The 115343-nt window shown below is 35.3% G+C and carries 91 protein-coding genes and 1 riboswitch (2 of these 92 only partly in view); of the genes, 39 read left to right on the top strand and 52 right to left on the bottom strand.

The window, feature by feature from the left end; all coding sequences use genetic code 11:
- Nucleotides 1-753, top strand: the 3' portion of a protein-coding gene (gene argH / locus H7F21_RS04850; RefSeq protein WP_185788084.1) for an argininosuccinate lyase. Its footprint begins 522 nt before the window's first position; only the last 753 of its 1275 coding nucleotides appear in the window; its start codon lies off the left edge, out of view; its stop codon occupies nt 751-753.
- A gap of 83 nt (nt 754-836) precedes the next feature.
- Here argH and H7F21_RS04845 read toward each other — a convergent pair whose 3' ends face one another.
- Nucleotides 837-2303 (bottom strand): glutamate synthase subunit beta, encoded by a 1467-nt coding sequence (locus H7F21_RS04845; protein ID WP_185788083.1) that lies wholly within the window; start codon nt 2301-2303, stop codon nt 837-839.
- Between the two features lie 3 nt (nt 2304-2306).
- Nucleotides 2307-6806, bottom strand: a complete 4500-nt coding sequence (gltB, locus tag H7F21_RS04840) for a glutamate synthase large subunit (RefSeq protein ID WP_221892428.1) — start codon at nt 6804-6806, stop codon at nt 2307-2309.
- Between the two features lie 446 nt (nt 6807-7252).
- Between gltB and H7F21_RS04835 the strand changes: the two genes are divergently transcribed.
- Genes H7F21_RS04835 through H7F21_RS04825 form a run of 3 tightly spaced genes read left to right on the top strand, consistent with a single transcriptional unit; the run spans nt 7253 to nt 9916 of the window.
- Complete coding sequence (locus H7F21_RS04835) at nt 7253-8254, top strand: outer membrane beta-barrel protein (protein WP_185788082.1); 1002 nt, start codon at nt 7253-7255, stop codon at nt 8252-8254.
- A 21-nt stretch (nt 8255-8275) separates the two neighbouring features.
- Complete coding sequence (locus H7F21_RS04830; protein WP_185788081.1) at nt 8276-8614, top strand: P-II family nitrogen regulator; 339 nt, start codon at nt 8276-8278, stop codon at nt 8612-8614.
- Between the two features lie 6 nt (nt 8615-8620).
- A complete protein-coding gene (locus H7F21_RS04825; protein WP_185788080.1) occupies nt 8621-9916 on the top strand; it encodes an ammonium transporter in 1296 nt (431 codons plus the stop codon).
- 104 nt (nt 9917-10020) lie between these two features.
- Here H7F21_RS04825 and H7F21_RS04820 read toward each other — a convergent pair whose 3' ends face one another.
- From H7F21_RS04820 to H7F21_RS04800, 5 genes are read right to left on the bottom strand one after another with little or no spacing between them, the layout of a single operon-like run.
- Nucleotides 10021-12603 carry a phosphoenolpyruvate carboxylase gene (locus H7F21_RS04820; RefSeq protein ID WP_185788079.1) on the bottom strand — a complete coding sequence of 861 codons (2583 nt, stop codon included), beginning with the start codon at nt 12601-12603 and terminating at the stop codon, nt 10021-10023.
- Nucleotides 12604-12608: 5 nt separating this feature from the next.
- Complete coding sequence (gene leuB / locus H7F21_RS04815) at nt 12609-13727, bottom strand: 3-isopropylmalate dehydrogenase (protein WP_185788078.1); 1119 nt, start codon at nt 13725-13727, stop codon at nt 12609-12611.
- A gap of 8 nt (nt 13728-13735) precedes the next feature.
- The gene (gene leuD, locus H7F21_RS04810; protein WP_185788077.1) at nt 13736-14326 is read right to left on the bottom strand and encodes a 3-isopropylmalate dehydratase small subunit; all 591 of its coding nucleotides are present in this window, start codon (nt 14324-14326) and stop codon (nt 13736-13738) included.
- Nucleotides 14326-15711, bottom strand: coding sequence for a 3-isopropylmalate dehydratase large subunit (gene leuC / locus H7F21_RS04805; RefSeq protein ID WP_185788076.1), 1386 nt, complete (start codon nt 15709-15711; stop codon nt 14326-14328). Before leuC ends, leuD begins: the two co-directional genes overlap by 1 nt.
- A complete protein-coding gene (locus H7F21_RS04800) occupies nt 15712-16887 on the bottom strand; it encodes a 2-isopropylmalate synthase (RefSeq protein ID WP_185788075.1) in 1176 nt (391 codons plus the stop codon).
- Between the two features lie 147 nt (nt 16888-17034).
- Between H7F21_RS04800 and H7F21_RS04795 the strand changes: the two genes are divergently transcribed.
- From H7F21_RS04795 to H7F21_RS04775, 5 genes are all read left to right on the top strand, one after another.
- Complete coding sequence (locus tag H7F21_RS04795) at nt 17035-18582, top strand: hypothetical protein (RefSeq protein WP_185788562.1); 1548 nt, start codon at nt 17035-17037, stop codon at nt 18580-18582.
- A gap of 102 nt (nt 18583-18684) precedes the next feature.
- A riboswitch (SAM riboswitch) is annotated at nt 18685-18809 on the top strand.
- A gap of 120 nt (nt 18810-18929) precedes the next feature.
- Entirely contained in the window at nt 18930-20228 is a 1299-nt protein-coding gene (locus H7F21_RS04790) for an O-acetylhomoserine aminocarboxypropyltransferase/cysteine synthase family protein (protein WP_185788074.1), read from the top strand.
- 83 nt (nt 20229-20311) lie between these two features.
- On the top strand, nt 20312-20764 hold the full coding sequence (locus H7F21_RS04785) for an OsmC family protein (protein ID WP_185788073.1): 453 nt from the start codon (nt 20312-20314) through the stop codon (nt 20762-20764).
- A gap of 9 nt (nt 20765-20773) precedes the next feature.
- Nucleotides 20774-21781, top strand: coding sequence for an alpha/beta fold hydrolase (locus H7F21_RS04780; protein ID WP_185788072.1), 1008 nt, complete (start codon nt 20774-20776; stop codon nt 21779-21781).
- 97 nt (nt 21782-21878) lie between these two features.
- Nucleotides 21879-23333, top strand: a complete 1455-nt coding sequence (locus tag H7F21_RS04775; protein WP_185788071.1) for a membrane dipeptidase — start codon at nt 21879-21881, stop codon at nt 23331-23333.
- A gap of 121 nt (nt 23334-23454) precedes the next feature.
- Here the strand turns inward: H7F21_RS04775 and H7F21_RS04770 are convergent, their stop codons facing one another.
- The 6 genes from H7F21_RS04770 to H7F21_RS04745 all read right to left on the bottom strand — a co-directional run bounded on the left by H7F21_RS04770 (nt 23455) and on the right by H7F21_RS04745 (nt 27790).
- On the bottom strand, nt 23455-23730 hold the full coding sequence (locus H7F21_RS04770) for a cation transporter (protein WP_185788070.1): 276 nt from the start codon (nt 23728-23730) through the stop codon (nt 23455-23457).
- The gene (locus H7F21_RS04765) at nt 23730-24575 is read right to left on the bottom strand and encodes a DUF5777 family beta-barrel protein (protein ID WP_185788069.1); all 846 of its coding nucleotides are present in this window, start codon (nt 24573-24575) and stop codon (nt 23730-23732) included. Before H7F21_RS04765 ends, H7F21_RS04770 begins: the two co-directional genes overlap by 1 nt.
- Nucleotides 24576-24577: 2 nt before the next feature.
- Nucleotides 24578-24976, bottom strand: coding sequence for an OB-fold protein (locus tag H7F21_RS04760; protein ID WP_185788068.1), 399 nt, complete (start codon nt 24974-24976; stop codon nt 24578-24580).
- On the bottom strand, nt 24973-25536 hold the full coding sequence (locus H7F21_RS04755) for a YceI family protein (RefSeq protein ID WP_185788067.1): 564 nt from the start codon (nt 25534-25536) through the stop codon (nt 24973-24975). The genes H7F21_RS04760 and H7F21_RS04755 overlap by 4 nt, the downstream gene beginning before the upstream one ends.
- Nucleotides 25537-25570: 34 nt before the next feature.
- A complete protein-coding gene (locus tag H7F21_RS04750; protein WP_185788066.1) occupies nt 25571-25939 on the bottom strand; it encodes a hypothetical protein in 369 nt (122 codons plus the stop codon).
- 189 nt (nt 25940-26128) lie between these two features.
- Entirely contained in the window at nt 26129-27790 is a 1662-nt protein-coding gene (locus H7F21_RS04745; protein ID WP_185788065.1) for an alpha/beta fold hydrolase, read from the bottom strand.
- A 268-nt stretch (nt 27791-28058) separates the two neighbouring features.
- Here H7F21_RS04745 and H7F21_RS04740 point away from each other — a divergent pair, with 268 nt between their 5' ends.
- The 6 genes from H7F21_RS04740 (at nt 28059) to H7F21_RS04715 (ending at nt 36311) form a co-directional block, all read left to right on the top strand.
- Nucleotides 28059-30674 carry a leucine-rich repeat protein gene (locus H7F21_RS04740; protein WP_185788064.1) on the top strand — a complete coding sequence of 872 codons (2616 nt, stop codon included), beginning with the start codon at nt 28059-28061 and terminating at the stop codon, nt 30672-30674.
- Between the two features lie 331 nt (nt 30675-31005).
- A complete protein-coding gene (locus H7F21_RS04735; RefSeq protein ID WP_185788063.1) occupies nt 31006-31479 on the top strand; it encodes a nucleoside deaminase in 474 nt (157 codons plus the stop codon).
- Between the two features lie 158 nt (nt 31480-31637).
- Nucleotides 31638-33047 (top strand): FAD binding domain-containing protein, encoded by a 1410-nt coding sequence (locus H7F21_RS04730; protein WP_185788062.1) that lies wholly within the window; start codon nt 31638-31640, stop codon nt 33045-33047.
- A complete protein-coding gene (locus H7F21_RS04725; protein ID WP_221892426.1) occupies nt 33040-35382 on the top strand; it encodes a xanthine dehydrogenase molybdopterin binding subunit in 2343 nt (780 codons plus the stop codon). The genes H7F21_RS04730 and H7F21_RS04725 overlap by 8 nt, the downstream gene beginning before the upstream one ends.
- Before the next feature lie 14 nt (nt 35383-35396).
- Nucleotides 35397-35816, top strand: a complete 420-nt coding sequence (locus H7F21_RS04720; RefSeq protein WP_185788061.1) for a hypothetical protein — start codon at nt 35397-35399, stop codon at nt 35814-35816.
- Between the two features lie 120 nt (nt 35817-35936).
- The gene (locus H7F21_RS04715) at nt 35937-36311 is read left to right on the top strand and encodes a hypothetical protein (RefSeq protein WP_221892425.1); all 375 of its coding nucleotides are present in this window, start codon (nt 35937-35939) and stop codon (nt 36309-36311) included.
- Nucleotides 36312-36315: 4 nt separating this feature from the next.
- Here H7F21_RS04715 and H7F21_RS04710 read toward each other — a convergent pair whose 3' ends face one another.
- From H7F21_RS04710 to xdhC, 3 genes are read right to left on the bottom strand one after another with little or no spacing between them, the layout of a single operon-like run.
- Nucleotides 36316-36825: a nucleoside-triphosphatase gene (locus tag H7F21_RS04710; RefSeq protein ID WP_185788060.1), complete on the bottom strand. Its 510-nt coding sequence runs from the start codon at nt 36823-36825 to the stop codon at nt 36316-36318.
- On the bottom strand, nt 36822-37829 hold the full coding sequence (locus H7F21_RS04705) for a hypothetical protein (protein WP_185788059.1): 1008 nt from the start codon (nt 37827-37829) through the stop codon (nt 36822-36824). Before H7F21_RS04705 ends, H7F21_RS04710 begins: the two co-directional genes overlap by 4 nt.
- Nucleotides 37819-38610: a xanthine dehydrogenase accessory protein XdhC gene (xdhC, locus tag H7F21_RS04700; protein ID WP_185788058.1), complete on the bottom strand. Its 792-nt coding sequence runs from the start codon at nt 38608-38610 to the stop codon at nt 37819-37821. The genes H7F21_RS04705 and xdhC overlap by 11 nt, the downstream gene beginning before the upstream one ends.
- Before the next feature lie 133 nt (nt 38611-38743).
- Here xdhC and H7F21_RS04695 point away from each other — a divergent pair, with 133 nt between their 5' ends.
- The 9 genes from H7F21_RS04695 to H7F21_RS04655 all read left to right on the top strand — a co-directional run bounded on the left by H7F21_RS04695 (nt 38744) and on the right by H7F21_RS04655 (nt 45831).
- A complete protein-coding gene (locus H7F21_RS04695) occupies nt 38744-39079 on the top strand; it encodes an arsenosugar biosynthesis-associated peroxidase-like protein (RefSeq protein WP_185788057.1) in 336 nt (111 codons plus the stop codon).
- Between the two features lie 95 nt (nt 39080-39174).
- A complete protein-coding gene (gene arsS, locus H7F21_RS04690) occupies nt 39175-40230 on the top strand; it encodes an arsenosugar biosynthesis radical SAM (seleno)protein ArsS (RefSeq protein WP_185788056.1) in 1056 nt (351 codons plus the stop codon).
- Between the two features lie 4 nt (nt 40231-40234).
- Nucleotides 40235-40729: a rhodanese-like domain-containing protein gene (locus tag H7F21_RS04685; protein ID WP_185788055.1), complete on the top strand. Its 495-nt coding sequence runs from the start codon at nt 40235-40237 to the stop codon at nt 40727-40729.
- Entirely contained in the window at nt 40722-41351 is a 630-nt protein-coding gene (locus H7F21_RS04680; RefSeq protein ID WP_185788054.1) for a TIGR04282 family arsenosugar biosynthesis glycosyltransferase, read from the top strand. Before H7F21_RS04685 ends, H7F21_RS04680 begins: the two co-directional genes overlap by 8 nt.
- On the top strand, nt 41344-42156 hold the full coding sequence (locus tag H7F21_RS04675) for a purine-nucleoside phosphorylase (RefSeq protein WP_185788053.1): 813 nt from the start codon (nt 41344-41346) through the stop codon (nt 42154-42156). The genes H7F21_RS04680 and H7F21_RS04675 overlap by 8 nt, the downstream gene beginning before the upstream one ends.
- A gap of 3 nt (nt 42157-42159) precedes the next feature.
- Nucleotides 42160-43128: an arsenosugar biosynthesis arsenite methyltransferase ArsM gene (gene arsM / locus H7F21_RS04670; RefSeq protein WP_185788052.1), complete on the top strand. Its 969-nt coding sequence runs from the start codon at nt 42160-42162 to the stop codon at nt 43126-43128.
- A gap of 93 nt (nt 43129-43221) precedes the next feature.
- A complete protein-coding gene (locus H7F21_RS04665; protein ID WP_185788051.1) occupies nt 43222-44103 on the top strand; it encodes a sterol desaturase family protein in 882 nt (293 codons plus the stop codon).
- Nucleotides 44100-45026 (top strand): DUF547 domain-containing protein, encoded by a 927-nt coding sequence (locus H7F21_RS04660; protein WP_185788050.1) that lies wholly within the window; start codon nt 44100-44102, stop codon nt 45024-45026. The genes H7F21_RS04665 and H7F21_RS04660 overlap by 4 nt, the downstream gene beginning before the upstream one ends.
- On the top strand, nt 45019-45831 hold the full coding sequence (locus H7F21_RS04655; protein WP_185788049.1) for a TIGR04283 family arsenosugar biosynthesis glycosyltransferase: 813 nt from the start codon (nt 45019-45021) through the stop codon (nt 45829-45831). Before H7F21_RS04660 ends, H7F21_RS04655 begins: the two co-directional genes overlap by 8 nt.
- 4 nt (nt 45832-45835) lie before the next feature.
- On the opposite strand, the gene H7F21_RS04650 is transcribed toward H7F21_RS04655, so the two are convergent.
- The 6 genes from H7F21_RS04650 to H7F21_RS04625 form a co-directional block, all read right to left on the bottom strand.
- Nucleotides 45836-46564: a metallophosphoesterase family protein gene (locus tag H7F21_RS04650; RefSeq protein ID WP_185788048.1), complete on the bottom strand. Its 729-nt coding sequence runs from the start codon at nt 46562-46564 to the stop codon at nt 45836-45838.
- Between the two features lie 35 nt (nt 46565-46599).
- A complete protein-coding gene (locus tag H7F21_RS04645; RefSeq protein WP_425509954.1) occupies nt 46600-47862 on the bottom strand; it encodes a POTRA domain-containing protein in 1263 nt (420 codons plus the stop codon).
- A complete protein-coding gene (locus tag H7F21_RS04640) occupies nt 47859-48593 on the bottom strand; it encodes a hypothetical protein (protein WP_185788047.1) in 735 nt (244 codons plus the stop codon). Before H7F21_RS04640 ends, H7F21_RS04645 begins: the two co-directional genes overlap by 4 nt.
- Nucleotides 48594-48652: 59 nt before the next feature.
- Complete coding sequence (locus tag H7F21_RS04635; RefSeq protein WP_185788046.1) at nt 48653-49663, bottom strand: glycoside hydrolase family 113; 1011 nt, start codon at nt 49661-49663, stop codon at nt 48653-48655.
- A gap of 34 nt (nt 49664-49697) precedes the next feature.
- A complete protein-coding gene (locus H7F21_RS04630; RefSeq protein WP_185788045.1) occupies nt 49698-50609 on the bottom strand; it encodes a hypothetical protein in 912 nt (303 codons plus the stop codon).
- Nucleotides 50610-50695: 86 nt separating this feature from the next.
- Nucleotides 50696-51406 (bottom strand): DUF547 domain-containing protein, encoded by a 711-nt coding sequence (locus H7F21_RS04625; RefSeq protein WP_185788044.1) that lies wholly within the window; start codon nt 51404-51406, stop codon nt 50696-50698.
- A 195-nt stretch (nt 51407-51601) separates the two neighbouring features.
- On the opposite strand from H7F21_RS04625, the gene H7F21_RS04620 reads away from it, so the two are divergent.
- The 5 genes from H7F21_RS04620 to H7F21_RS04600 are packed head-to-tail and all read left to right on the top strand — an operon-like array spanning nt 51602 to nt 57147.
- Entirely contained in the window at nt 51602-52906 is a 1305-nt protein-coding gene (locus tag H7F21_RS04620) for an NAD(P)/FAD-dependent oxidoreductase (protein WP_185788043.1), read from the top strand.
- Nucleotides 52907-52908: 2 nt separating this feature from the next.
- Nucleotides 52909-54498 carry a 4Fe-4S binding protein gene (locus tag H7F21_RS04615; protein WP_185788042.1) on the top strand — a complete coding sequence of 530 codons (1590 nt, stop codon included), beginning with the start codon at nt 52909-52911 and terminating at the stop codon, nt 54496-54498.
- Nucleotides 54498-54971 carry a toxin-antitoxin system YwqK family antitoxin gene (locus H7F21_RS04610; RefSeq protein WP_185788041.1) on the top strand — a complete coding sequence of 158 codons (474 nt, stop codon included), beginning with the start codon at nt 54498-54500 and terminating at the stop codon, nt 54969-54971. The genes H7F21_RS04615 and H7F21_RS04610 overlap by 1 nt, the downstream gene beginning before the upstream one ends.
- A complete protein-coding gene (locus tag H7F21_RS04605; protein WP_185788040.1) occupies nt 54968-55657 on the top strand; it encodes a glycosyltransferase family 2 protein in 690 nt (229 codons plus the stop codon). Before H7F21_RS04610 ends, H7F21_RS04605 begins: the two co-directional genes overlap by 4 nt.
- A 56-nt stretch (nt 55658-55713) precedes the next feature.
- Nucleotides 55714-57147, top strand: a complete 1434-nt coding sequence (locus H7F21_RS04600) for a cellulose synthase family protein (RefSeq protein WP_185788558.1) — start codon at nt 55714-55716, stop codon at nt 57145-57147.
- On the opposite strand, the gene H7F21_RS04595 is transcribed toward H7F21_RS04600, so the two are convergent.
- Nucleotides 57144-57572, bottom strand: coding sequence for an SRPBCC family protein (locus H7F21_RS04595; protein WP_185788039.1), 429 nt, complete (start codon nt 57570-57572; stop codon nt 57144-57146). The genes H7F21_RS04600 and H7F21_RS04595 overlap by 4 nt on opposite strands.
- 83 nt (nt 57573-57655) lie before the next feature.
- Between H7F21_RS04595 and H7F21_RS04590 the strand changes: the two genes are divergently transcribed.
- Nucleotides 57656-59026: an MptA/MptB family glycosyltransferase gene (locus H7F21_RS04590; protein ID WP_185788038.1), complete on the top strand. Its 1371-nt coding sequence runs from the start codon at nt 57656-57658 to the stop codon at nt 59024-59026.
- On the opposite strand, the gene H7F21_RS04585 is transcribed toward H7F21_RS04590, so the two are convergent.
- Complete coding sequence (locus H7F21_RS04585; RefSeq protein WP_185788037.1) at nt 59023-59328, bottom strand: hypothetical protein; 306 nt, start codon at nt 59326-59328, stop codon at nt 59023-59025. The two genes, H7F21_RS04590 and H7F21_RS04585, sit on opposite strands and share 4 nt — an antisense overlap.
- Before the next feature lie 165 nt (nt 59329-59493).
- On the opposite strand from H7F21_RS04585, the gene H7F21_RS04580 reads away from it, so the two are divergent.
- Complete coding sequence (locus H7F21_RS04580; RefSeq protein ID WP_185788036.1) at nt 59494-59922, top strand: carboxypeptidase-like regulatory domain-containing protein; 429 nt, start codon at nt 59494-59496, stop codon at nt 59920-59922.
- An 86-nt stretch (nt 59923-60008) separates the two neighbouring features.
- Nucleotides 60009-61022 carry a transglutaminase domain-containing protein gene (locus H7F21_RS04575; protein ID WP_185788035.1) on the top strand — a complete coding sequence of 338 codons (1014 nt, stop codon included), beginning with the start codon at nt 60009-60011 and terminating at the stop codon, nt 61020-61022.
- Nucleotides 61023-61027: 5 nt separating this feature from the next.
- Here the strand turns inward: H7F21_RS04575 and H7F21_RS04570 are convergent, their stop codons facing one another.
- The 7 genes from H7F21_RS04570 to H7F21_RS04540 all read right to left on the bottom strand — a co-directional run bounded on the left by H7F21_RS04570 (nt 61028) and on the right by H7F21_RS04540 (nt 68996).
- Nucleotides 61028-63328, bottom strand: coding sequence for a response regulator (locus H7F21_RS04570; protein ID WP_185788034.1), 2301 nt, complete (start codon nt 63326-63328; stop codon nt 61028-61030).
- A 133-nt stretch (nt 63329-63461) separates the two neighbouring features.
- Nucleotides 63462-64301: a pseudouridine synthase gene (locus H7F21_RS04565; protein WP_185788033.1), complete on the bottom strand. Its 840-nt coding sequence runs from the start codon at nt 64299-64301 to the stop codon at nt 63462-63464.
- A gap of 41 nt (nt 64302-64342) precedes the next feature.
- Nucleotides 64343-65290, bottom strand: coding sequence for a carbon-nitrogen hydrolase family protein (locus H7F21_RS04560; RefSeq protein WP_185788032.1), 948 nt, complete (start codon nt 65288-65290; stop codon nt 64343-64345).
- Entirely contained in the window at nt 65291-66193 is a 903-nt protein-coding gene (locus tag H7F21_RS04555) for a geranylgeranylglycerol-phosphate geranylgeranyltransferase (protein ID WP_185788031.1), read from the bottom strand.
- 135 nt (nt 66194-66328) lie between these two features.
- Nucleotides 66329-67258, bottom strand: a complete 930-nt coding sequence (locus H7F21_RS04550; protein ID WP_185788030.1) for a mevalonate kinase family protein — start codon at nt 67256-67258, stop codon at nt 66329-66331.
- 77 nt (nt 67259-67335) lie between these two features.
- On the bottom strand, nt 67336-68415 hold the full coding sequence (locus H7F21_RS04545; RefSeq protein WP_185788029.1) for a diphosphomevalonate decarboxylase: 1080 nt from the start codon (nt 68413-68415) through the stop codon (nt 67336-67338).
- Nucleotides 68416-68468: 53 nt separating this feature from the next.
- Nucleotides 68469-68996: a DUF1697 domain-containing protein gene (locus H7F21_RS04540; RefSeq protein ID WP_185788028.1), complete on the bottom strand. Its 528-nt coding sequence runs from the start codon at nt 68994-68996 to the stop codon at nt 68469-68471.
- A 110-nt stretch (nt 68997-69106) separates the two neighbouring features.
- On the opposite strand from H7F21_RS04540, the gene H7F21_RS04535 reads away from it, so the two are divergent.
- Entirely contained in the window at nt 69107-71392 is a 2286-nt protein-coding gene (locus H7F21_RS04535) for a response regulator (protein WP_185788027.1), read from the top strand.
- On the opposite strand, the gene H7F21_RS04530 is transcribed toward H7F21_RS04535, so the two are convergent.
- Complete coding sequence (locus H7F21_RS04530; protein ID WP_185788026.1) at nt 71359-72576, bottom strand: BaiN/RdsA family NAD(P)/FAD-dependent oxidoreductase; 1218 nt, start codon at nt 72574-72576, stop codon at nt 71359-71361. The genes H7F21_RS04535 and H7F21_RS04530 overlap by 34 nt on opposite strands.
- Nucleotides 72577-72660: 84 nt before the next feature.
- On the opposite strand from H7F21_RS04530, the gene H7F21_RS04525 reads away from it, so the two are divergent.
- On the top strand, nt 72661-73470 hold the full coding sequence (locus tag H7F21_RS04525) for a hypothetical protein (protein WP_185788025.1): 810 nt from the start codon (nt 72661-72663) through the stop codon (nt 73468-73470).
- 7 nt (nt 73471-73477) lie between these two features.
- Here the strand turns inward: H7F21_RS04525 and H7F21_RS04520 are convergent, their stop codons facing one another.
- Genes H7F21_RS04520 through H7F21_RS04490 form a run of 7 tightly spaced genes read right to left on the bottom strand, consistent with a single transcriptional unit; the run spans nt 73478 to nt 83048 of the window.
- A complete protein-coding gene (locus tag H7F21_RS04520; protein WP_221892424.1) occupies nt 73478-74074 on the bottom strand; it encodes a DUF2652 domain-containing protein in 597 nt (198 codons plus the stop codon).
- 12 nt (nt 74075-74086) lie between these two features.
- Nucleotides 74087-77770, bottom strand: a complete 3684-nt coding sequence (locus H7F21_RS04515) for a metallophosphoesterase (RefSeq protein WP_185788024.1) — start codon at nt 77768-77770, stop codon at nt 74087-74089.
- Nucleotides 77771-77779: 9 nt separating this feature from the next.
- The gene (locus H7F21_RS04510; protein ID WP_185788023.1) at nt 77780-78721 is read right to left on the bottom strand and encodes an L-histidine N(alpha)-methyltransferase; all 942 of its coding nucleotides are present in this window, start codon (nt 78719-78721) and stop codon (nt 77780-77782) included.
- Nucleotides 78722-78730: 9 nt separating this feature from the next.
- On the bottom strand, nt 78731-79897 hold the full coding sequence (gene egtB, locus H7F21_RS04505; protein WP_343067482.1) for an ergothioneine biosynthesis protein EgtB: 1167 nt from the start codon (nt 79895-79897) through the stop codon (nt 78731-78733).
- A 2-nt stretch (nt 79898-79899) separates the two neighbouring features.
- Nucleotides 79900-81123, bottom strand: a complete 1224-nt coding sequence (locus H7F21_RS04500) for a bifunctional alpha/beta hydrolase/OsmC family protein (protein ID WP_185788022.1) — start codon at nt 81121-81123, stop codon at nt 79900-79902.
- 59 nt (nt 81124-81182) lie between these two features.
- On the bottom strand, nt 81183-81464 hold the full coding sequence (locus tag H7F21_RS04495) for a DUF427 domain-containing protein (protein WP_185788021.1): 282 nt from the start codon (nt 81462-81464) through the stop codon (nt 81183-81185).
- An 18-nt stretch (nt 81465-81482) separates the two neighbouring features.
- Nucleotides 81483-83048: a protein adenylyltransferase SelO gene (locus H7F21_RS04490; protein ID WP_185788020.1), complete on the bottom strand. Its 1566-nt coding sequence runs from the start codon at nt 83046-83048 to the stop codon at nt 81483-81485.
- A gap of 171 nt (nt 83049-83219) precedes the next feature.
- On the opposite strand from H7F21_RS04490, the gene H7F21_RS04485 reads away from it, so the two are divergent.
- Nucleotides 83220-84458, top strand: a complete 1239-nt coding sequence (locus H7F21_RS04485; RefSeq protein WP_185788019.1) for a Pycsar system effector family protein — start codon at nt 83220-83222, stop codon at nt 84456-84458.
- On the opposite strand, the gene H7F21_RS04480 is transcribed toward H7F21_RS04485, so the two are convergent.
- The 12 genes from H7F21_RS04480 to H7F21_RS04425 all read right to left on the bottom strand — a co-directional run bounded on the left by H7F21_RS04480 (nt 84448) and on the right by H7F21_RS04425 (nt 105067).
- Nucleotides 84448-86820 carry a GAF domain-containing protein gene (locus H7F21_RS04480; RefSeq protein ID WP_185788018.1) on the bottom strand — a complete coding sequence of 791 codons (2373 nt, stop codon included), beginning with the start codon at nt 86818-86820 and terminating at the stop codon, nt 84448-84450. The two genes, H7F21_RS04485 and H7F21_RS04480, sit on opposite strands and share 11 nt — an antisense overlap.
- Before the next feature lie 94 nt (nt 86821-86914).
- The gene (locus tag H7F21_RS04475) at nt 86915-89032 is read right to left on the bottom strand and encodes a glycoside hydrolase family 97 protein (RefSeq protein WP_185788017.1); all 2118 of its coding nucleotides are present in this window, start codon (nt 89030-89032) and stop codon (nt 86915-86917) included.
- A 1-nt stretch (nt 89033) separates the two neighbouring features.
- Nucleotides 89034-90713 carry an alpha-amylase family glycosyl hydrolase gene (locus H7F21_RS04470; protein ID WP_185788016.1) on the bottom strand — a complete coding sequence of 560 codons (1680 nt, stop codon included), beginning with the start codon at nt 90711-90713 and terminating at the stop codon, nt 89034-89036.
- A gap of 19 nt (nt 90714-90732) precedes the next feature.
- Complete coding sequence (locus tag H7F21_RS04465; protein ID WP_221892423.1) at nt 90733-92136, bottom strand: alpha-amylase family glycosyl hydrolase; 1404 nt, start codon at nt 92134-92136, stop codon at nt 90733-90735.
- Nucleotides 92136-94013, bottom strand: a complete 1878-nt coding sequence (locus tag H7F21_RS04460) for an alpha-amylase family glycosyl hydrolase (protein WP_185788015.1) — start codon at nt 94011-94013, stop codon at nt 92136-92138. The genes H7F21_RS04465 and H7F21_RS04460 overlap by 1 nt, the downstream gene beginning before the upstream one ends.
- 3 nt (nt 94014-94016) lie before the next feature.
- Nucleotides 94017-96446, bottom strand: coding sequence for a TIM-barrel domain-containing protein (locus H7F21_RS04455; protein ID WP_185788014.1), 2430 nt, complete (start codon nt 96444-96446; stop codon nt 94017-94019).
- A gap of 70 nt (nt 96447-96516) precedes the next feature.
- The gene (locus H7F21_RS04450) at nt 96517-97497 is read right to left on the bottom strand and encodes an alpha/beta hydrolase (protein WP_185788013.1); all 981 of its coding nucleotides are present in this window, start codon (nt 97495-97497) and stop codon (nt 96517-96519) included.
- A 2-nt stretch (nt 97498-97499) separates the two neighbouring features.
- Nucleotides 97500-99467, bottom strand: coding sequence for a glycoside hydrolase family 13 protein (locus tag H7F21_RS04445; protein ID WP_185788012.1), 1968 nt, complete (start codon nt 99465-99467; stop codon nt 97500-97502).
- Nucleotides 99468-99509: 42 nt separating this feature from the next.
- Nucleotides 99510-101816: a glycoside hydrolase family 65 protein gene (locus H7F21_RS04440; protein ID WP_185788011.1), complete on the bottom strand. Its 2307-nt coding sequence runs from the start codon at nt 101814-101816 to the stop codon at nt 99510-99512.
- Between the two features lie 40 nt (nt 101817-101856).
- Nucleotides 101857-102513 carry a beta-phosphoglucomutase gene (gene pgmB, locus H7F21_RS04435; protein WP_185788010.1) on the bottom strand — a complete coding sequence of 219 codons (657 nt, stop codon included), beginning with the start codon at nt 102511-102513 and terminating at the stop codon, nt 101857-101859.
- A gap of 6 nt (nt 102514-102519) precedes the next feature.
- Nucleotides 102520-103890 (bottom strand): MFS transporter, encoded by a 1371-nt coding sequence (locus H7F21_RS04430; protein ID WP_185788009.1) that lies wholly within the window; start codon nt 103888-103890, stop codon nt 102520-102522.
- 130 nt (nt 103891-104020) lie between these two features.
- A complete protein-coding gene (locus H7F21_RS04425; RefSeq protein WP_185788008.1) occupies nt 104021-105067 on the bottom strand; it encodes a LacI family DNA-binding transcriptional regulator in 1047 nt (348 codons plus the stop codon).
- 283 nt (nt 105068-105350) lie between these two features.
- Between H7F21_RS04425 and H7F21_RS04420 the strand changes: the two genes are divergently transcribed.
- From H7F21_RS04420 to H7F21_RS04405, 4 genes are all read left to right on the top strand, one after another.
- Nucleotides 105351-108275 carry a SusC/RagA family TonB-linked outer membrane protein gene (locus tag H7F21_RS04420; protein WP_185788007.1) on the top strand — a complete coding sequence of 975 codons (2925 nt, stop codon included), beginning with the start codon at nt 105351-105353 and terminating at the stop codon, nt 108273-108275.
- A 5-nt stretch (nt 108276-108280) separates the two neighbouring features.
- Nucleotides 108281-109912 (top strand): RagB/SusD family nutrient uptake outer membrane protein, encoded by a 1632-nt coding sequence (locus H7F21_RS04415; RefSeq protein WP_425509953.1) that lies wholly within the window; start codon nt 108281-108283, stop codon nt 109910-109912.
- Between the two features lie 19 nt (nt 109913-109931).
- Complete coding sequence (locus tag H7F21_RS04410; protein WP_185788006.1) at nt 109932-111290, top strand: SusE domain-containing protein; 1359 nt, start codon at nt 109932-109934, stop codon at nt 111288-111290.
- Between the two features lie 86 nt (nt 111291-111376).
- Complete coding sequence (locus H7F21_RS04405; RefSeq protein WP_185788005.1) at nt 111377-114271, top strand: alpha-amylase family glycosyl hydrolase; 2895 nt, start codon at nt 111377-111379, stop codon at nt 114269-114271.
- A gap of 97 nt (nt 114272-114368) precedes the next feature.
- Here the strand turns inward: H7F21_RS04405 and H7F21_RS04400 are convergent, their stop codons facing one another.
- Nucleotides 114369-115343: the 3' portion of an Rne/Rng family ribonuclease gene (locus H7F21_RS04400; RefSeq protein WP_185788004.1), read on the bottom strand. The gene runs 570 nt beyond the window's last position; 975 of the gene's 1545 nt are visible here — the last part of the coding sequence; its start codon lies beyond the right edge, outside the window; it ends in the stop codon at nt 114369-114371.

Below are 115343 nucleotides of genomic sequence, written 5' to 3'. Positions count from 1 at the left end.
TTAATTGATGATGTTTATTTATTGGATGCTGCCACTAAAACCGTTGATCAAAATCCTTTGGGTTCTGCCGCAGGCTATGGCAGTTCGTTCCCTATTGATAGAGATATCACCACCAAAGCACTCGGTTTTTCAACATTAAAATATAATGTAGTTGCTGCACAAATGAGCCGAGGAAAAAGTGAACGTACCATTGCCTTAGCTTTAGGAAGTTTAGGAAATACCTTAGCGCGTTTTGCTATGGATATTTGTTTATATATGAGTCAAAATTTTGGGTTTATATCCTTTCCTGAAGAGCTGACCACAGGAAGCAGCATTATGCCACATAAAAAGAATCCAGATGTTTTTGAATTGATACGTGGCAAGTGCAATAAAATTCAAGCGTTACATCATGAAATGGTGTTAATTACCAATAATCTGCCTAGTGGCTACCATAGGGATTTTCAACTATTAAAAGAAAACATGATTGCTGCCATTATCGATATAGAAGCTATTTTAGACATTTTCGATTATGCTATTCAACAAATTATAGTGAAAGATGTTGACCTTAACGATGACAAATACAAATACCTGTTTACGGTAGATAGTATTAATAACTTGGTGGTTGATGGCATGTCGTTTAGGGAAGCATATCAACACATTGGTAGCCAAGTTCAAAACGATACCTATCAACCTAATTTAGGTAAAGAACATTCGCATATTGGAAGTATTCATAATTTATGTTTAGATGCGATTCGCACCAAGTTTCCTAAATAATAAAAGCACCTGAAATCAGGTGCCTTTGTGCCTACTCTAACACTAGTTATCCCTTTAGAATTATAGAAGTAGAACACTTATAATTATACTCTCGGCAGATCACTATCATCTTTAAGTGGTAAATGGGATTCGCCCATTAAATAGGCATCTACATGATGCGCGGCTTGACGTCCTTCTGATATGGCCCAAACAATCAGCGACTGTCCGCGACGCATATCACCAGCCGCAAAAATACCAGGAACATTCGTTGCATAGTTCTTGGTAGAAGCGTCAATATTCGTTCTAAAGTCCATATTGAGACCAAATTGCTCAGCCAAGGTCATTTCTGCACCTGTAAAGCCGAGGGCCAACAGTGTCAATTCGCATTTCCATTCTTTTTCCGTGCCTTCAATCTCTTTGAGTTGTGGACGTTCGCCAGGTTTAAAAATCCACTCCACCTCAACGGTTTTCAAGGCTTTTAGATTTCCATCTTTGTCTCCAATAAATTCCTTGGTAGAAATACTAAAAAAACGCTCCACACCTTCTTGATGCGATGATGTTGTTTTCAACTTCATAGGCCAATAAGGCCAAGGTTGATGTGCTGGACGACCCTCTGTGGGTTTACTCAAAATTTCAAAATTAGTCACTGATGTTGCACCATGACGATTGGACGTACCTATGCAATCACTTCCCGTATCGCCTCCTCCAATGACAATCACATTTTTACCTTTTGCAGAGATAATCTCATCGAAATCTTTTAATCCATCTACATACTCATTATTCTTTTTCAAGAAATCCATAGCCTGTACTACACCGTTTAAATCAGCACCAGGAATAGGAATATGTCGCCTTACTGTAGCACCACCACATAACACAATAGCATCAAATTCGTCTTTTAGTTTGTTGGCATCGACATTTTCACCTACATGCGCATTCGTTTTAAATACAATACCCTCTTCCTCTAATACTTTAACACGTCTATCAATAACGTGCTTTTCCATCTTAAAATCCGGAATACCATATCGTAATAGTCCACCAACTTTTTCATCACGTTCAAAAACAGTAACCGTATGTCCTGCTCTATTTAATTGTTGTGCAGCTGCCAAACCAGCCGGACCAGATCCTATAACTGCAACTGTTTTATCGGTTCTTAGTTTTGGAGGATTGGCCGTAATCCATCCATTTTTAAAGGCGGTCTCAACGATATTTTTTTCAATGTTCTCAATGGTTACGGGATCCTCGTTAATCCCAAGCACACAGGCTTCTTCACATGGTGCTGGACATAATCTACCCGTAAATTCTGGAAAGTTATTCGTCTTATGTAAGATGTCGATAGCCTCTTCCCACTTCCCTTTATACACTTTATCATTAAAGTCTGGTATAAAATTACCTAGTGGACAACCACTATGGCAAAAAGGAATACCACAATCCATACATCTCGCACCTTGATCCTTTAACTTTTGTTCTTTCAGCGGAATTGTAAATTCCTCATAATTTCCAATACGCTTCTTTGGTGCTACATAGCTTTCGTCCTCTCTCTTATACTCTAAAAACCCTGTTGTCTTTCCCATAATCTAAGCTATTTCTAATTGTTCTTGTTCTAATCTTAATAAGGCCTGTCTGTACTCTTCTGGAAGTACTTTTTTGAATTTTGGAAGATTATTTTTCCAATCATCCAAAAGTCGTCTTGCCAATGGACTTCCTGTTGCTAGAAAGTGATTTTCAACTAATTGTTCCAGTTGTACTTGATCTTCAACATCTTTCATTGGATCGATATTTAAATCCGATCCATTACAGTATTGCTCAAAGGTATTATCAGCATCAAAAACGTAGGCAATGCCACCACTCATTCCTGCTCCAAAATTTCGTCCTACTTTACCTAAAATCACGGCAACACCACCAGTCATATACTCACAACCGTGGTCACCAATACCTTCTACAACAGCCATGGCACCAGAATTTCTTACACAAAAACGCTCTCCGGCCTTTCCATTAATATAGACTTCACCAGCAGTTGCGCCATAAAGGGTCACGTTTCCTGTGATGATATTATCTTCAGGAACGATGGTACTTTCTGATGGGACTTTGATAATTAATTTTCCGCCAGATAAGCCCTTTCCTAAATAATCATTAGTATTTCCATGAACCGTCATGCTTACGCCTTTCGTAGTAAATGCGCCAAAACTTTGACCTGCCGAACCACTAAAATCTATATTAATGGTATCTTCTGGCAAGCCTTGAGCACCATAAATTTTTGAGATCTCATTGCTAACAATAGCACCTACCGCCCTATCAATATTTGTAATTGGTAACTCTAAATGTGTTTGTTGTCTTCGGAATAATGCTTGGTGCGCTTGCTTTATAATTTTAAAATCTAAATGCGTCTCCAAGTTATGATCTTGCTGCTCTGTATTATAGAGCTTTACATCTTCTGTCACATCGACTTTATGAAGAATAGGTGTTAGGTCTATACCAGAAGCTTTATAATGCTCAATCGCCTTATTTCGGTTGAGCTTCTGTGCTTGACCAACCATCTCGTTGACCGTTCTAAATCCAAGTTTCGCCATAATTTCTCGCAACTCCTGTGCAACGAAATACATATAATTAACCACATGCTCTGGCTTACCCTTGAACTTCTTTCGTAATTCTGGATTTTGAGTCGCAATACCAACTGGACAGGTGTTTAAATGACATACGCGCATCATGATGCAGCCTGAAGCTACTAATGGTGCTGTTGCGAAACCAAACTCTTCGGCACCTAACAAACAAGCAATCGCTACGTCTCGCCCCGTCTTTAACTGACCATCACACTCCAAGACCACGCGGTTTCTCAAATCGTTCATCACCAAAGTCTGCTGGGCCTCAGCAATACCTAATTCCCAAGGTAAACCTGCATGACGTAAGGATGTTAAAGGTGATGCTCCTGTACCACCATCAAAACCAGATACTAGAATCACATCTGCCTTGGCTTTTGCCACACCTGCCGCTACGGTTCCTACACCAACTTCAGACACCAACTTTACATTAATACGTGCTTCTCGGTTCGCAGATTTCACATCATAAATAAGTTGTGATAAATCTTCAATGGAATAGATATCATGATGTGGTGGCGGCGAAATTAAACCTACATAAGGTGTCGAATTTCTTGTTTTGGCAATTTCAGGATTTACTTTCGCTCCTGGTAATTGACCTCCTTCTCCTGGTTTTGCGCCTTGTGCGATCTTAATTTGAATTTCGTTGGCATTGGTCAAATAATTCGACGTTACTCCAAAGCGTCCTGAAGCCACTTGCTTTATTGCCGAATTTCGCCAATCGCCTTGCGAGCTCTTATAAAAGCGCTCTTGATCTTCTCCACCTTCTCCTGAGTTGGATTTACCACCTATTCTGTTCATGGCAATGGCTAAGTTTTCGTGAGCCTCTTTACTAATAGACCCATAAGACATGGCTCCCGTTTTAAAACGCTTCACTATTTCCGTCCAAGGCTCAACTTCCTCCAATGGAATTGGATCAAACTGATCGAACTCAAACATGCCTCTTAAGGTCATTAGGTTTTTAGATTGGTTATTTACCAATTCTGAATATTCCTTAAAGGTTGAAGCCTTATTCGTTCTTACAGATTCTTGAAGTTTAGCAACCGTCAATGGATTAAACATATGTTTTTCCTGCCCTCTTCGCCATCTGTAATCGCCACCTACTTCAATATCAATATTGGTATCATTGATTTGAAATGCTTTTTTGTGACGCTTTACAATTTCTTGTTCTATCTCTCTTAATCCTATACCTTCAATACGTGTTGGTGTATTAGGGAAATACTTTTCGACCGTAGCTTTGTTAATCCCAATACATTCAAATAACTGTGAGCCACGATAGGAGTTTAAAGTTGAAATTCCAATCTTATTCATCACCTTTAAAATACCCTTACCAATGGCCTTATTATAATTCTTAATGGCAGTGAGATATTCTAAATCAGTAACATCCTTATTATGTATTTGCTCTTGAACGATCTCATTTACGATGTAAGGATTCACTGCACTTGCACCAAAACCAAACAACAAGGCAAAGTGATGTACCTCTCTTGGTTCTGCCGACTCTATAATCAGGCTGATTTTAGATCGTTTTTTTAACTTATGTAAGGCGTGATTCAAATAAGAACAAGCGAGAAGTGCGGGTATTGGCGCATGATTCTCATCGACATATCTATCAGAAAGAATGATAATATTCGCCCCTTCGTCTATAGCTTTTGAAGCCTTAGTTACTAAATTTTCAAGAGCAACTTCTAATTCATTCAAACCACGATTCACCTCATAAAGCATAGAAATGGATTCTATCTTAAAATCTGGATTAGAATCGTAGTTTCGAATTTTGTCTAAATCGTGTTTTGAAATAACAGGATTTTGAATTTTTAGCTTTTTACAATGCTCTGGACTGATATCAAAAAGGTTAACATCGCTACCTAATGTTAGACTAATATCCGTAATCAATTCTTCCCTAATACCATCTAAAGGCGGGTTTGTAACCTGAGCAAACAATTGCTTAAAATAATTATACACCAATTGCGGACGTTCGGACAAGACAGCAATAGGCGCATCGCTTCCCATAGAACCAATGGGTTCTTTTGCTAACTGAGCCATTGGACGAATAATGGTATTTAAATCTTCCTGAGTGTAACCAAAAACAATTTCTCGTTTCTTTAATTCTATTTCATCATAATTAATAGGTCCTTTTTTTGCTGAAAGATCTCTAAGATGTACCAAATTATCATTGAGCCATTTTCTGTAAGGATGTTTCGTGGCGATTTTCTCTTTAATTTCTTCGTCATTGACGATACGTCCTTCATTCATATTCACCAAGAACATTTTCCCAGGCTCTAAACGGCCATGATATTCTACATTTTCTGGCCTTATATCCACAACTCCAGTCTCTGAAGACATGATGACATTGCCGTTTTTAGTTACCGTATAGCGCGATGGCCGTAAACCATTACGATCTAATACAGCACCTATATAATTACCATCCGTAAACGGTATGGAAGCTGGTCCATCCCAAGGCTCCATTAGACAAGAGTTATACTCGTAAAACGCTTTTTTAGCATCAGACATATTTGGGTTTTTCTCCCAAGCCTCTGGTACTAGCATCATCATTGCCTCTGGCAATGAACGACCAGTCATGAGCAATAATTCTACAACCATGTCCAGTGTTGCGGAATCCGATTTACCTTTTAATATGGTAGGTAGTATCTTTTTTATATCATCACCAAAAGCATCACTTTTCATGATTTCCTCACGTGAAAACATCCGTGATACATTTCCTCTTAATGTATTAATCTCTCCGTTATGACAGATATATCTGAAAGGCTGTGCCAAATCCCAAGTTGGAAATGTATTTGTTGAGAAACGCTGATGCACCAAAGCTAAACGTGTGTCCAAAGCTGAATTGAACAAATCCAAATAGTACTCATTAATATGCTCTGGCTTTAGCAGACCTTTAAATATGATAATTTTAGTTGATAAACTTGGTAAGTAAAAGAATTGCGATTCTGATAATTTTGAATTGTATATTTTATGCTCTGCTATCTTTCGTGCGGCAAATAATTTTAAGTTAAATTCCCTATCGGTCTGCTCATCATGTGACTTCCCAATAAAAATCTGCTTCACAAAAGGCTCCGTAACCTTGGCGATGTCGCCCAGTATTTCTGAATTTACAGGAACGTCTCTCCAACCAATTAATCTTAAGTCTTGATTTTCAATTTCCTTTTCAAAAACATCAATGCAAAACTGACGTTGATTGTCCTTTCTTGGAAGGAACACATTACTAACCGCATATTGCCCGGCTTCAGGCAATTCAAAATCACAAAAAATCTTGAAGAATTTATGTGGAATATCAATTAATATTCCTGCACCATCACCTGTAACGCCATCAGAGCTTACCGCACCACGATGTTCCAATTTTACTAAGATTTCTAGAGCTTTGTGGATAATGTCATTTGATCGTTTTCCTGTCAGGCTACATATAAAACCAGCACCACAATTATCGTGTTCAAATTCTGGCAAATACAATCCTTGTTTCTTCAGCATAATTCAAAAATTTTCGAGGGTTTTTCATACCACATTATAACCCTAATATAGAATCAAGAATTCGATTAAAAAAAAAGTCAAAACACTTTTTCCAAATTGATAATAAAGGGCTATTTAAATAGAAAAATGGCAATTTTTGCCCTATAAATTAACGATACAGCAACAGAAAATTTTTTATTAAAAAGTGTTAAATATTACGAAAACGTTTTCGGAAATGGCTTTTGAATAAAAAATCACCATTAATACCACCTTTTCTTTGATAAATCTTGAATTTTTGAATTATCAATTTCACAAAAAATAACAAAAAAAAGAATCAACCCTAAAATTTTAAGGGGTAAAAATAAAATATTGATAAAAGTTAATTGTTATGCCCTATTTTTTAATGGGTATATATCAAAAAAGTATAGTTTTATACCCGAACTAACTATTTAAAAACTTTGGAACTTATGAAAAAAATTATGACGTTATCAATACTCTTTGTTGCATTTGGATTATATGCACAAGAGGAAGAAAAAGAAAAGAAACTCACGATAAGCGGAAGTGTTGATGCATACTTTCAAACATTTATCACATCACCAGATGATACACAGCCAACTTTTGGAACTGCTTTTGCAGACCAGACAGGATTTGCACTAGGTATGGGAAATCTTATTTTTAGTTATGAAGGGGAGAAAGTAGGTGCGGTATTAGATTTAGTAACCGGACCAAGAGGTGAAGGCGCTACCTTTAACTCTGACATTGTCGATGGTATTGTCAACCAAGCTTATGCCTACTGGAATGTATCTGAGAATACGACCTTAACTTTTGGTAGATGGAACACATTTTTAGGCTATGAAGTCATCGCTCCTGCCGCTAATTTTAACTACAGCACATCTTACCTATTTTCTAGTGGTCCATTTTCTCACCTCGGTTTAAAAGCTGATTTCGCTCTTTCGGACGATCTTAGCTTAATGTTAGCTATTACCAACCCTTGGGACACTAACGACACTTCTACTACTGGTGAGTATGCCTATGGTGCGCAATTAGGCTATAAAGACCAATACTTAAATTTATATTATGACAGTGGCAATAATGGAGGATTAGGATTTGAAATAGACTATACCGGAGGCTTTGATCTCTCTGAAGATTTCTTCTTAGGCATTAATGCGGCTTATAACGATAATGATGGCGAAGGTTTTTACGGCGCAGCACTATATCCCCAATATACAACATCCGAATCTTTCGCTATTGGCTTAAGAGGAGAATACTTTTCGTTACACGGAGATGGTGATGACCTACCGAGTGTTTTTGCTACCACTTTAACTGGAAGTTACACTGTAAATAATCTTATTATTAAACCAGAAATAAGATTAGATACCTGGAGTAATAACGAACCTTATTTAGATAATGATGGTGAAGCAACAGATAACTTAGCTGCATTTACTTTAGCTGCTATTTTTACTTTCTAACTAATACTAATAATAAATACAATGAAAAAAGTTGAAGCGATTATCAGAAAATCCAAATTTTCTGCAGTCAAGACAGCACTGCATGAAGTTGGTGTTAATTTTTTCTCTTACTGGGATGTCACAGGTCTTGGCAACGAAAAAGAGGGACATGTTTACAGAGGTGTTTCCTATAGTACGAGCGATATCCAAAGGCGCTACTTATCAATAGTAGTTAATGACGATTTCGAAGAAGTGACCATTAAAGCCATCCTAGATGCTGGTGCCACAGGAGATGTTGGTGATGGAAAAATATTCGTCTCGCACATTGAGGAAGTTTACAGAATACGAACAGGAGAAAAAGGAGGAAATACTTTAAAATAATCAACTATGGAATTACTAACTACAAATAACGTATGGATGATGATCTGTACAGCACTGGTTTTCTTTATGCACCTAGGTTTTGCATTTTTAGAAATCGGTTTGACACGTCAAAAAAATACAATTAACATATTATTCAAAAATATTTTTATCATTACGGTAGGTCTTTTATTGTATTGCCTAGTGGGATTCAACCTAATGTATCCTGGAGAGTTTAATGGCTTTTTAGGTTTTGCTGGATTCGGATTAGATTCTCCACTTACTGAAGCCGGAACATTAGATCTAGATTATAATGGAGGTTATACCTACTGGACAGATTTCTTGTTCCAAGGTATGTTTGCCGCTACAGCTGCAACCATTGTATCTGGAGCTGTCGCTGAACGCATGAAAATTGGTCCATTTATGATTTTTACGGTCATCTATGTTGGATTAATCTATCCAATTGCAGGTTCCTGGAAATGGGGAGGCGGTTTCTTAGACCAACTCGGATTTTATGATTTTGCAGGATCTACATTAGTGCATTCAGTAGGTGGATGGGCAGCTTTGATTGCAGTATGGTTACTAGGTTCGAGAATTGGTAAATTCAAAGATGGGAAACCTCAAGCCATACCTGGACATAATATACCTCTGGCAACGGCTGGAGTATTAATACTTTGGTTAGGATGGTTTGGTTTTAATGGAGGTTCTGTTTTATCTGCCGATCCTGGATTGACGTCATTGACATTAGTAACTACATGCTTGGCTGCAGCGGCAGGCGGTGTTGTTTCGGCTCTTGTTTCTGGTGTAATGTTTAAAAATCTGGATCTTACCATGTTTTTAAACGGTATCCTCGGAGGTTTAGTTGGCATTACAGCTGGTGCTGATGTCATGTCAGTAACTGATGCCATTATAATTGGGGCCATAGCTGGTGCGCTTATTGTTTTTGCTGTTAGTTTTATAGATAGATTAAGATTAGATGATCCTGTAGGCGCTATTGCCGTACATCTAGTTTGCGGTATTTGGGGAACACTGGCCGTTGGTATATTTGGATTTAGCGCCACCACTAATGATGCAGGTGAATTCTTAAACGCTAATGGCGAGGTGGTCGCCACGGTATCTGAAGCGGCTAACAGCTTATCGTTTTTACCTCAACTCTATGGCGTCTTAGCCTATGCTGCCATATGTATAGTATCATCATTTCTAATCATTTTTGTCCTTAAGAAAACCATTGGTATAAGAGTTTCTGAACGCGAAGAATTAGAAGGTCTTGATGCCCATGAGCATGGTATGGATGCCTATCCAGATTTTAGACTCAATGAGCATTAATATTGCTATGAATTTGACCTATTAGTTAAATCCTTTTGTTAGTAAAAAACCCTCTAAGTCTATTGCTTAGAGGGTTTTTGATTTATAGAATTTAAAATATATGCTTATGCCGAGTTACGACTTGCATTAATATTACCAAATAAAGAGCGTGTTACCATGCTTGCATAAACTTTCATTTCCTCATCGTCCGGTTTCACACCTGCTTTTTCAAGTTCTTGAATTTTCTTTAATGCATATTGCTGAATGGTCAGCAACGGTAAGACTATTGACTCCCTTACGGCAATAGATGCTTTACCCGCTGGTTCTTCTTCCATTAATTCCTTGTAACCAGTAAGTTTGAGTATAAGCCGTTTTGAAGTTTCATATTCGTTATAAATAATGGTCCAAAATTCGCCGTATTGAGGATCTTCGGACATATATCTCGTCAAATCAAAAAATGACTTTGATAATGACATCATACTATTCTCTATTAATGTTTTAAAGAAATCTGACGTATTGTAGAGATTTCTAACCTTGTCAAATTCCCCTGAATCCTCGTAGTGCTTTAAAGCCGTACCTACACCATAAAATCCAGGTACATTTTGCTTTAATTGACTCCAAGATCCCACGAAAGGAATAGCCCTTAAATCCTCGAATACTAAACCTTGAGCTTTTCCACGTTTAGATGGACGACTTCCAATATTTGTCTTGGCATAATACTTCAGCGTACTCATATGCTCCAAATATGAAATGAATTTTGGATGCGCCTTAAAATCTGAATAGGTTTTATAACTTCGTTCTGCCAAATCGGTCATTACCTCTCTGTTTTCTGAAGTCATGCTCAAATCCCTATCACTGATACTATTGTGAATACCAGAACTAATTAATTGTTCTAAGTTGTACTGGGAAGATTCTAAAGTTCCAAAATTAGAACTAATCGTTTGGCCTTGTATAGTCAATTGCACTTCTTTATCTTCAATCGTTGGACCAAGAGATGCATAGAAATTATGTGTCTTACCGCCTCCTCTAGCCGGTGGACCACCACGTCCATCAAAGAAAATAACCTTAATATCGAACTTTCTGGATACAGCTGTTAAAGCTTCTTTGGCTTTATAGATTGCCCAATTCGCCATTAAATAACCTCCATCCTTAGTACCATCGCTAAAACCTAGCATTATCGTCTGTTTATTACCACGAGATTTTAAATGCTTAGCATATTCAGGATTAGTGTATAACTCTTCCATAACTGCAGGCGCATTTTCCAAATCGGTAATTGTTTCAAACAAAGGTCCAATGTCTACAGTTAACTTATCATGAAACGCAACCAGTTTCAGCATTGCAAAAAGCTGCATAACATTTAGAGCTGTCTGGTTGTTGCTAATTATATATCTATTTGCCGCTTTCTCGCCATTAGTACCTTGAATAGTTCTAATAGCTTTCATGGTATTTAGCGCCTTTAAGGTTTCTTCATCTTTAATTAGTGATAAGTCAACTTCTCCTTTAATTTTAGACAACAATTTTACTTGCTCTTCGTCTGATAAATCGTGATAATTCTTAGGAAAAATATCACTTCCGCTCTCTAATAGAGCATCGACCATATCATTAAAAAACTGAGCATGCTTTCGACTATCTTGACGGATATCCAAGTTGGCAAAATGGAATCCGAATAAATGAACTTTATTCAATAAACTATTGACTTCAGATAAGTATAAAGACTGATGTTCTTTAATGAGTACGTTTTTGATCACCTCTAATTCAGAGGCAAAATTTTCTGCTGTTAAGTTCGAGTTTTGATTCGTAATAATTTTCCAAAGCTCAGTCTCTAAAACCACAATACGTTCTTCAACACCCTCAAATGTTAACTTTCGTCTTAATCGACGTGCATCCCTGTAATAATTTTTGATAACTGTTGCTCTTAGTCTTTTAGCAACATTGAGCGTAATCTCTGGCGTAACAAATGGGTTTCCGTCACGATCACCTCCTGGCCAAAATCCAATATTTATAATATCATTTTCAATCTGCTCACCATCAAATATATTTTGCTGAATGTAATCGTAAATAGTTCCAAAGGATTTATAAAATACATTTTCCAAATACCAGATTAGGCTTACGGCTTCATCATATGGAGATGGTTTCTTGTCCTTGAAGAATGGGGTTTTACCCAATTGCGCTAATAAATCAGTTATTTTAACCAAATCATTAGCTCGAATCGCTTCCGTTAAATCTGTAATAATACCTAACACTGAACCTGGATAAAATTGTGTTGGATGTGCTGTTAGCACAATACGAACTTTAAACTCTTCCAAGTACTGCCTTAAGGTGTCTATTTTTTTTTCCTTGGTAACAGACTCTTTTAAACTTCTGAGCGTACCGATACCATCCATATTATTGACAACTGGAAAAGCAGCATCTTCAATGGCATCAAACAACACCACCTGTCTCTCTATATATTGAATAAAACGAAACAACAAATCAATCTGACTCTGAGGTGATCGTCGTGCTTGATACTTTTTAAAGAAGGTTTCAACTATCGCTGTTGGGTCATTTTTATTGGCATATCCTTTCTCGCATGTTGCATGAAAAAGTGGCAATAAGGTACCTGTTCGTGTTATAGTATCAAAAGGCAATGTTACAAAGATGCTATTGTATATCTGATACTTTGATAATACGTTTTGATTGAATCTTGTAAGTTTTGGTTGTGTTGGCATTTAAATTATATGATTGTAGATTGCCCTAAATGGATGTTTGTGAAATTCATGTTCGTGTCATTAGGATTAAGAATAAAATCCTCAATAAATTCACCAACTCTACTTGTAGTTATATTATCGTATTTAGTATTGATATCTGGCGTAGTAATATCCAATTTTAAGGATTTCTCTACAGCCATTCTTATCAGTTTCGCCTCATTGAATAATTCAAAATGTTCTAATAACATTGCCGCAGACAAAATTGATGCTATGGGATTGGCAATGTCTTTTCCTGTAGCTTGAGGAAAAGAACCATGAATAGGTTCGAACATGGCATATTTATCACCAACTGATGCCGAAGCCAACAGCCCTATTGATCCTCCAATGACACTGGCTTCATCACTAATAATATCGCCGAACATATTTTCAGTTAAAACAACATCGAACTGTTTGGGGTTTAAAATCATCTGCATAGCCGCATTGTCCACAAACAAAAAGTCCAATTCGACATCTTTGTAATCTTTAGCAACTTCTGTAACTACTTTCCTCCAAAGCCTAGAACTCTCCAAAACATTTGCCTTATCGACCAACGTTACTTTACGCCTTCTATTTTGAGCTGCTTTAAAAGCTAAATGTGTTATACGTTCTATTTCTTCGCGTGAGTACATGCACAGATCAGAAGCTACATTTTCATCTTCACTTAAGTACTTTTCTCCAAAATAGATACCACCAGTTAATTCCCTGTAGATACTGATATCTGTTCCTTCAATAATATGCTTTTTCAATGGCGATTTGTCCAATAGGGTTTGATATGCTTTTACTGGTCTTATATTAGCATATAAACCAAGCTCTTTTCGTAGCTTTAGAAGACCTTGCTCTGGACGAACTTTCGCGGATGGATTATTATCATACTTCGGATGACCAATAGCCCCAAATAAAATAGCATCGCTAGTTTTACACAAACTCAAGGTGTCTTTGGGCAAAGGGTCATTACAATTATCAATGGCAACCGCACCTACATCGGCAGTTTTGAACTTAAAATTATGATTAAACTCTAGCGCAATAGCGTTTAAAGCTTTTATTGCTTGATTGGTCACTTCGGGACCAATACCATCTCCAGATAAAACTGCTATATTTAATTCCATCTACTCTATCAATATATTTTCTGAGCTTCAAAAGCTTCAATTAACTCTTTATTATTTATAAGATAATCAATGTCGTCATATCCATTGATCATACAGGTTTTTTTGTAAGCATCTATTTCGAAGTGCTCAGAAAGATCCGAATTTACTACGGAAATTGTTTGCTTTTGAAGATCCACTTCCAATACCGTCTGTGGATTGGACGCAATTCTCTGCATTAAGTCACTCAAAAACCTTTCTGAAACTTGAACGGGTAACAGTCCATTGTTTAATGCATTACCCTTAAAGATATCTGCAAAAAAACTGGATACCACAACTTTAAAGCCATAACCTACTATTGCCCAAGCCGCATGTTCCCTACTAGATCCACAACCAAAATTATTTCCAGCGACTAAAATACTGCCTGAATATTCTGGCTTGTTTAAAATAAATTCTGAATTTTCCTTACCATCTTTATTGTACCTCCAATCCCTAAAAACATTATCTCCAAATCCTTTTTTATCAGTAGCCTTTAAAAAGCGCGCTGGTATGATTTGATCTGTATCTACATTCTCAATATTTAAAGGAATGGCAGTCGATCGCAATGTCATAAACTTTTCCATTAATTTAAATGTTTTGTAATATCAATGATTTTACCTTCTACGGCAGTGGCGGCAGCGACCAGAGGACTTGCCAAAATTGTTCTCGACCCTTGACCTTGTCTACCTTCAAAATTCCTGTTAGAGGTTGACACGCAATATTCGCCTTGCGGAATTTTGTCATCGTTCATAGCCAAACAGGCTGAACAACCTGGTTGACGTAGTTCGAATCCTGCCTCATCAAAAACAGTTTTCAAACCTTCCTCTATTATTTGAGCTTCTACCTGTTTGCTTCCTGGCACCAACCAAGCCGTAACGTTATCCGCTTTCTTCTTTCCCTTTATAAAATCAGCCGCAACTCTAAAATCTTCAATTCTAGAATTCGTGCAGCTTCCGATAAAGACAAAGTTTATTGGTTTATTAATTAAGCTTTCTCCAGCTTCAAAATTCATATAAGCTAATGACTTTTTGAATGACGGATTGTCTTCAACAGGTATAGTTTCAGAAATTTTAATTCCCATACCAGGATTAGTGCCATAAGTGACCATTGGCTCTATATCTTCTGCATTAAAATGATATTCTTTATCAAACACAGCACCTTCGTCAGTTGGTAGTGTTTTCCAGTAGGCTACTTTCTCTTCAAAAGCTTCTCCCTTAGGCGCAAACTCTCGTCCTTTAACATATTCAAAGGTAGTTTCATCTGGTGCGATCATGCCGCCACGTGCTCCCATTTCGATACTCATGTTACAAACTGTCATACGACCCTCCATACTCATATCCTCAAACACATTCCCTGCATATTCGCAGAAATATCCTGTTCCAGAATTGGTACCGAGCTTTGAAATAATGTAAAGAATGACATCTTTAGGCAATACGCCTTTCTGGAGCTTTCCGTTAACATTGACTCTCAAACTCTTTGGCTTAGTCAATAATAAGCACTGACTTGCAAAAACTTGAGCTACCTGACTTGTGCCTATGCCAAATGCAATGGCTCCGAAAGCACCATGTGTTGAGGTGTGACTATCCCCACAGACCATGGTTATACCTGGTTGGGTCACTCCTAACTCTGGAGCCATTACATGCACAATACCATTATATTCATGTCCTAACTCAAATAATGTAATATTGTTTTTTTGGCAGTTTTCTGATAATTGTTCTAACTGTTTTCTGGACAACGCGTCCTTAACCGGTTGATCTTGATTCAATGTAGGCGTATTGTGGTCTGCAGTAGCCACAATTTGATCTGGCCTAAAAATAGGAATTCCGCGATCTTCTAATTCATTAAAAGCTTGCGGACTTGTAACTTCGTGGATCAAATGTTTATCTATATATAAAATCTGAGGGCCGTTTTCTATAGTGCTCACTACATGAGAATCCCAGACCTTATCAAACAATGTTCTTTTTGACATCTAAGCTGAAATTATTTGTTGATATACTTTACTGGTTTCGATAATTTGATGAATATCATTATCATCAATCTCTTTCTTTCTATCGGCAAACGTCAAAAAATTAGCATAAACATCGTCTAACTGAAGTTTCGTTAACTCATAACCTACCTTTTTAGCTCGATATGCCAAAGCTGCTCTTCCGCTTCTTGCAGTTAAAACGATAGCAGATTCAGTGACACCAACATCCTTGGGATCTATAATTTCATAAGTTTCCCTATTCTTAATTACACCATCTTGATGAATACCTGAGCTGTGCGCAAATGCATTGGCTCCAACAATGGCTTTGTTTGGTTGCGTATAAATACCCATACTATCACTTACCAATTGACTCATTCCATAGAGCATGGATGTATTTACGTTAGTATCTAAATTGAGATATGGATGCTGTTTTAACACCATGACAACTTCCTCTAATGCCGTATTACCTGCTCGTTCACCAATACCATTGATGGTACATTCAATTTGTCTAGCACCATTAATAACGCCTTCGATAGAATTTGCAGTAGCTAAGCCCAAATCGTTATGGCAATGACATGATAAAATGGCTTTTTCTATACCTTTTACATTTTCTTTTAAGTACTTAATTTTTGCACCATATTCACTCGGGAGACAATAGCCCGTAGTATCAGGAATATTTAAAACAGTAGCTCCAGCTTTTATTGCTACCTCACAAACTCTTGCCAAATATTCGTTATCCGTTCTACCTGCATCCTCTGCATAAAACTCTACATCTTCAACAAATGATTTTGCATATTTTACGGCGGCATAAGCCCGTTCAAGAATATCTTCTTTCGTAGTCTTAAACTTATGCTTAATGTGAGATTCCGACGTACCAATACCAGTATGTATTCTTGGTCTTTTTGCAAACCTTAATGCTTGGGAAGCCACCTTAATGTCATTTTCCACTGAACGTGTCAAACCACAAACTGTGGCATTTTTGACTATTTTTGAAATAGCCTCTACCGATTTAAAATCACCTGGACTCGATACCGGAAAACCTGCCTCGATAATATCTACACCTAGTGTATCCAATTGCTCAGCAATGAGAACTTTTTGCTTGGTATCTAGTTTGCAGCCTGGAACTTGCTCACCATCACGCAATGTTGTATCGAATATTTGAATAGTGTTATTTGACATTTAACAAAATAAAGATTAGTATTGTCTAACGAAGTTAGGTTTTCACATTCTTTACATCATTGCCTTTAATTATAGAATTACGATGTTCAACCTTAATTTTACATAATAATTAATTGATTTTCAGACTAATAAAATTATTTTCCCTTGATAACTAAGGACCAAAAAGACAACTTATTTTCGCTTGTTAAATCATTGACAAAATCCGAGAAAAGACAATTCAAGCTTTATGTTGGAAGGCTGGGCGTGAATACTGACTCTAAATTTTTAAACCTATTTAACTTACTGGACAAGGCGAAAACCTATAATGAAGCCTCAATTATAAAAAGTGGTATTGTAAAAAAACAACAACTTGCTAATGTAAAGGCCCATTTGTACAAGCAAATTCTTATAAGTTTAAAGTTAAATCCATCTCACCAGAACGTACGCTCACAGATAAGGGAACAGCTTGATTTTGCATCCATTTTATATCACAAAGGGCTTTACAAACAGAGTCTGAAAATCTTAGACAAAGCGAAAGAATTAGCCATTACCAATGAAGAAAAAAATCTCGCCTTTGAAATCGTTGAACTAGAGAAGATTATTGAATCTCAATATATAACCAGAAGTATTAGCACACGAGCTGATGAATTGGCAATACAAGCTCGTGATTTGAGTGCACAGAACCTTATAGCTAGCAAGCTTTCAAATTTGTCACTTCAACTCTATAGCATCATCCTTAAAACTGGTTATGTTAAAAATGAAGAAGAAGGAGCAATCGTCACGAAATATTTTAACGACAGACTTCCTAAAATCAAGAACAAAAAAATAGGATTTAGAGAAAAACTCTGGTATTACAAGGCACATTTATGGTATAATTTTTTACTTCAGGATTTTTTGAATTGCTATAGGTATGCCTCAAAATGGGTAGATCTTTTTTATCAAAATCCAAAAATGATCAATGTAAATCCCGTTTTCTTTTTAAAAGGCAACAACTATCTTTTAGAAGCCATTTACTTTATAAGAAACAAACCTAAATTTGTAAAGAAGCTTGCGGATTTGAAAGCCACAGTTGATAATTCTAAATTTATAAAAGACGAAAATGTATCAGCCTTAGTTTTTCTTTACACCAATTTCCATAGCATCAATCAATATTTTATAGATGGTAGTTTTGAAGATGGCTTAGCTCTTATCCCTCACATTGAAAAAGAACTTGTTTTATTTGAAAATCGTATAGACCCTCACCATCAAATGGTATTTTACTATAAATTTGCAAGTTTGCATTTTGGTGCTGGAAATAACAAGGCATGCATTCAATATTTAGATAAAATCATTTCAAACAAATCGCTATCCATGCGCGAAGATTTATTGTGTTTCTCTAGAGTCCTAAATCTTGTTGCACACTATGAAGCAGGATTAGATTACCATTTAGAGACACTTTTACGAAGTACCTACAAGTTTTTGATCAAAATGAATGACTTGCACGAAGTGCAGAAAGAAATGATAAAATTCATTCGTGGATTACAAGATATTTATCCACATGACTTAAAAAATGCTTTTAAAGACTTACTGGAAAGACTTAAGGTTTACGAAGACCACCCTTTCGAGCGACGCGCCTTTCTTTATCTAGACGTCATCTCGTGGCTAGAAAGCAAAATTGAAAACAAATCCGTTGGCGAAATCATAAAAACTAAGTATTTGACAAAATATGCGAACTAATTTTTCGGATTTCATAAAAAAAGCATAAAAATTAAAATAAATTTGGTTTTTAATTTTTTGTGATGCAATATTTGTATTCACAAAGTTCAAAAACTTACTGAAATGTTATCAAGAAAGGTGGAGGGAATAGACCCTATGAAGCCTTAGCAACCCTTAGATTTACTAAGTAGGTGCTAAATTCTACTTGAGTGCGCGAGTCATTTTTCGCAAATTCGGATAGATAACCAAAGACTAATTACCCATCTGTAATTAGCATTTTCTTTTTAACATTTTTCTATTAGGTACGCTTCTCACGAAGCTTATTTGGCTTTTGGTTTAATTTATTTTAACTCAAAAAACTTAGAAAAATGAGTACACAAAAATTTGCAACAAAAGCGTTGCACGCAGGACATGATGTCCAAAACAATGGAGGAACAAGAGCAGTCCCAATTTATCAATCGACGGCTTATGTCTTTAACGATTCTGACCATGCTGCCAATCTTTTTGCGTTGGCAGAAACTGGTAACATTTACACAAGAATCAACAACCCAACAAACGACGTTCTAGAACAGCGTTTAGCTGCTTTAGAGGGTGGTATTGCAGCTGTAGTTACCGCTTCTGGTACCTCAGCGATAGCGACGTCTTTATTGACATTGCTTAAAGCAGGTGATCATATTGTAGCGTCGAGCAGTTTGTATGGGGGTACTTACAATCTCTTGAGTGTTACCTTGCCTAGACATGGTATTACCACCACTTTTGTAGACCCCTCAAATCCAGAAAACTTTAATAAAGCAGCTCAGGAAAACACAAGAGCATTCTTTATTGAGTCTTTAGGAAATCCAAAACTAGACGTCCTAGACATTGAAGCTATTTCTAGAGAAGCGAAAGCTTATAAGGTACCGCTCATCGTAGATAATACAGTAGCTACGCCTTACCTGCTGAATCCTATTGAGCATGGTGCTAATATCGTCATCCACTCATTAACAAAATACATCAATGGCAATGGAACAGCACTAGGCGGCGTTATTATTGATGCTGGTACTTTTGACTGGACCAATGGAAAATTCCCAGAATTCACGGAACCTTCTGCCGGATATCATGGTTTAGTCTATAGCGAAGCATTAGAAGCGGCTGCCTTTATTGCTAAAGTCAGAATTGAAGGCCTTAGGGATTATGGAGGTGCATTGAGTCCGTTTAATGCATTCCAGATTATTCAAGGTCTAGAAACTTTAGAACTACGTATTAAAAAGCATAGTGAAAATGCCCTAAACTTGGCTAAATGGCTGCAAGAGCAGCCAGAAGTTAATTGGGTAAACTATCCTGGGTTGGAAACGAGTAAATACAAAGATCTCGCAAATAAATATTTACCAAATGGTCAAAGTGGTATCGTTACGTTTGGTGTTGATGGTGGCTATGATGCTGCAAAAACCATTGCAGATACCACTAAGTTATTTTCATTGTTAGCTAATATTGGGGATACCAAATCACTAATCATACATCCTGCAAGTACGACACATCAGCAATTGAGTGACGAAGCGCAAGAAAGCACAGGGGTAACAAAAGATTTAATTCGTCTTTCCGTAGGAATTGAAAACATTGAAGATTTAAAAGCCGATTTAAAAGAAGCCTTTGCTGTTGTTAGACAGCAGAAAGCAGTTCAAAATTAGCCTTTAAACATGTTGTTTAGTAAAACAGGTGTCTTTTTTACAGGAGGCATCTGTTTATAATCTTCAAATAAAAAAACAGAAAGATGAGTAATTTAACATTTAGTGTTTCAGGAGAAAGTTCTTCTGAAACAAAATTCATAGGAAGCACAAGGCAATTCACATTAACTGTGGATGAGCCTGAAGCGTTGGGCGGCACAGATGATTATCCTAATCCTGTTGAGTACATTCTTGCAGGTTTTGCGGGATGTATTAATGTTGTAGGACATACTGTGGCAAAGGAATTAGGCTTTAAGATAAATAGCCTAAAAATTGAAGTCAATGGTGAGTTGAATCCAAATCGTTTCTTGGGAACGTCAAACAAAGAGCGAGCAGGATTTCAAAACATTAAACTACATCTAATTCCAGATACCGATGCCAGTATTGAGACTTTGACCCAATGGTTGCAAATTGTTGAAGATCGTTGCCCAGTAAGAGACAACCTTCAAAACAATACACCAGTCTCTATCGCTGTAGAGAAAGAGTATAGAACCTTATGATTTATTAAAATGAGTAATTTAAAGCACATTACCATTTCAGATTATAAAACCAAAACTGGTAGGACAAACGATATTTCGTTGTCCTACCAAACCTTTGGCGTTGCTCTTGGCGAAGCACCTATAATTTTAGTGATACACGCACTTACAGGCAATTCAACTATAATTGGAGAGCATGGCTGGTGGAATGATTTAATTGGCGATAATAAGTGTATAGACACCAATGACTATACGATCCTCGCTTTTAATATTCCTGGAAATGGCTTCGACAATAACAGTGACCATTTAATAAAAAATTACAAGGACTTTAGCGCTAGAGATATCGCCAAAATATTTTCATTAGGATTAACGGAGTTAAAGATTGATGCTCTTTATGCTGCTATTGGTGGCTCTGTAGGAGGAGGTCTTGCATGGGAATTGGCTGCGTTGCGACCAAATTTAATCGAGCACTTGATTCCTATTGCAACCGATTGGAAATCCACGGACTGGTTAATTGCCAATTGCCATATTCAAGATTCAATTTTAAACCACTCGAAAAATGCCTTAGCTGATGCCAGAATGCATGCTATGACCTTGTATCGAACTCCAGAATCCTTGACTCAAAAGTTTGGGAGAACAAAAAAGGATACAACGCTTTTTAATATTGAATCGTGGTTAAACTATCATGGTGAGACCTTGACCAATCGTTTCAATATATCGGCATATAAAATGATGAATCAAGTTTTGAGAACAATTGATATTACCGCAGACCGAGGTGATTTTTTGGAAGTCGCCACCAAGATATCGTCGTCCATACATCTAGTAACTATTAATTCGGATTTATTTTTCAAACCCGAAGAAAACTGGAATACATATGTGGAATTAAAGAGTGTGAAAGACAATGTTACCATTTATGAAATTAAATCCATCCATGGTCATGACGCTTTTTTAATAGAATTTGATCAATTGGCAAGGTTCTTGAAACCGATCTTTAAAGTTAACTGTGATGCATTTGTTCCCATATCCAAGTATTGCGCCTAAGTTAATGTGCTATTAATCTTGAAAAGCCCAGTTCTATTGAACCGGGCTTTTTTTTAGTGATATCCTAGTATTCTATAATATTCCGTATTTTAGAAGTATGAAGCCGTCCTATATCGATCTACATTGCCACCCCTCCTTAAAGCCCTACGGAAAGAGTTTTAAGTATAAGCCACAAAAACAAAATAGATTGAATAGTGGTAGGAAAAATTCGATATGGCATTATAGTCCTCCCAATTTTTTAGAGCGTCAAGTCAGTAGATTACTAACCTTAACTAAATTCACACAAACTGATATGACTACTTTGGCAAAAGCCAACTGCAATGTTGTGGTAATATCACTTTATCCTTTTGAAAAGCATTTTTTAAAAGAAAAGATGTTAGGCTTTAAGTTCATTCCAGACATATTAGTAAATCTAGCGGCAGGAGTTAGCCAAAAACGCATTGATAATCTTCGAAATCATAGTAGCTATTTTCAGGATTTAAAAGATGAATACAACTATTATTTACAGCTAGATAATAGAGCTCAAATTATTGATGATATTACTTTCACTTACCGACTCGTCAACTCGTATACAGATATCAGAAATAACATTAACACCTCTTCGAATGACAGAAGAATAATCAGCTTGGTTAATTCCATTGAGGGTGCACATGCTTTTGAAACAGGTTTGGACAGGGATAAAAACATAGCGGATGAGGCTAGTGTTCTGCGAAATATAGAAACTGTTAAAAACTGGGAACACAAACCTTTTTTCGTCACATTAGCGCATCATTTTTATAACGAAATATGCGGTCATGCCAGAAGTATTAGTATTGGATTGATAAAAAAACAGCAAAGCCGAGGATTGGATGTCGATATTTCAGAACTAGGCTTTAAGGTCATAGATAAGTTACTGGATAATTCTGATGGTAGGCGCATACTTATAGATGTAAAACACATGAGTACAGCCTCTCGAAAAACTTATTATAACCTGTTGGAAACCAAATATGCCAATGAAAATATTCCAATTATAGTAAGCCATGGCGCTTTAAATGGCAAGCGTTCTATTGTGGAATGGAATGTTTCAGATTCAAAACTAAGCAGGGAATTTAATGATACAGATATTAACTTCTACGATTCTGAAATTCTGAGGATAGCAAAATCAAAAGGAATTTTCGGACTACAATTGGATGAAAGACGTATTGGTAGCAAACGCGCTATCAGAAACTCTAGAATTTATTGGCCAAGTAAAGAGCGACGCTATGGAAACAAAACAGAATTAATCTGGAATCAGATGCAGCATATTGCAGAACTTCTAGATAAAAATGGACTTTTTTGTTGGGAAACAGTCGCTATTGGCTCTGATTTCGATGGTATCGTGAATCCTATCAAAGGTCTTTGGACGGCCGAGAACATTAATGATGTGAAACCTTATCTGATAGAGAAAGCTGAGAACTATTTAAAAGAAAATGGTTCGAACCTACAAATTCAAAATCAGATTTCTGCTTCAGAAATTATAGATAGACTACTAGTTAAAAATATAGACGAATTTTTGAAAAGTAATTTCAAATAATACCAATAGAAATACTTCGACATCCTTAACAAACAATGGCACATCGATTAAAATAAAAAAAGGAGTCCCTTAAAACTCCTTTTTTTTCATTAATCAACTATTAAAAACTAAACTAATATTCTTATTTACAATTACAATATCTTATGTCTACATTTTTGTTATCCACGACTTCACCTTTCTCACAATAGCCTATAGCCGACAAAGTATTTAAGGCCGTGGATAGTTTGTGCGGACTAGTAAAATTAAACGTTACAATTGAGTCCTTTGGGTATAATCTAATGTTCTTTATTGCCTCAATTTCTTGAAGTGCCTTTTTAATATCTATTGAGCAAAAATCACAAAAGCTTTGTTGTACCTCTATTCTGGCGTTTGAAATTATTTGTTCTTTTAAATTCATTAAAATACTCTCGACAAATTAAATCCAAAGAAAATATTACCATCGCTCCAGTCACCTGTACCTTGTCCCAAGAACCCATTAGTATTCATCGGTTGCGCATTGGTAAAATGCAACTGAAATACATGTCCTCCTGTTTCAATATCCACACCAATAGAAAGTGGATTTACAAATGGAGAACTTTCTGCTCTGTTTAAGTGCAATCCATAATCAAAATTAAAAGATAGACGCTTTGTCAATTTATGTCTCCCTCCAAAACCAATAACGTATTGGGAATTATGCTGTTCGTCCACATCTACATAATTATCATGAAAAAATGTAGGCATTAATTGTAATGAGAAGTTCTCGTTAAACTTTTTGGAGATCAATAACTGCGTAGTATAACCCAATCTATTCTTAAACTCCAAACCAGGTAGTATATCCTCATCCAAAGATGTATTAATTAAAATATTACTAGAGCTAACGATAGTAAATGGCGAACCTCCTTTTTTCTCTCTTAATAATCTTATCTTTAAAGAAGACTCATAAATTTGCCTAAACGAACTTCTTGACACACCTATATTAATAGCATCCGTAATCCCATAAAGTAAATTTAGTCGAGTTACCGCCTGATCCAGTCCAAAGAAATCTTTGAAACCTGTTTCTATAGAACCAAATCTATGCGACACCACAAAATAGAGCTCTTTCTTGGATATCATTTTGGTGGATTCAAAGTTCACAATTTTTAATCCTTTAAAAGCAGCGCTTTTATAGTCTTCCTCTACAGTAACATCTATTTCAGAGAACAAATCGTCTTGTGAAAAAACCAATGTTGGAATTACAAAAATTAATAGATATATGTATTTCATTATTACTTATTTATTACTGTTGCTTGATCAATTTTTACCATTTCCAGTAACTCATCATAGCCCACACATCTTCCTTTAATGGTCAATGCAGTACCATTTGTTAATTTCGGAGTTTCTCCAATATTAAAACCTACCTGAATTTGATTATTTAAGACAATGGCATTGTCTTCAATTGCACTTACAGAGCCTTTTATTTCTATTACTTTATCTAGATATTTGGTCGTAGCTACAGCTTCATCTTTTTGAAAATCATTAAATAAATTTACAGCTGATAATACCACAGTAGCCTCTTCATTGGCAATATCTCTATGCTTACTATTAAAGGTATAATCATAAACAAAAAAGGCCACTAGGATAAGGACGAAAATAGATAGTAATGCTATTATTTTTTTTCTTTTCATTTTTGACTGAGATTAAAATCTACTGTAACAATTATTTCTTTCGCTATTTTATTTTTTACGACACTTGGAATCTCAATATCAAAATCAGCAGGAGTCACCTTAAATGACCCCTGAATGATTATTGACCCCTCAAACTTTTTAACTATTAAAGTTGTGCTTACTTCTTTTTCTTTTCCACGTAATTCTATTTTCCCATTTACAATTACTTCGGTATTATTTTCAGTTATTTTCGAGAAATCAAAATCTTTTAATTTGCCTTTAAAAGTGGCTTTCGGATAAGTCTCAGATTCAATATAATTCTCGTTAAAATGCTCTTCCATTAAAGAATTTTTGAACCTAAACCCTTTCATAAGCGCTAGGGCAGCTATTTCGCCTGTTTCAGAATTAAATATTGCCGTTACTGAAGCATTAGTTGCCTTTACAGGTTCAAAAAGTTCTTCCGAAGCCTCAAAAGTGATCTTTCCCTTTTTATCGATGTATTTGCCTTGAGCGCTCAATAAACTTGACGCACTAAGCAATACAATTAAGGACAATACGAATTGCTTAATATTTTTTTTCATAATCTTCATATCAATTATTTTAATCTAAATGTTATCAATTTTCTAGTTTTCCATCATCAATCCACTGCTCCATAATATCTATAGTAGACTGAGGCAATCGTCCTGAAGGTGGCATTGCCCCTGGCGCTCCACTTTGCCGACTCATTCTATTTAAAATATCATTTGCTCTCTGATTGACCTGATCATAAGTTACCCAAGGAACTGGCGCACCGTTTACTGGAGGATCAGAATGACAACCAATACAAGCACTTTGGATTATTGCTTCGACATTATCGACATAAGTAACTATGATATCGGGATCAATAGGATCAACGGCATCTATTAAGTCACTTTCACTATCGTAACTGCAACTATATATACAAATCGCAAATAATGCTGTTATAATTAATTTACCTGCTTTCATTTTTGTTTTTTAAAAATTTTGACAATGCTACAAGCTTAAATACTTGCGTATAAATCTAGAGACAAATATAATGTGCGTACTTACCACAGACCTGTAACTATTGCGCCAAAAGCTTGAAAGTTTCCGACATTAGAAAAGCTTAAAAGAGCTACACTGTAACTATTCCGACATTAGATAAAAAAAATGGAACTATTGTTTGAGTTTTAAGTCCGATGGGTTGATGCTAAACTCTTTTTTAAAGCACTTAGAAAAGTAAGAAGGATTAGAAAACCCAGTTTTGAAAGCAATTTCAGAAATCGTGTAAGAGGTACTTAATAAAAGTTCTTTTGCATGGTTTAATCTAATTGATGAAATTAATTGATTAGGAGACTTTTGAGTAATTTCCTTTAGCTTACGTTGTAACTGTCTCTCACTAACACCAATGTCTTGACAAAGGCTTACCACACCAAATTCTTCATTGCTTAAATTCTTGTTAATCACTTGGACTACGATTTCTAAGAACGAATCGTATTGGACGATTTTATCATTTTCGACACCATTGAGAAGTTTATTCGGTTTATGTTTTTTACTCACCGTAAATAATAAAATAGAGTCTCCAGATACCACATCAAAAATTGTATTAAAAATTGCAAAATTCAAGTTCACACCTATCAATAAGTTTTTCACAGTTTGTGTTAACAGCACTTGGTTAGGCTGAGATTGTTTAAGGATTGATGTCGCTAAATTCTCTGTCTCCTTACTTATACAATGATCTGCATAACACTCTCTAATGTGTATCCCAATATTTAGTTTTCCATTTAAACTATGAATCATCTCCACTAAATCAATGCTACAAAGTACGGCTTTACTTGGCCCATTAAAGGTAACAGTAAATGTTTCCTCGTTATATTGAACTGCGTTACCACTAAACCGTTTTACACAAGCATTAATATGTTTTCGCAAAGATGCAGAATTGGCTTCTAAGGAGATTAAACGTCCAACAATTATGGTAAATAGTTGTTTTTCATAAACTAATTTTGGTCTTACATTAAGAATAAAGGATTTCATCTCCTCTAGAACCTCTTGGGTATTGCCAGCCCAAAACAAGTGGTCGTTACCCTCAAGCTCAACAAGTTTTGCTCCCTGAATACGCTCTGCTATAAAACGCCCTTCTTCGATTTTTACATCAATATCATTGGTACGCTGTAGTATTAAAGTAGGTACTTTTATAGAACCCAGTATATCAATGATATCTACTTGGGTATTCATTTTTGTTAGTGTTAGCGCGGCACTAGGACTAGCTCCAGAGCGAAAATAATTAGCTAGCCAATCCATAAATACCTTATCATTAGCCTTTGAAGGCGCCAATGATTCTAGATTCATATCACCACTTCCCCAACTTTTTTCAATCATGTCATACACCTTTTGGCGTTCTTCGTTCGTTGGTGCCCAAGGGTAATTAGGAGAATAAATACGCTTGGCAAAAATTCCAAAAGCAATAAGGGATATGGTTCTATTGGGGTACGTTGCCGCAAACAATGCAGATACAGAGCCTCCTTCAGAATGCCCAAACAAAACTGCTTTTTCCGAATTTACTGCATCCATTACTGCTCTGATGTCATCCATGCGTTCTTCAAGTGTAGGAAAGCCCAAAACACGATCAGACAAACCTGTGCCTCGCTTATCGAATAGAATAACTCTTGCTATTTTTCCTAACTCATTTAAAAAATTGACTAACTCTGGGCAAGCCCACATTAAATCGATATTAGAAATCCATCCAGGGATATATACCAAATCAATCGCACCAGAACCAAAAACTTGGTATGCAATATTCACCTCTCCGCTTTTTGCGTATTTAGTATTGGGTTTCATAAAAAGTATAGCTTAAATGCTTTATTACTAATTAAACAATTTAGCAGCAATATATCCTTTAAAAATACCACAAGAAATTAAAAATAAAAAGTAAAATAGCTTACAAGATATACATACAATGATTTTTTATGATGTCGGAAAATTAATATCCGTGACGGAAAAGTAACATCTAATTTCGGAAAAGTACAAGATATTGCCGTATTAATCTTAACTCTCAATAGCCGTCAATTCTAATTTTGTCAATTATATAATTGATAAAAAATCTACAATGAAAACAAAACTACTTACTTTATTAACTTTTCTATGCATTACAATAAGTTTTGCGCAAACCTTCACGGATAATGGACTTGATTACACAATTACGTCCACTAATCCTAATGAAGTACAAATTACAGGTGGTACTAGTGTCTCGTCGGACTTAGTGATTCCCGAAACGGCTACAGATGGCACAGATACATTCACTGTAGTTTCTATTGGAAACAATGCTTTTAATATTGCAAATCTTACAAGTGTTGACCTTCCTTCAACGATAAAAAGCATTGGCGACTTTGCTTTTGATCAAAATCAACTCACCACTATTGACCTTCCAGAAGGTTTAGAAACTATTGCTCAAAGAGCTTTTAGATTTAATAGCCTAACAGATATTACCATTCCAAGCACTATGATATCTATAGGACAGAGTGGCTTTGGAGCGAATCCTTTGGCAACAGTTATAGCCGTAGGTACCACACCAGCTACCATAGGAACAACTACTTTTGGAAGCAGCTTTAACGCTGTGGATTTATTTATCCCAGTGGGCACAGCTCAAGCCTACACAGATGCAGGTTGGATAGGTTTTAACTCAATTACAGAAACAGCATGTTTTCCACCAAGTAATTTATCGGCATTAAATATTACAGAAACTTCAGCAGATTTAACTTGGACAGAAAATGGAACGGCTATACTTTGGGACATAGAACTATTAGATATTACTAATGGTGAAACTGCAACAGGAACACCAACTACGACTGGTTTAAACAATCCATCATTCTCTGCTATTGGTTTAAATCAAGATAACGACTATGCGTTTTTGGTAAGAGCAGATTGTGGTACAGACGGTGTATCGGACTGGGCAGGACCTTTTAACTTTACGACGTTTTGTGCGGCTTTTACAGCACCCTACAGTGAAGATTTTGAAACCTTTACAACAGCAAATAATGCTTTTACAGAAGGAAATTGTTGGTCTGCTTCTGGTGGCGATTATTTTTGGGAAGCAGCACCAGGTACAGATACTGGATCAAGCGATACAGGTCCAGACCCATCTATAACTACTGGTAATTACTTCTACACTGAAGCTTCTGCTGGTGTTGCTGGAGACATTACGGATTTAGTTTCGCCACTAGTAGATTTAAGCAATTTAACTTCACCTAGTTTAACTTTTAATTACCATATGTTTGGCAGTGATATAGGTACTTTAGATGTTTTGGTTAATGATACGGATAACGTGTTTTCATTATCTGGTGAACAACAAACTAGTGCAACTATAGGTTGGGAATTCGCTGTGATCGATTTGTCTGCTTATGCAGGTCAAACCATTTCTATAACCTTTAGAGGCACGAGTGCAGGCCAGTTTGAAGGCGATATCGCTATTGATAATGTGGCCTTTGATGAATTACCATCTTGTCTGCCACCAAGCGATTTAGCCGCAAATAACATTACTGATCTGCAAGCAGACTTAAGCTGGACAGAAAATGGAACTGCTGCTCTATGGGATATAGAATTACTTAATATCACTGCTGGTGAAACAGCAACAGGTATACCAACAGCGTCTGGTTTAACTAATCCTTCATTCTCAGCTACTGGTCTAACCCAAGATAATGATTATGCTTTTTTTGTAAGAGCAAATTGTGGCGGTGATATATCGGTTTGGTCAGGACCTATTTCATTTAAGACTTTAGAAACTTGTCCTCGACCATCAAATCTATCCGCATCAAATATTACGGATACTTCAGCAGATCTAAATTGGATAGAAAACGACTCTGCTACATTATATAATATAGAATTTCTAGATATTACAGCTGGTGAAACCGCAACAGGAACACCCTCTGCTACAGGGCTTACAACGCCATCATTTTCAGCAACGGGTTTAGCACCCAACAATCAATACCAGTTTTTTGTACAGGCAGATTGTGATACTGATGGTACATCTGCTTGGGTAGGGCCTTTCTCTTTTAGTACTTTACCAACACCACCAGAATGTGGCGGTATATTTTTAGACACTGGCGGAAGCTCAGGAAACTATTCTATCAATGAATTCTATTCTACGACCATTTTGCCAGACTCACCAGGACAATTCGTCTCTATAACTTTTACATATGTAGATATTGAGGTAAGTACTAGTGGAAGTGGACAAGATGGATGTTGGGATTTTTTAACCATATATGATGGCCCAGATAACACCTTTCCTGTTTTAGCCCAAACACTCTGCGGAGAAGAAAGTGGTAGTGGTGATGTAACACCAGTAACATCTAGTATACTTAGCGTTGGTGATACTTTTACTTCTACGGATCCCTCGGGTGCTTTAACTATAGTATTTGATTCTGATGGTTCAGTTCAGGAAACAGGTTGGGAGGCTATAGTAAGTTGTGCTACCTTATCTATTGATGAGTTTAGTAATTCAGCATTTACTTACTACCCAAACCCTGTAAAAAACACCTTAACATTAAACGCAAAGCAAAATATTGATACCGTAGTCATGTATAATATGTTAGGGCAAAACGTATTATCAACTACTCCTCATAGCTTAAATAGCAAACTAGATATGTCCCATCTACAAAGCGGAACTTATTTTGTTAAGGTAACTGTTAATAGCATCACCAAAACAATTCGAGTGATTAAGCAATAATTTAGTAGTAATTGTTGCAAAAAAAGCCATCTTCGGATGGCTTTTACCTTTATTAAAAAAAAATACAAGCATGTGAAATACTTAAAACATAAAAAACTAGAGATTTTTATTTTTCTGTTCTACACGCTTCTGATAGTGCTACTACTTAAGAGCAATGATATTATTTAGATGTAAATACATAAATTTAAGTTAGTAATATTATATGTATTTTTTACAAGCCGCCTTTTAGGTGGCTTTTTATTTTATAAATAAAAAAGTAATTCTTCAAAAACTTTAAATTAACTAAATTGCAATAACTACACGTAAAACATAAAAACAACTATAATACCTTATGACTGATAAAGAACAATTCATGAAAGAAGCTGTTAACGTAGCTTTAAAAGGCATGAATAATAATGAAGGAGGGCCTTTTGGATGCGTGGTCGTCAAAGACGGAAAAATCGTAGGTCGTGGTAATAACAAAGTGACCTCAACCAATGATCCAACAGCACATGCTGAAGTCACAGCAATAAGGGACGCGTGTAAAAATTTAGATTCATTTCAATTAGACGGTTGTGAAATTTATACGTCTTGTGAACCTTGTCCAATGTGTTTAGGTGCTATTTATTGGGCACGACCAAATAAAGTGTATTATGGAAGCGACCAAACTGATGCCGCCAACATTGGTTTCGATGATGAATTTATCTATAAAGAAATTCCATTACCTTATGAGAAACGAAGTATTCCTTTCGAGCAACTAGCTCGTGAGATTGCTTTAGAACCATTTAACGAATGGACTAAGAAAGAAGATAAGACAGAGTATTAAATGTATGTCAGTTCGAGTGTTTCGAGTGAGCGAGAAATGTATCGAGAACCTTCTCTTAGGTTAAAAGCTTCTCGATACAAAATTCCAAAAAAAAAGGAATTTCACTCGAAGTGACAAATTTTTAAAAATTTAGAAATAAAAGAATATATTAATTACTATTGATAACCTTTATCCTAAATAACAAAACCATCACCACCTCAGAACATTCTGGGATGACCTTATTGGATTTTGTACGTTATGAGCAACGACTTACAGGCACTAAAATAGGATGTCGTGAAGGCGATTGTGGCGCATGTACAGTTTTGGTTGGTACTTTAGAGAGTGGCTATATCGAGTATCAAAGTATTACCTCTTGTATTTCACCTCTAGGTAATGCACATGGCAAACATATTGTTACGGTTGAAGGTACCAATCTTCAAAACAAATTAACCGTTATCCAAGAAGCGATGAAAGCGAATTACGCTACACAGTGCGGCTTTTGCACGCCAGGTTTTGTGGTCGCACTTACTGGTTTTACGTTATCAAGTTCACATAAAAACTACGACAATGCCCTCGATGCCATTAGTGGCAATATCTGCAGATGTACGGGCTACAAAGCCATTGAAAAAGCAGCAAATCAAGTAGTTGAAAAATTAAATAATAAAGAAAAACGATCTTTCGATTGGTTAATTGCAAATGAATTTATCCCTGAGTACTTTTCGACAATACCTAAACGACTTCGGGAATTAGAAACTAAAGACAGAGATCAACCCAAGGGCAAATACGTTTCTGGTGGAACCGATTTGTATGTGCAGCAACCTGATCATTTAGCAGATAATGATGTGCATCTTATTGCCGAAAAAGACTATTTAAAAGGTATCAACATAAAAAATGGAATATGTACTATAGGTACTAACTCCACGGTTTCGGATCTATGGAATCACAAAGAACTAAACACCATATTTCCTAATCTTAAAAAACATCTGAAATTAGTATCCTCAGAGCAGATAAGAAATATGGCATCCTTAGGTGGCAATTTTGTAAATGCCTCACCTATTGGAGATATGACCATTTTCTTTTTAGCACTCAATAGTGATATTGGTATAACAACACAGGGCGGTAAAGACCGCAATCTACCTCTCAAGAATTTCTATCAAGGTTATAAAACCTTTGATTTAAAGGATGGTGAATTATTGAAAGATATACAGCTTAAACTACCTAAACAAAACACCTATTTCAATTTCGAAAAAGTCTGTAAACGTACGCATCTAGATATTGCAAGTGTTAATTCAGCCGCAAGTATTTCAGTTGAAAACAATATTATTTCCGAAGCGCACGTCGCTATTGGCGGTGTAGCTGCTATTCCGAAATATCTACAAGATACGTCTGCTTTTTTAACAGGAAAACCTTTGACTTCAAAGACCATTCTTGAGGCTCAAGAGGTGCTTCAAAATGAAATTTTACCTATTAGTGATGTTCGTGGCACAAGTGATTACAAACGTCTATTAGGTAGACAATTGTTCTTTGCACATTTCACCGAATTATTTCCAAAACAATTCACCTTAAACGAGTTCATAGAACATGCATAAGCACAAATCAAATAACAATTTAGGTTCTAAATTAGATGCTGTGTCCATGTCTATAAAACAGAGTATTAAGAACATGGATTCTTATACACATGTTCGTGGTGAATCGTTATATGTAGATGATGTAAATGTTAGACAAGGTACGTTTCATGCTGTTGTTTTTGATTCATCAAAAGCACATGGCAAAATAAAATCTATCGACTATTCTGAAGCACAAGCCTTAGAAGGTGTTGAGCGTATTTTTACCTATAAAGATATTCCTGGTGAAAACGAGATTGGAGGTATCATTAAAGACGAACCTTTATTTGCTGAACGCGAGGTTCATTTTTGGGGTATGCCCATTGCATTGATTGTTGCTGAATCTGAATTTATAGCCAGAAAAGCAAGAGGTCTAGTTAAAATAGACATTGAAGAACTTCCAATTATAACTACGGCTAAACAAGCTAAGGAGAACGATAGTTTAATTACCAAACCGCGTTCATTTTCTTTAGGAGATGCAGAGAAAGCCTTTGCGGACTGTGATTATGTGTTTGAAGGTGAAACCTTTTCAAACGGACAAGAACATTTATACATCGAAGCACAAGGTGCTTATGCCGAACCACTAGAAAATGGTAATATAAAAATTACATCATCCACTCAAGGTCCAACAGCCGTGCAGAAAACAGTAGCGCAGGTTTTGGGTATTGCTATGCATAAAATCGAAGTGGATGTAACACGTCTTGGCGGTGGATTTGGTGGTAAAGAAGACCAAGCAACCCCTTGGGCAGTTATGGCGGCTTTAGCAGCTTATCATTTAAATCAATCCGTGAAGTTGATTTTAAATCGTCATGACGACTTACGAATGACAGGCAAACGGCATCCTTATGAAAGTTCTTATAAAATTGGCTTATCCAAAGACTTGAAGATCTTAGCTTACGAAGCTGAGTTTCTTCAAAATGCTGGGGCAGCAGCCGACTTGTCACCAGCCGTTGCCGAACGTACACTATTCCATGCCACTAATAGTTATTATATACCGAATGTAGAAGTCGCTGTAGCCAGTTGCAAAACGAATTTACCACCAAACACAGCGTTTAGAGGCTTTGGAGGGCCACAAGGCATGTTTGTTATTGAAGCTGCAATTGCTAAAGCGGCCCATGAAATTGGCATACCTACAAGACGGATCCAAGAAGCGAATCTTTTAGATGACAACGACGTGTTTTCCTATGGGCAAATTGCTACAAAAGTAGAAGCTAAAAACACTTGGAAGTCTGCAACGGCGACTTTTAATATCGCAGCTTTAGAAAAAGAGGTTGAAGATTTTAATGCTTCAAATTCAGCATTTAAAAAAGGACTTGCCCTTATGCCCATTTGTTTTGGTATCTCATTTACCAATACACCCATGAATCATGCACGTGCTTTAGTACATATTTATTTAGATGGTAGTATAGGAATTAGTACGGCAGCAGTTGAAATGGGCCAAGGTGTGAATACCAAAATGATGCAGATTGCAGCCGATGTATTTTCGATTCCTATTGAAAAAATCAAGATTGAAACTACCAATACAACAAGAGTTGCCAACACCTCTCCTTCTGCCGCAAGTTCTACGGCTGATTTAAATGGGAAAGCAACTTTAAAAGCTTGCAAGGTTTTATTAAAACGGTTGAAAACTGTGGCTGCCACTTATCTTAAGGTGACTGCAGAACAAATTACACTGAAAGACGAATTTGTATATATTGAAGATAAAAAATCCAAGTTCGAATGGACGCAACTCATAAGCATGGCAATGCTAGAACGTGTTGCCTTAACGGAAAATGCACATTACGCCACACCAGAAATTCACTTTGATAAAACCAAGGAAAAAGGACATCCTTTTGCCTATCATGTATACGGAACAGCCATTATTACTGCAACGGTTGATTGCATGCGCGGCACTTATGAATTTGATTCGGTTAAGATAGTTCACGATTACGGCAAAAGTATGAGTGAGGGCATTGATCTAGGTCAGGTTGAAGGTGCTTTAGCACAAGGTATTGGTTGGATGACCATGGAAGAGATTGCTTATAATGATGAAGGTCGCTTACTATCGAATGCTCTATCAACTTATAAGATTCCTGATATATTTTCTGTTCCAAAAGAGGTTGAAGTGATTCCTGTGGAAACTCAAGGTCATGAGCTAGCGATTTTAAAATCTAAAGCCGTTGGCGAACCACCATTAATGTATGGTATTGGTGCCTATTTTGCGATTCAGAATGCCATTAAAGCCTTTAACTCAAATTATGATTTAAAGTTTCATGCGCCAATGACTCCAGAAAAGGTTTTAATGGGTTTGTATGAAAATCCAAATACATCACAACATTAAAATCGAACCAAATAATGACATTTAAATATTCTATTTGCCATCCTGATAAACCAAATATTGAATACAGAAATAATCCCATTTCTGGTGATGAAGTTTTAAAAATCGCTAAAGATTATCCTTGGATTGAAAAGTTGGAATTTTTAGACTCAATGAATCAAGATGTTATTTATTATAGTCCATCATTAGATTTCACTTGTCTTGAGAATAAAAAAAGTTTTTGCTTTACTGCAAATTATGATAAAAACAAAGCACTAGAATTCTCATTGTGGTATAATCGACCCAAACGTGTTAACGTACTATTTGGATTATTAGGCGAAAAAGAAAAAATGGTAGTTGATGATGTTTGGTCTATTAATTTCGATAAGGCCTTAAAGTATTTAGAACATTTTGTCAATGGAAATTACTCCATAATTGAAGAATTATACAACAAATAAAGTTTTATCGCACTACACTACAAAACACAAAACATTCTCAGAGGTGCGCTAATTTATAGTGCTGGCGATACTATTGCCGCACTTTTACTTCATGAGTTTTCCTGGACACGATTATTGGGGATGGTGATCGTTGGCGCTACTATTTATGCTTTTGAAATACCTAATTATTTTGACTGGATCGTTAAAAAGACGCAATTCTTAAAAGGTATTCGAGCAACATTGGCCAAAACTATATTGGCCATACTCTATTTTAATCCGCTTTGGATAGCCAGGCACTTGTTATTTATCAAATTATTTTCTGGTCAGTTTGAAGCTATTGGTTGGAATCTATTGGTGATTGCATTCTGGTCATTTCTGGCCAATATTTTGATTTCGTTTATTGCGAATTACATTATTCAAAATCGTTTCAAACTGAAATGGCGCTTTTTGGGAAGCGCCATTTTTTCTGCTTTAATGGCAATTTATTATGCGTTGAGTGAGACATTTTTTGGGTAAAAACTTACTTTAAGTTTTCCAAGTCCTCTATTCCCAAAACAGAATATTCAGAAATCGTATAATGATTAATAATATCCTCAAACAAAGATTCACGGACCACTAAAATCAGATGCTTATTTTCATTAAACATAAACTGAGCAATCGAGGTTTTAGCCGCATCATGAAGTCCTTTATTTTTCAATTCAAGTTTTCCTAATTCATCAATAATCATATATTGAAAGTCTTTTTCCCTAGCAGTCTCTATCAAATAGTTATTTGCAGTTTCAAAAGCTGATTCCAAAAAGTAAAAAGGACCTACCGATATCACTTTTTCAGATTCTAATGCAACCTCAAGTTCAATTTCCTTTTGAGATTTTATTTTCAGAAAATAACGTTTTCCATTTTCACCATCTGGACATAGTAAGCCATCAACATCTTTTCTTCCTGTTCCACTGCGCATTGCCGAAGTGTTAACCCAATTTAAAAGCGCTGTGGTCTTACCTGTTCGTATGTCTCCAGTTAGAATATAGATCACTCAGACTTCAACTTAAAATGAATACAATTAGAAATACTATTTGCCATAAAATACTTAAAACGCGTGTAGCCTTTTAGCTGCTTTGTATCTTGCCAAGTGTGGGATAGAATCCTTCTAAAATATGGAAATAAGTCCATGGCATTGGTGATATCTTCCTTGTACTGCGATTCTCTCTTGCTTAGATAGTTACGGACCAATTTTAATAAAAATGGTCCTAAAACCAAATACCAGAGCATCAATATCAAAAAGCTTCTTAACAAGATGTAAATACCTTTTTGCCATCCAAATAAATTCCCTCCAAAAACTGAAAATGCTAAAACGATTATTGTCACCGTAATCAACCATATCCAAATGACTTTAGTCTTAAAAGCTGTTTTGTTATTTTCTCGTTCAATCGCATTTACATTGGACTCTAAATAAAAATCAACCTCCTCTTTTTCGGAAATAATTTTAATCATGTTCTTAATAAAAATACCTGCCAACAAACCACAAACTCCATAAACCGCTAAATACAGCGAAATCAAAAATGTGGATGTCGATGTATCAGAAATGAAATTCAACTTTTTCTGAACCCAAAGCCCATAAAGATTAATAGCTTCCCAAAGTTCTGTTCCGTAAACAATGGTCAATATCAATAGTTTTTGAAGTGCCGATTCTAAAAACGTCACCATACCTAACACCATTATAGTTATCCCTTTCCATGAAAATTTTGAAAACAAAAGCGCCCCAAAAATAGCCTGGAAACTTACAGCCACATATGCTCCAAAAGGTGAATACGGACTTACTGCCATTTTTATAATGAGCACAATAAAAAGCGCTTTTAATATTGCTTGCCATTTATTTTCAGCATAATAGGCGATTAAGCTTATTAATAAGATGGCAATACCACCTACAATCAATCCTGTAAAAGGTGTATTAAATACATGTAAAAAACCACCTAAACCAGATTCGTTTAAAGCCCAAAGCGCAGTTAATCTATCAATGATAAATCTATTATTCCTCATCAGCAGAAACTGTAGAATTATAATGCACTTGGAGTAATTGTGCTACAACACTAATGGCAATTTCTTTTGGCGTATCACCGCCTATTGGTAAACCTATTGGGCAAACAACATTGTCCATGCCCTCTTTAATGTTCATCTCTTTTATGAGCATATTATTAAAACGGGCTTTTTTGGTTTTACTGCCTATGAGTCCTAAATATTTGGTTTCATTTTCAAGCGCCATGGCAATAATATCAAAATCAATAGCATGATTATGAGTGAGCACTAAAACATAGCAATTCTTTCCCCAAGTTACAGCATCCCTAAAGGTTTTAAAATCGTTTTCCTTGACTTGGCATTGCTCGATACTTTCATGAATATCAAATTCCGAAAACCAATGAGGTCTCGAATCAATAAGCTTAACTTTAAAAGGTGTATTCACTAATAAATTGGCAATTTCTGTACCTATATGTCCAGCACCAAAAAGATGCAATTCTGGAGATTGATTCATGGGTTCTATTATAAATTCTACCACACCACCACAGCACTGTGCAAAGTCTGGCCCTAAGGTGTATGATGATTCAATAATTCTATTTTCCTTTAAAGCCAAGATGGACTCATCAATAGCTTTATACTCGAGCTTACCGCCTCCTATAGTACCATAGATAGATTTATCCTCGGTGACTATCATGCGAGAAGATACCACACAAGGTGCCGATCCTGAACATTTGGTAACTGTAACCAAAGCCACAGGCTGACGTTTTTCTTTAAACTCTGATAAAAGTTCTATCCAATTCTTCATAGTAGCAAAAAAGCGAATTTAAAAGTAAGGCTTTTTAAGCAGAATTATTTTTCATATTTTCTGTAATCTTTAAGATTTAACTTCGACAAAAAGTGCTATATTGATTTTTGGTAGAATTTATAAATAGAAATACATGTCGAAGACCTATTATGATCCAGCAGATCTAAGAAAATTTGGAAATATAACAGAATGGGATGAAGAACTTGGCAACAAGTTTTTTGAGTATTACGGTAAAGTATTTGAAGACGGTGCACTTACTGCTCGTGAAAAAGCACTTATTGCCCTAGCCGTTTCGCATACCGAACAATGTCCCTATTGTATTGATGCTTATACAAAAGATACTCTTCAACGTGGCGTTACTAAAGAAGAAATGATGGAAGCCATACATGTTGGTGCGGCTATAAAAAGTGGTGCAACACTTGTACATGGTGTACAAATGATGAACAAGGTGAATAAATTAGATGGATAACATTCGGTCACTGAGGTTCTCGAAGTGACCGGTGATCAAATTTTGTTGGCTTAGAGAGCCTCAGCCAACAACTTTAAAAACTTTACCCTTAATTAATGGCAACAAAGTCCCTACATAAACGCGAAAGCGATTTAGCACAAAGCAATAGACAATTAGAAATTCTATCTAACGGTATTTTTCAAAATGGTGAATTACCTACGTTTAAAGCTAAGATTTCTGAAACCAATCAGTTTCCTTTAAAAGCTAAAAAGTTAGAGATTCTTCAAATTAACGTGGGTTATATGTGCAATCAGGTTTGTGATCATTGCCATGTTGATGCTGGTCCTGACCGAAAAGAAATTATGACGAGAGATACTATGCAGCAATGCTTAGATGTTATTAAAAATACAGGTGCACATACTTTAGATTTAACTGGTGGAGCGCCAGAAATGAATCCCGATTTTAGATGGTTTGTTGAAGAAGCAGCTAAAGCTGGAATTAAAGATTTTATTGTCCGTTCTAATCTAACAATCATTAGAGCCAACAAAAAATATTACGACTTACCAGAGTTCTTTAAAAAGCATAATGTGCACGTTGTAAGCTCCATGCCGCATTGGACACGAGGAAAAACAGATAAACAACGTGGTGATGGTGTTTTTGATAAGTCTATCAAAGCGCTTCAGGAATTGAATGCTGTTGGTTATGGCATGCCAGATAGTGATTTAAGATTGGATTTGGTTTACAATCCGTCAGGTGCATTTTTGCCTGGCGACCAAGCCTCTATGGAAAAGGATTTTAAAAAAGCCTTAATGGAAGATTTTGGAATTCACTTTCACAATTTGTTTGCCATAACTAATTTACCAATTAGCCGATTCTTGGATTATCTCATTGCTTCGGAAAACTATGAAGATTATATGTACCAATTAGTTGAGGCTTATAACCCTGCGGCGGTTACCAATGTGATGTGTACAAACACGCTTTCCGTAAGTTGGGATGGTTACTTGTATGATTGTGATTTTAATCAGATGTTGGAATTACCTGTAAATAGCAAAGTGAAACACATTTCAGAATATAATGAAGAACTACTTGAAGGTCGAAACATTGTCATATCACAACATTGCTATGGTTGTACGGCTGGTGCAGGAAGTAGTTGCCAAGGTTCAGTAGCTTAATATTATGAAAAAAAATATCTTATATATCGTTATACTTTTTTCGAGTATTGGATTTGCTCAGAAAAGCATTTCAAAATTACTTAAGAAACACAATACCGAAAGTATTCCTTATATCTCAGTACAAGAATTAGCAATGCCAGATTCAGAAGCTATTATTCTAGACTCAAGGGAAATAAAAGAATATGAAGTCAGCCATATTAAAAATGCCATTCAAGTTGGTTATGATAATTTTAGCATAGAAACCGTTGAAGAACAGATTACTGATAAATCAAAAACCATAGTTGTTTATTGTTCTGTTGGTATTCGTTCAGAAGATGTAGGTGAAAAGCTTAAAGAAGCTGGTTACACAAATGTTTACAACTTATTTGGTGGTATTTTTGAGTGGAAGAATAACGACTTCACAGTTTATGATAACGCCAATGAGCCAACGGAAAATGTTCATACATTTTCCAAAGAATGGTCTAAGTGGCTCTTAAAAGGAATTAAAATATATGACTGATGCCCTTGTAATTGTTTTTGTAAAAAACATAAAGTTAGGAACTGTAAAAACAAGATTAGCTAAGACCATAGGCGATTATGGCGCTTTTGAAGTTTACTCAGAATTAGTGAAAATTACCGAAAACGCTACAACTGAATTAAATATTGATAAACGCATTTATTTCTCTAATGCTGTTGTCGATACCAAATGGCCGAATGAATTTAAAGCGGTTCAACAAGGTGTGGATTTGGGAGAGCGTATGCTTAATGCTTTTAAAGATGGCTTTGAAGCTGGTTATAAAAGAATTGTGCTGATTGGCTCCGACCTACCTGAAATTAATTCGACGCATATTGAAAACGGAATTAAAGCCTTAGATAAAAATGATGTCGTTTTTGGTCCTGCTGAAGATGGAGGTTATTACTTGATTGGTTTATCAAAACTCGAAGAAGCCATCTTTATAAACAAACCTTGGAGTCAACCAAATCTTTTAGAGATAACGTTACAAGAGTTACACAATACTAATGTTAGTGTAACTACCTTAGAAACTTTAAACGACATTGACACTTATGAAGATTTAATTGCTTCAGACTTCTATAGAAGCAACTTAAAATTACAAGAAAAAATACAGCAACTTAATGATTAAATATATTACTGAAAGTACTGAATACCTTCAATCCAAAGGTTTTGAAAAGCCCGAAGTTGGTATTATTCTTGGAACAGGACTCGGTCAACTGATAAATGAAATTGATATTGTTGCCGAGGCGAGTTATAATCACATTCCTAATTTCCCAACAGCTACAGTAGAGTTTCATAAAGGCAAGTTGATTTATGGAAACTTAGGTGGAAAGAAAGTGGTTGTGATGCAAGGTCGTTTTCATGTGTATGAAGGTTATACGCTACAAGATGTCACTTTTCCGGTAAGAATTATGGAGAAACTCGGTATCAAAACACTTTTGGTATCTAATGCGGCAGGAGCTATTAATTTAGACTTCAAGAAAGGGGAGCTAATGCTTATTGATGATCACATCAATTTACAAGGAGGTTCGCCATTAGCATTTAAAGGCGTTTCGGAATTAGGAGAACGCTTTACTGATATGAGTGCGCCATATGACGCTGAAATCAATACAAAATTCGAAAGTATTGCCAAGTCAAATAACATAATACTTCATAAAGGTGTTTACGCATCTGTGGTCGGACCTCAATTAGAAACACGTGCCGAATATCGCATGTTAAAAATAATCGGCGCAGATGCTGTTGGTATGAGTACAGTTCCAGAAATAATCGTTGCGAATCACTTAGGACTAAAGGTAGCAGCAGTTTCCGTATTGACTGACGAGTGTGATCCAGATAATCTTAAACCGGTCGATATTGCAGAAATTATTGCCATGGCTGGTAAAGCTGAACCGAATATGATAACCCTTTTCAAAGAATTAATAAAAACACTATAAAAGATGAGCTATTTAGAAGCTACAAATACCTTATATAAAGAAGCAGCGTTAACACCTGACGTTGGCTTATGCTGTACTACAAATCCTATTTGGGAACTGCCAGGATTAAAGATTCCAAGAATAATGCAAGAGATGAATTATGGTTGCGGAAGTACGGTGCATGCACGAGACTTAACCAACAATCCAAAAATGCTTTATGTTGGTGTTGGAGGCGGTATGGAATTATTGCAATTTTCATATTTCAACAGACAAAAAGGTGGCGTGATTGGTGTTGATGTTGTAGATGAAATGTTAGCAGCCTCACGAAAGAACTTTTTAGAGGCAGAAGCTCAAAATGACTGGTTCAAATCTGAATTTGTAGAGCTTAAAAAAGGGGATGCAATGAATCTTCCTGTTGAAGACAATAGCATTGATGTTGCTGCCCAAAATTGCTTATTTAACATATTTAAAGCAGATGATTTAAAGAAAGCGATTGCAGAAATGTATCGTGTATTAAAACCTCATGGTCGTTTGGTAATGAGTGATCCAACTTGTGAACAACCTATGAATGACGAATTGCGCAATGACGATAGGCTTAGAGCACTTTGTCTAAGTGGTAGTTTACCGATTGCAGACTATGTGAAAGCGTTGACCGATGCTGGATTTGGAACCATTGAAATTAGAGCTCGAAAACCTTACAGAATTTTAGATCCTAAAAATTATCCGACAGACGAATTAATTTATATTGAGTCGATTGAAGTTGCAGCCATAAAAGACCCTATGCCAGCAGACGGTCCATGCGTATTTACAGGTAAAGCTGCGATTTATTATGGCGATGACGATTATTTTGATGATAAAGCCGGACATGTCTTATTGAAAAATCAACCTCTAGCTATTTGTGATAAGACAGCTGGAGCATTACAAGCGTTAGGTAGAGATGATATTTATTTCAGTGAATCTACGTTTCATTATGACGGCGGAGGCTGTTGTTAGGCAATAATCGATGTTATCATTCCTGCGAAAGCAGGAATCCATTTTGGATTGTCATTTAAATTAATAAGATTTCTGCCAACGCAGGAATGACAGATGGAAAAGTATATAGACATTATAAAAAACTCCTATTCAAGTTACTGGAATTATCTCAAGTATGAGTTAATAGACCTAAACCATTGGGATAATTATTTTTATGGTCTTATTGGAATTTCGCTTCTTGTTTGGATATTAGAAATAGCATTTCCTTGGCGAAGAAACCAAGCTATTTTTAGAAAAGATTTTTGGCTAGACACATTTTACATGTTCTTCAATTTCTTTTTATTAAATCTCATTGTATTAATTGCGCTTTCCAATACAGCTGCCGCACTGTTTAATGATGCTTTAGGCCTTATTGGTTTATCAATTGGCAATGTTCAGCTTTTCGATGTTGACAATATGCCAAAGTGGTTAGGCTTACTTGTATTCTTTCTAGTTTCTGATTTTGTGCAATGGAATACACATCGACTTTTACATCGCATACCTTTTTTGTGGAATTTTCACAAAGTGCATCATTCTGTAAAGGAAATGGGGTTTGCCGCACACTTACGCTATCACTGGATGGAACCTGTCCTGTACAAATCTTTACTCTATATTCCAATTGCACTTATTGGAGGGTTTGATGCTCAGGATGTAGCCATTGTTTATTTCTTTAGTATTACTATTGGACATTTAAACCATGCAAACCTAGGTTGGGACTATGGTTTTTTAAAATATATTTTTAACAACCCAAAAATGCACATTTGGCATCATGCCAAAGGATTACCAAAACATGTAAGGTATGGCGTTAATTTTGGACTAACATTGAGTCTTTGGGATTACATTTTTAAAACTGCCCATGTACCTTTCGATGGTCGTGATATTGAATTAGGTTTTGAAGGTGATGAAACATTTCCTAAAGATTTTATAAGTCAGGAATTATATCCTTTAAAAAAATGAAATCAGTTTTAATATTTGTTCTTGCACTATTTGTAAGTTCTTGTTGTGGCACAAAAAAGGCTATTGGAACGCAACCTAAACCGAATCAAAAAGCTGCTATTTTTACTAAGTCACCTGAGACCAATAAGACGTCAAAAACTATTAAAAATCAAGATTCAGTTATTACTCCAACTAAAAGTGAAGTTTTGATTGCGACCAATGAAGACATCCGGTCAATCAAGGAGGACTCCACTAAATTAGCTTTTAGCCAAAATGTATCTAAGCGGGCCCTGACCGAACACCAATTATGGGACGAGCTACTAGAAAAGTATGTTTCAGACAATGGTAATGTAGATTATGACGGTTTCAAAAAAGATCGTAGCGAGCTTTTAGGTTACGTAAGACTACTTCAAATCTCCTATGAAAAAGTGAATTCGCAAATCGACAGACCGAAAGACGAATTACTCGCCTACTGGATCAACGCTTACAACGCGCTAACCATAGATTTAATTCTTAGAAATTATCCTTTAAAAAGTATCAAAGACATAAAAGACCCTTGGGACCAGCGTCTGTGGCAATTTGGTGACAAATGGATGAACCTCAACGATATTGAACATAAAATTCTACGTAAAATGGATGAACCTCGCATTCATTTCGCTATTGTTTGTGCGTCTGAGTCTTGTCCAAAACTTAAGAATGAAGCTTTTATAGCATCCAAACTAGAAGCGCAATTGAGTAATGTTACTAGAGCATTTTTAGCTGATACTTCAAAAAATGAGATTTCGGAAAATGAGATAAAATTATCCAAAATTTTTAAGTGGTTTAAAAAGGATTTTGAGCAAAATGGCAGTTTAATCGACTTTCTTAATCAATATTCAGAGGTTAAAATTTCTAATAAAGCAAAAAAAAGCTTTAAGGACTATAATTGGAATTTGAATGAATAAAATTTCAATTATTATTCCCGTTTTAAACGAAGCTGCAAATATTGGTCATTTGATACAGCATCTCATTACAAATTCTAATTCTAAGAATATTTCAGATATTGTTATTATTGATGGAGGAAGTACGGATGGCTCTCAAGACATTATAAATAGTTTTATCGCTACTAGTGATAATGCACTGCATGACGCATTGTACTTTGACAATATTCAGCAGAACTATCAGGACACGGATACGTTAGTCCTAGATAAAAACGTCGCACAAAAGAATTCGACCACTACTGAAGTTAAATTAATGACTTCTGCAAAAGGACGTGCCAAACAAATGAATTTAGGCGCGAAACATGCAAAAGGCAATATACTCTACTTCTTGCATGCCGATGCTTTTCCACCTGAAGACTTTGACCAGCATATCATTAGTGAAGTTAATAAAGGAAATAAAGCTGGTTGTTTTAGAATGCAATTTGATAGTAAGCATTGGTGGCTCCGTCTAGCAAGTTGGCTCACACAATTTTCTTGGCGCGCATGCAGAGGTGGCGACCAAAGTCAATTTATAACTAAGATACTTTTTGATGATATTGGTGGTTTCGATGAGAATTATGTCATTTATGAAGACAATATCTTGATTAACGAATTATATAAGCGTAAGCAGTATATAGTTATCAACAAAAAAATCAGAACCTCAGCTCGACTCTACAAAAAAGTGGGTGTCTGGAAATTACAATACCACTTTTGGTCCATTTATGTAAAACGTTGGTTTGGTGCTTCGGCAGATGAGATGCTAGCTTATTATAAAAAAAATATCACATAACTATTTATTTATTTCTACCCATTTCATTAGGATAAAGCATAGGTAGTGTATCACTCTGAAATACTTCTTTAGTTTTGATATCCATTACTGATAGTCTACCAGTAAATGCAGCTCCGGTATCTACATTCCATACGTTAATGGCATTCATAGGTTGGTACTTATGATAATTGAGTGTTGGTGTATGGCCTATGTATATTTCGTTGTAGTGCTTTAAGCGATTAGGATAAAATTTAGAATCTTTTTTTATACGACGATCCATAGTTAATGCCATTTCCCAAAGGGTGCGATCAAAATAAAAACCTCTAATGTCAAATTCTCGTTCAACACCATGCATAGAGGTAAAACCAGCGTGCACAAAAAGTCGCTTTTCATCATCGACATGATATAAAGGCATATCTTCAAAAAAACGGCAATGCGCTTTTTTTTGCTCTTCAGAGAAGCCATTGTAGCTTTCTATAGTCTCTTTTCCACCATGCATATACCAAACTTCATTGACTAATCCTTGCATCAACCATTCTTCACACCACACATCATGATTGCCTTTTATAAAAATACATTCATTCGTTTTAGACAACTCCATTAAGTACTGAATAACTTGGGCAGATTCACTCCAACCATCTACATAATCTCCAAGAAATATAAGTTTGTCTTCTCCAGCAATTTGTGCTCTGTCTAGCACTTGGGTTAAGGCCTTGAGTCCACCATGTATATCGCCAACGGCTAATGTTCGCATTTCGATTCGTTTATAGCAAAACTAAGGCATAATTTTTAGAAATATTGCCCAATACCAAAAACTAATCCTTGTGTGGCATCTGGTGTAATTCCAATACCGTAATCAATTCTAAAAATAGCGTTGAAGATCTTCTTGTGAATAAAGCGTAATCCTAGTCCTGGATATACCCTAAAGTTTTGTGAATCAGCAAAATCACTTAAATCACCACCAGGATTTCGCCAACTTCCAGCATCTATAAAAGCGTTTCCTTGAAGTGCAAACCAACCTTTTTCGTACAATGTGTATCTATACTCCGTATTAAGCACTATGGCACCAGTACCACGATCTATAAGATTACCTACACCCCTAATATTCAAATTATTATCTACCGCAAAAGGCGCAAAAGGTGTATCGTCATTTGTCGCAATTCCTAATCGCAATCTACTAGCCCAGTTACCTCTTTTACCAAAACGTTTAAAATATTGAAAATCATTCCAGCCGATTAAAAAATCTGGTAACATTCTATCGTTACTCGAATGTACATATTGAAAATTAAAAATACTTCTAAAACCCTCAACATATTGATAATCATAATTAAGATTGTTGTACTCATAAATAAGCTTATAAAGCATCTTATCGACAATCAATTCCCGGGGGACATTAGGGTTGGTCGCACCAGATTTATATTCGTAATCTTCCGTAAAAAAATTCACTCCAAATTCTACTCTGTTTGTAAAATTAAATTGATACAAACCTAAAACTTCAAAAGACTCATTATTATAACGGTAGTCTGCAGTTGTCCCATCAAAAAAAACGGGCTCTTGAGTTGTTAAATTTTGGAAATTAACGGCCAATCCTAATTTCCTTGAAAATAAGAAGGGAGCTCGAAAGTTAATAGCATAAGAATCATAAATATCCTTTTGATAAAAACCTCCAAAAGTGATATTCTGCCCAAATAAGTTGAACTCGTATAACCCTAATCGATAAGCGAATTCATCATCATTTGTTGTATACACATTCGCAGATGGAATAATGGTAAAGTTCTCTTCAATATTATAAAATACATTATACGTATTCTCCTCTTCTGCAGGAAATACTTGATAGTATGCGTGGGCGATTGATGGTAAGCGTTTCAGTAATCTAATATCTTCTTCAATTACCGAAGAATCCAAGGCTACTCCAGGTTTGATAAACGCTATTTTCTTTACAAAAGACGACTTTAGCTTTTTGTTACCTTGTACCTTGAGGTCTGCAACTTTATGCTGTGAAAAACCAACAAAACTTAAACTAAGAAAACAAAATAATATAAATCGCATCATTCTAATACAAACTGAATAATAAGTAGTTGATTCACCCAATTATCTTCGCTCACATCCATAACCGTAAATTTATAAGTTTGCCCTGAAATGAGATCTGGAGGAATACCATTGGTAATATTTAAAACAACATTGGACGTATTATAATATTGAAACTGATTTTCAAAGGTATAAGTTCCAGAAATTAAATCATCATTTGTCGTCGATAAAACTTGAAAGAAAATCGCATTATTTTCAACAGAATTTATATCCCAACTAAAAATTGGCATTTGAGAATTCTCTTGATTGATTATTATTTCAGTTGAGAATAATGTAGGCTGTTCGATATGCTTTATTCTAATTGGATTAGATAGTTTTATATCTCCATCTTTTTCAAAAGAGACAATCATCCATTTTTCTGAACTGAATGATCCTACAAACTTCCTGAGATATCCATTAAAAAAAGGCTCACTGTCCAAGTTAACCAAATTATAATTTGATAAATCGTTCGGATTTACATTACTAGAGTTTGTTTGAAAAAGTCTGTAATTTTCAGAATTACTCTCTGGAAAAAAGTACACCTCTACGAGATCAAGATTTTCGATATCGTTGCCAGCACAAGCTATTACTGCTCCTGTTTCAAAAGTTTTATTTTCAATATAACTCGTTAAAGAATTATCCGTTTGACGAAACTCATTATCGCTTTGAGAACACGATCCCAAAAAAAAGCCTATGGCAATAAACAGTCGTTTCATGATTTGGTTATTACCTCTATTTGTCGCTAACCTGACGTAACCTTACTAATTTTAAATATTTATTCATCCGATTTGTAGTATGTTCGAATGACTTCTTCGACTGGCTTATTTTGTGGAGTGAACATCGGGTTATCTTCTCCACCAGACTTGTCATGCTTTATAAACCATTTCCAAACAAAACCACCAGCAAACCAGTCTTCTTTCCAAAAGGTTTCGTAAAGTGCTTTTGTGGTGTTGACTTGAGCTTCAAGATTGACTTCTTTCATACTTCTAGAAGATACCCATGGCTCTCTACCCGAATAATCTACACTTCTATAACCATACTCCGTAAACAGAATGGGCTTCTTGTAATCTTCAGCCATTTTAGAGATAATTGGCTTATGTTTTTTCCAACCTTCTATACAGTCTTCAAAACTTGGAGTTTGGGCATCACTGACTGGAAAATAAGCATCAACACCAATGTAATCCAGTTGACTCCAAAATGGTGTACGTCTAAACTCATCCCAATTAGCAGCATACGTAAGTTTTCCCTGGTAAACGGTTCGAATCTTCTGAATTAATCCAGTCCAGTACTCTGGCCTATACTTTACAAAAAGTTCTAGTTCTGTACCAATGCATAAAATTTCAGCTTTGACTTCCTTTGCTAACCTTGTATACTCCAAAATAAAACTAGAGTAAGAATCTTCCAGTGCTTTCCAATTGTCTTCAGAAGTCATCATGATCTTACCTGTGAACTCACCTCGCCAAACCCAAATTTGAGGCTTTATCATGACCTTAATATTCTTCTTTCGCAATTCTTCAATGTACTGTTTGGCACCTGCTCGAGTTTCGCCAAACCACTGTCTATCTGTATTATGAACAATATCTGGATGCTCTAGATTCTTAATAAAACCGAAAGGCATAATAGCTGCATAGTTGGCATTAACCTTAACAACTGGGGCTACATGAGATTGATTCACCTTGTCAGGTGCCGCCACAAAACTGACGCCATTAATTTTCTCCTTTTCTACTTTGCGTACGGTTACGGCAACTAATAAAATGCATAAAATTAGAAACTTAAAATACCTCATAAGAGTACAATTAAGTGTCTAATTTATATAAATCCTAGAACAATGCTCTTAAACCTATATTAAATGTTTGTCCCAAACCGGTATCGTTTCCTCTCACGAAATTGGTGTAAAGTGTTTCTACATTTAACGCTTTTGTTAATTGATATTTAAATCCTCCTCCAAGTGCGGTAAAATCTTGTGAAAAATCATTTCCTGCATCTATTAATTGTGAATGCTGTACTAAAGCTAAAATAGTAAAGTTAGAACTTGGAAAGTAACTCAAAAATAGTCCTGGCGTTAGTCGTAAACTATTGTTGGCAAAACTACCCTCAGTTTGCACTCCATTAGCATCTCTCTCTAATTCTTTTCCAAAGTTATACTCAGTATTTAACTCAGTAAATAATTGCCAATCGCCGCTTGGAAAACTGTAATCGTAAAAGAATCTATTTTGAAAAATGAATCCTTTTTGGTCTAAAAAAACACCTTCTTCAACCTCATTATCCACCAATGGAATATGAAATGCAGTCTGAATGGTGAAATTTGAAACACTCTTTATTGGGTTGAATTTCACTGCTGGTGCAAAAGATGTAAACCCAGAACGTGCAGAACCTGATTCGCCATCAAAAGAAAATACATCCAAAGCATCTCTTCCTCCAATAACGTTAGAACGGAACTCTAATAACAGTCCAATATTAAGGTTATTGCTTTCTGAAACACCGGTGAAGATATCTATTGTAGATGTAAAAAAAGTATTTCTTGGAATATCTTGCTCTTCACCATTTGGGCCAAATAAGTCTTTGGTCTCAGTGTAAAGGTTATTAAACCATTTAATATCCCATTGCCCTTTTTTTAATAAAATAGATGGTGTGTATTCCTGAATGACACTTTTTTGAGAATCGTTATCTTCTTGAGAGAATCCTATGAATGACATCATTATTGCCATTGCTAGTATGCTTATTTTTTTCATATCGCTTTTTTTATATTCCCATGATTTTGGGAATCTTATTGTGGTTTTGGTTTGTTATTATTCTGAGATTCCTTTTTCAAAGGAATTTATTGTTTGTTTAAAGTCCAGTTATACGAGAAATAACTCAACTTATAGTTATCTGGTATTTGTTCTGTTCTATATTTATTTATAAAGTCTATTTTCGTCATGCCATCCATAGTGAAATCGTCTTCGTACCATTTCATGATCTCAGATGCCTCAACCTTTTTCTTTTTTTCGTTTACTCTTAAAAAACTTCCGTTTATTGCTTTTTTCGTCTGAGTCTCCAATTGCTCATCTAAGGTATTCGGCATATATGCTTCATTTATTAATGGAGGGCAACCAATTGCCCCACAAACTAAAACAAAGTGAAATCTGGCATCCTTAAATTTGGCTCTTAATAGTTTATGTTCAACATCATTAAGCGTAATACTTTTACCTCCTAAATTATAGGTTGTTTTATCGAAGAAACCTGTATTGTCTAGAGGAGATTTTGTTGGATAATTATCGATAATACCCTTAATTACTGAAACATTGTAAGCATTTATCCAAAACGCTTGATAGCTATTACCATCAGAGGCTTTGACGGAAATTTTCTCTGCTATTTTTAAAATCTCATCCAAATCTGACTGATCTTTGTGTATCGTTTTGTAGTCGACCTTTCCATTTTTAACATGGGTTCCCAAAAATGTATTGGTTTTAGAGAAAAAAGTATCCAGGTCTTGAGCACTTATGGCTAAAGAAAAAAGAAAAGTTATTAAATACAGGTGTCGTTTCATCGTCTTAAATTTTGATTAACGGCTCTTCTGTCGCATATAAAATCAATGGCTTACAAGATTTTTGAAAGAAATTCAGCGTCTTAATTGAAGACAGAACCTTACAAAATTGTTTAATTTAAAAAGGATATAAATAAGAATTTTAGATTAAGTTCTTATCTTTAAAATCGACAGACCACTAACTAACAACCAAATTTTATGGAACACATTGTCATTATCGGTAATGGTATTTCTGGTGTTACCCTAGCCAGACATATTAGAAAACTCTCCGACAAAAAAATAACTATTGTCTCTGCAGAAACAGATTATTTCTTTTCTCGTACAGCTTTAATGTATGTGTATATGGGACATATGAAGTTTGAGCACACCCAACCTTATGAAAATTGGTTTTGGGAGAAAAATCGTATCAACCTGAAAAAAGGTTACGTAAAAACTGTTCAAACAACATCTAAAACGCTTCACTTTGCTGGAGGAGACACACTTCAATATGATAAACTCGTTATAGCAACTGGAAGTAAACCGAATAAATTTGGTTGGCCAGGACAAGATTTAGAAGGTGTTATGGGCATGTACCACAAACAAGATTTGGATAATCTTGAAAAACATGCGCCAAATAAAGAGGTTTGTAAGCGCGCGGTAATTGTTGGGGGCGGTCTCATAGGGATTGAATTGGCTGAAATGCTAAATAGCAGAAGTATTCCCGTAACATTTTTAGTACGTGAATCCAGCTTTTGGAATGGTGTTTTACCTGAGGGTGAAAGTGCTATGATCAATAGGCATATTAAAAACCATCATATTGATTTAAGGCTTTCTACAAATTTGAAAGAAATAAAATCTGACGACAACGGTAAAGTAAAATCTGTGATCATTGAAGAAACTGGCGAAGAAATTCCATGTAATGTAGTGGGGTTAACAGCAGGAGTGTCGCCAAATATAGATTTTATAAAAGACTCAGAGATTGAAACTGGTCGTGGTGTAAAAGTGAATCGCTATTTAGAAACCAATATTCCTGATGTGTATGCCATTGGTGATTGTGCCGAACAACATGAAGCTATTGGAAATCGCAGACCTATTGAAGCCGTATGGTACACAGGTCGTATGATGGGTGAAGCTTTAGCACAAACTATTTGCGGAAATCGTAGACCATATAATCCAGGGCATTGGTTTAATTCAGCAAAATTTATGGATATAGAATATCAAACTTACGGCTGGGTTTTCGGTGCCAAAGGCAGACCAGATTATGAACAACACTTTCATTGGAAACATGATGATGATACTAAGTGTATCACAGTAGCATACCATAAAGATACCCAAGAATTCCTAGGCATTAACACTTTTGGCATTAGAATGCGTCATGAAACCTTTGACACTTGGTTAACAGAAAAACGTGATGTTGATTACGTTATGAATCATCTTTCTGATGCCAATTTTGATCCTGAATTTTATTCAAAATTTGAAAAAGAGATTCTATCAGCCTACAATAACAAACTACAAACCGCATAATCATGAGCAATAAATTAAATCATAGCATGTCCTTAGCAAGACCTGATGCTTTAGATATTACTACAAAACAAAAGGTTGCCTTAGCTATAGGAATTATTGGGTTATTCATATTGACTTTAGCGCTTTTCAATACTAACTTCCCTAATGAAGGATTATTCTTAACGTTATCACTTGGCTTGATTGCGGTCGGTATTGTAATCTACTCCAGAGAAGCCTATCTTAATAAATTAGAAGGTATAAAAAATGATGGACAATGGTTTAAATCTATCTCTTCAAGGGGTGTTTGGGGCTGGATCGTTGGTGTTATTCTAACGACATTTTATATCGTACTTTACTTTTATCCTCAATACTTAGGGTTGGGTGTGGACGGTGCTTCTAATACTGGATTAATTAGTTTATTTGATCCTTTAAGTCAATTACTGAGTGGGAGAAATGCGAGCCAATGGTTTGTTTATGGCACACTTTACACTATTGCAATTTTAGCTTTTGGATATAAATTTATTCTTAAGTATAGACATAATCGTTACCAACAAGTTCGGACTGTTTCTGTGATGTTCTTTCAATTAGGTTTTGCATTTTTGATTCCAGAGTTCATGTATGTCATGAATAACGATTTACCATACTACGACCTTAAGAGTGTTTGGCCGCTTAACTATTACATTTTTGATGAGTGGTCCGTTAAAGGATTTTTATCTAATGGAAATATTGGATTGGCTTTAATCATCTTTGGCATCCTTTCCATATTTGTTATTTCACCTATCTTAACCTATAAATTTGGGAAGCGATGGTATTGTTCTTGGGTATGTGGTTGTGGTGGTTTAGCGGAGACAGCCGGTGACTCTTTTAGGCACTTATCCTCTAAAAAAATGTCAGCCTGGAAGTTAGAGCGATGGTTAATACATACCGTTTTAGTATTTTCTGTAGTGATGACAACAGCAATGGTTTACACCTATTTGGGATACGATAGCAACGACTTTTGGCTAACAAGAGATGTATTTATTTCTTTAGTCATTGGATTTCTAACTTTAGTTTTTATTGGTGTGATGTTTTTTAAAAGGCAAGAATTAGGAAAAGACGCCAAATATGGAGCCATAGGATTTTTTATTACCATAGCACTTTTACTTATTATGCATTTTACAGGCACCACGGATCAACTTTTCTATATAAAATCTGGAGCTTTAAGATCTACTTATGGTATTTATATTGGCTCCATATTCTCTGGTGTTATAGGTACTGGCTTCTATCCTATTTTAGGAAGTCGCTCGTGGTGTCGTTTTGGCTGCCCAATGGCTGCTATACTTGGTTTTCAGCAACGTTTATTTTCTAAGTTTAGAATTACCACAAATGGTGGACAGTGTATTTCTTGTGGTAACTGTTCTAACAGTTGCGAAATGGGAATTGATGTAAGACATTATGCCCAAAAAGGTGAGAATATTGTACGTTCTAGTTGCGTTGGCTGTGGTATTTGTTCTGCGGTATGTCCAAGAGGTGTATTAAAATTAGAGAATGATAGTATGAAAGGGCGAATTAATCCGACTGAAGTTTTATTAGGTAACGATGTAGACCTAATGGAACTTGTAAATCAAAAATAATGCGATTAGTTTTTATTTTCTCTCTTATTTGTAGTTTTGCCGTCGCGCAAAAACAGTATCAGAAAAATTATTTTGATAATGGTAAGCTCGAATCCTGTGGTTGGATTAAAAATGGAAAAAAAACCGAATATTGGAGGACATATTATAAGAACGGTAATTTAAAATCCGAAGGGCATTACAAGAATAATCTACGTACCAAATTTTGGAAACTATACAGTTCTAATGGGCAAAAAGAAAGCGAAGGTCATTTTGAAAATGATAAAAAAATAAAATGGTGGGTTTTTTATGACGACAATGGAAAAGTCAATCATAAGTGTCAAGTTAAGAACGATCAAAAAAACGGTTATTGCTTAATGTATAAAGATGAAAAGTTAACTTCTGCAGTGAAATATTCCCAAGGAAAGCGAATTAAAGAATGGACCGATTTAAAGTCATTTAAGAAAGACAATAAATTATCAGATTTAAATAAATGACCAAAATCAAAGTCATCATTCCTGCTTTTAATGAAGCAGACTCCATTTCGAAAGTTATTAAAGACATTCCTGAAATAGTTGAAGAAGTTATTGTAGTTAGTAATAATTCTACAGACGATACTGAAGTTAATGCTAAAAAAGCAGGAGCTACAGTTTTGCTTGAAAAGCAAAAGGGCTATGGCCATGCCTGCTTAAAAGGAATGGACTATATCGAAAAACAAGATATAAAACCAGATATAATTGTGTTTTTAGATGGAGATTACAGCGATTATCCTGAAGAGCTAACTAAAATTGTTCAGCCTATTATTGAAAAAGATATTGACTTTGTTGTTGGTGCTAGAGTAAAAGAACTGAGAGAAGAGGGTTCAATGACCGTTCCTCAAATCTTTGGTAACTGGCTAGCTACTAGCTTAATGACCTTGTTTTTCCGTTCTACATTTACAGATTTGGGGCCCTTTAGGGCTATTAAATACGACAAATTATTAGCACTGAATATGGAAGACAAAACCTATGGTTGGACGGTTGAGATGCAGCTAAAAGTCTTAAAGAAAAAATATAGTTATAACGAAATTCCTGTGAATTACAGAAACAGAATTGGTGTCTCAAAAGTTTCAGGAACCATAAAAGGTGCTATCTTTGCAGGCGTTAAAATCTTAACATGGATTTTTAAATACAGCTTAAAGTGATTTATTTACACTATTTCATAATTGTAGTTTATACCATAGCCATCATCTTGATTTTTATGTATGCTTTGGCTCAGTTAAATCTACTTTTTAATTATCTATCTTCAAAAAAGAAAAGGGAAAGCTGTGAAACATTTGATTTAAATAATCCAAATGAAATTCCTTACGTTACCGTACAACTTCCAGTATTTAATGAGATGTACGTCATGGAGCGCTTATTGGATAATATTGCTCTATTGGAATATCCCCGTGAAAAATTGGAAATACAAGTCTTAGATGATTCTACGGACGAAACTGTGCATACCACCAAAGCACATGTTGAAAAACTTGCTGCAACAGGATTAGACATAAAACATATTACAAGAGAGAATCGTGCTGGTTTTAAAGCTGGAGCCCTAAAAGAAGGCTTAGAAATTGCAAAAGGAGAATTCATTGCGATTTTTGATGCCGATTTTCTTCCGAATCCTAATTGGTTAAAACGCACCATTCCTTATTTTAAGGACGATCAAATTGGCGTTGTACAGACGCGCTGGGGACATATTAATAGAAACTATTCGTTGCTAACAAGAATTCAGGCCTTTGCTTTAGATGCACATTTTACTTTAGAGCAGGTTGGAAGAAATTCTAAAGGTCACTTTATAAACTTTAATGGTACCGCAGGTATTTGGCGCAAGCAATGTATCATTGATGCAGGCAACTGGGAAGGTGATACACTTACTGAGGATTTAGATCTCAGTTACAGAGCACAGCTTAAAAACTGGAAATTCAAGTATCTAGAAGATGTTGAGACTCCTGCTGAATTGCCAATAGTAATTAGTGCTGCTAGATCACAGCAATTCCGTTGGAACAAAGGTGGCGCAGAGAACTTTAGAAAAATGCTTAGTCGCGTTCTAAAATCTAAAAATATATCCACTAAAACTAAAGTTCATGGTCTTTTACACTTACTAAACAGTACGATGTTCTTAAGTATTTTTGTGGTTGCCGTTTTAAGTATTCCTATGCTTTATATAAAGAATGAATATGCTCACTTGAGAGACTATTTTTATATTATGAGTTTCTTTATAATGAGTACCATCATATTCTTCGTGTGCTACTGGTTTATGTACCGCAGCATTTACGGAAGTGGATTTAAAAGATTCTTTGGATATATTGGTATGTTCTTTACCTTTTTCTCTATTGCTATGGGCTTTTCATTACATAATTCCATTGCCGTATTAGAAGGTCATGCCGGTAAACGCAGTGAATTTGTAAGAACACCAAAATTCAACCTAAGCAAGTATAAAGACAACTGGAAAAACAACAAATACTTACGTAAAAACCTATCACCTCATGTTATTATAGAAGGCATACTAATGCTTTACTTTGGGTTTGGTATGTATAGTGCTTTTATCGTTGGTGATCAAGGTGGGGATTTTGGTTTATTTCCATTCCACTTGATGCTTTTTATTGGCTTTGGTTATGTCTTCTTTAAGTCTTTGAGCTCTAAAGTTTAGCTTCGCTTTTCGAAAGGAATAATTTCTCCTTTTTCCAAATAACTCTTAAGTCCGTTTAATAACATTGCCCAACAAAAGGAGGAATGTTTAAAGTGATTATTTAATTCAGACCAATCCGTGTGAAAAAAATTTAGGCAAGTTCCATTATCTTTTTCCTTTAGTTTAAATCCAAAGGTTGTAGAATTCCAGTCGTCATCAGATTTAGTCATTTTATAATGAATATGATCCCACTGTTTACAACTTGTTACCTCTGCATACCAATCATATTTATCTGTAAAATTAAAGTTAAATTGCTCTCCAACTCTTGGAATTCCAGAACATTTTAGTGGCCACCAATTCTCCAAATGCCCTGGCTCAGAAACGGCTTTATAAACACTAAATTTGTCACTTTTTATGATAAAGTTGAAGTAAATGGAATGACTCATAACGGTATTTTATTTCCAATAAAGTTAGGAATCTTTTTTGAGCGACTATTTTCTAGGTTACAAATAATTCTATCTTTGGTTTTATGCTCGGACTAGCCAATATTTTTAAACATAAAAAAATAACACTATTCTACATCTTAATCAGCTGTCTGTCGTATTTGTGGTTTGCCTATGATTTGCAGAGAACTGAAGCATTACAATTAATATTGCTTTATACTGCACTTTTTGTTTTTGCTTATCAAATCATCAAAACTTCTGGTTTCTATTTTAGGATAATGGTTATAGCAGCAATATTATTTCGATTGCTGTTTTTATTTGCCATCCCAAATTTATCACAAGATTTTTATCGCTTTATTTGGGATGGTAGAATGATTTTAGAAGGACTCAATCCTTATCTATATACGCCAGATTCGTTTATACAAAATGGTAAGTTTCCTATCTCACAGGCCCAAGAATTGTATAATGGCATGGGAAGTCTCAGCGCCTCGAATTTTACCAATTATCCACCATTAAATCAACTCTGCTTTGTTATTGGCAACCTTTTACCCAGCGGAAGTATTTTAAGCTCCGTAATCGGAATGCGGCTCATCATTATAGCTGCAGACATAGGCACACTCTATTTTGGAAAAAAACTCTTAGAACGACTTAAACTGCCATCACATAGAATCTTTTGGTACATCTTAAATCCATTTATAATAATTGAACTTACGGGAAATCTTCATTTTGAAGGTGTCATGGTATTTTTATTGGTTTGGAGCCTTTACCTCCTACATTCTGGAAAATGGAAATGGGCTGGTGTGATTCTCGCTTGTTCTATTTCTGTAAAATTGATTCCACTTATGTTTTTACCACTATTTTTCTGGTGGTTTGTTAAGAAAGAGAATCTTATCGTTGGAATAAAAAAATTAATAGTGTTTTATAGTATAATTATAGTTACTGTAATACTTCTCTTTGCTCCATTTTTTTCAATGGAGTTTATCAATAACTATTCTAAGACGGTTGGACTTTGGTTTAGTAATTTTGAATTCAATGCTAGTATCTATTATATCTTGAGAGAAATTGGCTATGCATTGACTGGTTATAACGAAATAGCAATTATCGGTAAAGTACTTCCAATCTTAACGATCCTCGTAATACTGGCATTATCATTTTTTGAAAAGAATAATACATTATCCAAACTCATCTCATCTATACTATTAGTATTTACTTGCTATTTGTTTTTAAGCACAACCGTACACCCCTGGTATTTGACTACATTAGTTGTACTATCGGTATTTACTAATTTTAAATACCCTCTGGTCTGGAGCTTTGTTATTATACTAAGTTACCTTTCTTATTTGGCCATAGGTACATCTGATAAATCCGAAAATTTATGGCTTATAGGATTGGAGTATCTTATTGTATTCTCTATCTTTATTTGGGAAGTTCTACTTAAAAGATTATCTAAAACTTAATCTTCAAGATTTTCGGGTGGCTGCACGGCATCTGGATCGTCCTCATCAAAATCCTCATAATCGTCCTCATCATAATTTTCCATAGTAACAGCTAGTTTAGTACTAACTTTGACTAAATATTTAGTATCTTCAGTCGTGACTTCAACAGCGTCAATAACCTCATTTTTGGCATTTCTAAATGTAATAATGTGGTCGTCATCATAGCCATCAGGATATTTATCAACAAGCATGGCGAGGATTTCTGGTGTTAACTTCTTAAAATCAACAATGACGCGTTTTAAGTGTTGGTCTTTTGGGCTCATTATAATTTTAATTATATGTAATAAAGATATATAAAAAATCAATTCAAAAAACGCATAACTAAATGAAATCACAGCTTAACTCAACCAAGTATTTAGATAACTCAAGCCTATTTTATATCTTTAGACAAAGCTTTTAGTTTAGATGTAAACAAAACACAAACTATTATGAAAACACAAGTATTTACCCAGAATCAGTCCCTTAAAACCTTTGGTTTTATTGCTGCAATGTTAGCCTTGTTTGCATTCCATCCAATTTACGGACAGACTAAATCCCCATCAACTGAAGTGTCCGCCAAGGAACGTAGCGTCAGTGGCATTGTATATGACGCAAATGGTCCTTTAGCCAATGTCAACGTCATACAAAAAGGTACGCGACATGGCACAGTTACTAATGACAAAGGTGAATTTAAGTTTCCTGTAAAATTAAAATCAGGTGATGTCTTGGTCTTTAGCTATTTAGGATATGAAAAGCAAGATGTATACATCACAGACGATACGTCTTTCATTGAGATTACTTTAAAGGACGTCAATGTTGAGATGATTGGTGCTTTAGATTCGAATACTCCTTATAAATCGAAACGTAAAAAGAACTAAATGAATACTGTTTGGTCGAGTGTGGTAGATATATCTCTCATTGTAACTTATTGACCGCACTCAACTAAATAGTTATTATTTTCCATTTGAAACTTCTCCCTTTCATAGTACTACTTTTATTTTCAGGTCAACTGATAGCCCAAATTTCGGATTTTGAGGATATTAGTTTTAAAAAAGCTGATAGTATTGCGCATTCCCATAAGGGTGAAGATTTAGCCAATCTCCCAGAACTTTCATATAAGCTCACTTCAAATTTAGATACTGATGTAGAACGCTTTAGATCCATTTACCGATGGGTTTGTGCCAATATAAAAAATGACTATAGTTCATATCTCAAAAACAATCACAGGCGACAACGTTTCAAAAATGATAGCCTAAAGTTTAATGCCTGGAACACGAAGTTTAGACAACAACTATTTACCAAATTACTGAAGAAAAAACGTACCATTTGTACTGGCTATGCCTACTTGGTGAAAGCTTTGTCGGATTTGGCCAATATAGAATGTGACATTGTTCAAGGTTATGGACGTGTAAGCACAACAAATGTGGAACGGCTTACAATACCGAACCATTCATGGAATGTGGTAAAATTAAATAACAAATGGTATCTCTGCGACCCAACCTGGGCAAGCGGTATTCCAAATCCAGAGACCAATCGATTTACGTTTCAATACAACGATGGTTTTTTCTTGACGAATCCTAAATTATTTGCGGTGAATCACTTTCCTATTGAAAGTAAATGGTGGTTATTAAAAGGCGACCTACCTACATTTGACGATTTTTTGAATGCTCCAGTCCTTTATGGCAAAGCCTATAGTAATCTCGAAACTCATGACGCGCCTAAACAAATGCATCATACATTGAAAATTAATGAGAACATCGTCTTTCTATATAAACTGAAAACGCATATTAAAAAAGAAGATGTGGAGTTGCTTATTGATAATGGTTCAACCCGTCGCAAAATAAAGCCCAAATCCGTTTTGGTTAATAATAACCAGCTGACTTTAGAACATCAATTTGATAGTTCAGGACATTATGATGTACACTTGTATTTAAAAGACGACTTAATTTGCACCTACGTAATACAGGTCAACAACTAATATAATTAAGCCAATTTTCTGAAATCATTGACGACAGTATTAGTTAAGTTCTTAACGATAATTTTCTTAAATAAATCTATATCATATGGCTTCACAATAATATCGTTCATACCACTTTGGAATATACGATGTTTTTGTTCTTCAATCTCAACTGCAGTAAGGGCGATAATTGGCAGCACTTCATTAAATTCCCTTATTTCTTTTGTAGCTTCAATTCCATTTTTAACAGGCATATTTATATCCATTAACACTAAGTCGTAATCATTGGCTTTAACCATATCTACGGCTTCTTGACCATTTTGGGCTATTTCGCATTTTACTTGAGAATTCTCCAGAATTTTTCTTGTTACCGTTTGATTAATTCTATTATCCTCAACAACGAGTATATATTTTTTGGCTAGTTGGTTTGTATTTGAAAAAGACGTCTCTATATGTTCGTTTTCATTTAACGACACTACATCCAGGGATAGAATAAATTTAAAGGTACTTCCTTCTCCCAACTCACTCTCTACACTAATTGAGCTACCTGCTTGTTCCAATAATTTACTAACGATAGATAGTCCTAGACCCGTTCCTTGATAAGTATTAGTTAAAGCATCTAATTGTGTAAACTCATCAAAAATATTTTTGAGTTTTGACTTTTCTATACCATGACCTGTATCTTGAATAATAAACTCGAGCTTAACATCATTGTCGTGAAGTTCAATTACATTAACAAACACATTAATATCTCCATCCTCGGTAAACTTACATGCGTTACCAATTAAATTCATTAATATTTGAGATAATCTAACAGAATTACCTTTGAGTAATCTTGGCAATTTATCGCTGATATTTACATCTATATTGTTGTTATGTTGTAACCTAATATATTCAAACGACGATATTATAGTACTTATCTGTTCTCTTAAATCAAATGGCGCTTCTTCTTTAGTAAAACTATCATTTTCAATCTTATTAAACTGCAATAAATCATTAATTAGGGCTAATAAATAGTTTGCCGAAAACTTGAGAGACTTTAAATCTTTCTCATGCTTTTTGAGATCCTTATTTTCCATTAAAATACTACTAAGACCTATAACCCCATATAGTGGTGTTCTTAGCTCGTGACTTACAGTTGCAAAAAATTTTGCTTTAGCTTGTGTGAGTTGATCACTTTCTTCTTTCGCTTTTAAGTATTGCTTATTCTTTACCCGTAAATCACTAACTAACAGTTTTCGTCTTTTGTAAGCGTGATAAAGTATAGCTAAAATCACCATAAGGAAAACAACAATACCTGCTATAAGTAACAAAAGAATATTTTTTCTCTCTGCCTGTTCTACTAATAATTTCTTTTCGAGTTCTTTAGATTTAATCTGATCTTTAAAACGTTCAACATTGAGCTTAGCACTTACGGACTCGATTATGCTTTTTGCTTCATCCTCGTCCTTTTTCTTTTGATAAAATTCTAACTTCTTGCTAATTTCAAAAATACCTTGATAGTCTTTCTTCATTTCCAGGGCCTCCTTATATCCGGTATACCCTTCAATTAAAGCCTCCGTAAATTCGGTATTTTCGCAAATATCTATGGTTTCTTGAAAGTTTTTGATTGCTTCGTTTGGCTTGTCTAAAAGAAGTAACATTCTCCCCTTATTGTGAAGATGGCTAGCTTTGTAATGAGGAGGGTTTCCAATGAGATTAAGGTATTTTTCTGTTTCCTTTACGTGGTAAGCACTACGCTCAGGGTTTTTAGTCTCATTGAATGCTCTAGACAAGTTATGGTGCAAGATAAATAACCTCGTAGTGTCTTTCAAGCGCTTTGCAATTTCAACGCACTCTAGATATATTTTTACGGTTCTATTCTTATAACCTTCGGTATAATAATAGATATTAGCCAAATTACCTTTAGATTTTAAAATAATAGAACTATCATTAGTATCCTGTGCTTCTCTTAACGACTTTAAGAATAGTTTTTTAGCACTTACAGTATCTTTAATACGAATTAAAGTATTCCCAATAACAGATCTCGCATCATGAATATGCTGCTTGTTATTACTTTTTCTAGCCAAAGCAAGACCTTTTTCAGCATAAATCAAGATTGGTGCGTAATTGGATTTATAGTGTTCTTGTGTCATCCAATCCAACATAGCCTCTACATGAGAAGTGATCTCTGTGCTGGTAGAGTCTGTTGATATTTTAGGTAAAACTTCTTGTATAACACTTAGAGGGCTCGCATCGCTATCAAAATCTACACTTTCCTCTTGACAAAAGGCGTATAAGTTGAATAAACTAGCTAGTACAACTAGAGTTTTGGTTAGGAGTTTCATGTTAAGCCTAAATGATTTGGGATCGTAATATATATATTATTTACGAAAAAACAACAACTTAACGAATTAATATGCTTTTTAACGGTGTTTTAATTCAAGAGAAACGAGTCTAGTTAGAATTTCAAAAATCTAACTATAGCATTTTTAAGGTATTGATTTCTTGGATAGTTAAATGCTTCCAATGTCCTCGAGGAATATCTTTTTTAGTAAGATGACCTATAGCGACACAGTCTATTTTTACCAAATCATACTTAAGTGTTTCAAAAATGGTTCGTAATATGGTATTACCTGTATTCTTGATTTTTACACCAACTTTATTTTTGGACTCTCCTTCGATATAACTTATTTCTTCTACAGCGACTAACTTTCCATCGATTTTAAAGCCTTCTTGAATTTTTTTCAGGTCCTCAAACTTTAAATTCTTATCTAGTTCGACTTGAAATACCCGTGCCACACCATTTTTAGAATTCGTAAACTTCTGTACGACCTCATCGTCGTTAGTAAAGAGAAGAAGTCCAAGGGAATTTCTACCAAGGCGTCCAATGGGCTTTATATTGGCGCTTGTGGCATTGGCAACCAAATCCATTACGGTTCTGCCTTTGCCCTCTGCTGTAGTTGTAGCAAAGCCTTTTGGCTTATTAAGTAAAACATAAACCTTAGCTTCTGGAGTAATACGTTGACCATCAAAGCGCACCTCATCCGTACGCTTTACTTTATAACCCATTTCTGTAATCACTTTGCCATTTACTGTTACTAAGCCAATAGCTATATTCTCATCGGCTTCGCGACGAGAGCACATGCCCGAATTAGCAATGTACTTATTTAGACGAATCTCATCTGGATTAGATGGTTTCTTTGGTTGGGATCTCTTTTTAAAGGGAGCATTTCCTCTAGCAAAACCTTTTGATTTGCCTTTAGCATTTCCCACTCCTGAAGTTTTTCCTTTTCCTTTGCTATCTTGATTTCTGCTCATGACCAAATTTTTTGCAAAGGTATAAGAATAGTTTACATTAACTACTTAATTTCCACTGTAGTTTGCCGTTCTCTATTTACAATAAGCTTTGTAACATCTGGTCTCGAGTAATGACCAACTGGATCAAAATTTTGACGCTCTTCCAACACACGATTAAAGTCAATCTCTTGAATAATTAGACCGGCTTTATTAATTACGGGTTCTATAATCCATTCACCATCAGGTCCTGCAATACAACTGCCTCCATTTGCTAATGTTTCTGGAGCATTTTTTAGAATAGCTTCTAGATGTGGTGTATGATTTGGGAAATCTGACTTAAACATTAAACTTGATACGGAAACAACAAAAGAACGTGATTCCCTTGCTATAAATCGTGTTATATCTTTGGTATTATGATCACTTCCTGGCCAAACGGCGATATGTAGATTTTCACCTTGACCATATAAGGCTGTCCTAGGTAGAGGCATCCAATTCTCCCAACAATTCAAACCTCCAACGGTAAATGCCTTTAGCGGGTGCACTTGCAATCCATTGCCATCACCAGGTGCCCAAGTTAAACGCTCATCATAGGTTGGCTGTAATTTTCTATGTACTGATTGTATCTCACCTTTTTCATTAATATAAACCAACGATGCATAAATACTATGGCCTCCTCTATCCGTAGGTCGTTCCATAATACCTAAATAGGTCGCTATGCCATGTGTCTTTGCCAATTCACATACCGCCTTCAATTCTCCTTTTTCAATACAAATCGAATTATTGACATAATGTGCATGTAACTCCTTGTTCACATCAGTATTCCATTCCGCGCCTCCTGTTAGTGCCAACCAAAATGGATAACCAGGTAAAAGAGCTTCACCAAAAACGATAAGTTCACAATCATTCTTGGCTGCATCAATAATTGCATTTTCAATTTTCTGTAGTGTAGCTTTTTTATCCAACCAGACTGGTGAGATTTGAGCCATAGCAATTTTTAGAGTTGTATTCATTTATATACGGTTTAAAACGACTGATACATCAATTAGTAAAATGGAAAACACACCAGCCACAATAATAAACTTAAGAATATTATGGAGCATTAAATAATGTGTTTTCTTATTTGATTTCCAAAGTATGAGTAGGAAAACAATCAATAACATTACACTTAAGTAAAAGAAATAATACATGTGTCCAATTTTAAAGAACAAAATCAAAACTACAGCTGCCATTATAGTTAAAAGGACTAGTATTGTAAGCATTGTTTTAGACACTTTTTCACCATAAACCACAGGAACGGTTCTGTAATTCAAAGCTAAATCTCCTTTGATATTCTCGAGGTCCTTTGTGAGTTCTCGCATGGACACCAATAAAAACAAGAAAATAGCATGTGCAAATATGACAAGCTCAAAATTTTGATAATAAATGAAGATGGCGAAAAATGGTGTTACCGTGAGTATAGCCGACACTATATTGCCTGTCATCGGCTGTTTCTTTAGGCGATGCGAGTACAACCAAATGGCGAAAATGTAAAGCGCAAAGAAAATGACCGCCTTGAAAGAGACATAACTTGCAAAAACAACAGCCAAAAAATTTAAGACAAAATAAAAAGATAACTTGGTGTTTTGGCTTACCAATCGATCCAACATGGTCTTCCTGGGCTTGTTGATTAAATCTTTTTCGGAATCGTAAAAATTATTGATAATATATCCAGCAGCAATTGTAGCTGAAGAAGCCAATACAAGCATTAGTAAATTAACATCGAACAGTACCGACTTAATCGTCTTGTCTGGTGCAAAAATATAAATAGCTGCTAAGTATTGGGCAATGACTACAACGAGGATATTATAACCACGCACAACAGAAAACAGACTGAAAAATTTTAGTAGGATATGTTTCTGCCGTCTAGAAAGCATGAGTAAGTTGAATTAATCCTTGGATTTGATCGATCTAATCCCTAACCATACGAAGACTATTAAACAGATAAATGCAAAAAAAAAGAGAATTATAAATATTGGGCTAACTTCAATTAAATCCATTTCCCAGATATCCTAAAAGTTATATACTACTTCTAATTTCTGATCTTTTAAAGCTTCTTTAGCTTTTTCAATATTTTTAGTAAACCCTAAAATATAACCACCACCACCAGAGCCACAAAGCTTGAGATAATAATCGTTAGTTTCAATACCCTTTTTCCATAATTCATGGAACTGTTTGGGTATCATAGGTTTAAAGTTGTTCAACACTACTTTAGACAACTGTTTGGTATTTTTAAATAGGGACTTAATGTCACCTTTAAGGAAATCATCAACACAAGCATCCGTATGCTTTATAAATTGATCTTTTAACATACTACGGAAACCTTCATTCTTCATGTTTTCCATGAAAATGCTAACCATTGGAGCAGTTTCTCCAACAATACCACTATCTAATAGAAATACGGCTCCTTTTCCTTCTGTTTTTTGAGATGGAATACCAGTGGCTTCAATGTTATCTTTAGAGTTAATAAGTATTGGAAGGCTTAAGTAACTGTTTAAAGGATCTAAACCTGAAGACTTACCATGAAAAAACGATTCCATAGCAGAAAAGATAGCTTTAAGCTTTAATAACTTTTCACGTGTTAGATTTTCTAAAACTGTAATCTTATCGGATGCGTACTTATCATAAATAGCCGCAACCAATGCACCACTACTACCAACACCATAACCTTGGGGAATGGAAGAGTCGAAGTACATACCTGCATCGACATCATTCTGTAAGGTCTTAACATCAAACGATACTAATTCTTTATCCAAGCCCTCTAGATACGCAACAAAACGCTTTAGACTAGCATTAGACGACAGGGCTTCTTCTGTTGGATTTTCATCCACTTTTAAAGCACCATTGTAAAAATTATATGGAATAGATAAACCTTTAGAGTCTTTGATGATTCCGTATTCACCAAAAAGCAAGATTTTTGAGTAAAAAAGGGGTCCTTTCATGTTGTATTAAGCGATTTCCTTTAACAAATATACGGATTATAATCCTATTTGGTTTGCCCTCAGCCCTTAAGCCCTCGTTAATGTTTTATTAATTGTGCCCCTTTGCCAATGGAATCCGAAATGAAATGATCATTTTGACAATGGCTTACCAAATCATTTTTAATAAACTGTAAAATAATATCTTTCTCCATTTCAGGATACAATACATGAACGTTGGCACCTGCATCTAGTGTAAAACAAATATTAGAATTGGTATCTTCCCTGAACTTCCAGATTTTATTTATGATTTCCAAGGTGTTGGGCTTCATCAAGATAAAATATGGCATACTCGTCATCATCATGGCATGAAGTGTTAAGGCCTCACTTTCTACGATTTTGATAAATGCTTTGAAATCGCCTGAAGCTAAAATAGCTTTTAGGTCTGCAATATTATCATGGGCTTGAGCAAAGCGTTCTTTTGCAAATGGATGGCCAAACATTAATTTATGCCCAACCGTGCTACTCACTTGCTTTTCTCCTTTATCAACCAGAAGAATAGTGTCTTGGTAATTCTTAAAATTGGAATGTACTTCGCCATCATATTTTATTCCAAATAAATCCGAACTTTCTGTGCTTTTGTTTTGCCCCCAAACCACAAGTTCTCCCTCTATACTTCTGCATGCACTACCTGAGCCTAGTCGTGCTAAAAATGATGCTTTTTTATTGAAGTAATCGTCAGCATAATCAACGCCTAGATCTTCTTCAATACTCAATAAACATAACGCTAATGCACTCATACCAGACGCTGATGACGCAATGCCCGAACTGTGTGGAAATGTATTTGAGGTCTCTATTTTAAAATGGTAATCCCTTAAAAAGGGCATATAGGTTTCAATACGCTCAAAAAAGGTTTGAATTTTTGGTTTGAAAGCCTCGTTTAACTTGTCTTCAAAAAACACATCAAAGCTTAAAGCATTATCTTCTTTTTTAGTGTAAGTAACTTCGGTTATTGTTTTACAGTTTGAAAGCGTAAAACTTATTGATGGATTTTCTGGAATTTGGTTTTCCTTTTTTCCCCAGTATTTTACTAAAGCGATATTACTTGGTGCCGACCACTTTACTGAGCCACTCTTAATATTTGAATTATATGATTTGAGTATAAAATCTTGTTCTGTCATTAAAATAAAATTCTTTACAAAAATAAGGAATTATGACGGGCATTTTAATCTTTTTAAGACAGCTCAAGTAATTTTACCATCGTTTTATAATTCCTTGAAGTTGCACTAACTTTTAATTTTCGTTCAAAGTAATTTAGATTAAACTTGGCGTTACCATAACCCTTGGCACAATAGAAATATAAACAGTCATTTATAATTTCATATTCTTCATTTTCATAGGTTTTTGCATAGGCTTCCTTAACCAAATTGGCATTTGGAATTTCCGATAGAATAGCAAAATAGCTATTGACTTTATTCTCTTCTGGAAATGGGCAATTATCAAGTATTGTTTTCAACTGCACTTTAGCTCTAACTAAAACAGAAACCTCGAAACCAAAATGGTCTAAAATTGCTTTTTTAATATGATTCTCTAGTACTTTGAGATCATTACTCTGATATTGAAAAATCACATTACCGCTTTGTATATAGGTTTTCACATTTTCTAACCCAGATTTAGTCAACAATTCCCTAAGCTCTGTCATTGGTACTTTTTTATGACCGCCAACATTGATTCCTCTCAAAAGCGCAACATGTGTTTTCATAATTATGAATAACCGAAAAATACTATTAACCACCTAAATATTGGTATTTTATCTAAAAAATATGCGCTTAATCGGCAAAAATTAGTATGTTTAGCCATTATACTCAAAATATGCGTTTCCCCAAATCTCATATTGTTGTCATATTCCTGCTATTTTCGTTCTCAAACGGTCTGTTTTTGAATGCTCAGGAATTACTAATTAAAGACAATAATGGTAGTTTTACTTGTACTTTTGATGATCATCGATTAGAGGAGTTAATCAAGAATGATAGCTTGTTTAAGGCTACTTCTTTGCTTAACGAAGCGCTTACTTTTGCCAAAAAATTCAAACTAAGATCAACAGAAGCTCAAACCTATAATGCTATTGGCGAGGTATCGGCCAAAATGTCTAGTTTTAAAAACGCCGAACTTTATCATAAAAAATCTTATAATCTCTACGATTCTATCAACTCAAGGAAAGGTAAAGATGCAGCACTTTCGAGTTTGCTTAAAACCTATTTATTAGAAAAAAACTATAAGAGATTTGATAGTTTGTATCCTATTGCACAGGAGCTGTCTTCAGAATTAAATAGTGAACTTTATTTTATTAATCTCGAAAATAAAATAAAGAAGAACTATTACGCTTATGAAAATAAGGAATTGTTAAGGGCTTCCAAAAATGCTTTAAAGTTGCTGGATACTGTCGATTTCTCTAAGCTAGTATTTTCTAAAATCCGTGACGAAGCTTTTTTTAAAAGTAGACTGCAACAGTCCTATTTTTATTACAAAACCATTGCTCATGTAAAACTAAACATTGGAAAAAAAGATAGATTCGATTTATTATTTAATCTCAGTGATGATGCTATTAAATTAGCTTTCAAGGAGGATCCTGACTTGTATAGAAAATTAGGGACTTATAACTTCTATAAATATCTTTATTACACCGAAGTAAATAAAAATTTAGATTCCGCTACTAAATATTTGCTTGCGGCAGATACCTATAAATATAATGCCGTAGTTACTTATGAGAAAAGGAACTCTAGAAACGGTGATATTATGTACAATATCATTAATACTCAAAATGAATTACGTCACGCCAATGATATACGTAAACAGGATGCCAAAGCCTCAAAAGTATTATTGATTACTTTGGTGCTAACTGCCATAATGCTTATTGCAACCTTAATAATATTCTTCTTTTACATAAGGGCAAAACGAAATATACAAGCAATAAATAAAGCTTTAAAACGATCAAACGCAAAACTACTCGCTATTGACAAGGATAGACTTGAGTTTTTCTCTATTGTAAGCCATGAATTACGCACACCTATTTATGGTATTACTGGACTTGCTACACTCGTGGACCAAGAGCCAAATAAAAGCAAACGTAAGTCTTATCTAAATTCATTGATTTCTTCCAGTAATTACCTATCGATTCTAATTGATAATATCCTACAAGTCAAAAAATTGCGTTTCGAAGAAAAAACGCTTCGTCTGAAACCGGATCAGATTCATAAAATTGTTCAAAATGTTGTAAGCACAGTAGAAATTGCAGCAAAAAACAAGGGATTAAAAATTCAAACCAATGTAGACGATTCTATTGCAAATGATTTCTTGATGATCGATAAGGTAGCCTTTAGCCAAATACTCATTAATCTTGCCTACAATGCCGTACGCTATACCAAAGAAGGTCATATAGGCATATCGGTTAAAGAAAATAAACGTACCGAAGACAGCTTGAGTTTAAGATTTGAAGTTGAAGACACAGGGATTGGAATCGATGAGATACATAGAGATGTGGTTTTCAATGCTTTTGAAAATAAAACCTTTTTGCATAAAAACAGTAGCGGTTCTGGTTTGGGTCTTTTTGTAGTCAAAACTTTGCTCAAATGTCACGATGCTGATATTGATTTTATATCCAAGCCAGGTTTAGGTACTAAATTTTTCTTCGAGATAACGTTTCAGCGAGCACTGTCACCCATTCAGACAAATACTCCAAAAATTGATTCCATAAAACATAGACACATATTAATTGTGGATGATAATAAGATCAATTTATTGATAAGCAAGAAAAATATTGAAAGGATTGAAGGCTACACTTGTGAAACCTTGTCCAATGGTAGAGAAGCTATTTCCATGATTAAAGAAAAAGCTTTTGATTTGGTTTTAATGGATATTAATATGCCGGACATGGATGGTTACGAAGCCACAAAACATATCAGAATGTTTAATCCACATATTCCTATTTTGGCACTTACGGCATTGAACTCTGCAGAAATAGCACTAAAGGCAAAATACGTTGGTATTAATCAAATTATTACAAAGCCTTATATTTTTGAGGACTTTAAAGCTGTGATACAACGCTATGCCAATAAAGAGCAGCATTACTTTAATTGTATTGACCTAGAAGCGATATAAGCACTAGTCCAAGCATTCTGAAAATTAAATCCTCCAGTAACAGCATCTACATTAATAACTTCTCCCGCAAAATATAAGTCGGGTATAAGTTTGCTTTCAAATGTTTTAAAGTTTATTTCTCTTAAATCCACACCTCCGGCCGTTACGAACTCTTCTTTAAATGTGCTTTTACCAGTAACCTTGAATATAGCTTTAGTTAATTGTTTTGACAGCGCATCAATTTGATTCTTATTGATATCTGCCCAACGATTGGTTTCGTCAATATTTGCATCTAAAACCAGTTGTTTCCAAAGTCGTTTAGGTAAATCAAATTGCGTATAGTTAACCACTAACTTTTTAGCTAAATCTAATTTTAAACTTTTAAGTGATGCTAAACAACTGTCTAAATCTTGACGAATAAAATTTACTTCTATATCAAAATGATAATTAAGTTTTGATAACTCAATGGCACCAAATGCAGATAATTTTAAAATCGCTGGTGCGCTCATTCCAACATGTGTGATCAATAAAGGCCCAGTTGAAATTAAATCCGTCCCTAAAACTTTTACCTCAACATCTTTTGCTACAACTCCTGGAATGTTTCGAATACGCTCATCCCTGATGTCGAAAGTAAAAAGTGATGGCACAGGTTCTACTATGGTATGCCCCAAATCTTCAAGGAGCTTCCAAATTTTAGTATTGCTACCAGTGGCTATAATTAATTGACCACATTGAAAATTCTCTTGAGACGTTTCTATTGAAAAACCATTATCCAAAACATCAATAGACTTTACCGAATGGTTGTATAGCACATCAACGCCATGTGTTTTAGCTTCATCTAAAAAGCAGTCAATAATAGTTTGTGATGAATTTGAAACTGGAAACATTCTACCGTCCTCTTCAATTTTCAATTCTACGCCACGTTCTTCAAACCAAGTGATCGTATCACCAGTCATAAAGCTATGAAAGGGGCCTAATAGTTCTTTTTCACCTCTTGGGTAATTTATGACTAATTCTGACGGAATAAATTCAGCATGTGTCACATTACAACGACCACCTCCAGATATTTTAACCTTTTGAAGTCCTGTTTTACCACGTTCTAAAATAGCTACGGACAAATCAGAATATTGCTCAGCAATATTAATAGCTGAGAAAAAACCAGCTGCACCACCACCAATAATTATTATATCCTTATGTTTACTCAAGTCTATATTTTAAGATGATTTTATAACTTATTGTTTGTTAATACCACTTCCAATTATTATTATATTTAAAGCAATAAAACTACAATGATATACTTTAAAAGACTAATATTTATTTTTATTATAACCACTTCTTGCCAATCCAATGGTCAACTAAATTTTGAAGGTGACGTTAATAATAGTTTAAAAGAGGCATCCGCTGCTGAAACCATTCCTCAGTCTGATTTAATTTGGACCATTCAAGATTCAGGAAATGATAGTGAACTATACGGACTTAATGAAAAGGGCGATATTTTAAAAAAAGTTGTGATTACTAATGCAAGCAACATTGATTGGGAAGATTTAACCTCAGACAAACTAGGCAATATTTATATAGGTGATTTCGGAAATAATAATGAAAAACGTAAAATCTTCAGAATATTAAAAATAAACTATGAAGATTTAAGCAAAGAGAACGCAGAGGCAGAAATCATAGAGTTTACATTACCCAAAAAACAGGATTCAAAAGACTTTGAGGCCTTCTTTTTATTCAAAGATTCGTTTTACATCATGAGTAAAGAATCAAAGAAATTTATTGTTTTAAAAGTACCCAATAAAATGGGTAAACACGAAGCCATGGTTCATTCCAAATACAATTTAGATGGAAAGGATAATAAGATTACTTCAGCAGATATAAGTGAAAATGGAAAGACTATTATTCTACTCAATCACGATAAACTTTGGAAAATAACCAACTTTAAAAGTGACGCTTTCTTTTCTGGTAGTACCACAGAGCTACCATTTGAACACAATTCTCAAAAAGAGGGTGTTTGCTTTAAAAATGATGCTGTTGCATATATCACTGATGAACGAAATGGTACAACAGGTGGCAACCTTTATAGCTTTAGTATTAATTAAGGCTTGATTAGCCTATTAGCTTATGCATTTTAACATAACTATAATTTATTTCACCTAAATGCCTATATTTTTGGTCATTGTCCTTTAGCTCTCCCCAATTAAAATTACGTTCAATAACTTCATCTTTATATTGATCTAACAAAGCTTCAGAAATAAGTAAATATTCATCTTCTTTGATATCATTCTTTAATAAACGATGTGCAACTATAACATCCTCTCCCATCAATTTAATGCGATTTCCAATTTGAACAGACTTAACATCATCACCAAAATGAAGAATAATTTTAAGACCTAATTTTGGAATGTTTCTTATTCCTTTTTCTTCACTATACTTTTGAGATAACACATCCAACTGCTTATAAAATTCATTGAAGAATAATTTACATTGAGTAATTAAATCCTTGAATGGTGGTAGCTTACCTTTTCTAAAAAAAAGTACTGCATCACCCTCAATTTCAGAGACCTTTAAATTAATCTCGTTTGAATAAATAATATTATTCAACAATGACGGAATAACTTTTGCACTTAACTCAATATTGGTCTCACTCATAAATTCGGTGAAACCACTAATATCAGGTATACATATTAAAGTTGGACTAGACATTATAATTCTTTTTTAAAAACCGAAACCTAATCTAAAGGCCAAACGCAGGCCATCATCGCTATTGAATGTAGATATGTTTGCAGTCATCATATTAGCCATGTTTAAAAACACACCTCCTCCGAATGAATTGTTCCATTTATCAGAATCATCATTTGGCAACCACACGCGACCATAATCAAAACCACCATAAACGCCTAGATACAAAGGAAACCAACCTGTTTTAACTTTTGTAAGATTCCATCTTAAATCTGTACTTTGAACAAAAGCACGTTTACCAGTGAATCGTTGGTTTCGATAGCCTCTTAGACCATTATTAGCACCTAAAGTAGCTCCTTGATAAAACTCAAAATCGTTACCAAAGTTAAGATGCCCTCTAAAGTCCGTTGCCAAGACCAAGTTGCCACTAGGAATTACTTTAAAATCAAATCCGATTTCTGGTATTAGGTAACTAAATCCTTTTTCAGTAGACACGTTATTTTTATATCCAGCTTGCAAGCTTATTTGAAATCCCTGGGTTGGAAACGCCTCTCTGTCCTTATTCACAAAACTATATTTAGCATCTATTCCCCAAAAATCTTGCTCGTCAAATAGAGGGTTATCAGCAGGTAAGAGTTCTATAAATCTATCTTCGGTTCGATCTACCTCATTAGATTCATAACTTAATCCCAATTTTACTTCAGACCCAGAATGGCCTCGCCATACCATGGAAGGCATTACTTTAAAAGTTCTAATTTTTACTCTGTTGTAATCTAAATCTACGTTTAATCCATCATCGTCATCTGCTTCTGGGTTAGGTGTTTCATTTCCAAATCCGAAGAAGTTAGTTGCGTAATTAGGGCTGGTAAAATCTACATCAATAGCAAAATTTACATTTTGAAAAAACACATTAGCAAACTCTCCATTATAACTAATATCGAATCCGCTAGTTGCAAAATAATAAGCAGTATTTAAACTATGTCTTGATGAAAATGGATTACGCTCAAAATTAAAATTCGTTTTGGTAAAAGCGGCACCAACTCTAAATCCATCATCAGGATTAGCTCCTAAACTTGGTAGAATCTGAGTAGTACCTGTTTTAAGTTTTCTATAATTATAAACATTAGTGTAATAATTATCCGTGAGTCTTCTACTTCCTTTATTAGTTTTAAACGTATTTGGCTTGGTTTTATAATCATAGTATTTTATTCTATATCCATTCTCTATATCATAAGTATCATTATTTTGCCCACCTAATAACAACACTTTTATACAATCATCACCATCACCAAAGACATGGAATACGTCATCATCATCTAATCCATAAATCCAAATTTCTTTCGTCTGCGATTTTTTGTAAACGCGATTAATAAAAATATCAGCCTTTTCTCCGCCTTTAATGCGATAACCTGTAACTTTTGTTTCTCCATCTGGCATACGCTCTATATCAAACCAATCGTCTTTATTAGTTCCTTTTATGACAGCCAACTCATTGGTTAATTTAAAATACCTATCCGAAATCTTTTGAAGATTGCCTCTCCTAGCCCTTAACTTCCTTTTGATTTCTTCAACGGTCTCATCCCTTACTTCCTTTGGCATATTTAAGAATGCCCTTTCAATGACCTCATCCGTAATCCCTTTTTGGATAATTTTCACTTGTTCATCCCAAATATCTTTTGTGGAGTGCTGAATTAATTCCATATCTAAAGGGTAAGGCTCTACATTAACTCCTTTTACATCTTCGAGGTCATCACTATATTCCCTTAACAAACGTGCTGTAGGAATTAGTTTGATGGCTGTTCCTAACAATGCACCATCTCCCATAATTGAAAATGCCTGATCTCTGTCTCTTGGTAATGGTCTGAAAACCTTTTTTCCGTTTTCTTTAAATTCTATCCAACGCCACTGATCCTGATGTCTATCCCAATCTCCAATAAGCATATCGAATAATCTCGCACGTATGTAAGCCGCCTCGTCAATAATAATGTCTTCATCTTTGTGAAGCTTTTGCATCATATCATCCGTGCTTTCAATCTCATCTTGAAACCCAAAGCTTGCCAAATCACTATGACCCTCCGAAGTATGCTCTTCTATCATGTAAAGTTCATCTCCAAAATCATTGTTATATACTCCTAGTGCGTTTTGTTTTGGGACATAATAAAGGATAGGATTAGTATGGTAAATACCAATTGCGTCAGATAAATCACCAATTACAAAAGGTGCGTAAGGATGTGATCCCGTAAACACATCTAGTAATAGCTCTTGTATTGCAGTATCTTCAAATTGACCTTCAATATATTGGTCCTTAAAAACTATGGCTTGTAAATATTGTAAAGCTTGCTTTCTTAGAGCTCTCATTACGTATTGAGCACCATTTTTATCTTCCAAACGCAATGACTTAGACTGATTTCCACCGCCTTTTCGCACTGGTTTTAACCCCCCATAAAGCGTATCTAAATTTACAGTAGGTGCCTTAATTTTAGTACTAAAGTATTTTCTATATCTATCTCCCCAAAGAAATTTGTGAGTCCCTGAGACCTCAGTTTCTTCTTTGGTGTATATAGAAGCTTCGACTTCGCTAGGGAATACTTTTTCATAATCAGGAACTACATTATTGTCTGGTTTTAAAACTTGCTTTTGAAACACTGTGCTTTTATCAAATACTGAATAAAACTGCACATGAGAAGAACCATCTTTAAACACATCTAATTTTGCATAACCTGGTGTCCCGTATGAAAACAAACCTGGATCAACATTTCTTGTGGCCGATTGTTTTGAGCCAGAACCACTAACAATTTGTCTCAAATTATCTGTTTCTAAATATTGTAAACTGTGCTCATGTCCTGAAACAAAAATCACCTTATCATTGTGTTGAGCAATTGTAACCAATCGCTTTTTTAATTCATTATAATGCTTGTTCTGAATATCAACATTTGCAATACCATTAGTTTTTCTAAATACATTTATGAGTGTTCCCAGCACGGGCAGTGGTTTCATGTGATTTTTAAAACTGTATTTACCACCATGAGGACCATTGGTAAACATGGGGTGATGAATAGCCACAATTGTTGTTTTTCCCCTTGCTTTCTTAATTTCACTACTAAATTCATCCAAAAAAGCTTGTCTTGTTTTAATCTCACAATCGTCATTAATTGTTGGGTGATTATTCCAATTAGTCAAATACCAGTGACTATCTATAATTATTAATTTGATATCGTCGCTAACATCAATATCCTCAATAGGACAACCATTCTCTGGCAAAAATGTGTTTTTTCCCAAAGCGTCTTCCACAAACTTTTCTTGTCGTTTTAGACCCCTTACACCAGAATACCAATCATGGTTACCAGGAATAAATATAGCTCGTCCTTTAAAATCTATTGCCGTTTGGGTTTGTTCTTTAATCCTTGCCTCGGCCAATTTGGATTTAGCTTCTGTCTTATCCGTAAAGCCGTTGGGATAGATATTGTCACCAAGAAATATTGCTGTACTGTTTTCTGGTGCCTCATCCAATACCTTTTTGAATTTCCCCAAAACTGCCTGAGCACTATCTTTTATGGCATAACCTGCATCACCAATCAAATAAAACGAATGGTTCAATTCCTTATTAGCCGGATATTCTTCTTGAACGACACCTTCTTTATATTGAGGCTTGTGGGTTGCACACGCGCTAAGTAAGAAGATAAGAGCAAAAATTTGAAAGCATTTAACGGTCTTAAACATATTTCAATATTAAATTTTCTCCCAAAGACTATCTGAAAAATAATGTTTGCAATCTAGGAGGTTGGTAATTAGTTGAAAATTTGAAGCTTTTGCTAAGTTACGAATTTCGTCAAGACTATATTTCTTAGACAACTCCGTCCAGATTAATTCGTTGTAATCGAATTCGATAGTTTTATTAATGGCTTTAATTTCTACAGATTGTTTTCTAAGACTAACAATATAGCTCTTTACATCACCTGTTATTGGATTATAATGACAATAAAAATCGAAATCGTCAATCTTAAAATCTGCACCCAGCTCTCTATTGATTCTTAAAAGGAGGTTGAGATTAAATCGCTTGGTTATACCATGTTCATCATAATAAGCATTGTGAATAATGATTGGGTTTTTCTTAATATCAAAACCAATTAGAAGCTTATCACCAATTTTCATATTATCATTAAAGAGATTCAGTAAATCCCGAGCTTTGTCTGATTGATAGTTCCCAATATTTCCACCCAAGAATAATAGCAGACTGGGAAAATCACTTTGCTTATTTACTTCAAGAATTTCAAAATAATCTCCTACTTTAGGTTTTATATTAAGACTAGGAAGTCTTTCTCCCAATCTTTCGACTAAAATGTCCATAGCTTCTTGCGAAATATCTATGGGCACGTAATTGAAGTCAACATCATTATTAACCAGATATTCTAAAAGTTTATACGTCTTAAAACCATCTCCAGCGCCAAGTTCTACAATATTAAAGGGTGTCGAAAATTGTAAAGCATCAATAATTTGCTTTGATTGCATGGAGAGGATTTCGAACTCGGCATCCGTGAGGTAATACTCAGGCATATTCATAATTTCCTGAAATATGCGACTACCATTATCATCGTAAAAATACTTTGAGGATAAGTGTTTACTTTTAGCAGTTAAGCCTTTAAGCACATCTTGTGCAAAATTGTTTGTCATGTAATAGGGCTATTTTGCTAATCGTATTCCAGAAAACTGCCAGCGCATTTCGGGATGAAAAAAGTTTCTATAAGTCGGTCTACTGTGGTTTTTAGGTGTTGCAGCAGATGCACCACGCATTACCATAGCATTTACCATAAATTTACCATTGTATTCTCCTAAAGCACCATCTACTTTTTTATAATTTGGATAGGGCAAATAAGCACTATTGGTCCACTCCCATAGTTGACCATACTTAAAGTATTTTGAAGCCACTTCCCATTCAAACTCTGTAGGTAAACGAAGACCTTTCCATTGAGAATAGGCAAATGCTTCGTAGAAAGTGATGTGATTTATCGGCAATTCCATATCGATTTCCTTGAATCCTTGTAATGTATATTGCATCCATTTCCCATTGACCTTATGCCAATACAAAGGTGCTTTGATTTCATTAGTCTGAATAAATTCCCAGCCATCAGCATGCCAGAGATTAAAATCTTTATAACCGCCAGCTTCAACAAATTCAATATATTCTAAATTGGTGACTAATCTATTTGAAATTTCGAAATCATGCAGATACACTTTATGCCTACCAAGCTCGTTATCCCAACAGAAACTATCTTCCTTGTGACCTATTTCGTAAATATTTTCATCAATTTTAATAAATTCTTGCGCTTGTTTTTCTGAATCTAATTTTATTTCAAAATCCAACTTTGGGAATGATGGCTGATGTCCAAAAATATACTTGACATCGTAAACCAACAATTCTTGATGCTGTTGCTCATGTTGCAATCCGATTTCAATAGTTTCACACGCATGCTCTGATACGTCATGCTCAAGATATTCTGCCATATGTGAATTGACATGCGCTCTATAATTCAGCACCTCATTCAAGGTAGGTCTTGTCATTGAACCTCTCTGAGCTCTCATAACACGATCACCAACATTGTTATAATAACTGTTGAAGTAATAGGCGTATTCATTGTGAAATACCTTATAATTTTCTTTGTGTTTGCTAAGTATGAATTGTTCGAAAAACCAAGTTGTATGCGCCAAATGCCATTTGGGAGGCGACACAAATTCTACAGGTTGAATGGATGTATCTTCTGGTTTAAGAGAATTACATATATCTTCTGTTCGAGTTCGAATATCTAAAAAGCGCTGTTTTGTAATTGAATTTGCAGTTGCTATTTGCACTATTAATCTTGTATTATTTGGGTTTCAAAAATAACTTCACTCGCTATAGTTTTATGAACAGGACAGCGTGAAGCTATTTCTTTTAATCTTTCTTTTTGAGTGTGATCTAAGTTACCAACAAATTTTAGCTTTTTACTGATATGGTCTAAATATTTTGGCTGATCAACCTCAACTTGCAAATCATCACTATGCTTTCTGGAATGTGATACATAAACAAACACCTCATGTAAATCCCATTTCTTACGCTCAGCGTACATCTTTAAAGTCATTACGGTACATGCTGCAAGTGCTGCATTTAGATATTCATAAGGCGATGGTCCAAAATCGCTACCTCCAATACTTGCCGGTTCGTCTGCAATGAACGTATGATTTTTAGTTTGAATTGAGGTTGTGAAGTTGTCCTCTACGATATTGAGATACCCAACCAATTGCTCCCCTTCTGTACTTAACATTTTATTTTCAACTTTGGGAAAATAACGTTTCGCCCAAGTCCCAATAACATCTCCAACGTATTGGCTGTCTATTTCTTTGGTAAGTAAATGGTCTGCATCATCCAAGGTTACAAAGCTCTTGGGATGATGTGCATTATGATATAATTGCTGCGCATTTTCTACGCCAACAATGTTATCAAAAGGAGAATGCATAATTAATAATGGTTTTCTCAAACTCTTGACAATAGCAGGTAAATCTGTCTTATCAAATGCTTCAACAAAGTCTTGATTGATAACAAATGGTCTTCCGCCAATATTTACCTCAACTTTACCCTTATGTTTTATGTCTTCAACTTGATGCGAAAATAAATGTTTCACATGACCTACAGTTGCGGGTGCGCCAATTGTCGCTACTGCTTTTACAGCTTCTAGTTTTGAAGCTGCTACCAAAACAGCTGCACCTCCTAAAGAATGACCGACCAATAGAGTCGGTGCATTATAATGCGCAGTCATAAAGGCATGTACATCTAAGAGGTCATCAACATTTGCCGAGAAATGACTGTCTGCAAATTCTCCCTCACTACGACCTAAACCTGTGAAGTCAAAACGTATAACGGCAAATCCATCCTGTGTTAAAGCACGACTTACATGCCTCACAGCACTTAGGCTACTACTACAGGTAAAGCAATGTGCGAAAATGGCGTAGTAATTTGGTTTTTGATTCGCTGGTAGCTCTAAATGTGCGTTGAGCGTTATGCCTTTTCTATTCTTAATTTTAAGTTTTGTACTTTTCATCTTATACGTATAAGTTCTCGATATACTATTTTACAAAATCGCTCGAACTGACATTGATTTTAATTCTCAACTTGAACACCTCGCCAAAATGCCACTCGATTTTCGATGCCTTTTGCCAACTCCGAAACTTCTGGATAAAACCACGCAGCATCAGGGTTTTCTTTTCCTGCAACCTTTATAGTATAATAGGACGCTGTTCCTTTCCACGGGCAAACTGTATGTGTTTCACTAGATTTAAAAAATTCTTTTTTTATGCTCTCATGAGGAAAATAATGATTTCCTTCAATAACAACTGTATCATCACTTTCTGCGATCACTTCATTATTCCAAATGGCTTTCATATTTATTTATTTTAAAATTTAAGAACTACAGGACAACATCGAGCAACCTACCTTATGTCTTGCCCATTCCGGACGTTTTGCAAACCACTTTTGATAATTTGGTTGATCATCATAAGGCTTTTTTAAAAGTTCGAACAATTCATCAATCAATTTATAGTTTCCTTTATCAGCATTGTCAATAGCCAACTGCGCCATATAATTTCTAAGTACGTATTTCGGATTAACCAAGTCCATATTAGCTTGGCGTTGATGGTCTGTTAGTGCCTCTCGTTGTAATCTTTGGTCGTAAGCAAGAAACCAACCTTTCCATTGCTCTAATAATAATTCGTCTTTAATATCGTCTATCTTGTAAAATGCCTCCTTAATCATATCAAGTCCATTTTCGGGCTTTCCTTTTTTATAATTTGATAGTAATCTGAAAAAGATGGTCATATCAGTTTCAGAAAGCAATAGACAGTCTTCTAAATCTGCCATTAATTTCATATCATTCTCTTCTTCTACCAACAGACCTAATTTAGAGCGCATCATATTTAACGATTTGATTTCAAAATCTTTTTGATAGTTCTTTAGAATAGTCTCAAAAGGCTCCGGATCATCAACCAATGGGTATAAGGCATTGGCGAGCTGCAGTAAATTCCACAGTCCAATATTTGGTTGGTTACCATAACGATAACGTTTATTTTGTCTATCGGTGGTATTTGGTGTCCATCCAAAATCGAAACCCTCCAACCACCCGTAAGGTCCATAATCGATGGTCAAACCTAAAATGGACATGTTATCTGTATTCATCACTCCATGCACAAAACCAACACGTTGCCAATGAATAATCATATCGAGTGTTTTGTTCGCAACCTCTTGGAAAAATTTAATGTAAGTCCCTTTCGATGGTTTCCCTAGCTCAGGATAGAAGTACCTAATTGTATAATCTGTAAGTAACTTAAGGTTTTTGTGATCTTTTCTTGCTGCAAATAATTCAAAATTCCCAAAGCGAATAAATGATGGCGCCACACGGCAAACGATGGCTCCTTTTTCGTAATCCGCATTGCCATCGTACAACATATCTCTCAATACATCGTCGCCAGATAGCACTACACTTAAAACTCTTGTGGTTGGCACACCTAAATGATGCATGGCTTCACTGCATAAATATTCCCTAATTGAAGATCGCAATACTGCTAATCCATCGCCTTGTCTGGAGTACGGTGTTTCACCAGCTCCTTTTAACTGCAATGCCCAACGCTTTGTATTATGCTCAACTTCAAATAAATTAATTGCTCTGCCATCGCCTAATTGCCCTGCCCAATTCCCGAACTGATGGCCTGCGTATGCCATAGCATAAGGCTTGGTTTTAGGGTGAATTTTGGAACCTGAGAAGATATCTAAAAACTCTTGGTTATATATATCATTGGCAGTAATTCCCAAATTATAAGCCATTTCTTCTGAGGTATGAATCAGCTGGGGCTTTGATGGAATCCTTGGTATGACATAAGAGTGTGCAGCTTCGAATACTTGTCTCCTAGAATTATCGGTATTAGAATCTGATGGTAATTCTTCATTAAAGGTATTACTAATATTCAATCGCATATTTTAATTAACTCTGTTTTTTAGACCTATGACTTTAACTAGTAATTATAGACAATCTATTTCGTCTAAAGCTAACTTGAAAACCATCTATGACCTTGTAAGCTAAGTTACTACTTTAGTAATTGAAATAGGTTATAAATAATTCTTAAATTAGACTCTCATTATAGATATATGGAAAACTTAATAGTTGAAGCAGAAAAATATGTTACATCTTACTTAAACGATAATTTAGATACACCTTTTGTTTATCATAATTTGGCGCATACACAGCGCGTAGTAGCAAAAACCAAAGAATTGATAGAAGATAGTACTCTTGCTAAAGATGAAGAACATCATCTTTTATTAGCTGCGTGGTTTCATGACACTGGGTTTACGAAAACTATTGATGGCCATGAAAAAGAAAGTGTAAAAATTGCAAGTGAATTTCTAAAATCCAAGAATGCTTCTGATGACCAAATAAAAAGAATTTCAGAAATCATTTTGGCAACAGAAATGGGCTATGAACCTAAAAACAAATTGGAAGGTCTAATTAGAGATGCAGACTGTGCTCATATTTCTAGCAAAAAATATGATGATTATACGTCATTATTGCGAAAAGAATGGGAACTCACTAAAAGCAAAAAAGTATCAAAATTTGAATGGCTTCAAGAAAATATTGATTTTCTAACTAATCATACTTTCCACACGGATATTGCAACAAAAAAATGGCAAAAAAGAAAAGGAAAGAATTTAGCAAGCTTATTACAAAATCAGAATAAAATAAAGGCAAATACTGAAAAATTAAAGCATAAAAAAGCCGAGCTTCAATTTAAGAAGCATAAACTTGATTTACCCGATCGTGGTATAGAAACCATGTTTAGGGTGGCTCTTAGAAATCACATCACGCTAAGTGACATTGCAGACACCAAGGCAAATATTTTGCTTTCGGTAAATGCTATTATAATTTCTTTAGTGCTTTCTAATTTAGTATCAAAACTAGATAATCCATCGAATAGTTATTTAATTTGGCCAACAGTTATTTTCGCATTATTTACAGTTGCTTCGATTGTTCTCTCCGTAATTGCAACACGTCCGAATGTAACTAGTGGAAAATTTACGAAAGAAGACGTTGCCAATAAAAAAGTAAATCTTTTGTTCTTTGGCAATTTCCATAAAATGAAACTCGATGAGTTTGAATGGGCCATGCAAGAAATGATGCAAGACAAAGACTATCTCTATGGGTCACTCACCAAAGATCTATACTTTTTAGGTTTGGTATTGAATAGAAAGTATAGTTTATTAAGACTTACCTATACAGTATTTGCCATTGGAATTATTATAAGCGTCATTGCTTTCGGTATAGCATTTCAGTTCTCAGGAGTGGAAGCTAATGTTACAGATATAGTAGAAAGAGTTACGTCTAAGATTTGATTTCTTTCATTAAATCATCATAGGTATAAAAGGCTTTATCATCTTTATCTTTATGATAAAGCACACTTACTCTTATCGCTTTTAAACCTGTAACCGCCTGTAAATCTTGAAGCTCAACAATTTCTACATCATCATCTAAATACTTTTTAGATTGTAAAAATTTGATATAATTCAAATATTCTTGCTCATCTTCTTTTTGCGAATAAACGATGCTTATTTTACCTTTTTGTGTGACACGTTCTGAAGTCCCCTTAATGTAAGCCTTATCTACACGCTTCTTAACAATTTCGTATCTAGCATTGTATGTACCATCGACATCAAACTGTTTTTCGTCCATTCTAAAACTTATGGACAACGGTTGATTAAACACTAGAATCATAGAAGCTACATCTAAAGCCACAGGAAACTGAGATTGCATTTGGTAGTATGAGTTTTCCATTTCGACCATTACTTGCAATTGCCATAATCGAAGATTGTAAAGATAAATTGGACTAAAACTATCTTCCTTTGTAAGTGACTCGCCTATATACATATTATGTTCTACACCGTCTGTTTTGAAACGCTCAAAATAATGTGGATACATAAGTTGAGCCTCTACTTGCTTTTGATCCAATAATGAAGCCATTTCCTTATTGATTAAAGCAATACTGTCATCATATTGTTTTCTATGATGGTATAGTACATCTACTGTATCGTCTATACGATTAAAGTACTCGTCAATATCAGATTTTAATTCATCTGTTGTATACAAATGCTTCAGTACGGGCTCAATTTCATCTTTAATAAAACTTGAAATCTGCTGTTCACTATCAACCTGGAAATTAGCTTCTAATCCCTTTAAAAAATTGTCTGCTTGATATATATATTGCTCATAAATAGGCAACTCTTCAAACTCCGAAGCTGATCTTAGAATATCCTGAATTGTCTTTAGTTGCAAGGTTAAATCTTGCTGCGTTGCCCAATTTCTAGCTTCAGAAGATCCTTTTATATCAATTTGCCCATAAAGTGGATAAATATTTTCAAATGCTATCTTATTGAAATTTGGCTCTTTACCATTCCATTCGTCTTTAATATAGTTTCTAGCTTCTTGTTCGAATCTCCAATGCACGCTAGGATGAATAGATGTGCATTCTTTTTGGATAATGGCTTCAATTAAATTCTCCTCTTCATTTTTAGAACGTTCAACAGCCGAAATTATAAATGGCATAACGTCAACCAATTTATTGGCATTAATACTATTTAATGCCTGTGCTTTTTTAGAAACAATTTCTATGATTCCCATTAGACCATCATCATTGGCAATAGGGGCAAATATGGCACTTTTATAACCTTGATCGTGTAATGCTTTTATATGTGGAGCTTGGCCATTAGACAGCTTGTACATCCTATCTACATCTGAAACTGAAAAATAAGCGTTTTCATTTATCAACCTGTTGTAAGACCACTCACAAAGTGCATCGCCGCATGACAGACTTTCTTTGTCATTAAGCAGAAAACTATTCATTCCAACACCATAAACACGCTCAAAAGTACTGTCCTCTTCGTTATAAATGGAAAAACCAACTTCAAGATTCTTTAATCCAAATAAGGAACGAAAGATATCATAAAAGCCTTGCATAAAACTTTCATCTTTCCTTTTGTCCTCACCAATTAAAGACGATTTTATATTGGAAATAGACTGATCATCAGTGACGTCAAAAATATTCGAAATTACAAAGCCTTTAAACTCATAACTATTTGGCGGAAATTTTTCTTTCCAAAGTTCAATATTTTCAAAATTATCAATTAGTTCCGCATAATCTTCTTCAGTAACCTTAGGTGCGTTTTTCTTAGGAATAATTTCCGTGAAATCGGCATTATAAAGAATTTTATAATAACGAGTTATACCATTAGCATCAGGTATTTCGTAGAAAAATGGTCGTTTAAAATTTAAATTGTAGCCATAACAGAAATTAAGAATTATTGTACAAGCAATGATATACCTTTGATCTGTAGGCATATTTTTTATTTGTAATTCAAAATCCTTTCCTGCAGTATTTAATATGGACTTAAAGCGATCAGAAGAATTGAAAATAATATCTTGAAAAGGTACAGATGCCGTTTTAATTTCATTTTTAGTTAAAATTGGACTAAAGGCATCTTGCAGAATTCCAGCAATTTCTTTTTCGTAAGTATCTAATAATTTTAAGTCACTAAAGCCATCTTTTAATATCGGATTATCCTCAGCTATCTTTAATACACGACGTGCATTAGCCGCAATAAAATCATTATCAGCTTCAATTAAACTTTCATATTGATTTAAAAATTTATTGAAACTAACTTTTATGATTAGAGGAGAATCTATGTTATCGTTGATATCCAAACTGTTAGACTTTTAATTTATAAAGTTACAAATAATTATAATAGTCGTTAAAAGTGAGACTATCTTACAGACAGTTTGTTACAAATATTGGATATTATTTCTTCTTTAAACTGATGGCGAAGCCACCACCTTCAGCAAGCGTAACAGGCAATTTTGATCCTTTAGTTATTTCTATTTCTTCAATATCGATATCCAATGGATTATCATTCCAATGCGCATTTTTACCATCTTTATAAATGATAACTTCATAATTTTGGTTGTCATCCAAAAAGTCAAATGCCAAATCTAGAGTTCTTGCATTTTCATCAGTAATACCACCAACAAACCAATTACCAGTCTCTCTTTCTTTTCTAGCAATAGTGACATAGTCACCAACTTCGCCATTTAAAACTTTTGTTTCTGACCAATCAACACCAACATCTCTTATAAACTGCAAGGGTTCAGGATTAGCCTCGTAATGTTCTACCAAATCTGCAGCCATTTGTATTGGACTATATATTACAACATAGAGTGCCAGTTGTTGGGCGATGGTAGTATTAACTTGATTATCCTTTTTATACTCATCGAACTTTATATTAAAAATTCCTGGTGTATAATCAATTGGTCCTGACAGCATTCTAGTAAATGCTACAATTGGTAAATGCTCCGGTGGATTGCCACCATCGCTAGACCATGCATTAAATTCCTGACCACGTAATCCTTCTCGTGAAATTATATTCGGATAGGTTCTTCGTAAACCTGTTGCTTTAATCGGTTCGTGAGCGTTAACAGCCACTTCATATTTTGCCGCTTTTATTGCTGCATTATTATATTGATTCACCATATATTGGCCATGATGATATTCTCCTTTTGGTAGAATTTTGCCAACATAACCTGATTTTACGGAATGCATACCATAGTGTTGCATCAATGCATAAGCCGTGTCTTGTTGTTTTTCGTAAGTCTCTGTGGCTGCAGACGTTTCATGGTGCATTATAATTTCCACACCATTTTCTTTGGCATATCTAGTCACCTCATCAATGTCATAATCTGGATATGGTGTTACAAAATCAAAAACACCTTCACGATCTTCAAAACCAATCCAATGCTCCCAACCCGTATTCCAGCCCTCTACTAAAACCCCTCCAATATTGTTTTTCGCTGAAAAGTCAATAAAGCGTTTGGCATTTTCTGTGGTCGCACCATGTTTTCCATGCGCATCGCCAGAGTCTGTCCAGGTATTCATATTCTGAGTCATGCCATAATCCCAAGACGACTTACCCAGATGCATTTCCCACCAAATACCAGTATATTTCATAGGAGTGAACCATGATACATCATTCAGTTTATTAGGTTCATTCAAATTGACAATTAGTTTGGATTCTATTAAATCTGCTGCATTATCTGCAATTTGAATCGTTCGCCATGGTGTGTTAAATGGCAAACTTCGCTTGACTTTGTATTCGTTGTTTTCTGATCCTACCAAATTACTTTTTAAGCCGAGATCCTTGGTATCTACTTTTAAAGTCATACCAGAATAGTCTATCAAAGCTGCTTCATGAAAACTTAGATGTGTCCCATCATTACCAACCATTGTTACTGGGGTGTTCACGGCATTTTCTGGAATATAGGTTTGCGCTAAATTTTTATGGTTGGCATATTGAAGTGCATCAATTTTCGATAGCTTAGTTGTATTGTACAAATGCTCGTATATGTCCCAATCGCCAGGAATCCAAAACGTTTTGTAGTCTTCTGTTAAGTTGAATTCAGTATGCTCATCTTTAACTAATACTTCTGTCCAACCACTTTGCTCTGGGAATTCATATCTAAAACCTATACCATCATTATAAGCCTTAAAAACGATGTTAACTTTTCGGTTTAATTCTGAAGTTTCTTCAAGTTCAATCCTTAATTCATTGTAATGATCTACCACATCCAACTGTTCGCCCCAAGGCATTTGCCAAGTTTCGTTAAATGCTGTTGTGTACGTATTGATAATTTTAAAATTATCCAGTAACGCTTTGACATTGGTAAATTCAAATCCAAGAAATGATGTATCAACCACCGTTTTATTATTGAATATCACTGTGTAGAATGGTTTCCCTTCAGTATTTAAATTAAAGTTTACTTTAATATTAGAATTAGGTGAGGATATTTGGGCAACCTCCTTTTTTTCATTTGAACAGCTTAATAATCCTAAAATGAATATGAATATATACATGTTGTTTTTCATATTATTTCTTTTCAAATAATACAACATCAAATTCTGAATCAATAACGGCTGTTCCATCCACTACTCTAACCTCTTGGTTAGAATACGCATCATATATCGCCTCGCCATCTTCAAATACTTTAGAGACATCCAATACCTTTTTACCTTTATCTAAATCGAGACCAATTACCACAAAGTCCTTAAAATTATCTCTAGTCAAACTTCTATAAAATAGATACGGTGATTCCGTAATCATCTGGTGTACTCCAGCTCCGATTGCAGGATGCTTTGCCCTAAACTTTCCTAATTTTTGCCAATGTGTCAAGATTTCTTTTGTTCTCTTTCTTTTAGCAATGGAGTCCCAATTCATAAATGAACGAAGCGTTGCGTCACCCACTGCTTCGAGAACTACTAAAGAGCGTGCAGATTCATCACCATAATAAACCTGAGAAGTACCTGGTGACAAGAGTAATTTATTAGCAGTTTCAAAAGGTTTTTTTCTAGATGGATCAAAAGGACTGCCATCATCATGTGAACTTAAATAATTCAACACACCAAAACCTTTTAAATCGCCATTGAGAACATCAGAATATCTTTTAAAAAGATCTTGGTAGTTAGACTCTTTCGCATTCCACTTAAATTCAAAATTGATTTGTTCGGTAAACATATTATCATAATAATTCACTTTTTTATCTCCATAATCATAATACTTTCCTCCACTAATACCATAATTATAGACTTCACCAACCAAATAAAAATCGTTATCATCTAAAACTTTATTTGGATTGTTCTTTTTGTACTCTGAAAATGCATAATCACATTCATTTTTAAATTCTTCCCATACAAAAGCTTCAGTATGCTTCACCGTATCTGCTCTGTAACCATCAACACCAAACTCTGTGATATAATCTGTTAACCATTTTATGATATAAAAACGTGGTGCCCTAGGATGTCCTGTTCTCTCGAAAAAGGCATCGAGCTCCTTTACTTCTTGCTCGTACCTACCTTCTGCTTTCCATTTTTCAACGAGTTGTGGCGGTAGTTCCACATTCTCGTTACTTTCGGTTTTAATATCGGGAAGGTTGGCCACCAAAGTACAGGTCACCGTATTTTCGTAATTATCATATTTACATTGCGGATTGGTTCTCACCCATTGCTTTGGCCAAACAGTATCTTTTTCGGTTACAGGACCTGTATGATTAATTACAGCATCTAAAACAATTCTTATTCCTCTAGCATGTGCTTCCTTAACCAACTCATGTAAGTCTTCTTTGGTTCCATAGTTTGGATCGATACGTGTCCAATCTTTAGCCCAATATCCATGAAAACCATAAGTTACTCCCGTTCCTTCATCAGTTCCACCATGAATTTGTTCAACAATTGGTGTCATCCAAATAGCGTTTATACCTAAATCAGTGAAATAACCCTCTTTAACCTTTTGAGTCACACCTTTAATATCACCTCCTTTGAAACCACGAAGTTTTGCAGTTTCTTTGGTTCTATCAAAATTGACATCGTTAGAGGTGTCACCATTATTAAAACGGTCTGTTAGCAGAAAATATAGATTAGCACTTTCCCAAATAAATGGCAGGCTTTCAGGAGTTGGTTCAATAACATTAGCTGTAACGACTTCTTCACTTGGGTTGTTTTTACAATTAATTATCATAAAAGCAAGTACTATTAATGTGACTATTTTTTTCATTATTTTAATTTAATATCTATTATCTTATATACACTCTATACTCCCAAGGTTTTAGGGTTAATTTAGAGTCCTTGTCCAATGTAATTTTATTATTATTTCCAAAAATTTTATACGTGCTGTGGTAAAGTGATTCACTAAATACTACGGTTTTGGGCTCATCTGAAAAATTAAATACCGCGAACACTTTGTCTTTTTCATTTTGACGAACGAAACTGAACACATCACTTTCATGATTATTAGGTACTTTAATCATTCGACTTCCCCATTTAGCATGCCATAACGCGGTATTTTGTTTCATTAGAGCGATTAGATTTTTGTATAGCAGTCCTATCGCGTCTTCTTTCCAAACTATGGGATCCTTTTCAAAGAAAGCTAAGCGTTTAGCATTTCCTGCTTCTTGTCCGTTATAAATAAGCGGCATACCTTCACCAACAACTGATAAAACAATAGCTGCTTTTAATCCCTCTCCAAATTGCTCGTACATGGTACCCTCCCAGGCATTTTTATCATGATTACTTACAAAGGTCATACGGATACTATTCTCTGGAAATGCACTCTCATTCCATGAGTAGTAGATATAGAGTTTATTAACGTCTGCTTTTCCCACAGATATATTGTGTACTGCCTCATTCCAACTCCAAGCATAAGTCATATCAAAAGCCTTGGCATGTAAGTCTCTCGATTCCCATTCTGCCAACATAAATACAGGTTTTATCGCATCTAATTCTTTGCGCACATTATTCCAAAAGTCTATAGGTACCATTCCAGCCACATCACATCTATAGCCATCAATATTGGCTTCCTTGACCCAATACTTTAAAGCTTCTGTCATGTATTGTCTTACTTCTGGTTTATTGTAATCTAAATCTATTATATCCGACCAGTCCCACCATGGTGTTGGCCTAAAATCACCTTTGTAATCTCTATCGTACCAATCGGGATATTTTTCTACCAATTCATTATCCCAAGCCGTATGATTGGCTACCCAATCTAAAATAACATACATATCTCGATTGTGTGCTTCTGCTACGAAATCCTTTAAATCCTGAAGTGTTCCAAATTCAGGATTTACACTGTAGTAATCTTTAACAGCGTAAGGGCTTCCTAGACTTCCCTTTCTGTTCTTTTCACCAATGGTGTGTATTGGCATGAGCCAAATGATATCCGCACCTAGTTCCTTTAGGCGTGGTAGTTCTTTTTGCGCAGACTTAAAGGTACCTTCTTGTGTAAATTGTCGGGTGTTTAACTGATAAATTGCTGCATTTTTTGACCATTCAGGATGCTGAATCTCAACATATTCCTCGGACTGATATGGACTATCTAATGTGTCGTCATTCTTATCCTGTTCGGCAGCTTTGGTCATATCGGAACAAGAGCAAACGGCTACAAACATCAATAAAGTAAAAAGACAGGTTCTTACCATTACTCTATTTTTAGAATGAATGATTCCAAAGGTTTTATATCTATTCTAATCTTAGCTTTTCCGTTTTCAACTTTTAAGGTTGAACCGTAGGTATTATATAATTGGTCTTCAACTTGATATTCACCATCTTTTAGTTGAAGTTTAGACACCAAATCCTCTGGCAATTGCAGCTCAAAACCGTGAGTGTCTTCTGCGTTAAAATTTGAAATTATGATTAATTGCTCATCATCACTCCAGCGCACAAAACTCAATACCTTATCATTGTACCATTCGGTGTTTTGTTGATTATATAAATGAATATCTGCATATTCACCCATAAGAGCCGAACTATTAATGGTGAAATTCAATAAACGCTTGTAAAAATCACGAAGTTCCAGTTCTTCTTTGGTAGACTGTCCGCCATCAAAATTTTTATCATTGACCCAGCGCACTAGACTTGGCACAGAACCATAATCGAAAATAGATGTTCGAGTTGGATCTCCAAAGCCTAAATCTTCAGCTCCAGGCTCGCCGAATTCCTGACCAAAATAAATCATTGTTGGTGCTGTAGTTGATGTTGCCGACACCACCATCGCAGGTTTACCTTTATTGGCACTTCCTGCAAAATCTGGGCTTGCAATACGTTGCTCATCATGGTTTTCTAAAAAGTGAAGCATGTGATGTTCAATATCACTTAAATCTTCTAAAATTGGTGGAATGTTATCTGTTTTTCCATGACCTTGCATCACATGTTTTAAGGTATCATATAACTGAACTTTATCATAGAGATAATCCATTTTCCCTTTTTTTATATAGGCTCTATATAAGCTTGGATTATAAACCTCAGCTAATAAAAACGCATCAGGGTTTTTCATTTTGATATGCGAATTCATATAGCTCCAAAACTCTACTGGCACCATTTCGGCCATATCGTAACGGAAGCCATCTACACCTTTTACCGTCCAATAGAGCGCTATATGCTTAAATTTTTCCCACGAACTTGGTACGGTTATGTCTTTCCAGAAATCATAATGTTTTTTATAATCTTCGTTGTCAAAATCTTCTGGTAATTCGTCAAAATCTTTTTTGCCATCTGGCGACACACCGTAATTTACTTTAACTGTTTCGTACCAATCGTTCATATCTGGTTGAGATGCTCTTGAACCGTTGCCTGTCCATTTAGCTGGAATTTCTTTAAACTTACTATCTGCCATAGGGTGGCTTTCGCCACCTAATGGTTGATATCCGTTTTTCCATTCCGGAACTTTAAACGTTTCACCTGGATTGTAATAGAAGTTGTTATTGACGTCGTAGGTTTTAGTCTTATCATCTTCCGCTCCGAAATCTGTTACACCCTCAGGATTGGTTAGACTTTGATAATTACGAGCCACATGATTAGGCACAATATCTATGATTACTTTAAGTCCAGCTTTATGAGTGCGCTCAATTAAAGCCTCAAATTCTTGAAGTCTATTTTCAACATTCTCAGCTAAATCTGGATTGACGTTGTAGTAATCCTTAACAGCATAAGGTGAACCTGCGCGACCCTTAACAATATCAGGATCGTCATTCGAAATGCCGTATTTGGTGTAATCGGTAATCACATCGTGATGCGGCACTCCAGTGTACCAAATATGCGTGACACCTAAATCTTTGATTTCGCTTAAGGCTTTGTCAGTAAAGTCATTAAATTTCCCTACTCCATTTTCTTCTAAAGTTCCCCAAGGTTTGTTGGTTGTGTTTGTATTACCGAACAAACGTGTAAACACTTGATATACGACTTCTTTTTTCTTCATTTGGGATTTTGTTTCTTCAGTTTGCAATGTCTCCTTTACTTCTTTTTTACAACCTATGAATACAGTTATTACAATCAAAATTATGCTAAATCTTTTATTCATTGATCACTTGTTTAGTTTGATTCTTATTTCCTTTTCAATTGAAGTATCCCAAGTTAGATTAAGGGTTAAAGTTTTGTATTCTGAATTATAAGTGCCTTCAACTTTTTCCTTACCAGCTTTAACACGCTTTGGTTCTTTTTGAATGTTATGGATGGTCAATTCAATATTTTTTGTTTCACTAGGAAAATTTTTTCCAGTTTCAGCTTCAAAATCTATTTCTAACCAACGTCCCTCAATTTCTGCTTCAAATACTAAGATTTGATAGTTTTTATTTTCTAAAGGGCGGACAGTTTTTCCGTCATCAAAATAGAATTGACGTTCTGATTCCAGCACATCTTCATGATGATAATATTGTAGTTGAAATGAAGAATCATCATAATCTTTTGTGGATTGCATGTATTTTGCTAAAGGAATAAATGCACCTGCTCTTACGTAGGTTGGAATATATGCTGAATGTGTTTTTACAGATTTAGTTTGACCACCCTTAATGACTTCATCCGTTTCAATATTAAACCAGTTTGACGTTTTTGGAAAATAGACATTCTGTACTTTTTTACCTGCTTCTAAAACAGGTGCTACCAAAACATCATTACCCCATAAATAAGTTTCGGAATAATTATAAAGCTCAGGATTATCTGGTTCTTCAAACAACAATGGTCGCATTAAGGGTTTACCCATCAGATGGTTTTCATACATTAAATGGTAATTATAAGGCAACATTCTGTAACGCATTAGAATAGCAAATTTTGCTAATCGCTTTGCTTTATCACTTCTAAAAACAGGTTCACTTGCCACATCTTCTTGTGCATGTGGTCTAAATACAGGTTGAAAAACTCCATATTGTAACCAACGCACATAGAGCTCGTCATCTAAGTTAGCTCCAGCAAAACCACCTAAATCAGAATGCATATAGGCTAGACCCTGCATTCCCATTTGTAGTGCAATTTCGGGTTGACTTTGTAATCCTCCCCAAGTTCTATTCACATCTCCAGACCATGGCACCATACCGTAACGTTGACTTCCTGAATAACCTGCGCGCATTAAAATAAATGGTCGTTTATTTGGATTGGCTTCCAAGCTAGCTTCATAAACCAATTTTGCCCAATCGTGCCCATAAATGTTATGTACTTCTTGTGCAGAACCAGTATGATGCTGTACCCAATGCGGATGAACTTCCGGCTCTCCTAAATCTCCCCAAAAGCCATTGACTCCCATTTTAGCTAAGTCCTTGTAAATATCTTTGAACCATTGCTTTCCTTTTGGATTGTATATATCGACGATGCCTGTATTACCAAAATAGAAATCGTATCTCGCAGGATTTCCAATAGAATCCTTTGCTAAAATATCTTCTCTTACAGCTTCATCCCATCTGTTGGATGTCGAAAGAATAAATGGCTCTGTAATGAGAATAGTCTCAACGTTTTTAGACTTTAAATCCTTAATCATCTGCTTAGGATTTGGGAAAGAATCTTTTAGAAATTCTAGATTTCCCATTGTGCCTTTAATGTCTTTTCCGAACCAATATAAATCGAGAATTATAGCATCAACAGGAATTTGGTCTTCTTTAAATTCATCAATCGTCATTTCGACCTCTTCTTGAGAATGGTAGCCGAAACGGCTCGAAAAATTACCTAAAGCCCAACGTGGTAACATCGGTTGTTTACCTGTTAATGATGTATAATTATCCATGATATCGTACCAAGTCTCACCAACAATGACTTGATAGGTCTTCCGACCTGAAATGGTTTCATAAGTCAAGGTATTGTCACCTTTACTGTCTAAGTCTAAATAACCGATTGGTGCGTTGTCAAAGTGAATCACGTATTTGTTGGATGACAACACAATTGGCATGGTGAAGTTCATCAATTTAGATTCAGTTTCGTAACCATAATGCGCTCTGTTGAATAATGGTAGTCGATAACCGCGTCGATTCATACCTAAAGCTCTCGCGCCTACACCATACAATACCTCATCTTTGGTAAGGTTAAATTCCATTTTTTCTATAGAATCAGTAACGATGTTACCTTTTACCATGTCCATCTGTTCATGGGCACTTTTAATGTAACCTCGTTTTTCTGAAATTATAGTTTTGCCATCGTACACGTAACTTATCTGAAAAGGTTGGGTGACTATTTTTACCGAAATGCCTTTACTTCCATAAGTAATAGTATCGCCTTGATATTTATAAGTCGTTTGAATTGTTTCAGGTTCTAAAACTACAGCATGGGAATTGTTATTGTATACTTCATTATTTGCAATAAACGAGGTCTCCAAAATAGCATCAGTATAAAACTGAAACCTATAACGTCCATCATTTGTAACCACCTCGAATTTTCCATTTTCTTCATTGTGGGATTTATAGATGCGTGTAGGGTTTTGAGCAATTATTGAAACTGTGAATAAAAATGCTATTAAAAAGAAAAATTGTTTCATAGTATTTATAATGAGATTCTGAAACAACACTTCGACAAGCTCAGTGTAACAGTTCAGAATGACAAATAGGTTATTTATTACCCAACAAAAAGGTAAATGGTACATCCAGACGTGAATTCCAAGAGTTTTCTGAATGGTCTGTGTCTTCAAAAAATAAGTTTTTAGAATCCGCTTCTGTGTATCCCTTTTGTTTTAAAATTTCGTCAACATGTGGTGCATATTGTGGATAATGTGCGTCTAATGTTTTATTGCCATAATCAAAATAAACATTATGAGAACCTGCCTTGGGAAAATTGGCTTCCATATATTTAAAAATAGCCTCTGGATAGGGGTTTTCTTCCATAGGCATTGCTCCGACCCAATGTGTTGATAAACATGCAGCCCCACCAAAAACTGTTGGGTACTCCGATATAGCATACATAGACATTAAACCTCCCATACTAGACCCCATAACAAAGGTGTTTTCTCGATCTGTATGAACCGCATAAGAACGCTCAATCTTTGGCCTTAGCTCTTCTACCAAAAACCTTAGATAATTATCACCATTGAGTTTTATATTCTTTTTACCAGCAATATCTCTTAAAGAATCTTTTACCTTGTCATCAATGAAATTATAAGCTTTTTGAGGAAATAAATCTTGCCAACGTATTTGTGGAATATTATGAATAGCAACTACAATAAATTCTTTAACTTTTTTCTCTGTCATTAATTGACTTGCCCACTCATCGACTTTCCATTCTTGCTTGTTCCAAGTTGTTGTTGAATCAAACAACATTTGTCCATCGTGCATATATAAAACGGCATACTTTTTTTCTTCTGAATAATCTTCAGGTAACCAAACATCAACAGTTCTTGAGGTGATATTTTTTGATGATATACTATCCATTCTCATCAACTTCCCTGCTTCCAATTTAACATCATTTACGGGTTTAAAAGTTGAAATTTCTGAAGTTTCGTTCTGGTTCTTCGCAATGCTATCTCTTTCTTCTTTTTCATTTTTGCATGAAAGAAACATCAAAATCAAGCCTACTATAAATGTCCATTTTTTCATGTTTAAAGCTTTGTTGTTAATAGCGTTACACCTTTTGATTTTAGTTCAATGACCTCTCCCCATTTTAGGGTTTCACCTGTTACGATATTCTTCAATGTTCTTCCTTTCAATCCCATTTCCTCTTGATAGTTGAGATCTATGGTGATAATGTCTTTGTTCTTATTTAATATTAAAACTACAGTTTCATCTCCAAAGGTTCTGTACATAAAATACGTCCCAACAAAAGGTGCAAAATGTGTTGTATTACCGTCATGAATGGCCTTACTATCCTTTCTATAATTGAACAGCTTTTTGATAAAAGATTGCATGTCTTTTTGCTCATCCGTAAGACCTTTACCTGTAAATGCATTTACAGCGTCACCTTCCCAACCACCAGGAAAATCGGTTCGGATAAGTCCATGATCACCCGGTTTTTCAAAATCATTCATTAAGATTTCCGTACCATAATACATTTGCATAATTCTTGGCATAACAGCATAAGTTGCCATAGCCATTTTGGTGTTAGTTACATCACCATCTAACTGTGTAAAAATTCGGCTCATATCATGATTGCCTTCAAAAATCATGATGTCTTTTGGGCTCGCATAATAAAAATCATTCGCCAGTCCTTCATAAATCTTTACCAAACCTTTATCCCAAGACTCTTCTTCTTTTACACCTTCAACTACTAGATTTTGCATGGCAAAATCCATAGTTGATCTTAAGTTAGAATCATAACCATCTTTATTATTGGCACCTTCTTGCCAATAGCCAATAAGCAATGGATTGTAGCTCCACTCTTCACCTACAATACTAAAGTTTGGATATTCGGTCATAATAGCTCCAGCCCAATCACTCATAAAGTCCTTGTCTGGGTAGGGATATGTGTCTTGACGAATACCACCCAGTTGAACAGTTTCAACCCACCAAATACTGTTTTGAATAATATACTTCGCCATAAACGGATTCTTCTGGTTCAAATCTGGCATGGTGGCCACAAACCATCCTTTAGACATACCTTCATGGTCTGCCTTAGAAGCATAAATATCTTGATTAGTTGTGCGTCTGTGATTAGAATTTATGGTAAAGTCGTTTCCCCAATTTTCCAAGTTATCTTCATAGTTTTCCTGAAGATTTACCCAATCCGTAAAGGGTAAGTCTTTCATCCACCAATGATATAAGCCACAATGATTGGCCACTTGATCCATGATAAGCTTCATCCCTTTTTCTCTAAGCTTAGCCGATAAAGTTCTGTACTCTTCTAAAGTACCAAAACGTGGATCAATCTCATACAAATCCGTAACAGCATAACCGTGGTATGACCCTTGCCTCATATCATTTGTCAATAATGGCTGAGGCCAAACTGCTGTAAAGCCTAAATCGTAGATGTAATCGATGTGTTCAATCACACCTGCAATATCTCCGCCATGCCTAGCATAATTATCACTACGATTTATGGTCTGCTCTTGTAATATAGAGCCACCTTCTTTACCCAGTGGTGTATCGTTTACGGTTTTCCCATTAACAAATCGGTCTGGAGTGATTAAGTAAATGGCATCCGAACTGTCAAAACCAAAGTAATCTTCAGCGGATTTAAGTCGCTCTTTTAATTCGTAAGTTGCGATAAGTTCTTCACCGTTATCGTTTTTGAATGTGATATTGAATTTATCTGCAGAGGCCGTTTCTGATATTCTAAGGTCAATAAACAGATAATTATTACTATTATTTCCTTTGGAAACATTTTGAATAGACACACCAGAATATGATACGGATGGCTCATAATCTGAAATATTGGGATGTTTCACCAAAAGTTGCAGACTATCGCTTTTAAAGCCCACCCACCAATTTGGTGGTTCTATGCGTTCAATATCATTTGTATCAACAAGGGACGCATTGGTTGTTGATGATTCCGAGTCACTCTTGGCCTGCTCTTTACAAGATGTCACAAAAATTAATACGCATATTGAAAGTATCTTTAATATGTTTTTCATATTTATTGTTTTTAGCATTCTTTGTTCGGAGCAATAAACTAGTTAAACAGTAACTAACTTATTTGGTGCTATCATTACTGATTTACCATTTACTTCGATTTGTAATTCTTTGTGACCTTCTAGCTCAAAGTGTGTTTGACCTTGATTTACAATAACCTTTAATATTTGGTGTCTAAAGTTTACTTTAAAGGAATAACCGTCCCATTGCTGAGGAATTTTTGGCTCAAAAGTCAACATATCATTTTTAACACGCATACCGCCAAAACCTTCTACAATACTCATCCAAGTACCTGCCATTGACGTAATATGGAGACCTTCATGTACTTCGTGATTGTAATCATCCAAATCTAATCGAGATGTTCTTAAATAAAAGGTATAGGCTTGATCCATTCGATCTAATTTTGCAGCCTGAATACTATGTACACAAGGTGACAATGAACTTTCGTGTACGGTAAAAGGCTCATAAAAATCAAAATGACGTTCTAACTCTTCTGTGGTAAAATGATCTTCAAAAAAGTAAAAGCCTTGAAGTGTATCCGCTTGCTTTATGTATGGTGAACGCAAAATTCTATCCCAAGACCACTTTTGGTTTATAGGTCGCTGCGCTTGATCTAAATCTGCAACCGTAATTAATTCTTTGTCTAAAAAACCATCTTGCTGTAAATACACGTTGTGCTTTTCAGAGTAAGGAAAATACATCCTTTCTGCTACCTCCTGCCATTGCTCAATTTCTGCTTTTGAGAGTTTTGCTTTATTCATTATTCGTGTAAAATCAGTTGTAAAATCAGATTCTACACGCTCAATGTTTTCAACAGCATAATTAATACACCATTGCGCTATATAGTTCGTATACCAATTATTATTAATGTTATTTTCATATTCGTTCGGTCCTGTTACACCAAGAATAACATACTTATTTTTATCTTTAGAGAATGTTGCTCTTTGATGCCAAAAACGAGCAATACCAATGAGTACTTCCAATCCCATTTCTGGTATGTAGCTATAATCACCTGTGTAGCGATGATAATTAAAAATAGCAAAAGCAATAGCGCCATTTCTATGAATTTCCTCAAATGTGATTTCCCATTCGTTATGGCATTCCTCACCATTCATGGTTACCATTGGATACAAAGCTGCGCCATTTTTAAAGCCTAGCTTTTCAGCATTCTCTATCGCTTTCTGAAGATGCTTGTAACGATAAGTCAATAAGTTTCGCGCGACACTTTGGTCTTTTGTAGCCATATAAAACGGAATACAATATGCTTCTGTATCCCAATAGGTACTTCCACCATACTTTTCGCCTGTAAAACCTTTTGGCCCAATATTCAATCTAGCGTCAGTGCCTAGATAGGTTTGATTTAAATGAAAAATATTAAATCGGATACCTTGTTGTGCTTTAACATCACCATCAATAGTGATGTCTGCCATATCCCAAATTTTGGCCCAAGCCTTTTTCTGATTGTCAAGTAAAGTTGAAAATCCAGCTTTTGTTGCTTTCTCTAGAACTTTTTTTGCAGCTGTGACCAATTCATACTTATCATGGTTTCTGTCAACTGTATAACCGCCGAATTTATGAATAGTGTAAGTTTCGTTTTGCTTAACCTTATAATTATAGCTGAAAGATGCGCTATTAGCGTCGGCACTGATATTTGGATCGATAATCATTGATTTACCATCAATAAAAACCTGTGATTCCATAAAGGTACATGTGTAGAAATCAGTCTTCATGGTTTTCGCCTGAATAAACGCTTGATTGTTCTCATGACTTACATTCAAGGTATCCCAAAACTTATCATCCCAATTAGTATCTTCGTTTGTAATACCACTGTCTAAATAAGGCCTAAACGTTATTGAAGCATCAGAATTTAATGGTTTAACAGAATAGTTAATAGCACCTAATTCATCCATATCCAAACTAAGAAAACGCTTTGTATTTACTTCAACTTTTATATCATTTTGTAAGGTCGCTATAAAACTTCTAGATAGCCAACCTTCCTTCATATTGAGCTCTCTTTTAAAAATTTCTATCTTTTTACATGTATGCAGATCTAAGACTTCGTCTTCAATATAGATATTGATTCCTATCCAATTCGGCGCGTTAAGCACTTTAGCAAAGTACTCAGGATATCCATTTTTCCACCAACCTACTCTTGTTTTGTCTGGATAATAGACTCCTGCTATATAACTTCCTTGAAATGTGGGACCAGAATATTTTTCTTCAAAATTGGCACGTTGTCCCATCGCACCATTTCCAATACTAAATAAGCTTTCTGAAGCTTTAATATTTTCTGGATCAAATCCTTCTTCTAAGATTGACCAATCATTGGGTATGATATAATCTAAATTCATGTATATTTTTGTTTGAATGCTAACATGTGCATTCTATTTTTTAATTTTCAATTAATGATTCCAAAAACTCATTTGAGATTTCAGTAAAATCCTTAAATACGTATGTTGCATGTCCTAAAACGTCTTCGCTTCCAATACCTATCGAAATCATATTTGCAACATTAGCTGCCTCAACTCCTGCGACAGAGTCTTCGAAGACGATACATTGTGCTGGTTCCATTTCCAAAAGCTTCGCTGCAATTAAAAACACTTCTGGATCGGGCTTTGCCTTGCTTACGTCATTACCATCTACAATAGTATCAAAGTGCTCTTTTAAATGAACACGCTCTAATATTGTTCGTGCATTTTTACTTGCAGAACCCAAAGATATGGGCTGTCTATGTTCTATTAAGAAGTCTAAGACCCTCGGCACATCAGGCAAAATTTCATTGTCGTCCATGCTTGAAATATGACTTAAATAGTCGTCGTTCTTTTTTGCCATAAGCTCAGTAAACTTGTCTTCAGAAATGGTTTTATTTCCCCATGACAATATTTTCTCTAACGATCTTATACGACTTACACCTTTTAATTGTTCATTCTCTTCTTCCGTAAAATCTATATCTAAACTATTTGCGAGCTTTTTCCAAGCTAAAAAGTGGTATTTTGCAGTGTCGACTATAACACCATCGAGATCGAATATGAATCCTTTTTTGTTCATTTATTATTATTCAGTAGGTTGATATGAAATTGCTGACTTCTCCGTAATTAAAAAATTACATAACCCTGCAATGATTAAACTAATACCAGCAATTGTCATGGCATTAATGGCTTCGTCTCCTAATAGGCCTGAAACAAAATTAATACCGTTAAGAGCCGCTATAATTTGAGGTATGACAATAAACATATTAAAGATACCCATAAACATGCCCATTTTCTTTGGGTCTACAGAACTCGATAACATGGCGTAAGGCATGGAAAGTATACTTCCCCAAGCAATACCAATTAGTATAAAACAATATTTAAGTTGTTCTGGTGAGACTACCATCATTAGTAAAAACCCTAAGCCACCTAAACATAGTGATACCATGTGTACATATTTTCTATTAACATTACGCTTTGCTGTATAAAACACAAATAATAGGGCAAAAGCCATAGAGGATAAGCCATAAACTCCCATCGCTGAACCTACTGAATTAGAAGCTTTTTGAAATGCGGTATTTTCAATATCGAAAGCTTCTATATCAGCAGCATTGGTCATATCATAATTTGCTTCAATGGGCGCTGGTGTTTTAAAAACATGTTCTGTTAAAGCAGGATTGGCCATACTCCACATGGTAAAAAATGCAAACCAACTAAAGAACTGAATAACACCTAACTTCTTCATGGTAGAAGGCATATTTCCTATGTTATTAATAATATCTGAAATAAAACGATTTTTCTGTGCTTTCTCACGTTCAAATTCCTCCATATCTTCTGGTGGATATTCGGTTGTTGTAAAAACAGTATATAGGATACTTACTAAAAAGACAAAAGCACCAATTGCAAAAGCAACTTTAACAGAATCCGTTATAACACCTGGATCTGCGGAGTCACTTACACCCATTTGAGACAAAAACCAAGGTAAATTACTCGCTACCCAAGTTCCAATTCCAATAATAAGCGTTTGCATTACAAAACCATAGGTTCTTTGAGATTCATCTAATTTGTCAGCTACTAGAGCCCTGAAAGGTTCCATTGAAATATTGATAGACGCGTCAAGTATCCACAGAAAACCTGCAGCAACCCATAAGACTGGAGAATAAGGAACGAAAAATAGAGCAATGGAACTCAAGATTGCTCCTACCAGAAAATAAGGTCGTCGACGTCCAAAACGGGAATGCCAAGTCCTATCACTCATATAACCAATAATAGGTTGGACTAGCAAACCAGTTAACGGCGCAGCAATCCATAATAAAGGGATATCATGCTTGTCGGCACCCAATGTTTGAAAAATTCGTGACATAAAGCCACCTTGTAAAGCAAAACCAAATTGAATACCCAAGAAACCGAAACTCATGTTCCAAATTTCCCAAAATCCGAGAATACGCTTTTTCATGAAATAGTATGTTTAAATTAATACTATTCTGACAAGCAACGCTTATCAAAACTTATTTGTAGAAGTGAAAATATAAGTTTTGATTTTGCGGTAAAGATATATAATATTTTAAAACGGCAATGTTAAATCTCTATTTAGTAGACTCTCTTTCTATCAATTCCGTCTCTATTACTAACGTTTGATAAACTTCTTCTTCATCTTCGTTCTCGCTCTCTAATTTATCAATCAATAAATGAGCCGCTTTTTCCCCCATTTGCTGTGCATGTTGACTTACAGTAGTTAAACTTGGGGTCGCATGTTTGGATAAAACACCATCTGTAAAACCAATGACTTGAATATCTTTAGGGATTTCCAGACCTAATTTCCTTGCGACTTTCATGGCCGTTAAGGCATATAATTCATTGACAGCAAACACACCATCTACAGATGGATTTAGCTTAAATAGCTGTTCAATTTCCGTCTCAAGCGCATCTAAATGCACTTCATAATCCAAGGTGTCATCCAGTTTTAAAATAAGATTAGCTTCAGGTGTTATATCATTTTCCTGCAGTGCTTCTAAATAACCTTGTGTCCTTAACTTACCAACACTGACATAATCTTTTGTTGTTAAAATGGCAATGGTTTCACAACCATTTTTTATGAGTTTGGCAACAGCTTTTTTTGCGCCATTAAAATCATCTACTATAATCTTATCGCAATTAATATCTGGCACAACCCTATCGAACATGACAATTGGCATACCTTGACTCATAGTTTCGTTAAAATGATGGTAATCTTGTAATTGTAGCGTCTCTTTAGAGATCGACAAAATAAAACCGTCGATACTGCCGTTTGCAAGCATTTCCATATTGATGACTTCCTTAGAAAAAGATTCATTAGATAAACCAATAATTACGTTATAACCTCTCTTATTGGCCACAGTCTCCACACCACTTATGACCTTAGAAAAGAAGTGGTGAACAATCTCAGGGATAATAATGCCGATAGTATTTGTTTTCCTGTTTTTAAGACTTAAAGCAATATTGTTTGGCTTATAGTTGTAAAGTTTTGCAAATGCTTGGACTTTTTGCTTGGTATCTTCGCTAATTTCAGCACTGTTTCTTAGAGCTTTTGATACTGTTGAAATGGACACATCCAATTCTCTAGCTATTTGCTTAAGCGTTATTTTTCTTTTCATGAATAATGTTTAAAAATGCTAACGAAAACGAAGATACGTTAAAACTTAGAATTACACATTTTTCAGTTCTTCCTAATTTTAACAACCAAATATTGACAAATACTCATTTTTTCACTATTTTTCTGTTCATCTAACTATTTCACTAAAAGTTTTTAACACGAAAACGTTTTCGTGACATCCGTCATGTTTTTTAACACTGTAAACACATTAATTTTACATAGATTTAACACCAAGAAGTGAAAATATAAATCAATTAACTAAGCAATTAACTTAAAAATATTGTATGAAAACATTCTTAAATGCTTTATTAATCTGTTTAATTATGGTGCCAGCAACTCTGTTTGCTCAAACAACAGTCACGGGTACAGTTACAGACAAAGCAGACGCAATGCCATTACCTGGCGTAAATGTTATTATTAAAGGGACGTCACGTGGAACAGCTACCGATTTTGATGGTAAGTACTCCATTGAAGTCAATGATGGTGAAACTATCGTCATCTCCTATTTGGGTTACACCACTCAAGAAATTGTTTATAATGGACAATCTACTTTGGATATAGCCTTAGCAGAAGATGCTGCCCAGTTAGATGAGGTGGTTCTTATTGGTTATGGTTCTACAACTAAACAAGATGCTACCGGAGCTGTAGAAAAAGTTGGTGATGAAGAATTTAACCGAGGTGCCATTGTAGCGCCTCAACAGCTTATTGCAGGTAAAGCTGCAGGTGTACGTATTACCACTGGTGGCGGTGCAGCGGGTGAAGGTGGAGAAATTAGAATTCGTGGTGGTGCTTCATTATCTGCAACAAACGATCCACTTATTGTAATTGATGGGCTTCCAATTGATCAGCGTGGTGGTGCACAAGGTACAGCTAATGCATTAAACGCTGTTAACCCAGCTGATATTGAAGATTTTGTTGTTTTAAAAGATGCCTCAGCAACAGCTATTTACGGGTCTAGAGCATCTAATGGCGTTATTTTAATTACCACAAAGAAAGGACGTGCTAATCAGCCATTTAAAGTAGAGTATGGCTTACAGGCATCTACAAGAACTGTAGCGAATACGGTAGATGTACTATCTGCCGCTGAGTATAGAGCTTTGGCTTCAGATGCTCGTTTTGATTCCTCAACGTTAGGAAATGCGAGCACGGACTGGCAAGATGAAATCTATAAAACGGTGAATGGTGCCATACATAATTTAACCGTTTCAAAAGGATACGAGAACTTTAATTTTAGAGTAAATCTTAATCACGCTTCGCAACAAGATCCATTAGGTGGTCTTAACGAAAGAACAGGTGCGAATATGGCCTTTGTACAACGATTGTTAGATAATGATTTAAAGTTGACATTGACTTCAAACTTATCTCAGGTAGAAAATGATTTTGCCAATACAGGTGCCATCGGGTCAGCAATATCATTTGATCCAACACAATCGCCTTTTGACGAAAATGGTGAGTATACACAGTATGGTACAAGTGCTAACTTGGCACCAGTGAATCCACTTTTCCTTTTAGATCCTGCAAATGACGTTGACAGACAAACGAGTAAGCGTGCTATTACCAACTTCAATATTGATTACAAGTTTTGGTTCTTAAAAGACTTGCGCCTTAACCTTAATGCAGGTATAGATTACGCTGAGAATGATGGTTACAGATTTGAAGCCGCAAATCCTAATGTCTTGGGCGGTGCTGAAACCAATGAAGTTTCTTCTGGATTAAACCGTAATACCTCTTTAGATTTCTATTTAAATTATAAAAAGAATATTGAGTCTATAAATACAGTGGTAGATATTACGGCAGGTCATGCGTTTCAAGAATTTTATATTGAAGGTTTCTTTGATAGACAAACCAATACTAGAATTACACAAACAGATATTAATCGTAATTCCTTAGAGTCCTATTTCGCGAGAGCTAGCTTTGATATTGCGGATAGATATCTGGTCTCTGCTAGTTATAGACGTGACGGTTCATCAAGATTTAGTGAGGACAACCGTTGGGGTGACTTTGCCGGAGTTTCTGTAGGGTGGAAAATCACTAATGAATCTTGGATGGAAAATTCATTCTTCTCCAATTTAAAACTTAGAGCAGGCTGGGGACAAACAGGTCAACAAGAGTTGAATGATCTTAACTACGGTTATTTAGGTATTTATACCCCATCTCGTAACGATGCTGCCAATGTGCAATTTGGATATGCACAACCTAATGGACAAATTGATTTAACACAGCCAATATTTATTAATACATTAAGGCCTGAAGGCTTTGATGAAAATCTCACATGGGAAAAGACAGATCAATATAATGTTGCATTGGATTTTGGTTTCTTTAATAATAGATTAAACGGTACTGTAGATGCCTATTACAGAGAAACAGAAGACCTATTGTCTACGATTCCAACCGCAGCAGGTTCAAATTTGACTGACCTTCTTACAACAAATGTAGGACAGGTAACCAGTAGAGGTTTAGAATTTACCCTAAATGGAGTTATAGCGCAGCAAGAAGATTTTGGTTGGGATGCGAATTTTAATATAACGTTCCAAGAACAAGAAATCACGAGCTTAAGTTTGAATAATGATCCTAATTATTTTATCTTAACAGGTGGTATATCTGGCGGCGTAGGAAATAATATTCAAATATTAAGGGAAGGTTATGACCCAACTACATTCTTTGTATGGCGTCAGGTTTACGATGACAATGGTAATCCTATTGAGGGTGCGTATGTAGACGTTAACGGTGATAATCAAATTACCGAAGCAGACAGGCAACCTTATAAAAAGGCAACACCTGATGCTTTTATCGGTTTCACCAATAACTTTAGATATAAAAACCTAGATCTAAACTTTACATTTAGAGGAAGTTTCGGAAACTATGTTTATAATAATAGTGCTTCTGATAGAGGTAATATTAATGCTGTGGTAAATCAACCGGGTTATCAAGCGAATGCTCATGCTAGCTTCTTGGATACTGGTTTTGAAAATCAAAATTTGTTTTCAGATTTGTATATAGAACGTGCTGACTTTGTAAGATTGGATAATATTTCATTAGGTTACACAATACCATTTGAAAAGATAACATTGCGAGCATCGTTAACTGCAACAAATCTTTTTGTAATTACTGAATATGATGGACTTGACCCTGAAATTGGTAATGGTATAGAGAACAGTTTCTATCCCAGAACCAGAGACGTTGTACTAGGCTTAAACTTTACATTTTAAAAAAAATGAAAACTAAATATATAAACAACAAAGCTATGATGTTAAGAACAATTAAAAGTATCTTAACGGTGTTTGCATTTGTACTATTAGTACAATCTTGTGAAGACCGTCTAGATTTGCAGCCAGAAGACAATCGTCTTACTGCTGACGCCGCCTTTGAAGATCCAGCTGCCTACAAACAATTTTTAGGGAAAATATATGCTGGTATTTCTTTGAGTGGTCAGGAAGGTCCTGCGGGAGCACCTGATCTTCAAGGTTTAGATGAAGGATTTTCCAATTATTTAAGACTGTATTGGAAAATGCAAGAACTAACTACAGATGAAGCGCTTATCGCTTGGAATGATGGTACCATTCAAGATTTGCATGGTCAAGTTTGGACTTCTGGTAACGAATTTATAAGAACAATGTATAGTCGCTTGATGTATCAAGTAGCATTATGTAATGAGTTTTTACGTCAAACTACTGGAGCTAAATTAGATTCTAGAGGTGTATCATCTGATCTAAGAGCAGAAATTCAAACGTATAGAGCAGAAACTCGTTTCATGAGAGCTCTAACTTACTGGCACGCTATGGATTTGTATGCAAATCCTCCTTTTGTCACAGAAGAAGATCCTATTGGTGCATTTTTACCTCCTCAGATTCAAAGAGCTGATTTATTCAACTACGTAGAAAGTGAATTATTAGATATCTTGGATGAAATGGTTGCACCAAGAGGTAATGAATATGGACGAGCAGATAGAGGTGCAGCATGGATGTTACTGGCTAAGATTTATCTTAATGCTGAAGTATATACCGGAACATCTAGATATGCAGATGTTATCACTTATACTAACAATATAATCGGTGCGGGCTATTCAATTCCTGACATCCCTTACTTTCATTCTTTCTTAGCAGACAATAATTCTAATGGCGCACAAGAAGAAGTTATATTCACTATCCCTTTTGACGGATTAAGAACTCAAGCTTTTGGTGGCATGACATTTTTAACACATGCTCCTGTGGGTGGATCTATGAATCCAGCCGAGTTCGGCATCAATGGTGGATGGTTCGGTATAAGAACGACTCCGACATTTGTAGAGCAATTTCCTGATGAAGAAAACTCAGCAGATGGTAGAGAACTATTGTATACTGATGGTCAAACCAAGGATATTTTAACTGTAGCATCATTTACTGATGGCTATGCTGTTGCTAAATATAGAAATGTAGATGTCAATGGCAACCCTGGATCTGATTCCACAGGTGATCATACGGATATTGATTTTCCTATGTTTAGATTAGCTGATGCATATTTGATGTACGCTGAATCTGTAGTTAGAGGTGGTGGTGGCTCAATGAGTACCGCCGTAGGATATATTAATCAATTGAGAGAACGCGCCTATGGAGATACGAGTGGTAATATTTCCGAGTCAGATCTTAGTTTAGATTTTATTATTGATGAGCGCTCAAGAGAATTATATTGGGAAGCACATAGAAGAACGGATCTCATTAGATTTGATCAATTTTCTGATAATGGCGTATGGCAATGGAAAGGTGGTGTACAACAAGGTACAACAACAGAATCTTTCAGGGATTTAATGCCACTTCCGGCCACAGACTTAGGTATAAACACCAATTTAGAACAAAACCCAGGATACTAATTAACATTTAAAGAATAACATGAAAAAATTATCAATTTTAGGCCTTTTCATCTTTGCCTTAATAAGTTTTAACAGTTGTGAAACAGAAGATGACGTTGTTTTCACAACACAAGATCCAGAAGGATTTGTATTTACAAATTCAGTTCAAGATAACTATATACTATCAACTTCAACTACAGGTAATTTAGGTGAGAGATTTACTTGGGGCAATGCAGATTTTGGTACGTCTACCAATGTAACGTATCAATTGCAAAGTTCTATTTCTGGCGATTTTACTGATGCAAATGTTGTTGAAGAGTCCATTAATAACGAAATAGCAATGACTATTGGTCAAATGATGACAATAGCCATCGAGGCAGGTTTGGATGATGATCCTGACTCTGCTGCACCTAACACAGGTTCTTTTTCAGTAAGGCTAAGAGCTTTCCCAGGTGATAATGGTAGTGGTACAGAAGCATTTTCTAACGCGCTAGTACTAAACGTTGAGTTATTAGAGCAAATGGATACTGGTGGAAGCGAAATTATGCCAGCTTCTTGGGGCGTTGTTGGTTCTGGTTATAATGACTGGGGAGGTGCTGGACCTGATGGAACATTTTATACCTCATCTGAAGCAGACGTTATCGTAACCTATGTTACTCTTGTTGATGGTGAGATTAAATTTAGAGAAAACGATACTTGGGGTGGTGACTTAGGTGATGCTAATGGTGACGGTGTATTAGATGCTGATCCAGACAATAACATAGCCGTTACAGCTGGTAACTATAAGATAACAATTAATACAAGTACAAATGCCTATACAATTGAGCCATTCTCATGGGGAATTGTAGGCTCGGCTTGGAATGACTGGGGAGGTGCTGGTCCTGACGCCAAGACTTACTATGACTATACAACAGATACTTTTAAAGTAGGAGTAAGACTTATGGATGGCGAAATGAAACTTCGCTTTAATAATACTTGGGGAGGAGATTATGGCGATGCTAACGGTGACGGTATTTTAGATCAAGACGCAGATAACAATATAGCTGTAACTGCAGGTCATTACTTACTTACTGTTAATTTAAATGACCTAAGCTATACTTTAGAAGCTAGTGATGTTTGGGGCGTAGTTGGTTCTGGTTTTAACGATTGGGGTGGCGCTGGTGATGATTTTGCTTTAACGCAAGTCAATCCTAATGTTTATGTTGGTGATCTGGCTGCTTTAATTGATGGTGAAATTAAATTCCGTAACAATAATACTTGGGGCGGAGATTTTGGTGATGCAGGTGGAGATGGAATACTAGATCAAGATCCTGACAATAATATAGCAGTGACTGCTGGTAATTACAGAATAAGAATTGATTTTAATGACAATAGCTATCAGTTAAATAGAATTAACTAATGATTTTGTCTTAAAACCTTTAAAGGGCTAACTGAAAAGTTTAATCGCTGATTCAATTAGCCCTTTTTTATTAAAAAACAATGACTATGAAAAAGTTTTACTTATCAATCCTACTCGTAGGAACTGCTATACTATCTTACGCTCAAGTAACAATTACTCCGAATCCATTTGAAGTTGACGAAAGTATAACCATCACTCTTGATATAAACAGCAGTGCAACGGACTGCAATGGCTTTAACAATCCAAGTAAAGTTTATATGCATTCTGGTATTGGAGATGAATCTAATGCCTTTGGTTTTAGTGTTATTGGAAATTGGGGCCAAGATGATGGTGTTGGAGAAATGACCAGTCAAGGTGGTGGTATTTATTCTATTACTTTGGTACCAGAAACCTATTATGGCTTAACACCTACGCAAGCTGCAAATGCTGTATTAATGGGTATGGTATTTAGAAATGCTGATGGTTCAGAGGAATTTAAAGCCAGTGGTTGTAACGACTTTATTTTTGAAGTTGGTACTTTTCAGTTAAGTCTTTCTTCACCAACTGAGGATACTTCCATCATTAATTCTGGTGAGAGCTTAAACATTACTGCATCCAATATTGGAGGTAATGCTAACTATACTCTTAGTGCTAATGGTCAGGTTATAGATACTGCAAATTCTGTATCAAGTTATTCCTATACTGACGCAAATATTACAGAAAACAAAAACTATGAATTAACCGCTGTACTAAATGGTACTACAATAACAAAGCGCTTTAGTGCTTTAATAGACCCTAATACTAATTTTCAAATATGGAGTGGAAGTTTTGAGGACGGCATTAATTATGACCCAAATGATCCATCAAAAGTGACTTTTGTGCTTTACGCACCTGGAAAAGATTTTGTTTACATCGCGGGCAGTTTTAATGACTGGCAACCAGACACCTCTTATGCTATGAAACGTGATCCTTCTAGGAATAATAAATTCTGGTTGACTATAACTTTAGAGCCAGCTGATATTGGAGAATTACAGACCTTTCAATATTGGGTTGTAGACAAAACACCTTCTGGTACATCGCCAGCTATGGTAAAAACAGCTGACCCATTCTCAACTTTAGTTTTATCGCCTTTTGATGATCCTTTTATACCTGCTTCATCATATCCGAATATACCGTCATATCCAAGCGGACAAGAACGCGAGGTATCTTTATTTCAAACCGATCAAACACCATACAATTGGCAGGTTACTAACTTCGTTAAACCCAAAAAAGAAGATTTAATAATTTACGAAGTACTTATAAGAGACTTTGATACGAATAAGAATTATCAAGATCTTATAGATCGCATAGATTATTTTAAAAACCTTAATGTTAATGCCATACAATTAATGCCAGTAATGGAATTTGAGGGTAATGAGAGCTGGGGCTATAACACCTCTTTTCATATGGCTTTAGATAAATATTATGGTACTGAAGATAAGTTTAAGGAATTCGTAGACTTATGTCATCAAAATGGTATCGCAGTTATATTAGACTTAGCCATAAACCATGCTTTTGGTCGCAATCCAATGGTTAGAATGTGGATGGATGATCCCGATGGTGACGGTTGGGGCGGGCCAAGCTCAGAAAATCCTTATTTTAACACTTCGCCTAGGCACAGCTATAATGTAGGCTCAGACTTTGATCATTCAAATTCATTTACCAGAGCTTATACGAAAAGGGTTGTAGAACATTGGGTCCAAGACTTTAGGATTGATGGGATCCGTTGGGATTTAACCAAAGGTTTTACACAAAATTGTAGTTCTAATGACGAAAGCTGCACCAACAATTACCAACAAGACCGTGTAGATATACTTAAAGAATATGCAGATTATTCTTGGTCCTTAGATTCAGATCACTATGTAATTTTTGAACACTTAGGGAGTGAAAATGAAGAAAAAGAGTGGGCAAATTATAGATATGCAGAGGGTAAAGGTGTAATGATGTGGGGTAAAATGACCGACCCTTACAATGAGCTGACCATGGGACAAAATGGTAATAAAAATATTAATGGTATTGGTCATAACTCCCGTTCTCAGTTTAATGGACCTAGAGTTGTGGGTTATCCAGAAAGCCATGACGAAGAGCGTTTAATGTACAAGAATTTAGCTTTTGGAAACACAAGTAATTCTGGACATAATATACAAGATCTTAATACAGCGATATCGAGAATGTCGCCTTTAGCAGCAGTTTCTGTTATGGTGCCAGGTCCAAAAATGATATGGCATTTCGGAGAGTTAGGCATGGAAAATTCTATTTTTACTTGTTCAAATGGAACTACCAATTTCCCTGGTGATGGTGACGGTAACGGCGATTGTAAGTTAGACACTAAGCCTCAACCACAATGGGTGAATAATTGGTTAACAGATGCCGTAAGAGCACAAGTTTACCAAGATTGGTCTAAACTCCATAAACTAAAAACTGAAGAGCCCGTTTTTGAAGGTGATTACACCATGACTTCAGGAGATTTCACACCAAGAATTGACATCTTCGATAATTCAATACCAACTTCAGAATTGAAGAATGTTATCATTCTTGCCAATTTCGATGTGGTATCTCAAACGGTAAATACAAATTTCCCTGCTGGTGTAACAACCACATGGTATGATTTAATGGATTCCTCAGGAACTACAACGGTTGCTAATTCTACAGCTTCGATTACCATTCCTGCAGGACAATTCAGAATTTTAGGAAATCAACCTTCCAATGTTCTAAGTGTAGATGACAATGAGTTATTTGGATTCACTATTTACCCGAATCCATCTCGTTCATCATTTAGCATAAATACTAATGTCTCTGACCTTGAAATTTATGACTTAACTGGCAAAATGGTTAAGTCCTTTAAAGGCGATTTTACTAGAACAGATGCATTTGATATTTCAACCTTAAATACTGGAATGTACATTGTAAAAGTTGAAAACGATAATAACCAAACTATGACAACTAAATTAGTCAAGCTATAGTTATAATGTTTTTGAATGTTCTTCAACGTTCTATTATATAAAAAGTCAAAAGAAAAAAGCCCAACTGAAGTTTCAATTGGGCTTTTTTTAATAGATATTATTTGATTTTGTTACCATCTTTGTCAAAGAAATGGTATTCAAGATAAGTGTAAGCATCTCTAGGTAAAACTTTTACCCATTTTTTATGTTCAAAGAACCACTTTGTACGTACTGATGGATACCCTTTGGTTAAAAAGGCAGCTATAAAAGGATGCGCGTTTAAGGTTATCTTTTTATAGTCTTTTTTCAAAATCCTTTCTAGGTCTTGCTTAATGCGTTCCACCACTTTAATTGGCGCCTCGATTTCGGCTCCACCTACTAGATTTGGATTCTGTTCTTTAGTTTTAATATTGCGCTCTGGCCTAACGCGTTGTCTGGTTATTTGCACTAACCCAAACTTACTCGGCGGCAATATTTTGTGCTTTGCTTTGTCGTCTTTCATCTCATCTCTGAGAAAGTTGTAAAGCTTCTTTCTGTTCTCGGCTCGACCCATATCAATAAAGTCAATAACAATTATGCCTCCCATATCACGCAAGCGCAATTGGCGAGCAATTTCCGCAGCAGAAATCATATTTACTTCCAAAGCAGTGTCTTCTTGGCTTTTTTGTTTATTAGAACGGTTACCACTATTTACGTCTATAACGTGCATAGCTTCTGTATGCTCTATTACCAAGTAAGCTCCTTTTGCCATGGAAACGGTCTTTCCGAACGATGTTTTAATTTGACGTTCTATTCCAAATTTTTCGAAAATTGGAACTCCGTTTTTGTAATATTTTACAATAGACTCTTTTTTCGGTGCAATCTGTTGCACGTAATCTTTTACTTGTATGTACAATTCTTCGTCATCTACTACGATACCAGAAAATGAATCATTAAAAATATCCCTCAAAATTGAGGATGCTTTATTCATTTCTCCAAGTACTTTGGTAGGATGATGTGCTTTGTACAATTTTTTACACATTGCGGTCCATCGTCCCAGCAAATTCTGTAAATCACTATCTAGCTCGGCAACTTTTTTGCCTTCAGCTACAGT

This window comes from Winogradskyella flava (assembly GCF_014243395.1).
Lineage (GTDB): Bacteria > Bacteroidota > Bacteroidia > Flavobacteriales > Flavobacteriaceae > Winogradskyella > Winogradskyella flava.
This window is presented reverse-complemented; position numbering and strand designations above follow the sequence as displayed.

Bases quoted from the DNA above. Each gene is read 5' to 3' on its own strand.
- H7F21_RS04485 (WP_185788019.1), top strand. From the start codon at position 83,220: ATGGAAAACTTAATAGTTGAAGCAGAAAAATATGTTACATCTTACTTA.
- H7F21_RS04765 (WP_185788069.1), bottom strand. From the start codon at position 24,575: ATGAAATACATATATCTATTAATTTTTGTAATTCCAACATTGGTTTTT.
- H7F21_RS04650 (WP_185788048.1), bottom strand. From the start codon at position 46,564: ATGCGAACATTAGCCGTTGGCGATATACATGGTGGACTCAAGGCCTTA.
- H7F21_RS04790 (WP_185788074.1), top strand. From the start codon at position 18,930: ATGAGTACACAAAAATTTGCAACAAAAGCGTTGCACGCAGGACATGAT.
- H7F21_RS04555 (WP_185788031.1), bottom strand. From the start codon at position 66,193: ATGCTTTCTAGACGGCAGAAACATATCCTACTAAAATTTTTCAGTCTG.
- H7F21_RS04825 (WP_185788080.1), top strand. From the start codon at position 8,621: ATGGAATTACTAACTACAAATAACGTATGGATGATGATCTGTACAGCA.
- H7F21_RS04550 (WP_185788030.1), bottom strand. From the start codon at position 67,258: ATGAAAGGACCCCTTTTTTACTCAAAAATCTTGCTTTTTGGTGAATAC.
- H7F21_RS04430 (WP_185788009.1), bottom strand. From the start codon at position 103,890: ATGAAAAAGCGTATTCTCGGATTTTGGGAAATTTGGAACATGAGTTTC.
- H7F21_RS04625 (WP_185788044.1), bottom strand. From the start codon at position 51,406: ATGAAACGACACCTGTATTTAATAACTTTTCTTTTTTCTTTAGCCATA.
- H7F21_RS04695 (WP_185788057.1), top strand. From the start codon at position 38,744: ATGTCGAAGACCTATTATGATCCAGCAGATCTAAGAAAATTTGGAAAT.
- H7F21_RS04615 (WP_185788042.1), top strand. From the start codon at position 52,909: ATGAGCAATAAATTAAATCATAGCATGTCCTTAGCAAGACCTGATGCT.
- pgmB (WP_185788010.1), bottom strand. From the start codon at position 102,513: ATGAACAAAAAAGGATTCATATTCGATCTCGATGGTGTTATAGTCGAC.
- H7F21_RS04470 (WP_185788016.1), bottom strand. From the start codon at position 90,713: ATGAAAAAAATAGTCACATTAATAGTACTTGCTTTTATGATAATTAAT.
- H7F21_RS04655 (WP_185788049.1), top strand. From the start codon at position 45,019: ATGAATAAAATTTCAATTATTATTCCCGTTTTAAACGAAGCTGCAAAT.
- H7F21_RS04525 (WP_185788025.1), top strand. From the start codon at position 72,661: ATGATATACTTTAAAAGACTAATATTTATTTTTATTATAACCACTTCT.
- H7F21_RS04750 (WP_185788066.1), bottom strand. From the start codon at position 25,939: ATGAAAGCAGGTAAATTAATTATAACAGCATTATTTGCGATTTGTATA.
- H7F21_RS04640 (WP_185788047.1), bottom strand. From the start codon at position 48,593: ATGAAACGACTGTTTATTGCCATAGGCTTTTTTTTGGGATCGTGTTCT.
- H7F21_RS04600 (WP_185788558.1), top strand. From the start codon at position 55,714: ATGTATGCTTTGGCTCAGTTAAATCTACTTTTTAATTATCTATCTTCA.
- arsM (WP_185788052.1), top strand. From the start codon at position 42,160: ATGAGCTATTTAGAAGCTACAAATACCTTATATAAAGAAGCAGCGTTA.
- H7F21_RS04755 (WP_185788067.1), bottom strand. From the start codon at position 25,536: ATGAAAAAAAATATTAAGCAATTCGTATTGTCCTTAATTGTATTGCTT.
- H7F21_RS04445 (WP_185788012.1), bottom strand. From the start codon at position 99,467: ATGAAAAACATATTAAAGATACTTTCAATATGCGTATTAATTTTTGTG.
- H7F21_RS04475 (WP_185788017.1), bottom strand. From the start codon at position 89,032: ATGAAAAACAACATGTATATATTCATATTCATTTTAGGATTATTAAGC.
- H7F21_RS04595 (WP_185788039.1), bottom strand. From the start codon at position 57,572: ATGAGTCATTCCATTTACTTCAACTTTATCATAAAAAGTGACAAATTT.
- H7F21_RS04735 (WP_185788063.1), top strand. From the start codon at position 31,006: ATGACTGATAAAGAACAATTCATGAAAGAAGCTGTTAACGTAGCTTTA.
- H7F21_RS04515 (WP_185788024.1), bottom strand. From the start codon at position 77,770: ATGTTTAAGACCGTTAAATGCTTTCAAATTTTTGCTCTTATCTTCTTA.
- H7F21_RS04660 (WP_185788050.1), top strand. From the start codon at position 44,100: ATGAAATCAGTTTTAATATTTGTTCTTGCACTATTTGTAAGTTCTTGT.
- H7F21_RS04535 (WP_185788027.1), top strand. From the start codon at position 69,107: ATGCGTTTCCCCAAATCTCATATTGTTGTCATATTCCTGCTATTTTCG.
- H7F21_RS04820 (WP_185788079.1), bottom strand. From the start codon at position 12,603: ATGCCAACACAACCAAAACTTACAAGATTCAATCAAAACGTATTATCA.
- H7F21_RS04500 (WP_185788022.1), bottom strand. From the start codon at position 81,123: ATGAAAAGTACAAAACTTAAAATTAAGAATAGAAAAGGCATAACGCTC.
- H7F21_RS04665 (WP_185788051.1), top strand. From the start codon at position 43,222: ATGGAAAAGTATATAGACATTATAAAAAACTCCTATTCAAGTTACTGG.
- H7F21_RS04720 (WP_185788061.1), top strand. From the start codon at position 35,397: ATGACATTTAAATATTCTATTTGCCATCCTGATAAACCAAATATTGAA.
- H7F21_RS04610 (WP_185788041.1), top strand. From the start codon at position 54,498: ATGCGATTAGTTTTTATTTTCTCTCTTATTTGTAGTTTTGCCGTCGCG.
- H7F21_RS04715 (WP_221892425.1), top strand. From the start codon at position 35,937: ATGGTGATCGTTGGCGCTACTATTTATGCTTTTGAAATACCTAATTAT.
- H7F21_RS04425 (WP_185788008.1), bottom strand. From the start codon at position 105,067: ATGAAAAGAAAAATAACGCTTAAGCAAATAGCTAGAGAATTGGATGTG.
- H7F21_RS04495 (WP_185788021.1), bottom strand. From the start codon at position 81,464: ATGAAAGCCATTTGGAATAATGAAGTGATCGCAGAAAGTGATGATACA.
- H7F21_RS04725 (WP_221892426.1), top strand. From the start codon at position 33,040: ATGCATAAGCACAAATCAAATAACAATTTAGGTTCTAAATTAGATGCT.
- H7F21_RS04460 (WP_185788015.1), bottom strand. From the start codon at position 94,013: ATGAATAAAAGATTTAGCATAATTTTGATTGTAATAACTGTATTCATA.
- H7F21_RS04845 (WP_185788083.1), bottom strand. From the start codon at position 2,303: ATGGGAAAGACAACAGGGTTTTTAGAGTATAAGAGAGAGGACGAAAGC.
- H7F21_RS04585 (WP_185788037.1), bottom strand. From the start codon at position 59,328: ATGAGCCCAAAAGACCAACACTTAAAACGCGTCATTGTTGATTTTAAG.
- H7F21_RS04450 (WP_185788013.1), bottom strand. From the start codon at position 97,497: ATGAAAAAATGGACATTTATAGTAGGCTTGATTTTGATGTTTCTTTCA.
- H7F21_RS04545 (WP_185788029.1), bottom strand. From the start codon at position 68,415: ATGACAGAACAAGATTTTATACTCAAATCATATAATTCAAATATTAAG.
- H7F21_RS04675 (WP_185788053.1), top strand. From the start codon at position 41,344: ATGATTAAATATATTACTGAAAGTACTGAATACCTTCAATCCAAAGGT.
- H7F21_RS04510 (WP_185788023.1), bottom strand. From the start codon at position 78,721: ATGACAAACAATTTTGCACAAGATGTGCTTAAAGGCTTAACTGCTAAA.
- H7F21_RS04580 (WP_185788036.1), top strand. From the start codon at position 59,494: ATGAAAACACAAGTATTTACCCAGAATCAGTCCCTTAAAACCTTTGGT.
- H7F21_RS04405 (WP_185788005.1), top strand. From the start codon at position 111,377: ATGAAAAAGTTTTACTTATCAATCCTACTCGTAGGAACTGCTATACTA.
- H7F21_RS04620 (WP_185788043.1), top strand. From the start codon at position 51,602: ATGGAACACATTGTCATTATCGGTAATGGTATTTCTGGTGTTACCCTA.
- leuC (WP_185788076.1), bottom strand. From the start codon at position 15,711: ATGTCAAAAAGAACATTGTTTGATAAGGTCTGGGATTCTCATGTAGTG.
- H7F21_RS04835 (WP_185788082.1), top strand. From the start codon at position 7,253: ATGAAAAAAATTATGACGTTATCAATACTCTTTGTTGCATTTGGATTA.
- H7F21_RS04685 (WP_185788055.1), top strand. From the start codon at position 40,235: ATGAAAAAAAATATCTTATATATCGTTATACTTTTTTCGAGTATTGGA.
- H7F21_RS04800 (WP_185788075.1), bottom strand. From the start codon at position 16,887: ATGTCAAATAACACTATTCAAATATTCGATACAACATTGCGTGATGGT.
- H7F21_RS04440 (WP_185788011.1), bottom strand. From the start codon at position 101,816: ATGAATTTAGATTATATCATACCCAATGATTGGTCAATCTTAGAAGAA.
- H7F21_RS04680 (WP_185788054.1), top strand. From the start codon at position 40,722: ATGACTGATGCCCTTGTAATTGTTTTTGTAAAAAACATAAAGTTAGGA.
- H7F21_RS04420 (WP_185788007.1), top strand. From the start codon at position 105,351: ATGAAAACATTCTTAAATGCTTTATTAATCTGTTTAATTATGGTGCCA.
- H7F21_RS04740 (WP_185788064.1), top strand. From the start codon at position 28,059: ATGAAAACAAAACTACTTACTTTATTAACTTTTCTATGCATTACAATA.
- arsS (WP_185788056.1), top strand. From the start codon at position 39,175: ATGGCAACAAAGTCCCTACATAAACGCGAAAGCGATTTAGCACAAAGC.
- H7F21_RS04565 (WP_185788033.1), bottom strand. From the start codon at position 64,301: ATGAGCAGAAATCAAGATAGCAAAGGAAAAGGAAAAACTTCAGGAGTG.
- H7F21_RS04455 (WP_185788014.1), bottom strand. From the start codon at position 96,446: ATGAAACAATTTTTCTTTTTAATAGCATTTTTATTCACAGTTTCAATA.
- H7F21_RS04780 (WP_185788072.1), top strand. From the start codon at position 20,774: ATGAGTAATTTAAAGCACATTACCATTTCAGATTATAAAACCAAAACT.
- H7F21_RS04560 (WP_185788032.1), bottom strand. From the start codon at position 65,290: ATGAATACAACTCTAAAAATTGCTATGGCTCAAATCTCACCAGTCTGG.
- H7F21_RS04540 (WP_185788028.1), bottom strand. From the start codon at position 68,996: ATGAAAACACATGTTGCGCTTTTGAGAGGAATCAATGTTGGCGGTCAT.
- H7F21_RS04570 (WP_185788034.1), bottom strand. From the start codon at position 63,328: ATGAAACTCCTAACCAAAACTCTAGTTGTACTAGCTAGTTTATTCAAC.
- H7F21_RS04415 (WP_425509953.1), top strand. From the start codon at position 108,281: ATGAAAACTAAATATATAAACAACAAAGCTATGATGTTAAGAACAATT.
- H7F21_RS04490 (WP_185788020.1), bottom strand. From the start codon at position 83,048: ATGCGATTGAATATTAGTAATACCTTTAATGAAGAATTACCATCAGAT.
- H7F21_RS04605 (WP_185788040.1), top strand. From the start codon at position 54,968: ATGACCAAAATCAAAGTCATCATTCCTGCTTTTAATGAAGCAGACTCC.
- H7F21_RS04775 (WP_185788071.1), top strand. From the start codon at position 21,879: ATGAAGCCGTCCTATATCGATCTACATTGCCACCCCTCCTTAAAGCCC.
- H7F21_RS04645 (WP_425509954.1), bottom strand. From the start codon at position 47,862: ATGATGCGATTTATATTATTTTGTTTTCTTAGTTTAAGTTTTGTTGGT.
- H7F21_RS04630 (WP_185788045.1), bottom strand. From the start codon at position 50,609: ATGAAAAAAATAAGCATACTAGCAATGGCAATAATGATGTCATTCATA.
- gltB (WP_221892428.1), bottom strand. From the start codon at position 6,806: ATGCTGAAGAAACAAGGATTGTATTTGCCAGAATTTGAACACGATAAT.
- H7F21_RS04770 (WP_185788070.1), bottom strand. From the start codon at position 23,730: ATGAATTTAAAAGAACAAATAATTTCAAACGCCAGAATAGAGGTACAA.
- H7F21_RS04760 (WP_185788068.1), bottom strand. From the start codon at position 24,976: ATGAAAAGAAAAAAAATAATAGCATTACTATCTATTTTCGTCCTTATC.
- H7F21_RS04745 (WP_185788065.1), bottom strand. From the start codon at position 27,790: ATGAAACCCAATACTAAATACGCAAAAAGCGGAGAGGTGAATATTGCA.
- H7F21_RS04520 (WP_221892424.1), bottom strand. From the start codon at position 74,074: ATGTCTAGTCCAACTTTAATATGTATACCTGATATTAGTGGTTTCACC.
- H7F21_RS04705 (WP_185788059.1), bottom strand. From the start codon at position 37,829: ATGAGGAATAATAGATTTATCATTGATAGATTAACTGCGCTTTGGGCT.
- H7F21_RS04590 (WP_185788038.1), top strand. From the start codon at position 57,656: ATGCTCGGACTAGCCAATATTTTTAAACATAAAAAAATAACACTATTC.
- H7F21_RS04785 (WP_185788073.1), top strand. From the start codon at position 20,312: ATGAGTAATTTAACATTTAGTGTTTCAGGAGAAAGTTCTTCTGAAACA.
- leuD (WP_185788077.1), bottom strand. From the start codon at position 14,326: ATGGAAAAGTTTATGACATTGCGATCGACTGCCATTCCTTTAAATATT.
- leuB (WP_185788078.1), bottom strand. From the start codon at position 13,727: ATGGAATTAAATATAGCAGTTTTATCTGGAGATGGTATTGGTCCCGAA.
- H7F21_RS04635 (WP_185788046.1), bottom strand. From the start codon at position 49,663: ATGAGGTATTTTAAGTTTCTAATTTTATGCATTTTATTAGTTGCCGTA.
- H7F21_RS04830 (WP_185788081.1), top strand. From the start codon at position 8,276: ATGAAAAAAGTTGAAGCGATTATCAGAAAATCCAAATTTTCTGCAGTC.
- H7F21_RS04410 (WP_185788006.1), top strand. From the start codon at position 109,932: ATGAAAAAATTATCAATTTTAGGCCTTTTCATCTTTGCCTTAATAAGT.
- H7F21_RS04465 (WP_221892423.1), bottom strand. From the start codon at position 92,136: ATGGTAAGAACCTGTCTTTTTACTTTATTGATGTTTGTAGCCGTTTGC.
- xdhC (WP_185788058.1), bottom strand. From the start codon at position 38,610: ATGAAGAATTGGATAGAACTTTTATCAGAGTTTAAAGAAAAACGTCAG.